The organism is Streptomyces cyslabdanicus (assembly GCF_052663305.1).
The window spans coordinates 1-115,343 of record NZ_JBQRUW010000010.1; the positions used below are offsets into that span (position 1 = coordinate 1).

Consider the following 115,343-nt stretch of genomic DNA (forward strand, 5'->3'; position numbering starts at 1 on the left):
ACACGGCATAACCCAACGGAAGTCGGCGTACCTGGGAAGACAAAACGCCCGCCCCGCCGGCGTATGTGCGGGGTGCGCAAGGGTGCGGTGACGATCTGTTACCTGTGACCGGAACGCCGGCGAACGTGCGGAGAAGCCGACCTGCCCATCCCGTTCTTCTTCCCGACGGAGTATTCGAGGATCAAGGAGAAGGTCGACTTCCAGGGCTGTGTCCCATTCCGGAAGAAGTAAGGACGCGGCCTTCGGCGGAAAATCCACGGACCTATTTCCGAAACGCCGTCACCTTTCTTCATGGGCACGGAAGGAGGGGTCCCGGACCGGTGCGCGTCCGGGCCAGACTCGTCCCATGGACTGGACTCACTACCGCTTCCGCACCTGGTGGACCCTGCCCGCGCCACCCGACGCCGTCTACCGGGCGCTGGAGCGGGTCGAGGACTACCCGCGCTGGTGGCGGCAGGTGCGCGAGGTGACCCGGACCGACCCGGCGACCGGCGTCGTCCGGATCCGCTCCCTCCTGCCCTACGACCTGACCTTCACCGCGCGCGAGGTGCGCCGCGACCCGGCCGCCGGAGTCCTGGAGGCCGAGCTCACCGGGGACGTCGACGGCTGGGCGCGCTGGACGCTCACCGCGCACGGCGCCGGCACCCTCGCCCGCTACGACCAGGTCGTCGACGTGAACAAGCCGCTGCTCAGACGGTTCGCCGTGCTCGGCCGGCCCGTCTTCCGCGCGAACCACCGGCTGATGATGCGGGCCGGGCGGCGCGGACTGGCCGCCCATCTGGAAGCGGTTTGAACGAACGCCCCGCGGGCCTGTATGGTTCAGTGCGTTCCCGGGCGATTAGCTCAGTGGGAGAGCGCTTCGTTCACACCGAAGAGGTCACTGGTTCGAACCCAGTATCGCCCACCGGGTAAGGCCGGTCCGCACAGGCGGACCGGCCTTTTCGTGTCCTCAGGCGGCCGCCGCCGGCAGGTCCGGACGCAGCGGCCACGACGGGTCCACCGTCTCCTCCGTCCCACTGCGCGCGAACCACGCCTGAAGACCGCGGGCCTGCGCCGCGTGCCATCCCGTCTGGAGCGTGTGCAGTTCCGCCGGGGTCAGCGGTTCCAGGCGAGCCGCGAAGCGGCGGCCGAGCGCGCGGACCACCTCCAGCGCGGCCAGGGCGTCCGCCGCCGCGTCGTGCGCGTCCCGCAGGGCCACGTCGTAGTGCGCGCACAGGTCGGTGAGGGTGCGCCTGCCCTTGCGGTAGCGGTCGAGATGCTTGTCCAGCACGCGCGGATCCAGCACCCGCAGCGGCGACGCCTCGAACCAGCGCTCCAGCGACGAGGCCCGGTGGCGGCGCAACTCCCGGTCCAGCAGCGTCAGATCGAACGGCGCGTTCATCACCACCAGCGGGCGGCCCAGGGCGGACTGCTCCGCCAGTTCCTCGGCCAGCTCGTACATCACCGGCGCCGGCCAGCGGCCGTTGCGCTGGAGATGCTCATCGGTCAGCCCGTGCACCGTCGTCGCCGCTTGAGGAACCGGCACGCCCGGGTTCACCAGCCAGCGGTGAACCCGCGGCCGGAAGCCCGGGGCGTCCTGGACGACGACGGCGGCCGACACGATGCGGTCGGTCTCGACGTCGACGCCCGTCGTCTCCGTGTCGAACGCGGCCAGAGGCCCCTCGTACCAGTACGTCATACGCCCACAACCCCTCGGTCCACCAGGGCGGCTGACGCTGCGTCTCCTGCCGGTCGGCTTCCGCCCGTTTGGTGATACCCGGGCTGTTTGCGCCGTACGCCGGAAGGAGACAACAGGAGTGCGGGTCTTTGCTGTTCACGGGCCCGCAGCGGGGATTCACCAAGTACGGAAGGCTGTTGGTCGCCATGGTGATGGCACAGCCCGAGCGGGGCGGGCTGCTGCCCGAGCGCGCGAGCGCCCCACGGGGCACACTCGCCACCACCGCCTGCATGGAGACACTTCAGGTCGGCTATCTGCACGCGGTCGCCGCGGCGGCCGGCTGCTCGCTGTCCCAGCCCTTTCCCGACAACGGCATCGACTGGCACGTCAGCCACAGCGCCCCCGGACACACCGTCGACGACGAGGTGACCATCAAGGTGCAGCTGAAGTGCACCTACCAGGTACCGCCCAACCCCCCGGGCCGGTTCTTCTCCTTCACGCTCGACAACGCCCACCTGGCGAAACTCGCCCGCACTCCGGTCACGGTGCACAAGATCCTCGTCGTGATGATCGTGCCCCGGTCGCAGGACCAGTGGCTGCGGGCCGGCCACGACCGGCTCGACCTCAGGCACTGCTGCTACTGGATCAACCTCGCAGGCCACCCCATCACCGGCCGGCACCGCACCACCGTGCGGATCCCGACCTCGCGCATCTTCGACGACCGGGCCCTGTGCGAGATCATGACGCGGGTCGGGACGGGAGGCAGACCATGACGCACCGCCCCCTCGGCGAGTCACTGCGACCGGTGCGGCCGCACCCCGTCGACGCCCACCGCGGCCCGCTCCCAGCGCCCTCCGACGTGGACCCCGCCGTCCTCGGGGCCCTGCTGCACCGGCACGGCTGGCAGCGCCGCGGCGGCGCCGCGGGCCGCTACGGCCGCTGGACCCCGCCCGGCCCCGTCGGCGCCGGCACCAGCCTGCTCGTGCCCGAGAGCCGTGCCTTCCCCGACAGCGACGACCTGCTCGGCGAGGCCCTGGACGCACTCGCCCGCAGCGGCACGCACTCCGCGCGCGAGGTACTGACCGCCCTCACCCTGCCGAGCGACGAGATCCGCTGGTGGCGGGACGTGCCCGAGGGCCCGGCCGACGCCGCCGGCTGGACGGTTGAGGAACGGCTGCGCGGTGCCGCCCGGCAGATGCTGCTCGCCGCCGCGCTCGCCACCCGCGCGCGTGCCGGCTACCACGGCGCCCGCCACCGGCGCTCTGCCACCGCGTGCCTGGACCGCGTCCTCGTCGGCTCCGCCGCCGACGGCCGCGGACTGACCGCCTTCGTCCCCGTCGACCCTGGACGGCCCCTGGCCGTATGCCTCCACCAGGCCCTGTACGCCGTCCGTGAGGCCGTCGACTACCGGCGGGCCACCGGCGCCATGGACGCCTTCGACGGCGCCGTCCGCGCGGGCGCGAGCCGTGAACTCACCGAGGCCGTCGCCGCCCTCGTCCGAGGTACCGAGGGCGCGCGCGTGGCCGTCGAGTGGTCGCCCGCCGCGGGCACCCCCGAGGACTGCGCGGCCACCGCCGAGGCCGTCGAGTTCTCGCCGGGCGACCTGCCCGTGCTGCGCGAGGCCGGCGCCCGCTATCTGCGCGCCGAACCGTCGGTGCCCGCGCGGATCACCGGCACCGTGGTGCGGATGCGCAGGGCGCGGCCGCGCGGCGAGGGCACTGTGCGGCTGCGGGTGCTGACGGGCGCCGAAGTGCCGTACGTGCGCGCGACGCTGGACGAGGAGGACTACCGCATCGCCGTCCACGCCCACCTCGTCGGACTGCCCGTGATGGTGCTCGGACGGCTGGAGAGCCGCGGCGGTTTCCGCCGGCTCTCGGGCGCCTCCGGCGTCGTACCCGTGCAGGTGGACGACGAGGAACGGGACCGGCTGATGAAGTCGTTGCAGGAGAACGACGAGAACGACGAGAACGACGAGGACGACCAGGACGACAAGGACGGCAAGGACACGGACTGCTTCGAGGAGGAGTGCGGCGGCGGCGACCGCGACTGACGGGAACGACTGCGACCGACCGTGGACCGTGTGTGACCGTTTCGCGGTCCACGGCCCGGGGTCGGTACGATCCCAGTCATGCGCGCGCTCCAGGTATGGCGCCGCACCCACCAGCAGTCAGGAGAGACCGGTGTCAGACGTCCGTGTGATCATCCAACGCGATTCCGAGCGGGAAGAGCGCACGGTGACGACGGGCACCACGGCCGCCGACCTCTTCGCCGGCGAGCGCTCGATCGTCGCCGCGCGCGTCGGCGGCGAACTCAAGGACCTCGCCCACGAGCTCAAGGACGGCGAGACCGTCGAGGGCGTCGAGATCTCCTCCGAGGACGGCCTCAACATCCTGCGCCACTCCACCGCGCACGTCATGGCCCAGGCCGTGCAGGAGATCTTCCCCGAGGCCAAGCTGGGCATCGGCCCGCCCGTCAGGGACGGCTTCTACTACGACTTCGACGTCGAGAAGCCGTTCACGCCCGAGGATCTCAAGGCCATCGAGAAGAAGATGCAGGAGATCCAGAAGCGGGGCCAGAAGTTCTCCCGCCGCGTCGTCACCGACGAGGCCGCCCGCGAGGAGCTGGCCGAGGAGCCGTACAAGCTGGAGCTGATCGGCCTCAAGGGCTCCGCCTCGCACGACGACGGCGCGGACGTCGAGGTCGGCGCCGGCGAGCTGACGATCTACGACAACCTCGACGCCAAGACCGGCGAGCTGTGCTGGAAGGACCTCTGCCGCGGCCCCCACCTGCCCTCCACCCGGCAGATCCCGGCGTTCAAGCTGATGCGCAACGCGGCCGCCTACTGGCGCGGCAGCGAGAAGAACCCCATGCTCCAGCGCATCTACGGCACCGCCTGGCCGTCCAAGGACGAGCTGAAGGCGCACCTCGAATTCCTCGCCGAGGCCGAGAAGCGCGACCACCGCAAGCTGGGCAACGAGCTGGACCTGTTCTCCATCCCCGAGCAGATCGGCTCCGGCCTCGCCGTCTTCCATCCCAAGGGCGGCATCATCCGCCGCGTGATGGAGGACTACTCGCGCCGCCGCCACGAGGAGGAGGGCTACGAGTTCGTCTACACCCCGCACGCGACCAAGGGGAAGCTCTTCGAGACCTCGGGCCACCTGGACTGGTATGCCGAGGGCATGTACCCGCCCATGCAGCTCGACGAGGGCGTGGACTACTACCTCAAGCCCATGAACTGCCCGATGCACAACCTGATCTTCGACGCGCGCGGGCGGTCGTACCGGGAACTGCCCCTGCGGCTCTTCGAGTTCGGCACGGTCTACCGCTACGAGAAGTCGGGCGTCGTGCACGGCCTCACCCGTGCCCGCGGCTTCACCCAGGACGACGCGCACATCTACTGCACCCGCGAGCAGATGGCGGACGAGCTCGACAAGACGCTCACCTTCGTGCTGAACCTGCTGCGCGACTACGGCCTGACCGACTTCTACCTGGAGCTGTCCACCAAAGATCCAGAGAAGTACGTCGGCTCCGACGAGGTCTGGGAGGAGGCCACCGAGACCCTGCGCCAGGTCGGCGAGAAGCAGGGCCTCCAGCTGGTCCCGGACCCGGGCGGCGCGGCGTTCTACGGCCCGAAGATCTCCGTCCAGGTCAAGGACGCGATCGGTCGCACCTGGCAGATGTCGACGGTCCAGCTCGACTTCAACCTGCCGGAGCGCTTCGACCTGGAGTACACGGCCGCGGACGGCTCCAAGCAGCGCCCGGTCATGATCCACCGCGCGCTGTTCGGCAGCATCGAGCGGTTCTTCGCGGTCCTGCTCGAGCACTACGCGGGCGCGTTCCCGGCGTGGCTGGCGCCGGTGCAGGCGGTTGGCATCCCCGTGGGCGACGCGCACGTGGAGTACCTCCAGAAGTTCGCCGCGGACGCGAGGAAGAAGGGGCTGCGGGTCGAGGTGGACTCCTCCTCGGACCGCATGCAGAAGAAGATCCGCAACGCCCAGCGTGCGAAAGTGCCGTTCATGATCATCGTCGGCGACGACGACATGAACGCGGGCACGGTGTCGTTCCGCTACCGCGACGGTTCGCAGGAGAACGGCATTCCGCGTGACGAGGCGCTGGCGAAGCTCGTCGACGTGGTGGAGCGCCGCGTACAGGTGTGATGCGGCCTGCACCGACATAGGCCTTCAGGCCCCCGGGGTATCCCCGGGGGCCTTTGCCTGCCCGCAGGTCGCACGCCATATGCTGCACGCATGACGAGTGAGCCGGAACAGCAGCTGGGAGTGGGAACGCCCGACGCGTTCCAGCGTCTGTGGACGCCGCACCGGATGGCCTACATCCAGGGTGAGAACAAGCCGAGCGGCCCTGGGGCCGGCGACGGCTGCCCCTTCTGCTCGATCCCGGCCAAGTCCGACGAGGACGGCCTGGTCGTGCGGCGCGGTGAGCACGTGTACGCGGTGCTCAACCTCTACCCGTACAACGGCGGCCACCTCATGGTCGTGCCCTACCGCCATGTCGCCGACTACACCGACCTGACAGAGGCGGAGACCGTGGAACTCGCGGAGCTCACCAAGCAGGCCATGACGGCGTTGCGCAGCGCCTCCGGGGCTCATGGTTTCAACATCGGCATGAACCAGGGCACGGTCGCGGGCGCCGGTATCGCCGCCCACCTGCACCAGCACATCGTGCCCCGCTGGGGCGGCGACACCAATTTTCTGCCCGTGATCGGCCACACGAAGGTCCTGCCGCAGCTCCTCGCCGACACCCGCAAGATGCTTGCGGAGGCCTGGCCCGAGTAAGGGCCCCGGGCAGGCTCGCCCCTCACGCGTCGTACGAGTCGGCCTTCCTCGGTGACGCGTCCTGGACGGCGCCGCTGAGGACCGAGGAGCGGGTGCCGAACTTCTGGACGTCCACGCCGTTCTCCTTGAGGACCCTGAGTGCCGCGGCGTGCACCACCCGCAGCACCGGGGTGGCGGCGCGCAGCGCGTCGTCGGCCATGAAGCGGTGGCGCCAGGGCTGGTCGGCCCAGGCGTGCCGCAGGCCGAACGGCTCGGGCAGGGTGAGGCTGCCGCCGAGCCAGTTCAACAGGGGCGGGTACCAGGACAGGGGGGCGCGGGCGGCGAGCCGTACCACCTCGTCGGCGTCGATCAGGGGCAGTTTCACCTTGCGGGTCTCCCAGAAGCGGAGGGCCTTTTGGACCTCCTTCTCCTTGGCCGCCGGTTTCTGGTTGAACAGGGGGTTGACCGGTCCCAGGGCGTGGCCGGTCACCTCGATGCGCAGGGTGTCGTGCAGCACCGTCACGGTGACCAGCATGGTGATCACCAGGTGGCCGTCCCAGAGGGTCCACTGGACGCCGAGATAGTGGCGGTCGCCGCTGCCGAACTGCTGCTTGTTGCAGATGTCCTGTATGGCGTGCGTCTTGACCGTGTACGTCTCGACATCGGTGCCGCTCGGCCGGGAGACCTCCTTGGCGTTCTCCCCGATCGGTGTGACGACCCAGTGGGTGACGGTCGGCTTGGGGAAGCCGCCGGTGTTGATGGAGGTCCGTTCGAGCATGGCCAGGCCGCCCTGGATCGCGGTGATGACGTCCCAGCTGCGGAAGGGGTGGAACTCCTTGCCCGGTTCGGCGGAGACCAGTTCCTCGGCCAGTTGCCAGCTGCCCCAGCGCGTGCCCATGCCGAGTATGCCCTTGGGGCCGGCGTAGAAGACGGAGTTGGAGCGCTGTTCGGCGCTGAGCCGGGCGAGTTCCTTGCGTACCTGCTCGGCCGCGTCGCCGGGGTTGCCCGGGACGGCTTCGGGGATCTTGGCGCCCACCCCGCCGCCGGACAGCAGGCCTTCCCAGCGCTCACGCAGTTCGCGTGCCGAGCGTTCGCAGATCTGCTTGGCCCAGAACCAGCCGATCACGGGCATGACGACCGCCGCGCGTGCGTACCACGCCCAGAAGTCGGTGAAGGGCATCTTGATCAGGAAGACCACGACGACTGCGGCCATGGCGACCAGCAGGGTGTTGGCGAGGGCGCCGGCTCGTTTGTCCTCACGTCTGCCGAGGGTGGCGCGCAGGGTGAACACCAGCAGCCACACGAGGAGGCCGGGCAGGAAGAGCAGCCCGCACAGCACGGTCACCGCCGTCAGCCAGTTGTCGCGGTCGCGGCGGATGCGGTGGGCCGCCAGGCAGTGCTCCACGACGACCTGGGGTTCGAGGCCGAAGGACTGGATGAGCGGTTTGCGCCCGGCGCCGAGCATGCGGTCGATCACGGCGCGGGAGAAGGCCTCGCCGAGCCTGGGGCGGAAGATCTTCGCCCAGGGGCGCGGCAGGCTGACCTTCGACTGGTGCCATTCGTTGTCCGCGTCAAGGATCTTGGTGACTTCGTCGTCCCGGTACGCGGCCGCGGCGAGCGCGTTGGTCGCCGCCGTCTGTCCGGCCGAGCCGGACAGGGGCACCTGAGCCCCGGGACTGAAATCGAATCCGTCCGTCACATCCGCCCCCATTGCCGCCGCTCCTGCACCTGCGGCCTTCCCGACTTCCCTGCCCCGCACACCTGTTGATCAGGTCATCAGGGTATCGGCCGCCGGGCGCGCGGACAGGCGGACGGCCACAGCCGCCCGCCTGTGCGCAACGATGTGTTCCTGTGCCCCGGTTGTGCGCCGGTGGCGCCGACTACGAGGCTTCACGCTCCTGCTGGCGCACCCGGTCGGCCACCTGGGGTGGCATCGGCTCGTGCCGTGCGTACCGGCGGTCGAAGCGGGCCGTGCCGTGCGACAGGGAGCGCAGGTCGATCGCGTACCGGCCGATCTCGATTTCGGGCACCTCGGCGCGGATCAGGGTGCGCCCGCTGCCCACCTGCTCGGTGCCCTGCACCCGGCCGCGCCGCCCGGACAGGTCGCTCATCACGGTGCCCACGTAGTCGTCGCCGACCAGCACGGTCACCTCGGCCACCGGCTCCAGCAGGTGGATCCTCGCGTCGACCGCGGCCTCCCGCAGTGCCAGCGCGCCCGCCGTCTGGAACGCCGCGTCGGAGGAGTCCACCGAGTGCGCTTTGCCGTCGAGCAGGGTGACCCGCACGTCGATGAGCGGGTGGCCTGCGGCGACGCCCTTGGCGGCCTGGGCGCGCACGCCCTTCTCCACCGAGGGGATGAACTGCCGCGGCACGGCTCCGCCGACCACCTTGTCCACGAACTCGATGCCCGTACCGCCCGGCAGCGGTTCCACCTCGATCTCGCAGATGGCGTACTGGCCGTGGCCGCCGGACTGCTTGACGTGCCGTCCGCGCCCCGCGGACCGGTCCGCGAACGTCTCCCGCAGCGCGACCCGGTGCGGTACGACGTCGACCTGGACGCCGTAGCGGCTGCGCAGCCGCTCCAGGGCGACGTCGGCATGGGCCTCGCCCAGGCACCACAGCACCACCTGGTGGGTGTCCTGGTTCTGCTCCAGGCGCATGGTCGGGTCCTCCGCGACCAGCCGGGCCAGGCCCTGGGAGAGCTTGTCCTCGTCCGGTTTGCTGTGCGCCCGGATGGCCACGGGCAGCAGCGGGTCGGGCATCTGCCACGGCTCCATCAGCAGCGGGTCGTCCTTGGCGGAGAGCGTGTCGCCGGTCTCCGCGCGGCCCAGTTTCGCCACGCACGCGAGGTCACCGGCGATGACGTGCGTCACGGGGCGCTGCTGCTTGCCGAAGGGGGTGGACAGGGCGCCGACCCGCTCGTCGGCTTCGTGGAGGGCGCGCTCCTCGTGGTTGCCGTCGGCCAGGCCGTGCCCACAGACATGCACGGTCTCGTCGGGGCGCAGGGTGCCGGAGAAGACGCGGACCAGGGAGACCCGGCCGACGTACGGGTCGGAGGAGGTCTTCACGACCTCGGCGACCAGCGGCCCGTCGGGGTCGCACGACCGCAGTTCGCGCGACCTGCCGCCGACGGCGCTGACCGCGGGCGTCTCGTGTTCGAGCGGGGTGGGGAAGCCGCGGGTGATCAGGTCCAGGACTTCGACCGTGCCGATGCCCTGCCTGGCGCCCTCGGCCGCGGGTGCGGCGGCCAGTACGGGGAAGAACGCCCCGCGTGCGACGGCCCGTTCCAGGTCCTCGATGAGTGTCTTGACGTCGACCTGCTCGCCGCCGAGGTAGCGGTCCATGAGGGTCTCGTCCTCGCTCTCGGCGATGATGCCCTCGATGAGCCGGTTGCGGGCCTCGTCCAGTTGCGGCAGCTGGTCCTCGCCGGGCTCGGACTCCTTGCGCTCGCCGGAGGAGTAGTCGAACAGCTTCCGCGTGAGCAGTCCGACCAGACCGGTCACGGGCGCGTGCCCGTCGTGGCCCCGCGGGCCGCGCAGGGGCAGGTAGAGCGGCAGGACGGCGTCGGGGTCGTCCGCGCCGAACGCCTCCGCGCACACCCGCGTCATCTCCTCGAAGTCCGCGCGGGCGGCCTCCAGGTGGGTGATCACGATGGCGCGGGGCATGCCGACGGCCGCGCACTCCTCCCAGACCATGCGGGTGGAGCCGTCCACGCCGTCGGAGGCCGAGACGACGAAGAGGGCCGCGTCTGCGGCGCGCAGACCGGCCCTGAGTTCCCCGACGAAGTCGGCGTAGCCGGGGGTGTCCAGCAGGTTGATCTTGATGCCGTCCCAGGCGAGGGGCACCAGGGAGAGCTGCACCGAGCGCTGCTGCCGGTGCTCGATCTCGTCGTAGTCCGAGATGCTGCCGCCGTCCTCCACGCGGCCCGCGCGGTTCACCGCTCCCGCGGTCAGCGCGAGCGCCTCCACCAGCGTCGTCTTGCCCGATCCGGAGTGGCCGACCAGCACCACATTGCGTACGGACGCGGGATGGTCGGCCGCCACTGCCCTGCCGGCGGCCCCGGGGTGGGTCTGCGTCTTGTCGCCCATGATCCTGCCTCCCGTTGACGGTGAGGTCACTGTGGGCGCGGACACGCGGCACCGCGTGCACTGGCGGCTCCTGCGACGCCCGCGGTCCTTCGAGCTTTCCACTCCCGTCACGCTGCGTCCATACGAAGGACCCGATCCCGTCGTCCACCAGCGCGTGCGCACGGGTGGGCGCCGGTGCCCCCGAGGTCGGGCGCCCGGCCGCCACGCACGCGCGTGCGTGGCTACGATGGGCCAGCCGGTGGCCAGCAGGGGCCGCCCGGCGACACCGACCCTCGGGAAGGCCATGCTGAACAAGTACGCGCGTGCATTCTTCACGCGTGTCCTCACACCGTTCGCCGCGTTTCTCATCCGCCGGGGCGTGAGCCCGGACACGGTCACGCTCATCGGGACCGCCGGGGTGGTCGCGGGCGCGCTGGTCTTCTACCCGCGGGGCGAGTTCTTCTGGGGCACGGTCGTGATCACGCTGTTCGTGTTCTCCGACCTCGTCGACGGCAACATGGCCCGCCAGCTCGGCCGCTCCAGCCGCTGGGGCGCCTTCCTGGACTCCACCCTCGACCGGGTCGCCGACGGCGCGATCTTCGGCGGTTTCGCCCTGTGGTACGCGGGCCGTGGCGACGACAACGTGCTGTGCGCGGTGTCGATCTTCTGCCTGGCCAGCGGCCAGGTGGTGTCGTACACCAAGGCCCGCGGCGAGTCGATCGGTCTGCCGGTCGCCGTCAACGGGCTGGTCGAGCGTGCCGAGCGGCTGGTGATCTCGCTGGTCGCGGCCGGGTTCGCGGGCCTGCACAAGTTCGGGGTGCCGGGCATCCAGTACCTGCTGCCGATCGCCCTGTGGATCGTCGCCGCGGGCAGCCTGGTCACGTTGGTCCAGCGGGTCGTCACGGTGCGCCGGGAGTCCGCCGAGGCGGAGGCCGCGGCGGCGCGGCGGGAGCAGGGGAGCGGGGCGGCGAAATGACCGTCCAGGAGCGGCTCGCCGACGGGCTGTACGGCCTCGGCTGGGGCACCGTGAAGAAGCTCCCGGAACCGGTCGCGGCGCGGCTCGGCCGCACGGTCGCCGACCTCGCCTGGCGGCGGCGCGGCAAGGGCGTGCGGCGGCTGGAGAGCAACTACGCGCGCGTGGTGCCCGACGCGGCCCCCGAGCGCCTCGCCGAGTTGTCGCGTGCGGGGATGCGCTCGTACCTGCGCTACTGGATGGAGTCCTTCCGGCTGCCGGCGTGGAGCGCCGAGCGGATCAGGGCCGGCTTCGTCCCCAAGGACGTGCACTACCTGACCGACGGCCTGGCGGCCGGCCGGGGGGTCGTCCTCGCCCTGCCCCACCTGGCCAACTGGGACCTGGCCGGCGCCTGGGTCACCACCGAGCTGAAGACGCCGTTCACGACGGTCGCCGAGCGGCTGAAGCCGGAGACGCTCTACGACCGGTTCGTCGCCTACCGCGAGGGCCTCGGCATGGAGGTCCTGCCGCACAGCGGCGGCTCCGCGTTCGGCACGCTGGCCCGGCGGCTGCGCGACGGCGGTCTGGTCTGCCTGGTCGCCGACCGCGACCTGTCCGCCTCCGGGGTGGAGGTGACGTTCTTCGGCGAGACGGCCCGGATGCCCGCGGGACCCGCCCTCCTCGCCCAGCAGACGGGCGCGCTGCTGCTGCCCGTCACCCTGTGGTACGACGACTCGCCCGTCATGCGGGGCCGTGTCCATCCCCCGGTCGACGTGCCCGGGTCAGGTACGCGGGCCGAGAAGACGTCTGCCATGACACAGGCGCTGGCCGACGCCTTCGCCACGGGGATCGCCGAGCATCCGGAGGACTGGCACATGCTGCAGCGCTTGTGGCTCGCGGACCTGGATCCCGGGCGGGATCCCGCGCATCCCGCGGACCCTGGGAAGGCGACGGCGTGAGGATCGGCATCGTCTGCCCCTACTCGTGGGACGTGCCCGGTGGTGTCCAGTTCCACATCCGGGACCTGGCGGAGTACTTCATCGGCCTCGGCCACGAGGTGTCCGTCCTCGCGCCCGCCGACGACGACACGCCGCTGCCGCCCTACGTCGTCTCGGCCGGCCGGGCGGTCCCGGTGCCCTACAACGGCTCGGTGGCCCGGCTCAACTTCGGTCTCCTGTCGGCGGCCCGGGTGCGGCGCTGGCTGCACGAGGGCCGGTTCGACGTGATCCACATCCACGAGCCGGCCTCGCCGTCGCTGGGTCTGCTGGCCTGCTGGGCCGCCCAGGGCCCGATCGTCGCCACCTTCCACACCTCCAACCCCCGCTCGCGGGCGATGATCGCCGCGTACGCGATCCTCCAGGCGGCCCTGGAGAAGATCAGCGCGCGGATCGCGGTGAGCGAGTACGCCCGCCGCACCCTCGTCGAGCACCTCGGCGGCGACGCGGTGGTGATCCCCAACGGCGTCGACGTGGACTTCTTCGCCCGGGCCGAGCCCAGGCCCGAGTGGCAGGGCGACACGATCGGCTTCATCGGCCGCATCGACGAGCCCCGCAAGGGCCTGCCCGTACTGATGCGGGCGCTGCCCGGGATCCTCGCCGCCCACCCGGGGGCCCGCCTGCTGGTCGCCGGCCGCGGGGACGAGGAGCAGGCGGTGGAGGGTCTGCCGCGGGAACTGCGCTCGCGGGTGGAGTTCCTCGGCATGATCAGCGACGAGGACAAGGCGCGTCTTCTGCGCAGCGTCGACCTGTACGTGGCCCCCAACACCGGCGGGGAGAGCTTCGGCATCATCCTGGTCGAGGCCCTGTCGGCCGGCGCCCCGGTCCTCGCCTCCGACCTGGACGCCTTCGCCCAGGTCCTGGACCGGGGCAAGGCCGGTGAACTCTTCGCCAACGAGGACGCCGGCGCCCTCGCCGAAGCCGCCGTGCGCCTGCTGTCCGACCCGGTCCGCCGAGCCGAACTGCGCGCACGCGGCAGCGCCCATGTGCGCCGCTTCGACTGGTCGACCGTCGGCGCCGACATCCTCTCCGTCTACGAGACGGTCACCGCCGGCGCGGCCGCCGTCGCCGCCGACGAACGCACCTCGGGGCTGCGGGCCCGCCTGGGCCTGGCCCGCGACTGACTCCGGCCTCGGGCCGCCAGGCACTGGCGGCCCGGGTGGGGTCTCCCGGTAGCCTTGCCGCCCGTGACCGTAACGCTCATCTGGATTGTCGTCGCGCTCGTGGCCGTCGGGCTGTACCTGAGCTGGACGGCGGGGCGCCTGGACCGGCTGCACGTCCGTATCGACGCCACCCGGGCCGCGCTGGACGCGCAGTTGCTGCGGCGTGCCTCGGTGGCGCAGGAACTGGCCACCTCCGGCGTGCTGGACCCGGCGGCCTCCATCGTGCTGTACGAGGCCGCGCACGCCGCCCGGCAGGCCGAGGAGGAGCAACGGGAGGTCGCGGAGAGCGAGTTGAGCCAGGCCCTGCGCGCCGTGTTCGCCGAGGTCCCGCAGGTCGAGGCGGTACGCGAGGCGCCCGGGGGAGAAGAGGCGGCGCGCGAGCTGACCGAGGCCGTGCGCAGGGTGCCGATGGCCCGCCGTTTCCACAACGACGCGGTGGGAGCCGCCCGCCGGCTGCGCGAGCACCGCAAGGTGCGGTGGTTCCGGCTGGCCGGACACGCCCCGTTCCCCATGGGCTTCGAGATGGACGACGAGCCGCCGAAGGCCCTGGCCGAGCGGGCCGCCTGACCGGCACCGGTGACGCCTTTTCGGGCGGTGCCGGGCGAAAAGGATCCACCGGGTTCCCATTGGCCCTTGCCGTGGACTGGTCACATCCCGTTTCCTCGTGGACGCACCACACCCTCTTTCACCATGTGAGGTCACCCGTGTCCACCACGATTTCCGACTCCGCCCAGAACCCCGAGACCGGTACCGCCCGTGTGAAGCGCGGCATGGCCGAGCAGCTCAAGGGCGGCGTGATCATGGACGTCGTCACGCCGGAGCAGGCGAAGATCGCCGAGGACGCGGGCGCCGTCGCGGTCATGGCCCTGGAACGCGTCCCCGCCGACATCCGCAAGGACGGCGGCGTGGCCCGCATGTCCGACCCGGACATGATCGAGGGCATCATCGACGCCGTCTCCATCCCGGTCATGGCCAAGTCCCGCATCGGCCACTTCGTCGAGGCCCAGGTCCTTCAGTCGCTCGGTGTCGACTACATCGACGAGTCCGAGGTCCTCACCCCGGCCGACGAGGTCAACCACTCCGACAAGTGGGCCTTCACCACCCCCTTCGTGTGCGGCGCCACCAACCTCGGCGAGGCCCTGCGCCGGATCGCCGAGGGCGCCGCGATGATCCGCTCCAAGGGTGAGGCCGGCACCGGCAACGTCGTCGAGGCCGTCCGCCACCTGCGCCAGATCAAGAACGAGATCGCCCGGCTGCGCGGCTTCGACAACCACGAGCTGTACGCCGCGGCCAAGGAGCTGCGCGCCCCGTACGAGCTGGTCAAGGAGGTCGCCGAGCTGGGCAAGCTGCCGGTCGTGCTGTTCTCCGCCGGCGGCGTGGCCACCCCCGCCGACGCCGCGCTGATGCGCCAGCTCGGCGCCGAGGGCGTCTTCGTCGGCTCCGGCATCTTCAAGTCCGGCGACCCGGCCAAGCGCGCCGCGGCCATCGTGAAGGCGACCACCTTCTACGACGACCCGAAGATCATCGCGGACGCGTCCCGCAACCTCGGCGAGGCCATGGTCGGCATCAACTGCGACACCCTCCCCGAGGCCGAGCGCTACGCCAACCGCGGCTGGTGAGCCGGTCCCGAGGGGCCGCACGCAGAGAGAACCCACGTACATGACCGACGCACCCGTCATCGGCGTCCTGGCCCTCCAGGGCGACGTACGGGAGCACCTCATCGCCCTGGCCGCGGCGGACGCCGTGGCCAGGCCGGTGCGGCGCCCCGAAGAACTCGCCGAGGTCGACGGCCTCGTCCTCCCCGGCGGCGAGTCCACCACCATCTCCAAGCTGGCCGTCCTCTTCGGAGTGATGGACCCCCTCCGCGCGCGCGTGCGTGACGGCCTGCCCGTCTACGGCACCTGCGCCGGCATGATCATGCTCGCCGACAAGATCCTCGACCCGCGCTCGGGCCAGGAGACCATCGGCGGAATCGACATGATCGTGCGCCGCAACGCCTTCGGACGGCAGAACGAGTCCTTCGAGGCCGCCGTCGACGTCAAGGGCGTCCCGGGCGATCCTGTGGAGGGCGTCTTCATCCGCGCCCCCTGGGTGGAGTCCGTAGGCGCCGGGGCCGAGGTGCTCGCCGAGCACGACGGCCACATCGTCGCGGTCCGCCAGGGCAACGCGCTCGCCACGTCGTTCCACCCGGAGCTGACCGGCGACCACCGCGTGCACGCCCTGTTCGTCGACATGGTGCGCGCGAACCGGACACCGGAGTCCTTGTAGGATTCCTGCGTTCGTTACGCAGACGGGTTACGCGAAGGAGACAGGCAGATGTCCGGCCACTCTAAATGGGCCACGACGAAGCACAAGAAGGCCGTCATCGATGCCAAGCGCGGCAAGCTCTTCGCGAAGCTGATCAAGAACATCGAGGTCGCGGCTCGCATGGGCGGGGTCGACCTGGACGGCAACCCGACGCTCTACGACGCCGTGCAGAAGGCCAAGAAGCAGTCGGTGCCGAACAAGAACATCGACTCGGCCATCAAGCGCGGTGGCGGTCTCGAGGCCGGCGGCGCCGACTACGAGACGATCATGTACGAGGGCTACGGGCCGAACGGTGTCGCGGTGCTCATCGAGTGCCTCACCGACAACCGCAACCGCGCCGCCTCCGACGTGCGCGTCGCCATGACCCGCAACGGCGGCTCCATGGCCGACCCGGGCTCGGTGTCCTACCTCTTCAACCGCAAGGGCGTCGTGATCGTCCCCAAGGGCGAACTGGCCGAGGACGACGTCCTGACCGCCGTCCTGGACGCCGGTGCCGAGGAGGTCAACGACCTCGGCGAGTCCTTCGAGGTGCTCAGCGAGGCCACCGACCTGGTGGCGGTCCGCACCGCCCTCCAGGAGTCCGGCATCGACTACGACTCGGCCGAGGCCAACTTCGTCCCCACCATGCAGGTGGAACTGGACGAGGAGGGTGCCAGGAAGATCTTCAAGCTGATCGACGCGCTCGAGGACAGCGACGACGTGCAGAACGTCTTCGCCAACTTCGACGTCAGCGACGAGATCATGGAGAAGGTCGACGCGTAGCGCCGCCGCGCAGCGCGCGGGCTTGGACGGGCCGGTGGGACATCCCCGCCGGCCCGCCGTCGTTGTCGGTGGCAGCGGATAGCCTGGCGTCAGTCAAAGATCAACGCCATGGACCGCGGCCAGGTCACGAGGGGAGGGGACACGCGTGCGCGTACTGGGAGTCGACCCCGGACTGACCCGCTGCGGCGTCGGTGTCGTCGAGGGGGTCGCGGGCCGGCCGCTGACCATGCTCGGTGTCGGAGTCGTCCGCACCCCCGCGGACGCGGACCTGAGCCACCGTCTGGTCGCCGTCGAGCAGGGGATCGAGCGCTGGCTGGACGAGCACCGCCCCGAATTCGTGGCGGTGGAGCGCGTGTTCAGCCAGCACAACGTGCGCACGGTCATGGGCACCGCCCAGGCCAGCGCCGTGGCGATGCTCTGCGCGGCCCGGCGCGGCATCCCGGTCGCCCTGCACACCCCCAGCGAGGTCAAGGCCGCCGTCACCGGCAGCGGCCGCGCCGACAAGGCCCAGGTCGGCGCCATGGTCACCCGGCTGCTGCGGCTCGCCGCGCCACCCAAGCCGGCCGACGCCGCCGACGCCCTCGCCCTCGCCATCTGCCACATCTGGCGGGCCCCCGCCCAGAACCGGCTCCAGCAGGCCGTCGCCGCGCACACGGCCGGACAACCCCCGACAACGAAAGGCCGTACGGCATGATCGCCTTCGTCAGCGGCACGGTCGCAGCCCTCGCCCCCGACGCCGCGGTGATCGAGGTCGGCGGCGTCGGCATGGCCGTGCAGTGCACCCCGAACACGCTGTCCGCGCTCCGCCTCGGCCGGCAGGCCAGGCTCGCCACCTCCCTCGTCGTACGGGAGGACTCACTGACCCTGTACGGCTTCGCGGACGACGACGAGCGCCAGGTCTTCGAGCTGCTGCAGACCGCCAGCGGCGTGGGACCGCGGCTGGCCCAGGCGATGCTGGCCGTGCACACGCCCGACGCCCTGCGCCGGGCCGTCGCCACCGGCGACGAGAAGGCCCTCACCGCCGTTCCCGGCATCGGCAAGAAGGGCGCCCAGAAGCTCCTGCTGGAGCTCAAGGACCGGCTCGGCGAGCCCGTCGGCGCACCCGCCGTCGGCGCGCCCGTCACCCAGGGCTGGCGCGACCAGCTGCACGCGGCGCTGATCGGCCTCGGGTACGCCACCCGCGAGGCCGACGAGGCGGTGACCGCCGTGGCACCCCGGGCCGAGGCCGCCGGCGGCACGCCCCAGGTGGGACAGTTGCTCAAGGCGGCCCTGCAGACCCTGAACCGAGCCCGCTGAGCCAGGAGTACGTGAGTGAACTGGGACGACACGACCGACACGCCCGCCGCCGAGGCGCTCGCCGGTCCCGCGGCGGAGCGGCTGGTGGGCTCCGCGGCCGACGGTGAGGACCAGGCCGTCGAGGCCGCGCTGCGCCCCAAGGACCTGGGCGAGTTCATCGGCCAGGAGAAGGTCCGCGAACAGCTCGACCTCGTGCTGCGCGCCGCCCGGGCGCGCGGCGCCACCGCCGACCACGTGCTGCTGTCCGGCGCACCCGGCCTGGGCAAGACCACCCTGTCCATGATCATCGCGGCCGAGATGGGCGCCCCCATCCGCATCACCTCGGGTCCCGCCATTCAGCACGCCGGCGACCTCGCGGCCATCCTGTCCTCCCTCCAGGAGGGCGAGGTGCTCTTCCTCGACGAGATCCACCGCATGTCGAGGCCCGCCGAGGAGATGCTCTACATGGCGATGGAGGACTTCCGGGTCGACGTGATCGTCGGCAAGGGCCCCGGCGCCACCGCCATCCCGCTCGAACTGCCCCCGTTCACCCTGGTCGGCGCCACGACACGCGCGGGACTGCTGCCGCCCCCGCTGCGCGACCGCTTCGGCTTCACCGCGCACATGGAGTTCTACGGGCCCGCGGAGCTGGAGCGTGTCGTGCACCGCTCGGCGAACCTCCTGGACGTCCGCATCGACACCGACGGAGCCGCCGAGATCGCCGGCCGCTCCCGGGGCACCCCGCGCATCGCCAACCGCCTGCTGCGCCGCGTTCGCGACTACGCGCAGGTCAAGGCGGACGGGACCATCACGCGCGAGATCGCCGCCGCGGCCCTGGCCGTCTACGAGGTCGACGCGCGCGGTCTCGACCGGCTCGACCGGGCGGTCCTCGAGGCCCTGCTGAAGCTGTTCGGCGGCGGCCCGGTCGGCCTGTCGACGCTCGCGGTCGCTGTGGGGGAGGAGCGTGAGACAGTGGAGGAGGTCGCCGAGCCCTTCCTCGTCCGCGAGGGCCTGCTCGCCCGCACTCCGCGGGGCCGTGTCGCCACCCCCGCCGCCTGGGCGCACCTCGGTCTCACCCCGCCCGGCTCATCAGCTGCGGGAAACGGACAACAGGGCCTGTTCGGGGCGTGAGGGCTGCGGTAGTGGCCCGGGGAGGAACCCAGGTGTCATGCTGAGCGTTGTTCCTTGCGTGCGGACTCGCCTAGACTCCGCCGATGCCGCCTTTGTAGGCAGTACACATACCCCCAACCAATCAGGCCGCTCCCCATCGCGGTCATGTGAAGGAAGTTCCGACCCGTGAGTCTCGTGACCCTCCTCCCGTTCATCGTGCTCATCGGGGCCATGTTCCTGATGACCCGGTCGGCCAAGAAGAAGCAGCAGCAGGCCGCGAACATGCGCGACCAGATGCAGCCCGGTAGTGGTATCCGCACCATCGGGGGCATGTACGCCACGGTCAAGGAGGTCAACGACGACACGGTCCTCCTCGACGCGGGCCCGGGCGTTGACCTGCTGTTCGCCAAGAACGCGATCGCGACCGTCCTGACCGACGACGAGTACAACCGCATCGTCCACGGCATCGAGCACGATCTGAAGTCCGACCTCGTCCCCGACGACGCCTCCTCCCTCACCGGTACGGACGAGCCCGCCGACGGCACCGGCGCCTCCGACGACACCTCCGTCGACCTCGGCAAGAAGGACGCGGCCGAGGAGCCGGCCGACGCCGCCGAGGCGAAGACGGAGGCGCAGGCCGAGGACGAGCCGAAGAAGACCGACGGCGGCTCCGAGGCGAAGTAGTCACCACCCAGGGCGCGCCGCACCACCTGCGCGCGCCCTGGGGTGCGTTCACTTCGCGCGGGATTCCGACACCATGTCATGGCCGTCGCCGAGCTCACCCGGTGCGGGACGGCCCGAGAGGGAGTAACTAAAAGGTGGCTGTATCCAAAAAGGGACGCAGTGCGAGCGCCCCGAGCAAGCCGGGGCGCTCGCTGGCCCTCATTCTGATCGCCATCGTGGCGCTCACGGGAGGCATGTTCGCCACGGGCAACACCGCCCCGCGCCTGGGTATCGACCTGGCCGGCGGTACGAGCATCACGCTGCGGGCGGTCCCGGAGCGCGGCCAGGAAGCCGCGATCAACAAGGCCAACATGGACACGGCCGTCAACATCATGGAGCGCCGTGTCAACGGTCTCGGCGTCTCCGAGGCCGAGGTCCAGACCCAGGGCAACGACAACATCATTGTCAACATCCCCAAGGGCACCAACTCCAAGCAGGCCCGGGAACAGGTCGGCACCACCGCGAAGCTGTACTTCCGGCCGGTCCTCGCCACCGACATCACCGGCGCCGCCCCGGCCGAGCCGTCGCCCAGCAGCTCCGACAAGGCGACCGACAAGTCCACGGGCGAGGCGACCCCCTCCGGCTCCCCGACGCCCTCGGCCTCCGAGACCAAGCAGGGCCGCCCGGTCACCGACGCCCTGAAGGCGGACGCCACCCCGTCCACGAGCGGCTCCCCGGCCAGCCCGAACGCCTCGACGAGCCCGTCGGCCGCCGCCAGCGGCTCCCCGGCCCCGAGCGGCGGCTCCGGTGACGCGAACAGCAAGCTCGAGGCCGAGTACGCGACCCTGGACTGCAGCAAGCAGTCCGTGCGCGCCACCGCCGGCAAGGGCGTGCTGCCCACCGAGTCGACCGTCGCCTGCGGCCAGAACTCGTCGGGCCAGTGGCAGAAGTACCTGCTCGGCCCCGCCGAGGTGGACGGCACCGACGTCAAGAAGGCGGACGCCGTCTTCAACACGCAGACCGCCTCCGGCTGGACCGTGACCATGGAGTTCACCTCCAAGGGCGCCACGAAGTTCGCCGACATCACCGGCAAGCTGGCCCAGAACCAGTCGCCGCAGAACCAGTTCGCCATCGTCCTGGACGGCGACGTCGTCTCCGACCCGTACGTCAGCCAGGCGCTGACCGGCGGCAGCGCGGAGATCTCCGGGCACTTCGGCCAGGAGGAGGCGCAGAGCCTCGCCAACATGCTGTCCTACGGTGCGCTGCCGCTGACCTTCAAGGAGGACAGCGTCACCACGGTCACCGCCGCGCTCGGCGGTGAGCAGCTGCAGGCCGGTCTGATCGCGGGCGCCATCGGCCTCGCCCTGGTCGTGATCTACCTGGTGGTGTACTACCGCGGACTGGCGATGGTCGCCCTCGCCTCGCTGATGATCTCCGCGATGCTCACGTACACGCTCATGTCGCTGCTCGGCCCGACCATCGGCTTCGCGCTGAACCTGCCGGCCGTGTGCGGCGCCATTGTGGCGATCGGTATCACCGCGGACTCCTTCATCGTGTTCTTCGAACGCATAAGGGACGAGATCCGCGAGGGCCGTTCGTTGCGCCCCGCCGTGGAGCGCGGCTGGCCGCGGGCCCGGCGTACCGTCCTCGTCTCGGACTTCGTGTCGTTCCTGGCGGCCGCGGTGCTGTTCGTCGTGACCGTCGGGAAGGTGCAGGGCTTCGCGTTCACGCTCGGCCTGACCACGCTGCTCGACGTGGTCGTCATCTTCCTGTTCACCAAGCCGCTGATGACGATCCTCGCCCGCCGCAAGTTCTTCGCCAGCGGCCACAGCTGGTCCGGTCTGGACCCCAAGCGCCTGGGTGCCAAGCCTCCGCTGCGCCGCACCCGCCGTCCCGCCGGTCCTGCCGCCGGCCCTGTCGAGACGAAGGAGGCGTGAGGTGTCAAAGCTCGGCAACCTCGGCGCCCGACTGCACCATGGCGAGGTCGGCTACGACTTCATCAAGAACCGCAAGATCTGGTACGGCATCTCGATCCTGATCACCATCACGGCGATCCTGGGCCTGGCGGTGCGCGGCCTGAACATGGGCATCGAGTTCCAGGGCGGTGCGGTCTTCACCACGCCGAAGCACATGAGTGCGTCGGTGGCCCAGGCCGAGGACTTCGCGCACAACGCCTCCGGCCAGGAGTCGATCGTGCAGAAGCTCGGTGACGGCAGTCTGCGCATCCAGATCGCGGGCATCGAGACCAGCAAGTCCGACCAGATCAAGGAAGAGCTGGCCAAGGACCTGAAGGTCAACCCGGAGCACATCAACGCCGACCTGGTCGGTCCGAGCTGGGGCGAGCAGATCGCCAACAAGGCCTGGCAGGGTCTGGGGATCTTCATGATCCTGGTCGTGATCTACCTGGCGATCGCCTTCGAGTGGCGCATGGCGCTGGCCGCGCTCGTCGCGCTGATCCACGACCTGACGATCACGACCGGCGTGTACGCCCTCGTCGGCTTCGAGGTCACGCCCGGTACGGTGATCGGTCTGCTGACGATCCTCGGTTACTCGCTCTACGACACGGTCGTCGTCTTCGACAGCCTCAAGGAGCAGACGAAGGACATCACCCGGCAGACGCGCTGGACGTACAGCGAGATCGCCAACCGCTCGATCAACGGCACGCTGATCCGTTCCATCAACACCACCGTGGTGGCGCTGCTGCCGGTGGCGGGTCTGCTGTTCATCGGCGGCGGTGTGCTCGGCGCGGGCATGCTGAACGACATCTCGCTGTCGCTGTTCGTCGGCCTCGCGGCCGGTGCGTACTCCTCGATCTTCATCGCCACGCCGCTCGTCGCCGACCTCAAGGAGCTCGAGCCGCCGATGAAGGCCCTCAAGAAGCGCGTGCTCGCCAAGCGGGCGCAGGCGGCGGCGAAGGGCGAGTCCCTGGACGCGGAGCCGGCCGGTGTCGCCGCCGGTGACCTTCCCGGGGGCCCGGAGGACGCCGCACACGCCGTGGTGGGCCCGCGTGACGAGTCCGCCTCCCGCGGCCGGGGCCGCGGCCGACCCTCGGGGAAGCGCCGATGACCGACGTCCAGGAGCTGCTGCTCAGCCGTATCCGTGATGTGGCCGACTATCCGGAGCCGGGGGTGATGTTCAAGGACATCACCCCGCTCCTGGCCGATCCGGCGGCGTTCACCGCCCTCACCGACGCGCTGGCGGAGGTGGGCACCCGGGAGGGGGCGACGAAGGTCGTCGGCCTGGAGGCCCGCGGCTTCATCCTCGGCGCCCCGGTGGCGCTCCGGGCGGGGCTCGGCTTCATCCCCGTGCGCAAGGCGGGCAAGCTCCCCGGAGCGACGCTCAGCCAGGCGTACGACCTGGAGTACGGGTCGGCGGAGATCGAGGTCCACGCGGAGGATCTGAGCGCCGGGGACCGTGTGCTGGTCGTCGACGACGTGCTGGCCACGGGGGGTACCGCGGAGGCGTCCATCCAGCTCATCCGCCGGGCGGGGGCTGAGGTCGCCGGGGTGGCGGTGCTGATGGAACTCGGGTTCCTCGGTGGCCGGACCCGGTTGGAGCCCGCGCTGTCGGGGGCCCCGCTGGAGGCCCTCCTCCGCCTCTGACCAACCGGGGCCTGGGGCTGTCGGCCCCAGGCCCCGCCTGGTCGGCACGCCGCCCTGCCCCACCGGAGAGGGATCCCATCCCTGGGGCCGCGCCCCAGTCCCCGGCGGGGGCTTTGCCGCCTGTACCTCTGGTTTTCCGCCCGCCCGTCGGTCTCGGTGGGTGTGTGGGGTTCCGTTCCTGGGGCTGCGCCCCAGTCCCCGGCGGGGGCTTTGCCGCCTGTACCTCTGGTTTCCCACCCGCCCGCCCGTCTCGGTGGGGCGAGGGGGCCCGTCCGCTGGGGCCCCACCCCGTGCCTGAGACGGGGTAGCGGAATCCTGCGCTCGGCTTGTGTGTTGGTGACGTGGAGGGCCCTTCGATCGGGCTCGAGGCGATCCTGGAGCTCTGGATCGCTACCATGGGGTTTCCGGAGCCTGACCGGGGGACCCGGATCGCGCACGAGGAGTCCTCTTGCCAGACGAGGCCCAGCCACTGACCGCCGCCAAGCCCGAGTCCGCCTCGGCGCCCACGGCCAAGCCCGCGCCGCACGCGAAGAGCGAAGCCCGCGGGACGGCGGAGCACGCGCAGTCCGCCCCCGTCGGCAAGTCGACCGAGGCCGCCCGTCCCAAGCCGGCCCAGCCCGAGCGCCCCGCGCCGCCCCCGGTCGTGCGCCCCTCCACCGGCCAGCCCGGCCGCTCCGGTTCCTCCAACCGCGTCCGCGCCCGCCTCGCCCGCCTCGGCGTGCAGCGCGCCAACCCGTACAACCCGGTCCTCGAGCCGCTGCTGCGGATAGTGCGCAGCAACGACCCGAAGATCGAGAACGCGACCCTGCGCCAGATCGAGCGGGCCTACCAGGTCGCCGAGCGCTGGCACCGCGGCCAGAAACGCAAGAGCGGTGACCCCTACATCACCCATCCGCTCGCCGTGACCACGATCCTCGCCGAGTTGGGCATGGACCCGGCCACCCTGATGGCAGGGCTGCTGCACGACACCGTCGAGGACACCGAGTACGGCCTTGACCAGCTGCGCCGCGACTTCGGCGACACCGTCGCGCTGCTCGTCGATGGCGTCACCAAGCTGGACAAGGTCAAGTTCGGCGAGGCCGCGCAGGCCGAGACCGTGCGCAAGATGGTCGTCGCCATGGCCAAGGACCCCCGCGTCCTGGTGATCAAGCTCGCCGACCGCCTGCACAACATGCGCACCATGCGCTACCTCAAGCGCGAGAAGCAGGAGAAGAAGGCCCGCGAGACGCTGGAGATCTACGCCCCGCTCGCCCACCGGCTGGGCATGAACACCATCAAGTGGGAGCTGGAGGACCTCGCCTTCGCGATCCTCTACCCCAAGATGTACGACGAGATCGTCCGCCTCGTCGCCGAGCGCGCCCCCAAGCGCGACGAGTACCTCGCGATCGTGACCGACGAGGTCCAGGCCGACCTGCGTGCCGCGCGCATCAAGGCGACCGTCACCGGCAGGCCCAAGCACTACTACAGCGTCTACCAGAAGATGATCGTCCGCGGCCGTGACTTCGCGGAGATCTACGACCTGGTGGGCATCCGTGTCCTGGTCGACACGGTCCGCGACTGCTACGCCGCCCTCGGCACCGTGCACGCGCGATGGAATCCGGTCCCCGGCCGGTTCAAGGACTACATCGCGATGCCCAAGTTCAACATGTACCAGTCGCTGCACACGACGGTCATCGGCCCCAACGGCAAGCCGGTCGAGTTGCAGATTCGCACCTTCGACATGCACCGTCGCGCCGAGTACGGCATCGCCGCGCACTGGAAGTACAAGCAGGAGGCCGTCGCCGGTGCCTCCAAGGTCCGTACCGACGCGCCGAAACCCGCCGGCAAGGCGGGCAAGGACGCGGGTGCCATCAACGACATGGCGTGGCTGCGGCAGTTGCTGGACTGGCAGAAGGAGACCGAGGACCCGGGCGAGTTCCTGGAGTCGCTGCGCTTCGACCTGTCCCGCAACGAGGTCTTCGTCTTCACGCCCAAGGGCGACGTCATAGCGCTCCCGGCCGGCGCCACCCCGGTGGACTTCGCGTACGCCGTCCACACGGAGGTCGGCCACCGCACCATCGGAGCGCGGGTCAACGGCCGTCTCGTCCCGCTGGAATCGACCCTGGACAACGGCGACCTGGTGGAGGTCTTCACCTCCAAGGCGGCCGGCGCCGGGCCTTCCCGCGACTGGCTCGGCTTCGTCAAGTCCCCGCGCGCCCGCAACAAGATCCGGGCCTGGTTCTCCAAGGAGCGCCGCGACGAGGCGATCGAGCAGGGCAAGGACGCGATCGTCCGCGCGATGCGGAAGCAGAACCTGCCGATCCAGCGCATCCTGACCGGCGACTCGCTGGTCACCCTCGCACACGAGATGCGCTACTCGGACATCTCCGCGTTGTACGCGGCGATCGGCGAGGGGCACGTCTCCGCGCCGAACATCGTGCAGAAGCTGGTGCAGGCGCTCGGCGGCGAGGAGGCGGCCACCGAGGAGATCGACGAGAGCGTGCCGCCCGCGCGTGGGCGCGGCCGCAAGCGCCGCTCCAGCGCCGACCCCGGTGTCGTCGTCAAGGGTGTCGACGACGTGTGGGTCAAGCTGGCCCGCTGCTGCACTCCGGTACCCGGCGACCCGATCATCGGCTTCGTCACGCGGGGCAGCGGCGTATCCGTTCACCGCAGTGACTGCGTCAACGTGGATTCACTGTCGCGTGAGCCGGAGCGGATCCTCGACGTCGAGTGGGCGCCCACCCAGTCCTCGGTCTTCCTGGTCGCCATCCAGGTCGAGGCCCTGGACCGCTCCCGCCTGCTCTCGGACGTCACGCGCGTCCTGTCCGACCAGCACGTCAACATCCTCTCCGCGGCCGTCCAGACCTCCCGCGACCGCGTCGCCACCTCCCGCTTCACCTTCGAGATGGGCGACCCCAAGCATCTGGGGCACGTCCTGAAGGCCGTACGGGGCGTGGAGGGCGTCTACGACGTCTACCGGGTCACCTCGGCGCGCAGCCGGGCGTAGCCCGCCCCAGCCGCCAAGAGCACGGCTGAGGGCCCCCGTAGGCGCTACGGGGGCCCTCAGCCGTGCTTGGGAATCCGGTGGTGTCCGGTGGTCAGCCGCCGAACTCCTGGAGGCCCTTCAGGGCCTGGTCCAGAAGCGCCTGGCGGCCCTCCAGCTCCCTCTCGAGCTTGTCGGCCCTGGAGGTGTTGCCCTGGCCACGAGCCTGCTCGATCTGCCCCTTCAGCTTGTCCACGGCGGCCTGGAGCTGACCGGTCAGACCCTCGGCGCGGGCGCGCGCCTCCGGGTTCGTCCGGCGCCACTCGGTCTCCTCGGCCTCCTGGAGGGCCCGGTCGATCGTGTGCATCCGGCCCTCCACCCGCGGACGGGCGTCGCGCGGCACATGGCCGATGGCCTCCCAGCGCTCGTTGATCGAGCGGAAGGCGGCCCGGGCTGCCTTCAGGTCCGTGACCGGCAGGAGCTTCTCGGCCTCCTCGGCCAGCTCCTCCTTCAGCTTGAGGTTCTCCGTCTGCTCGGCGTCCCGCTCGGCGAACACCGCGCTGCGGGCGGCGAAGAAGACGTCCTGGGCGCCGCGGAAGCGGTTCCACAGATCGTCCTCGTGCTCACGCTGGGCACGGCCGACGGCCTTCCACTCCGTCATCAGCTCGCGGTAGCGGGCCGAGGTGAGGCCCCAGTCCGTCGAGCCCGACAGTGCCTCGGCCTCGGCGACCAGCCGCTCCTTGGCCCTGCGGGCGTCCTCGCGCTGCGCGTCCAGCTGCGCGAAGTGCGCCTTGCGCCGCTTGGAGAACGCCGACCGGGCATGCGAGAAGCGGTGCCACAGCTCGTCGTCGGACTTGCGGTCCAGCCGCGGCAGCCCCTTCCAGGTGTCCACCAGCGCGCGCAGCCGCTCCCCGGCCGCCCGCCACTGGTCGGAACGGGCCAGCTCCTCGGCCTCGGTGACCAGCGCCTCCTTGGCGTGCCGGGCCTCGTCCGCCTGCCGGGCGCGCTGCGCCTTGCGCTCCTCACGGCGGGCCTCGACCGTCTCGACCAGCTTGTCCAGACGGGCACGCAGCGCGGCCAGGTCGCCGACCGCGTGGTGCGCGTCGACCTGCTCCCGCAGATGGTCGACGGCGACCTGGGCGTCCTTGGCCGACAGGTCGGTGGTCCGCACTCGCTTCTCGAGGAGGCCGATCTCGACAACCAGGCCCTCGTACTTGCGCTCGAAGTAGGCCAACGCCTCCTCGGGGGAGCCGGCCTGCCAGGAACCGACGACCTGCTCGCCGTCGGCCGTTCGCACGTACACGGTCCCCGTCTCGTCGACGCGGCCCCACGGGTCGCTGCTCACAGCGCCTCCTCCACATGATGCCTGCGGAGGGCCTCGAAGCTCCCCCGGGCATCGTCCACAGTTTCGTCACCGCCAACATAGGCGAACGGCGGGTGACCTGTCCGCATCCAGCGCGACCGAAATTTCCCAGCCCGCCGCCGCTGACGTCAGGACTTCGTCACCGTCGCCTTGTTGATCACCACGGTCGCATTCGGGGCGGTGTTGCCCGTCTGCGGATCGGCCTCCTCCGCCCCGGCGTCCGCGATCTTCTTCAGCACCTTCATACCCGACGCGGAGACGGTGCCGAAAGGCGTGTAGCTGGGCGGCAGCGGACTGTCCTGGTACACCAGGAAGAACTGGCTTCCGCCGGAGTGCTCCTGTCCCGTGTTGGCCATCGCCACGGTGCCCGCCGGGTAGACGTCGCCCTTCAGGCTCGTGTCCTTCAGGTTCTCGTCGGGAATCGTGTACCCGGGCCCGCCCTGGCCGGTGCCCGTCGGGTCGCCGCACTGAAGGACGTAGATGCCCTCCGCGGTGAGCCGGTGGCACTTGGTGTGGTCGAAGAAGCCCTTGCCGGCCAGGAAGTCGAAGGAGTTCACGGTGTGCGGCGCCGCGGAGGCCTTCAGGTCCAGGTCGATCGCGCCGCAGGTGGTGTCGAGCGTCATCGTGTACTTCGCCGACTTGTCGATCGTCATCGCCGGCTCCTTGGGCCAGCTCAGCTTCTTCACCGAGCCCGCGGCGGGCTTCGCGCACGGGTCCGGGGCCTTGCTGGTGGCCGCGGCGCTGGGGGTGACCTCCGCGCTCGCGTTTGTCTTGTCGTCCTTGCCGCTCTTCAGCACCCCGGTCGTGTACAGCGCGACACTGCCGATGAGGACCACGCCCAGCACCGACGCGATCACGGAGTTGCGCACGTGTGCCTTGCGCCGCGCGGCGGTGCGCCGCTGCTGCTGCCGCAAGAACTTCTCCCGGGCGAGCTGACGTCGCCGCTGCTCCTGGCTGACCACCGCGTTCTCTCCTCATGCGTCTCATGTGTCCACCGGTACGGGTGGGTCGCTCGAGGCGGCCACCCGCGTGTGCCCCGTACCGTATATGGGTTACCTGAGGATCCGGCAGCGCCGGTAGGCTCTGACAACGGGCCCAGCCGCCTGATGCCCTCCCGTATCGACACAACGAAGGACGATCGTGCTCATTGCCGGGTTCCCCGCCGGGGCCTGGGGGACGAACTGCTACCTCGTCGCCCCCGCCGCCGGTGAGGAGTGCGTGATCATCGACCCCGGCCACCAGGCCGCCCAAGGCGTCGAGGAAGCGATCAGGAAGCATCGGCTCAAGCCCGTCGCCGTCGTCCTCAGCCACGGCCACATCGACCACGTGGCCTCGGTCGTCCCGGTGTGCGGCGCGCACGACATACCGGCCTGGATCCACCCGGCCGACCGGTACATGATGAGCGACCCCGAGAAGGCGCTCGGCCGTTCCATCGGCATGCCGCTCATGGGCGAGCTGACCGTGGGGGAGCCGGACGACGTGAGGGAACTGGCCGACGGCGCCGCGCTGAAGCTGGCCGGCCTGGAGTTCTCCGTCGCGCACGCGCCCGGCCATACCAAGGGGTCGGTGACCTTCCGGATGCCCGAGGCCGCGGACATCCCGTCGGTCCTCTTCTCCGGGGATCTCCTGTTCGCCGGCTCCATCGGACGCACCGACCTGCCCGGCGGTGACATGGCCGAGATGCTCGACTCGCTGGCCCGCGTGTGCCTGCCGCTCGACGACTCGACCGTGGTGCTGTCCGGCCACGGCCCCCAGACGACCATCGGCCGGGAGCGTGCCACCAACCCCTATCTGCGGCAGGTGGCCGCCGGCCCGGGAGCGGACCTGGACGACGCTCCCCGACGAGGAATGTGACGAGAGACCTTCCGTGAGCACCTTCAAGGCCCCCAAGGGCACGTACGACCTGATCCCGCCGGACTCCGCGAAGTACCTGGCGGTCCGCGAGGCGATCGCCGCCCCGCTGCGCAACTCCGGCTACGGGTACATCGAGACCCCCGGCTTCGAGAACGTGGAGCTGTTCGCGCGCGGGGTCGGCGAGTCCACCGACATCGTGACCAAGGAGATGTACGCCTTCGAGACCAAGGGCGGCGACAGGCTCGCCCTGCGGCCCGAAGGCACCGCCTCCGTCCTGCGCGCCGCCCTGGAGGCCAACCTCCACAAGGCGGGCAACCTGCCGGTCAAGCTGTGGTACTCCGGCTCCTACTACCGCTACGAGCGCCCCCAGAAGGGCCGGTACCGCCACTTCTCGCAGGTCGGTGCCGAGGCGATCGGCGCCGAGGACCCGGCCCTGGACGCCGAGCTGATCATCCTGGCCGACCAGGCCTACCGTTCGCTGGGCCTGAGCGACTTCCGTATCCTGCTCAACAGCCTCGGCGACAAGGAGTGCCGCCCGGTCTACCGGGCCGCCCTCCAGGACTTCCTGCGCGGCCTGGACCTGGACGAGGACACCCGCGCCCGGATCGAGATCAACCCCCTGCGCGTCCTGGACGACAAGCGGGAGTCGGTCCAGAAGCAGCTCACGGGCGTACCGCTGCTGCGTGACTACCTGTGCGACGCCTGCAAGACGTACCACGAGGAAGTGCGGGCGCTGCTCGACGCCCAGGGGGTCGCCTTCGAGGACGACGCCAAGCTGGTCCGCGGACTCGACTACTACACCCGCACCACCTTCGAGTTCGTGCACGACGGGCTCGGTTCCCAGTCCGCGGTGGGCGGCGGCGGCCGGTACGACGGCCTGTCCGAGATGATCGGCGGCCCCGCCCTGCCGTCGGTGGGCTGGGCGCTGGGCGTGGACCGTACGGTCCTGGCCTTGGAGGCGGAGGGAGTCGAGCTCCAACTCCCGTCCAGCACCAGCGTGTTCGCCGTTCCGCTCGGCGAGGAGGCGCGCCGGGTGCTGTTCGCGAAGGTCTCCGAACTGCGCAAGGTGGGCATCGCCGCCGACTTCTCCTACGGTCACAAGGGCCTCAAGGCCGCCATGAAGGCGGCCAACAGGTCCGGTGCCCGCTACGCGCTCGTCGCCGGCGAACGCGACCTCGCCGAAGGCGTCGTCCAGCTCAAGGACATGGACTCCGGCGAGCAGACGGCGATCGCAGTCAACGAGGTCGTGGCGGAACTGGAATCCCGCCTCGGCTGACGCCATGCGCGAAAGGGGCGCCGGATGCCCGACCGGGCCACCCGGCGCCCCTTCTCATCCCTTCCGCCGGTCCTTCCAGCGGAATGTCAGCAGGCACAGCACCAGTCCGCCGACGCACCAGGCCGCGAGCACCAGGGCGATCCGCCCGAACTCCCAGCTTCCCGCCTGCTCCAGCACCTGCGCCGAGTCCGGCAGGAACACTCCGCGCAGGCCCTGGCAGAGCCACTTCAGGGGGAACAGTGCGCCGATGTTCAGCATCCAGCCGGGGATGGTGTCGACCAGGATGTACACCCCGGAGATGAACTGGAGCACCAGGAACGGCAGGACGACCACCGAACTGGCGCTCTTCGCCGACCTGGGAACCGAACTGATCGCGATGCCGAGCAGGGCGCACCCGGTCAGGCCGAGCACGAAGATCCAGGCGAAGTCGAACCACAGGGCCGCGTCCGAGGGCAGACGGACGTCGTACAGCGTGGTGCCGACGAGCAGCAGGACCGCCGTCTCCAGGATCCCGGTGAACAGAACCAGCCAGATTTTCCCCAGGAAGTACGCCGTCGGCGGCATCGGCGTGCCGCGCAGCCGGCGCAGCACCTTCTCGTCCCGTTCCACGGCGATGGATATGCCCAGAGACTGGAAGCTGGTCGACATGATGCCCGAGGCCAGCATCGAGGGGACGTACAGCTGTGAGGCGGTGACGCCGGTGTCGCCGACCTTGTCGCGGAAGATCGACGCGAACAGGAACAGGAACACCACCGGGAAGGCGAAGGTGAACACCACCTGCTCGCGCTGCCGGAAGAACTGCCTGATCTCCAGGGCGCCCCGGTGCAGCCCGAGTCCCCATGCCCCGGGCACGCGCGAAGCCGCCGCCTCGGTGCGGGTCCGCGTGGCGGTCGTGGTCATCGCCCGTCCTCCTGTCCGGTCAGCCGGAGATAGACGTCCTCCAGCGTGGGGCGGCTCACCTTCAGGCCCGGTATCTCGCCGTCGAAGCGGCTCATGAGCCCGGCGACGGTCCTGGTGGGGGTCTCGGTGCGCTCGGTGTGCGGGGTGCCGTCGGGGTCCGTCCACTCGACGGTGGCGCCGGTACCGTGGCGTTCCCGCAGCGCGCCGGACGTGCCCTCGGCGACGATCCGGCCCCGGGCGACCACTGCCAGCCGGTCCGCGAGGGCCTCCGCCTCCTCCAGGTAGTGCGTGGTCAGCAGGATCGTCGTGCCGTCGTGGGCGAGGCTGCGGATCAGGGCCCAGAACCGGCGCCGGGCCGCCGGGTCGAAACCGGTCGTCGGCTCGTCCAGAAGCAGCAGCTCGGGGCCGCCGATCACCCCGAGCGCCACGTCCAGCCGACGACGCTGGCCGCCCGAAAGCGCCTTGATCCGGCTCGTCGCCTTCGTCTCCAGGCCGACCAGGGCGATGACCTCGTCGGGGTCGCGCGACCGTGGGTAGTACCGGGCGAAGTGCCGTACGGTCTCGCGGACCGTCAACTCCGCGGGCGCCGATTCGTCCTGCCAGACGATTCCGACGCGCGAGCGCCACGCGCGCGTGGCTCTCGCCGGGTCCGTCCCCAGGACCGAGACCTCGCCCGCGTCCCGTGAGCGGTGGCCCTGGAGGATCTCGACCGTGGTGGTCTTGCCGGCGCCATTGGGCCCGAGCAGGCCGAACACCTCACCCCTTCTGATGGCCAGGTCAATTCCGTCGACGGCGGTGACGTCCCCGTACTGCTTGCGCAGCCCCCGTACATCCACCGCCGGTTCGCTTCCTGTCATGGTCCGATCATCGTCCGGAATCGAACGTTCGGGTATGGCTGTGCACACCTTCGTGTGGACACCGGACGGTGGGCACACACGCGTGTGCGGCACAATGGCCGTGCCCGAAGAAGGTCCGACTCAAAAGTGACGGAATCGGCGTGATGAGCAAGACGACGACAGTCAAAGACGTCTCCGCGGAGTCCGAGCCGGAACGCGCGCTCTCCGCGCCGCGGACGGTGGGCGGCAGCCGCGCCTTCGCCCTGCTGCTGGTGATCACCGGAGCGGCCGGTCTGCTCGCCGCGTGGATCATCACGATCGACAAGCAGAAGATCCTCGAGGGCAAGCTCAGCGGCAAGACCTTCACACCGAGCTGCAGCCTCAACCCGATCGTGTCCTGCGGCAGCGTCATGGAGAGCAAGCAGGCCACCGTCTTCGGCTTCCCCAACCCGCTGCTCGGCCTGGTCGCCTACGGCATCGTCATCTGCGTCGGCATGAGCCTGCTCGCCCGCACCAGCTTCCCGCGCTGGTACTGGGTGACGTTCAACCTCGGCACGCTCTTCGGCGTCTGCTTCGTCACCTGGCTCCAGTTCCAGTCGCTGTACCGGATCAACGCGCTGTGCCTGTGGTGCTCGCTGGCCTGGGTGGCCACGATCGTCATGTTCTGGTACGTGACCTCCTTCAACATCCGCAACGACTTCCTGCCCGCCCCGCGCCCGGTGAAGAACTTCCTCGCCGAGTTCACCTGGGTCCTGCCGGTCACGCACTGCGGAGTCGTCGTCATGCTGATCCTGACCCGCTGGGGCACGAGCCTGTGGGCCTGAGCCGGAGCCGGTGATCCACCGTCCGGCCGTGTTGTCGGAGGTGTGCCATAGGGTTTCAGCGTGGAGCCCGACCTGTTCACCGCCGCAAGTGAAGAACGCCAGGAGAAGGACCCGGCCGCGAGTCCCCTGGCGGTCCGGATGCGCCCGCGCACCCTCGACGAGGTGGTGGGCCAGCAGCATCTGCTCAAGCCCGGCTCGCCGCTGCGCCGGCTGGTCGGTGAGGGAGCGGGCGGTCCCGCGGGACCCTCGTCGGTGATCCTGTGGGGTCCGCCCGGCACCGGCAAGACCACCCTGGCGTACGTGGTCTCCAAGGCCACGAACAAGCGCTTCGTGGAGCTGTCGGCGATCACCGCGGGCGTCAAGGAGGTCCGCGCGGTCATCGACGGCGCCCGCCGCGCCTCCGGCGGGTACGGCAAGGAGACCGTCCTCTTCCTGGACGAGATCCACCGTTTCAGCAAGGCCCAGCAGGACTCCCTGCTCCCGGCGGTCGAGAACCGCTGGGTGACCCTGATCGCGGCCACCACGGAGAACCCGTACTTCTCGGTGATCTCCCCGCTGCTCTCCCGCTCGCTCCTGCTCACCCTCGAACCGCTCACCGACGACGACGTCCGCGGTCTGCTCCGCCGCGCGCTCACCGACGAGCGCGGCCTGAGGTCGGCCGTCGGCCTCGCCGAGGACACCGAGAGCCATCTGCTGCGCATCGCCGGCGGCGACGCCCGCCGCGCCCTGACCGCCCTGGAGGCCGCCGCCGGGGCCGCCCTCGACAAGGGCGAGAGCGAGATCGGCCTGACCACGCTGGAGGAGACCGTCGACCGGGCCGCGGTGAAGTACGACCGCGACGGCGACCAGCACTACGACGTCGCCAGCGCCCTGATCAAGTCCATCCGCGGCTCCGACGTCGACGCCGCCCTGCACTACCTGGCCCGGATGATCGAGGCCGGCGAGGACCCGCGGTTCATCGCCCGCCGCCTGATGATCTCCGCCAGTGAGGACATCGGCCTGGCCGACCCCCACGCGCTGCCCACGGCGGTCGCCGCCGCCCAGGCCGTCGCCATGATCGGTTTCCCCGAGGCCGCCCTGACCCTCAGCCACGCCACCATCGCGCTGGCCCTCGCCCCCAAGTCCAACGCGGCGACCACGGCGATCGGCGCCGCCCTGGACGACGTGCGCAAGGGACTGGCCGGACCGGTCCCGCCCCATCTGCGGGACGGGCACTACAAGGGGGCGGCCAAGCTCGGGCACGCGCAGGGGTACGTCTACCCGCACGACCTGCCCGAGGGCATCGCCGCCCAGCAGTACGCGCCGGACGCCCTGAAGGAGCGCGAGTACTACACCCCGGGCCGACACGGCGCCGAGGCGCGGTACGCGGACGCGGTGGAGTGGACCCGCAAGCACCTCGGTCGGAAGCGGTCCTGAGCGGCCTGTAGACTTCCTGGAAGCGCTGAGTTCCGTGTCCGGAACCCCGAAAGGGGAACCGGCGCCACCAGAGCGGGACATTCAGCCGGAACTCCGCCGTTCTGTCCAGGACGACGGGGATCCAGGAGCGTCGCGCACCGTCGAACGGTGTCGCGGGCAGCCCACCACCACCCGGAGTTCCGGGAACGGTCGGTGGGCCACTCGCGTGCTGCACGTATGTGCCCAGACCAGGGGAGCGGCTGCCCATCGGGCCCGGCAGGGTCCCGGCGGGTTTCCCCGGCTGCGGATGCGACCTCCCCTAACCCTGGTGAAGCCGTATTCGCACAGAAGACAAGAGGTGTTTGGTTCATGGCGAACCAGTCCCGCCCCAAGGTCAAGAAGTCGCGTGCCCTCGGTATCGCGCTGACCCCGAAGGCCGTCAAGTACTTCGAGGCGCGTCCCTACCCGCCGGGTGAGCACGGCCGTGGCCGCAAGCAGAACTCGGACTACAAGGTCCGTCTGCTCGAGAAGCAGCGTCTGCGCGCCCAGTACGACGTCAGCGAGCGTCAGCTCGTCCGCGCCTACGAGCGTGCCGCCAAGACGTCGATGAAGACCGGTGAAGCCCTGGTCATCGACCTCGAGAAGCGCCTTGACGCCCTGGTCCTGCGTTCGGGCATCGCCCGCACGATCTACCAGGCCCGCCAGATGGTCGTCCACGGCCACATCCAGGTCAACGGCAAGAAGGTCGACAAGCCGTCCTTCCAGGTCCGTCCCGACGACGTGGTCCAGGTCCGCGAGCGCAGCCGCGAGAAGACCCTCTTCCAGGTCTCCCGCGAGGGTGGCTTCGCCCCCGACGGCGAGACCCCCCGCTACCTCCAGGTGAACCTCAAGGCCCTGGCGTTCCGCCTGGACCGTGAGCCGAACCGCAAGGAGATCCCGGTGATCTGCGACGAGCAGCTCGTCGTCGAGTACTACGCCCGCTGATCACCGGCAGGTCGTAGTACCGCAGCACCACCTCGGCCCGCCGTCTCCCCGCCCTTCCGGGCGGGTGGGACGGCGGGCTCGCTCATGCCACCGGCACACGGGCATCAATCCGGTACGGAGCCCCACCCTCAGCGCGATAGGCTCGGAGCCACGACTTTCTCGATGTACAGGCACGTTTCAGGGAGCGGGTGCGCACAGTGTCCGGTGGAGAGGTGGCCGGGATCCTGGTGGCCGTGTTCTGGGCGATCCTGGTCTCCTTCCTCGCCGTCGCGCTGGCGAGGCTGGCCCAGACGCTCAAGGCGACCACCAGACTCGTGGCGGACGTGACCGACCAGGCCGTTCCACTGCTGGCCGAGGCCTCCCAGGCGGTGCGCTCCGCGCAGACCCAGATTGACCGCGTCGACGCCATCGCCTCGGACGTCCAGGAGGTCACGTCCAACGCCTCCGCGCTGTCGACCACCGTCGCCTCGACCTTCGGCGGCCCGCTGGTCAAGGTCGCGGCCTTCGGCTACGGCGTGCGCCGGGCGCTGGTCGGCCGCAAGGAGGACGTGCCCGGCAAGACGTCGAGGCGTACCGTGATCGTGGGCCGCACCGTCCCGGCCGCGCGGCGGGGGAAGCGGAACAACCGGGAGAAGTAAGGACTAGCGATGTTCCGCCGTACGTTCTGGTTCACCACCGGTGTCGCCGCCGGAGTGTGGGCCACCACCAAGGTCAACCGCAAACTCAGGCAGCTGACCCCCGAGAGCCTCGCCGCGACCGCGGCGACCAAGGCGGTCGAGGCCGGTCACCGGCTCAAGGACCGCGCCCTCGGCTTCGCGCTCGACGTCCGCGACAACATGGCCACGCGGGAGGCCGAACTCGGCGAGGCACTGGGCCTGAACGCCCCGGTCGACCCGGAACTGCCCCCGTCCAGGCGGCACACCGCCATCGAGAACCGCAACCAACCCAAGTACGTCGAGGACCCGGCGTCCTCGGAACACCCGTACACGACGTACTCGTACAACCGGAATGAGGACCACTGATGGAGTCGGCTGAGATCCGCCGCCGCTGGCTGAGCTTCTTCGAGGAGCGCGGGCACACCGTCGTCCCTTCGGCGTCGCTCATCGCCGACGACCCGACTCTGCTCCTCGTCCCGGCCGGCATGGTGCCCTTCAAGCCCTACTTCCTGGGTGAGGTCAAGCCGCCCTTCCCGCGCGCGACCAGCGTGCAGAAGTGCGTGCGCACGCCCGACATCGAAGAGGTCGGCAAGACCACCCGGCACGGCACCTTCTTCCAGATGTGCGGCAACTTCTCCTTCGGTGACTACTTCAAGGAGGGCGCCGTCAAGCTCGCCTGGGAGCTGCTCACCACGCCCCAGGACAAGGGCGGTTACGGCCTGGAGCCGGAGAAGCTCTGGATCACCGTCTACCAGGACGACGACGAGGCCGAGCGGCTCTGGCACGAGGTCGTCGGCGTGCCCAAGGAGCGCATCCAGCGCCTGGGCAAGAAGGACAACTTCTGGTCCATGGGCGTCCCCGGCCCGTGCGGCCCCTGCTCCGAGATCAACTACGACCGCGGCCCCGAGTTCGGCGCCGAGGGCGGTCCCGCCGTCAACGACGAGCGGTACGTGGAGATCTGGAACCTCGTCTTCATGCAGTTCGAGCGCGGCGAGGGCACCGGCAAGGACGACTTCGAGATCCTCGGCGACCTGCCGAGCAAGAACATCGACACCGGGCTCGGCCTGGAGCGGCTCGCCATGATTCTGCAGGGCGTGCAGAACATGTACGAGATCGACACGTCCATGGCCGTCATCAAGAAGGCCACCGAGCTGACCGGTGTCGCCTACGGCGAGGCCCACGTCTCCGACGTCTCGCTGCGCGTGGTCACCGACCACATGCGCACCGCCACCATGCTCATCGGCGACGGCGTCACCCCCGGAAACGAGGGCCGCGGGTACGTGCTGCGCCGCATCATGCGCCGCGCCATCCGCAACATGCGTCTGCTGGGTGCCACCGGTCCGGTCGTCAAGGACCTCATCGACGTCGTCATCGCCATGATGGGACAGCAGTACCCGGAGCTGGTCACCGACCGCGAGCGCATCGAGAAGGTCGCCCTCGCCGAGGAGGCCCGCTTCCTCAAGACCCTCAACGCCGGTACGAACGTGCTGGACAGCGCCGTCACCGAGACCAAGGCCACCGGCTCCGCCGTGCTGCCCGGCGACAAGGCCTTCCTGCTCCACGACACCTGGGGCTTCCCGATCGACCTCACCCTGGAGATGGCTGCCGAACAGGGCCTGTCCGTGGACGAGGACGGTTTCCGCCGCCTGATGAAGGAGCAGCGGGAGCGCGCCAAGGCCGACGCCCGGGCCAAGAAGACCGGCCACGCCGACCTCGGCGCCTACCGTGAGATCGCCGACTCCGCCGGCGAGACCGACTTCATCGGCTACACGGACACCGAGGGCGAGTCCACGATCGTCGGCATCCTCGTCGACGGAGCCTCCTCGCCGGCCGCCACCGAGGGCGACGAGGTCGAGATCGTCCTCGACCGCACCCCCTTCTACGCCGAGGGCGGCGGCCAGATCGGCGACACCGGCCGTATCAAGGTGGACTCCGGCGCCGTCATCGAGGTCCGCGACTGCCAGAAGCCGGTCCCGGGCGTGTACGTCCACAAGGGCGTCGTCCAGGTCGGCGAGGTCACCGTCGGCGCCAAGGCACACACCTCGATCGACTTCCGCCGCCGCAAGGCCATCGCCCGCGCCCACTCCGCCACGCACCTGACCCACCAGGCACTGCGGGACGCTCTCGGCCCGACGGCCGCCCAGGCCGGCTCCGAGAACCAGCCCGGCCGGTTCCGCTTCGACTTCGGCTCCCCGTCCGCCGTCCCGACGGCCGTGATGACCGACGTCGAGCAGAAGATCAACGAGGTGCTCGCCCGCGACCTCGACGTGCACGCCGAGGTCATGGGCATCGACGAGGCCAAGAAGCAGGGCGCCATCGCCGAGTTCGGCGAGAAGTACGGCGAGCGCGTACGCGTGGTGACCATCGGTGACTTCTCCAAGGAGCTGTGCGGCGGCACCCACGTGCACAACACCGCCCAGCTGGGCCTGGTGAAGCTGCTCGGCGAGTCGTCGATCGGTTCCGGGGTGCGCCGTATCGAGGCCCTGGTGGGCGTCGACGCCTACAACTTCCTCGCCCGTGAGCACACGGTCGTCGCCCAGCTCCAGGAGCTGGTCAAGGGCCGTCCGGAGGAGCTTCCGGAGAAGATCTCCGCCATGCTCGGCAAGCTGAAGGACGCCGAGAAGGAGATCGAGAAGTTCCGCGCCGAGAAGGTGCTCCAGGCCGCCGCCGGTCTCGCCGAGTCCGCCAAGGACGTCCGCGGTGTGGCCGTCGTCACGGGGCAGGTCCCGGACGGCACCACCCCGGACGACCTGCGCAAGCTGGTGCTCGACGTGCGCGGCCGGATCCAGGGCGGCCGGGCCGCCGTGGTCGCCCTGTTCACGGTGAACAACGGCAAGCCGCTCACGGTCATCGCCACCAACGAGGCGGCCCGCGAGCGCGGTCTGAAGGCCGGTGACCTGGTCCGTACGGCCGCCAAGACCCTCGGCGGCGGCGGTGGCGGCAAGCCGGACGTCGCCCAGGGCGGCGGGCAGAACCCGGCCGCCGTCGGCGAGGCCGTGGACGCCGTGGAGCGGCTCGTGGCGGAAACGGCCAAGTGATGAGAAGAGGACGTCGGCTCGCGATCGACGTCGGGGACGCCCGGATCGGGGTCGCCTCGTGCGACCCCGACGGGATCCTCGCCACCCCGGTGGAGACGGTTCCCGGCCGGGACGTCCCCGCGGCACACCGCCGCCTTCGGCAACTCGTCGCGGAGTACGAGCCGATCGAGGTCGTCGTCGGTCTCCCGCGCTCCCTCAAGGGCGGCGAGGGACCGGCCGCGGTCAAGGTCCGTGCCTTCGCCGGCGAGCTGGCCCAGGGCATCGCCCCGGTGCCGGTCCGCCTGGTGGACGAGCGGATGACCACGGTGACGGCCAGCCAGGGACTGCGCGCCTCCGGAGTGAAGTCCAGGAAGGGACGCTCCGTGATCGACCAGGCCGCGGCCGTCATCATCCTCCAGCAGGCCCTGGAATCCGAACGAGTGTCGGGGAAAGCACCCGGCGAGGGCGTCGAAGTGGTCATCTGATCGCGGTACGGTAACGTTCCGCGCGATGCGCCGGTGTTCGAACAGACGACGCACAGCAAGAGGCGGGACGGGAGCCGGGCCACACAGCCGTGGCACCCCGCGCCTCGCGGCTCTAGGGGATCGATGACTGAGTATGGCCGGGGTCCAGGCCCCGAACCGTGGCATCCGGAGGACCCGTTGTACGGGGACGGCGGATGGGGAGGACAGCAGGCCCAGGCGGGCCCGCAGTCCCCCTACGGTGGTGGGCCGCAGCACCATCCGCAGCAGCCGCAGCAACCGCAGTACGGCGAGTGGGGCCCCGGACAGTCCGATGGCTACGACGGGCAGTACCCGCAGCAGCACTACGGCGACCAGGGCCACCAGCAGGGCCAGCAGTACTACGATCCCCAGGGTCAGCAGAGTCAGCAGTACGGTCAGCAGGGTCAGCAGTACGGTCAGCAGCAGTACGACCAGCAGTACCCGGCGCACCTCCAGCAACAGGGATACGGCCAGGGCGGCTGGGACGGCGTCGGTGGGCAGCAGCAGCCCGCGTACCCCGCCGACCCGGCCGATCCGTACGGCCGGCAGGCCGGGGGCTACGGCGCGCAGCAGCCCGACCCCTACGGCACCCCCGAGGCCTACCCACCGCCGGAGCCGCCGAGCCGCCGGCGGGCCGAGCCGGAGCCGCGACCGGACTGGGATCCCGATCCCGAACCCGAACAGGACGAACACGCGTTCTTCGCGGACGGCGACGACGAGGACGACGACGACAGCGACGATCCGCACGAGGGCCGGGGACGGGGCGACCGCAAGGGGCGCGGCGGCAAGGGCAAGAAGCGCCGCAGCGGCTGTGCCTGCCTGGTCGTCGCCCTGGTGTTCAGCGGAGGTACGGTCGGAGTCCTCTACTACGGCTATCAGTTCTACCAAAACCATTTCGGCTCCGCCCCGGACTACTCGGGCGACGGAATCAACGAGATGGTGACCGTCGAGATCCCCAAGGGCGCGGGCGGCTACGACATCGGCCGGGTGCTGAAGACGGCGGGCGTGGTCAAGAGCGTCGACGCGTTCGTGGCGGCGCAGTCGCAGAACCCCAATGGCAACTCGATCCAGGATGGCATCTACACGCTGCGCAAGCAGATGTCGGCCGCCAGCGCGGTCGAACTGATGCTCAGTCCGAAGAGCCGCAGCAACCTGGTCCTCGCGGAGGGCCTGCGCAACGTGGCGGTCTACGCGTTGATCGACAAGCGCCTCGAACTGCCGGACGGCACCACGGCCGGCGTCGCGAAGAAGGAGTACAAGAACCTCGGCCTGCCCTCCTGGGCGCTGAACCATCCAAACCTGAAGGACCCGCTGGAAGGGTTCCTCTACCCCTCCAGCTACGCCGTCGCCAAGGGGCAGAAGCCCGAGGCCGTCCTGAAGGAGATGGTGGCGCGGGCCAACGGGAAGTACAACGAGTTGGGTCTGGAGAAGAAGGCCAAGGGCCTGGACCTCGAAGGGCCCTGGCAACTGCTCACCGTGGCGAGCCTGGTCCAGGCCGAGGGCAAGACGCACGACGACTTCCGCAAGATGTCGGAAGTGATCTACAACCGTCTGAAGCCGACCAACACCGAGACCAACCGGTTGCTGCAGTTCGACTCGACCTTCAATTACCTGAAGGGCCAGAGCAACATCCACATCAGCGAAAAAGAGATCAACAGCAACCACGACCCTTACAACACGTACACCCGCACGGGCCTGCCGCCCGGACCGATCGGAAACCCCGGCGACGAGGCGTTGAGTGCGGCATTGAATCCGACCCAGGACGGCTGGATCTATTTCGTGGCGACCGACGGCGCGCACAAGACCGAGTTCGCCAAGACGTACGCCGAGTTCCTCAAGCTCAAGGACAAGTTCGATGCCACCAAGGGCAACTGACGCCCGTCGGGCGGCTGTGCTCGGTTCGCCGATCGCCCACTCGCTCTCCCCGGTGCTGCACCGGGCGGCGTACGCGGAACTGGGGCTCGCGAACTGGTCCTACGACCGGTTCGAGATCGACGAGGCAGGTCTGCCCGCGTTCTTCGAGGACCTGGGACCCGAGTGGGCCGGGCTGTCGCTGACCATGCCGCTGAAGCGGGCGGTCATCCCGCTGCTCGACGAGATCAGCGACACCGCCGCCTCCGTCGAGGCGGTCAACACGGTCGTGTGCGCCGCGGACGGCCGCCGGGTCGGGGACAACACCGATGTGCCGGGCATGGTCGCCGCCCTGCGCGAGCACGGCATCGAGCAGGTCGGCTCGGCGGCGGTGCTCGGCGCCGGTGCCACCGCCTCCTCCGCGCTGGCCGCGCTCGCCCGCGTCTGCACCGGCGAGGTCGTCGCCTATGTCCGCAGCGAGGCCCGCGCGGCCGAGATGCGGCAGTGGGGTGAGCGGCTGGACGTCGAGGTCCGCACGGCGGACTGGGCGGACGCCGGGCAGGCTCTGAAGGCGCCCCTGGTGATCGCCACCACCCCGGCCGGCACGACGGACGCGCTCGCCGACGCCGTACCCGAGCGTCCCGCCACCCTCTTCGACGTCCTCTACGACCCGTGGCCCACGCCCCTCGCGGCCCGCTGGTCCATGGCCGGCGGCGCCGTCGTCAGCGGCCTCGATCTGCTGGTGCACCAGGCGGTCCTCCAGGTCGAACAGATGACGGGCTGCTCGCAGGCACCGCTCGACGCCATGCGCAAGGCGGGCGAACGCGCCCTCGCCGCCCGTTAGGGCCGCGCGCCGCCCTGGTGGACCTGCGCCCCGAGGCCGATCCCGAGATCGTGCTCCCGGCGATCCCGTCGCAGGCCACCGGCTGGTCCACGATCCCCGAGGCCGAGGTCCTCGACGCGACCGATCCCGGCAGCCACCGTCCCGACCGCGCCTGACCGGGGCGCGGCCCCGGCGCCGAACCCCCGGGCGCTGGGAGCCCGGTCCCGCCGCCCACGAGGTTCCGCCGGAGGCGCCAGGGGTGCCGCCCGTGCCCCGGAGACCGGGCCGCGCCCGTCCGCCTGCTGGACCGGCGGCCGGATCCCGGGGCCGGACGTGGGAGGATCGGAGACGGCACCCCGGGGTCGCGCACCCGGCCGTGCCGGCACCACGCGCGAGGACGCGCGTACGCAGGGGCAGTACCAGGGCGCGCGAGCATGAGGAGCACCGTTGAGCAGGTTGCGCTGGCTGACCGCGGGGGAGTCCCACGGCCCCGCACTCGTCGCCACGCTGGAGGGCCTTCCCGCCGGCGTGCCCATCACCACGGAGACGGTGGCGGACCATCTCGCACGGCGGCGCCTGGGCTATGGGCGCGGTGCCCGGATGAAGTTCGAACGGGACGAGGTCACCTTCCTCGGCGGCGTCCGGCACGGCCTCACCCTCGGCTCCCCGGTGGCGATCATGGTGGGCAACACCGAGTGGCCCAAGTGGGAGAAGGTCATGGCCGCCGACCCGGTCGACCCGGAGGAGCTGGCCGAGCTGGCGCGCAACGCGCCGCTGACCCGGCCCCGCCCCGGGCACGCCGATCTGGCGGGCATGCAGAAGTACGGCTTCGACGAGGCCCGGCCGGTGCTGGAGCGGGCCTCCGCCCGCGAGACCGCGGCCCGCGTCGCACTGGGTGCCGTGGCCCGGTCGTACCTGAAGGAGACCGCCGGCATCGAGATCGTCAGCCACGTCGTCGAACTGGCCGCGGCCAAGGCGCCCTACGGCGTGTACCCGACCCCGGCCGACGTGGAGAAGCTGGACGCGGACCCGGTGCGCTGCCTGGACGCGGACGCCTCCAAGGCGATGGTCGCGGAGATCGACCAGGCCCACAAGGACGGCGACACGCTCGGCGGCGTGGTGGAGGTGCTGGCGTACGGCGTGCCGGTGGGCCTGGGCTCCCACGTGCACTGGGACCGGCGGCTCGACGCCCGGCTCGCGGCCGCGCTCATGGGCATCCAGGCGATCAAGGGCGTCGAGGTCGGCGACGGCTTCGACCTGGCGCGGGTGCCCGGCTCCAAGGCCCATGACGAGATCGTCACCACCGACGACGGCATCCGGCGCGCGACGGGCCGCTCCGGCGGCACCGAGGGCGGGCTGACCACCGGCGAACTGCTGCGGGTGCGTGCCGCGATGAAGCCGATCGCGACCGTGCCGCGGGCCCTGCGGACCGTGGACGTCGCCACCGGCGAGGCCACGCAGGCCCACCACCAGCGCTCCGACGTGTGCGCGGTGCCGGCCGCCGGCATCGTGGCCGAGGCCATGGTGGCCCTCGTCCTCGCCGACGCCGTCGCGGAGAAGTTCGGCGGCGACAGCGTGCCGGAGACCCGCCGCAACGTGCGGTCGTACCTCGAGAACCTGGCGATCCGGTGACCGCGGCGCCGCTTCTCGTCCTGGTCGGCCCGATGGGCGTGGGCAAGTCCACGGTGGGACACCTGCTCGCCGACCGCCTGGGGGTCGCCTACCGGGACACCGACGACGACATCGTGGCCGGGCAGGGCCGCGCCATCTCCGAGATCTTCGTGGACGAGGGCGAGCCCGCCTTCCGCGCGATGGAGAAGGAGGCGGTGCGCCGGGCGCTGGCCGAGCACGACGGCGTGCTGGCCCTCGGCGGCGGCGCGGTCCTCGACGAGGACACGCGCGCGCTGCTCGCCGGAGCACGCGTGGTCTACCTGTCGATGGACGTCGAGGAGGCCGTCCGGCGCACCGGGCTCAACGTGGCCCGCCCGCTGCTCGCCGTCAACCCGCGCAAGCAGTGGCGCGAGTTGATGGAGGCCCGGCGGCACCTGTACGAGGAGGTCGCCACCGCGGTCGTGCCGACCGACGGGCGCACCCCGGAAGAGGTCACCCAAGCCGCCCTGGACGCACTGGAGTTGAAGGAAGCATGAGCGAGCCGGTCACGCGGATCCACATCGCCGGTACGGCCGGCACCGAGGCGTACGACGTCCTGGTCGGCCGTCAGCTCCTGGGTGAGCTCACCAGTTTGGTGGGCGCGAAGGCCAAGCGGGTCGCCGTGATCCACCCCGAGGCGCTCGCCGGGACCGGGGACGCGCTCCGCGCCGACCTGGCCGAGCAGGGCTACGAGGCCGTCGCCATCCAGGTGCCGAACGCGGAGGAGGCCAAGACCGCGGAGGTCGCCGCCTACTGCTGGAAGGCGCTCGGCCAGTGCGGGTTCACCCGCACCGACGTCATCGTGGGCGTGGGCGGCGGCGCCACCACCGACCTGGCCGGATTCGTGGCCGCCACCTGGCTGCGCGGGGTGCGCTGGATCGCCGTCCCGACCACCGTGCTGGCCATGGTGGACGCGGCCGTCGGCGGCAAGACCGGTATCAACACCGCCGAGGGCAAGAACCTCGTGGGCGCCTTCCACCCGCCCGCCGGCGTGCTGTGCGACCTCGCTGCCCTGGACTCCCTCCCGGTCCACGACTACGTGTCCGGACTGGCCGAGGTCATCAAGGCGGGCTTCATCGCCGACCCGGTGATCCTCGACCTCATCGAGTCGGACCCGGAGGCCGCCCGCACCCCGGCCGGCCCGCACACCGCCGAACTCGTCGAACGGTCCATCAGGGTCAAGGCGGAGGTCGTCTCCGCCGACCTCAAGGAGTCGGGCCTGCGCGAGATCCTCAACTACGGCCACACGCTGGGCCACGCGATCGAGAAGAACGAGCGGTACAAGTGGCGGCACGGCGCGGCGGTCGCCGTCGGCATGCACTTCGCCGCCGAACTCGGCCGCCTGGCGGGCCGGTTGGACGACGCCACGGCCGACCGCCACCGTACGATCCTCGAATCGGTGGGCCTGCCGCTGCACTACCGCTACGACCAGTGGCCCAAGCTGCTGGAGACGATGAAGGTCGACAAGAAGTCCCGTGGCGACCTGCTGCGCTTCATCGTCCTGGACGGGCTCGCCAAGCCCACCGTCCTGGAAGGCCCCGACCCGGCCGTGCTGCTCGGCGCGTACGGCGAGGTCGGGGAGTAAGTCCCACCTAGCGGCATCCGACCCGTTCTGCCTGCCGGGACGGGCACTTCGGACCGTCCCGGGCCGTTCACCACAGGGCGGCCGGGGACGGTACCGTTCGGTAGGCGGCGGGGCTCGGACCCGCTGCCGGCGCCCATCGCCCCGTACGAGACGGAGTCGCACCGGATGCAGCACGCAGTGGGTTCACCGCTGCCGCCGCCCCACCAGCCGGGGCACGGACCGGCCGCCGGCTGGTCGTCGGCCGCACATCAGCCGGGGCCGCGGTACCCGGGCGCGCCCCAGGGCTCCGCGCCCGTGCCCCCGCCGCCTCCGGCGTCGGGCTACCCCGGCGCCCCGGCCCCGCGACCGCCGGGCGGCCAACCGCCCGTTCCACCCCCGTCGGCTCCGCGCCCCCAGGGCCCACATCCCTCGGCTCCGCGCCCCCAGGGCCCACATCCCTCGGCTCCGCACCCGCAGGGCCCGCATCCGTCGGCTCCCCCACCGCGGAGTCCGCATCCCCAGGGCCCGCATCCGTCGGCTCCCCAACCACAGAGCCCGCATCCTCAGGGTCCGCCTCCGTCGGCTCCGCGTCCGCAGGGTCCGCGTCCTCAGGGCCCGCCCCCGGAGGCACCGCACCCCCGGAGTCCGCAGAGCCCGCAGAGCCCGCACCTCCAGGGACCCCATCAGCCGGCCCCCGTGGTCCCGCCGACTGCCGCGACTGCCGCGCCGGACGCCACCGGTCACGTGCGGCTGCCGCCGGGCGGCCCGGTCGGCATGCCCAGCGTGCCACCGGCCCAGACCGCGCCCGACCCGACGACCACCACGCTGGCGGTGCTGCTGATCGGACCGGCGGGCGCGGGCAAGACGAGCGTCGCCAAGTACTGGGCCGACCACCGCCGCGTGCCCACCGCGCACATCAGCCTCGACGACGTCCGCGAGTGGGTACGCTCCGGCTTCGCCGACCCGCAGTCGGGATGGAACGACCACTCCGAGGCGCAGTACCGGCTCGCCCGCCGCACCTGCGGCTTCGCCGCCCGCAACTTCCTCGCCAACGGCATCTCGTGCATCCTCGACGACGCCGTCTTCCCCGACCGCCCGGTGGTCGGGCTCGGTGGCTGGAAGCGTCATGTCGGCCCCGGCCTGCTCCCGGTCGTGCTGCTGCCCGGACTGGACATCGTCCTGGAGCGCAACGCCGAGCGCAGCGGCAACCGCCGGCTGACCGACGAGGAGGTCGCCCGTATCCACGGCCGCATGGCCGGCTGGTACGGCTCCGGCCTCCCCATCATCGACAACTCCCAACTCGACGTCCCGGCCACGGCCCGCGTCCTGGACGAGGTCCTGTCCCGAGCCATCGCCAGCCCCCCGAACTGGTAGCACGCGCCGCGAAGCCCGGGATCCGGCAGACCCACTCGGACCTCTCGAACGGCGATATTGAGCCATGACTCTTACGCTCGGTTCATGTCAGAGGTGTACGCGGCCCGCCGGACCCGGCTGAGGGAGCGCTGCAACGCGGGCGGCAGCGCGGCGGCCCTGGTGACTCGTCCCGCCAATGTGCGGTACCTGGCGGGAGCAGCCCCGCAGGGTGCCGTCCTGCTTCTCGGAAGGCGTGAGGACCTGCTGGTGTGCCAGAGCCCGCCGGACGACCGGCCCGGCGAGGTCCGGCCCGACGAGGCGCTGCCGGTGCAGGTCCTGCCCCAACCCTCCGGCGGCGACCCGGCCGTCGCCGCAGCCGACCACGCCCGGACCCAGGGCGCCGACTCGCTCGCCGTGGAGGAGCACCACCTCACGGTGGCCCGCTACCACGCCCTCGGCTCGGTGGCGCCCGGGCTGCGCCTGGCCGATCTGGGCTGTGCGGTCGAGCAGCTCAGGGTCGTCAAGGACGAGGAGGAGATCTCCTGTCTGAGGATCGGCGCCGAGATCGCCGACCAGGCCCTCGGCGAACTGCTGGAGTCGATCCTGGTCGGCCGCACCGAGCGCCATCTCGCCCTGGAGCTGGAGCGGCGGCTCGTCGACCACGGCGCCGACGGGCCCGCCTTCCCGACCTCCGTGGCCACCGGCCCGAACTCCGGCCGCCGCGGCCACCGGCCCACCGACCGGCGGGTCGAGGAGGGCGACTTCCTCACGGTGTGCCTGGGCGCCGCCTACCGCAGCTACCGCTGCGAGATCGGCCGCACCTTCGTGATCGGCACGTCTCCCGCGGACTGGCAGATTCAGCTCTACGACCTGGTCTTCGCCGCCCAGCGGGCCGGACGGGAGGCCCTGGCCCCCGGCGCCGCCTACCGCGATGTGGACCGCGCCGCACGCCAGGTACTGGATTCGGCCGGGTTCGCCGAGAGCCTGCAACCCCTCACCGGGCACGGGGTCGGACTAGAAATCGACGAGGACCCGCAGCTGGCCCCTTCAGCCATGGGTAAACTGGACGCTTGCGTGCCGGTCACCGTCGAACCGGGGGTCCACCTCCCGGGCCGGGGCGGTGTCCGGATCGATGACACGCTCGTCGTACGCCCCGAGGCGGACGGCGGACCCGAGCTACTCACCATCACGACCAAGGAGCTCCTCGCGCTCTAGCCTCGCGCTGTGCGCCTGCCCCGGGGTCGTACGTCAGTCCAGGAGATTCCGCAACCGTGGCTTCCACGAACGACCTCAAGAACGGCATGGTGCTCAAGCTCGAAGGCGGCCAGCTCTGGTCCGTCGTCGAGTTCCAGCACGTCAAGCCTGGCAAGGGCCCGGCCTTCGTGCGCACCAAGCTCAAGAACGTGCTCTCCGGGAAGACCGTCGACAAGACGTTCAACGCCGGCGTCAAGGTCGAAACGGCCACCGTCGACAAGCGTGACATGCAGTTCTCCTACATGGACGGCGACTACTTCGTCTTCATGGACATGGAGACCTACGACCAGCTGCACGTCGACCGCAAGGCCGTCGGCGACACCGCCAACTTCCTGATCGAGGGCTTCGAGGCCACCGTCGCCCAGCACGAGGGCGAGGTGCTCTTCGTCGAGCTGCCCGCCGCTGTCGAGCTGACCGTCGCCGAGACCGAGCCGGGTGTCCAGGGCGACCGCTCCACCGGTGGCACCAAGCCCGCCACCCTGGAGACCGGCCACCAGATCCAGGTCCCGCTCTTCATCACCACCGGTGAGAAGATCAAGGTCGACACCCGCACCAGCGACTACCTCGGCCGGGTGAACAGCTAACCGTGGCTGCCCGCAACACGGCCCGCAAGCGTGCCTTCCAGATCCTCTTCGAGGGCGACCAGCGCGGTGCCGACGTCCTGACGGTCCTCGCCGACTGGATCCGGCTGTCCCGGACCGACACCCGGCAGCCACCGGTGAGCGAGTACACGATGCAGCTCGTCGAAGGCTACGCGGAGCACGCGACCCGGATCGACGAGCTGATCGCGCAGTACGCGGTCGGCTGGACGCTGGACCGCATGCCGGTCGTCGACCGCAACATCCTGCGGCTCGGCGCGTACGAGCTGGTCTGGGTCGACGAGACCCCGGACGCCGTCGTGCTGGACGAGATGGTGCAGCTGGCGAAGGAGTTCTCCACGGACGAGTCGCCTTCGTTCGTCAACGGCCTGCTGGGCCGTCTGAAGGAGCTCAAGCCCTCGCTCCGACGCGACCAGGCGTGACAAGGAGCCGGCCCGCCCGGGCCGGCTCCGGACGGACTCGCAGGGCCCGCAGCACGACTGCTGCGGGCCCCTCGGCGTCCGTGCGCAGGCCCCCGGGCCCCGTCGACCGCGTCCGCCCCACCAGGGCGCGTCCGTCCGCTCAAGGCCGCGTCCGTCCCTTCAGGGCCTGCGGAAAAGCCACCGGGGTGGCCGGAATCTTCTGGTTCCGGCCACCCCGGCGGCACGTTTCTGCTGGGTCTGCGGAGCGGTCAGCTCTCCTCGTGGGACGCCACCGCGCGGCGCGCGTCCGCGTCCAGCACGCCCCAGCTGATCAGCTGCTCGGTGAGGACCGAGGGCGACTGGTCGTAGATGACGGCGAGTGTGCGCAGGTCGTCCTGGCGGATGGAGAGCACCTTGCCGTTGTAGTCACCGCGCTGCGACTGGATCGTCGCGGCGTACCGCTGCAGCGGGCCCGCCTTCTCGGCCGGCACCGTGGCCAGCCGCTCCAGGTCGAGGACCAGCTTCGGCGGGGGCTCGGCGGCGCCGCCCGGGGTGGTGCCCGGCAGCAGCTCCTGCACCGGAACCCCGTAGAAGTCCGCCAGCTCGGCGAGGCGCTGCACGGTCACGGCGCGGTCGCCGCGCTCGTACGAACCGACTACGACCGCCTTCCAGCGTCCCTGGCTCTTCTCCTCGACACCGTGGAGGGAAAGGCCCTGCTGTGTGCGGATCGCCCGGAGCTTGGCCCCGAGCTGTTTGGCGTATTCGCTGGACATATGGCTCCCCGGACACTGTGTCGACGCGACTTGCTTCCCTGCCACGCCGCGCGGCTGGTAACTCACTGTGAGGTTACGCAGCGTTACTCTGCCGCGTCAAGCCGAATGGTCCGCAGCGCCGCTTCCGTGGTAACCGCGGCGGGTTGCGCCAAGGGGGTGATCGAAGGAGGCCTCCGGCACCTGGTAGCGTGTATGGCGCAATTCCGACGTCCTTTAAGGTCCGTCCCGTGAGGCGGAGAAGGAGGTCCGTTTCGTATGGACACGCACGCGAACGCGCAAGCCTCAGATGCCCGGCCCGTTCTCGAGGGACCCGACATCGGGCGGGTACTGACCCGCATCGCCCACGAGATCGTCGAGCGCGCCAAGGGCGCCGACGACGTGGTGCTCCTCGGCATTCCGACCCGGGGCGTCTTCCTCGCCCAGCGGCTCGCCGCCAAACTCGAGCAGATCACCGAGCGCAAGCTCCCCTGCGGCTCGCTCGACATCACCATGTACCGCGACGACCTGCGCATGCAGCCCCCGCGCGCGCTGGCCCGCACCGAGATCCCCGGTGACGGCGTCGACGGCCGCCTGGTCGTCCTCGTCGACGACGTGCTCTTCTCGGGCCGCACCATCCGCGCCGCCCTCGACGCCCTGAACGACATCGGGCGCCCGCGCGCGGTGCAGCTCGCCGTCCTCGTCGACCGCGGCCACCGCGAACTGCCGATCCGCGCCGACTACGTCGGCAAGAACCTCCCCACGTCGCTGCGGGAGACGGTCAAGGTCCTGCTCGCCGAGGAGGACGGTCGCGACACCGTGCTGCTCGGCGCCAAGCCGGCCGCCCAGGGCGAACAGCCGTAACACGCGCGCGTACGCACCGCCGTACGCCCCCCGCGTGTGCCCTCGCACGCGCCCGTCTGCCCCAATTCTCCCGAATGAACCGCCTTACGGAGCCTGACAGATGCAGCGTCATCTCATCTCGGCCGCCGACCTCACCCGCGACGACGCCGTCCTGATCCTCGACACCGCCGAGGAGATGGCCCGGGTCGCCGACCGGCCGATCAAGAAACTGCCGACCCTGCGCGGCCGCACCGTCGTCAACCTCTTCTTCGAGGACTCCACCCGCACCCGGATCTCCTTCGAGGCCGCGGAGAAGCGGCTGTCCGCGGACGTCATCAACTTCACCGCCAAGGGGTCGTCGGTGTCCAAGGGCGAGTCCCTGAAGGACACCGCCCAGACCCTGGAGGCCATGGGCGTCGACGCCGTGGTCATCCGGCACGGCGCCTCGGGGGCCCCGTACCGGCTGGCCAACTCCGGCTGGATCGACGCCGCCGTCATCAACGCGGGCGACGGCACCCACCAGCACCCCACCCAGGCCCTGCTCGACGCCTTCACCCTGCGCCGCCGGCTGGTCGGCAGGGACGCGGGCCTCGGCCACGACCTGTCCGGCCGGCACGTCACCCTCGTCGGCGACGTGCTGCACAGCCGGGTGGCCCGGTCCAACGTCGACCTGCTCCACACCCTCGGCGCCGACGTCACCCTGGTCGCCCCGCCGACCCTGCTGCCGGTCGGCGTCGAGACCTGGCCCTGTGAGGTCTCCTACGACCTCGACGCCACGCTGCCCAAGTCCGACGCCGTGATGATGCTCCGCGTGCAGCGCGAGCGGATGAACGCCGCCTTCTTCCCGACCGAGCGCGAGTACTCGCGGCGCTACGGTCTTGACGGCGACCGCATGGCGAGGATGCCCGAGCACGCCATCGTGATGCACCCCGGCCCGATGGTCCGCGGCATGGAGATCACCGCCGAGGTCGCCGACTCCGACCGCTGCACCGCCGTCGAGCAGGTCGCCAACGGCGTCTCCATCCGCATGGCCGTGCTGTACCTGCTGCTCGGCGGCATGGAACCCGCCCCCCAAACCCGCCCGCCCGTCTCCCACCACCCCTCTGACGAGCGCTCCGCGCGCACCTCTTTCGCCGAGGAGAAGTAACACACATGAGCAAGATCCTGATCCGTGGTGCCAAGGTGCTCGGCGGCGCGCCGCAGGACGTCCTGATCGACGGCGAGGTCGTCGAAGCGGTCGGCACCGGGCTGTCCGGCGAGGGCGCCGAGATCGTCGAGGCCGACGGCAAGGTGCTGCTGCCGGGCCTGGTCGACCTGCACACCCACCTGCGCGAACCGGGCCGCGAGGACTCCGAGACCGTCCTGACCGGCACCCGGGCGGCCGCCTCCGGCGGCTTCACCGCCGTGTTCGCCATGGCCAACACCTTCCCGGTCGCCGACACCGCCGGCGTCGTCGAGCAGGTCTGGCGGCTGGGCCGGGAGCACGGCTACTGCGACGTGCGGCCCATCGGCGCCGTCACGGTCGGCCTGGAGGGCAGGAAGCTCGCCGAACTCGGCGCCATGCACGAGTCGGCCGCCGGGGTCACCGTCTTCTCCGACGACGGCAAGTGCGTCGACGACGCGGTGATCATGCGCCGGGCGCTGGAGTACGTGAAGGCCTTCGACGGCGTCGTCGCCCAGCACGCGCAGGAGCCGCGGCTGACCGAGGGCGCCCAGATGAACGAAGGCGTCGTCTCCGCCGAACTGGGCCTGGGCGGCTGGCCGGCCGTGGCCGAGGAGTCGGTCATCGCCCGCGACGTCCTGCTCGCCGAGCACGTCGGCTCCCGCGTCCACATCTGCCACCTGTCGACCGCGGGCAGCGTCGAGATCGTCCGCTGGGCCAAGTCCCGCGGCATCCAGGTCACCGCCGAGGTCACCCCGCACCACCTGCTCCTCACCGACGAGCTGGTGCGCACCTACAACCCGGTCTACAAGGTCAACCCGCCGCTGCGCACCGAGCGGGACGTGCACGCCCTGCGCGAGGCGCTCGCCGACGGCACCATCGACATCGTCGCCACCGACCACGCCCCGCACCCGCACGAGGACAAGGACTGCGAGTGGGCCGCGGCCGCCATGGGCATGGTCGGCCTGGAGACCGCCCTGTCGGTGGTCCAGGAGACCATGGTCGAGACCGGACTGCTGGACTGGGCGGGCGTCGCGGACCGCATGTCCTTCTCCCCGGCCCGGATCGGGCGGGCCACCGGCCACGGACGCCCCGTCTCGGCAGGTGAGCCCGCCAACCTCACGCTGGTCGACACGGCATACCGTGGGCAGGTGGACCCCGCGGGCTTCGCCTCACGCAGCCGCAACACCCCCTACGAGGGACGTGAGCTGCCGGGCCGTGTCACCCACACGTGGCTCCGGGGCAAGGCCACGCTCGTCGACGGGAAGCTCACGTGACACCTGCACCTCTGCTCGCAGCCGGGCTCGCGACCGAAGTCGCCGCGGAAGGGAAGTCGGCCGCGGTCACCGACTGGGCCGCCCGCATCGGCTGGCTGATCGGCCTCGTTCTCTTCATCGCCCTCGTCTACTGGCTGATGCGCGAGGGCTGGAAGTGGCGCGCCACCCTCCAGGGCGACCTGCCCGAACTGCCGAGCGCGCCGGAGGACCCCGGCCCGGCGACACTGACGATGACCGGCCGCTACCACGGCTCCACCACCGCCGGACAGTGGCTGGACCGCATCGTGGCGCGCGGCCTGGGCACCCGCAGCCGGGCCGAGCTGACCCTGACCGGCGCGGGCCTGGACGTGGTGCGCCCCGGAGCGGAGGACTTCTTCGTCCCGGCCGCGCGGCTGCGCGGCGCCCGGCTCGACAAGGGCATCGCCGGCAAGGTGCTCACCGAGGGCGGCCTGCTCGTCGTGACCTGGGAACACGGCGAACGCCTGATCGACTCCGGGTTCCGCTCCGACCGGGCGGCCGAGCACACCGAGTGGGTCGAGGCCCTCAACACCATGATCGAGAAGAACAGCACGGAAGGCGCCGAACGATGACCACCTCCACCAGGGGAACCTCGAGGGTTCCCGCCGTACTCGTCCTGGAGGACGGCCGGATCTTCCGCGGCCGTGCCTACGGGGCCGTGGGGGAGACGTTCGGCGAGGCCGTGTTCTCCACCGGCATGACCGGCTACCAGGAGACCCTCACCGACCCGTCGTACCACCGCCAGGTCGTCGTCATGACGGCCCCGCACGTCGGCAACACCGGCGTCAACGACGAGGACCCCGAGTCGAAGCGGATCTGGGTCTCCGGCTACGTGGTGCGCGACCCCGCCCGCCGGCCCTCCAACTGGCGTGCCCGGCGCACCCTGGACGAGGAGCTCGCCGCGCAGGGCGTCGTCGGGATCAGCGGCATCGACACCCGCGCCCTCACCCGCCACCTGCGCGACCGCGGCGCCATGCGCGTCGGCGTCTTCAGCGGGGAGGCCGTTCAGGACGACGCCACGCTGCTGGCCCGGGTCCTCGAGTCCCCCCGGATGGAGGGCGCGGACCTGTCCGCCGAGGTGGCCACCACGGAGGCGTACGTCGTTCCCGCGATCGGCGACAAGAAGTTCACCGTCGCGGCGATCGACCTCGGCATCAAGGGCATGACCCCGCACCGCATGGCCGAGCGCGGCATCGAGGTGCACGTGCTGCCCGCCACGGCCACGGTCGAGGACGTGTACGCGGTCGACCCCGACGGGGTGTTCTTCTCCAACGGCCCCGGCGACCCGGCCACCGCCGACCACGCCGTCTCCGTCATGCGGGGCGTCCTAGAGCGCGGCACGCCGCTGTTCGGCATCTGCTTCGGCAACCAGATCCTCGGCCGCGCGCTCGGCTTCGGCACCTACAAGCTCAAGTACGGCCACCGCGGCATCAACCAGCCGGTGCAGGACCGTACGACCGGCAAGGTCGAGGTCACCGCGCACAACCACGGCTTCGCCGTCGACGCCCCCGTCGACCGGGTCTCCGACACCCCCTTCGGCCGTGTCGAGGTCTCCCACGTCTGCCTCAATGACAACGTGGTGGAGGGCCTCCAACTGCTCGACAAGCCGGCCTTCAGCGTCCAGTACCACCCCGAAGCGGCCGCGGGACCCCACGACGCCGCCTACCTGTTCGACCGCTTCACGTCTTTGATGAGCACAGTCCCGATGGAGGGCCAGCGTGCCTAAGCGCACCGATATCCAGTCCGTCCTGGTCATCGGCTCCGGCCCGATCGTCATCGGCCAGGCCGCCGAGTTCGACTACTCCGGCACCCAGGCGTGCCGCGTCCTGAAGGCCGAGGGCCTCAGGGTCGTCCTCGTCAACTCCAACCCGGCGACGATCATGACCGACCCGGAGATCGCCGACGCCACCTACGTCGAGCCGATCACCCCGGAGTTCGTCGAGAAGATCATCGCCAAGGAGCGCCCCGACGCCCTGCTGCCCACCCTGGGCGGCCAGACCGCGCTCAACACCGCCATCTCGCTGCACGACAACGGCGTCCTGGAGAAGTACGGCGTCGAACTGATCGGCGCCAACGTCCAGGCCATCCACAAGGGCGAGGACCGCGACCAGTTCAAGTCCGTCGTGGAGGCCGTCCGGCGCAGGACCGGGCACGGCGAGTCCGCCCGCTCCGTGATCTGCCACACCATGGACGAGGTGATCGCCGGCGTCGACGAGCTCGGCGGCTACCCGGTCGTGGTCCGCCCCTCCTTCACCATGGGCGGCGCCGGCTCCGGCTTCGCGCACGACGAGGAGGAACTGCGCCGCATCGCCGGACAGGGCCTCACCCTCTCGCCGACCACCGAGGTGCTCCTGGAAGAGTCCATCCTCGGCTGGAAGGAGTACGAGCTGGAGCTGATGCGCGACAAGCACGACAACGTCGTGGTCGTCTGCTCCATCGAGAACTTCGACCCGATGGGCGTGCACACCGGCGACTCCATCACCGTCGCCCCTGCGATGACGCTGACCGACCGCGAGTACCAGATCCTGCGCGACATCGGCATCGCCGTCATCCGCGAGGTCGGCGTTGACACCGGCGGCTGCAACATCCAGTTCGCGGTCAACCCCGAGGACGGCCGGGTCATCGTCATCGAGATGAACCCGCGCGTGTCGCGGTCCTCCGCGCTCGCCTCCAAGGCGACCGGCTTCCCCATCGCCAAGATCGCCGCCAAGCTCGCCGTCGGCTACACCCTCGACGAGATCCCCAACGACATCACGCGCGAGACCCCGGCCTCCTTCGAGCCGACCCTCGACTACGTGGTCGTCAAGGCGCCCCGGTTCGCCTTCGAGAAGTTCCCGCAGGCCGACTCCACGCTGACCACCACCATGAAGTCGGTCGGCGAGGCCATGGCCATCGGCCGCAACTTCACCGAGGCCCTCCAGAAGGCGCTGCGCTCGCTGGAGAGGAAGGGCAGCCGGTTCACGTTCGTCGGCGAGCCCGGCGACAAGCACGAGATGCTCCGCGAGGCGGTCCGCCCGACCGACGGCCGGATCAACGCGGTCATGCAGGCCATTCGCGCGGGCGCCACGCCCGAGGAGGTCTTCGACGCCACGAAGATCGACCCGTGGTTCGTCGACCAGCTCTTCCTGATCAAGGAGATCGCCGACGAACTGGCCGAGGCGCCCGAGCTGACCGCCGAACTGCTCGCCGAGGCCAAGCGGCACGGCTTCTCCGACCAGCAGATCGCCGAGATCCGGGGCCTGCGCGAGGACGTGGTCCGCGAGGTGCGGCACGCCCTCGGCATCCGCCCGGTCTACAAGACGGTCGACACCTGCGCCGCCGAGTTCGCCGCGAAGACGCCGTACTTCTACTCCTCCTACGACGAGGAGAACGAGGTCGCCCCGCGCGAGAAGCCGGCGGTGATCATCCTGGGCTCCGGGCCCAACCGCATCGGCCAGGGCATCGAGTTCGACTACTCCTGCGTGCACGCCTCCTTCGCGCTGCACGACGCCGGGTACGAGACCGTGATGGTCAACTGCAACCCGGAGACCGTCTCCACCGACTACGACACCTCCGACCGGCTGTACTTCGAGCCGCTGACCCTCGAGGACGTCCTGGAGATCGTCCACGCGGAGCGGCAGGCCGGCCCGATCGCCGGAGTCGTCGTCCAGCTCGGCGGCCAGACCCCGCTGGGCCTGGCGCAGGCCCTGAAGGACAACGGCGTGCCGGTCGTCGGCACCTCGCCCGAGGCGATCCACGCGGCCGAGGACCGGGGCGCCTTCGGCCAGGTGCTGGCCGAGGCGGGCCTGCCGGCCCCCAAGCACGGCACCGCCACCACCTTCGCCCAGGCCAAGACCATCGCCGACGAGATCGGCTACCCGGTCCTGGTCCGCCCGTCCTACGTGCTGGGCGGCCGCGGCATGGAGATCGTCTACGACGAGGCGCGCCTGGAGGCGTACATCGCCGAGTCGACCGAGATCAGCCCCTCCCGCCCGGTGCTCGTCGACCGGTTCCTCGACGACGCCATAGAGATCGACGTCGACGCCCTCTACGACGGCGAGGAGCTGTACCTCGGCGGCGTCATGGAGCACATCGAGGAGGCCGGCATCCACTCCGGCGACTCGGCGTGCGCGCTCCCGCCGATCACGCTCGGCGGGTACGACATCAAGCGGCTGCGGGCCTCCACCGAGGCCATCGCGCGCGGTGTCGGGGTCCGGGGTCTGATCAACATCCAGTTCGCGCTGTCCGGCGACATCCTCTACGTCCTGGAGGCCAACCCGCGCGCCTCCCGTACGGTCCCCTTCACCTCCAAGGCGACCGCCGTGCCGCTCGCCAAGGCCGCCGCCCGGATCTCGCTGGGCGCGACCATCGCCGAGCTGCGCCAGGAGGGGCTGCTGCCGAAGAACGGCGACGGCGGCACGCTGCCGCTGGACGCGCCGATCTCCGTCAAGGAGGCCGTGCTGCCCTGGAGCCGCTTCCGGGACACCTCCGGACGCGGCGTGGACACTGTTCTCGGCCCCGAGATGCGCTCCACCGGCGAGGTCATGGGCATCGACTCCGTCTTCGGTACCGCGTACGCCAAGTCGCAGGCCGGGGCCTACGGCCCGCTGCCGACCAAGGGCCGCGCCTTCATCTCGGTCGCCAACCGGGACAAGCGCTCGATGATCTTCCCGGCCCGTGAGCTGGTCGCCCACGGCTTCGAGCTGCTCGCCACCTCCGGCACGGCCGAGGTGCTCAAGCGCAACGGCATCAACGCCACGGTGGTGCGCAAGCAGTCCCAGGGCACCGGACCGAACGGCGAGCGGACCATCGTCCAGCTCATCCACGACGGCGAGGTCGACCTCATCGTCAACACCCCGTACGGCACCGGCGGCCGCCTCGACGGCTACGAGATCCGCACCGCGGCCGTGGCGCGCTCCGTGCCGTGCCTGACGACGGTCCAGGCGCTGGCCGCGGCGGTCCAGGGCATCGACGCCCTCCACCGCGGCGACGTGGGGGTCCGCTCCCTCCAGGAACACGCGGGATTCCTGACCGCGACCCGCGACTAGCGATCCCGAGGGGGACACCGGAAACGGTGTCCCCCTCTTCACGAGGACCCCAGGGGACCCATGAGGCCCCCGGGACAGCCGAGGACACCCGAGGACTCAGTGACCCAGTGATGTACAAGCTTTTCTTCCGCCTGTTCTTCCAGCGGACGGACCCGGAGCAGGCGCACCACCTGGCCTTCCGCTGGATCCGGCTCGCCGCCCGCGTCCCGGTGCTGCGCACCTTCGCCGCCGCCGTGCTCGCCCCCCGCCACAAGGAGCTGCGCACCGAGGCCCTCGGCCTGCGGATGCACGGCCCGTTCGGGCTCGCCGCCGGCTTCGACAAGAACGCCGTGGCGATCGACGGGATGTCGATGCTCGGCTTCGACCACGTCGAGATCGGCACGGTCACGGGGGAGCCGCAGCCCGGCAACCCGAGGAAGCGGCTTTTCCGGCTGGTCGAGGACCGCGCCCTGATCAACCGGATGGGCTTCAACAACGAGGGCTCGCTCGCCGTCGCCGCGCGCCTGGCCTCGCGCACGCCCGTGTTCAGGACCGTCGTCGGCGTCAACATCGGCAAGACCAAGGTCGTCCCGGAGGAGGAGGCCGTCGCCGACTACGTGAAGTCCGCCGAGCGGCTGGCCCCGTACGCCGACTACCTGGTCGTCAACGTCTCCTCCCCGAACACCCCCGGTCTGCGCGACCTCCAGGCCACCGAGGCGCTGCGCCCGCTGCTCGGCGCCGTGCGCGAGGCCGCCGACCGTGCCGTGCCGGGGCGCCGGGTGCCGCTGCTCGTGAAGATCGCGCCGGACCTCGCCGACGAGGACGTCGACGCCGTCGCCGACCTCGCCGTGGAGCTGGGCCTGGACGGGATCATCGCCACCAACACCACCATCGCGCGCGAGGGACTCGGCCTGACGTCCGCGCCCTCGCTGGTGAAGGAGACCGGCGGGCTCTCGGGCGCGCCGCTGAAGGCACGCTCCCTCCAGGTGCTGCGCCGCCTCTACGCGCGCGTGGGCGACCGCATCACCCTGGTCGGCGTCGGCGGCATCGAGAACGCCGAGGACGCCTGGCAGCGCATCCTGGCCGGCGCCACCCTGGTCCAGGGCTACAGCGCCTTCATCTACCAGGGGCCCCTCTGGAGCCGCGCGATCCACAAGGGGCTCGCCGCGCGCCTGCGGACCAGCCCGTACCCCACCCTCGCCGACGCGGTCGGCGCCGACGTAAGGAAGGCAGGCCGGACGGCATGAGCCCGGTGGAACCCTTCGGCGCGCGTCTGCGCCGTGCCATGGACGAGCGCGGCCCGCTGTGCGTCGGCATCGACCCGCACGCCTCGCTGCTCGCCGAGTGGGGCCTGAACGACGACGTGGCCGGTCTGGAGCGGTTCAGCCGCACCGTGGTGGAGGCACTGGCCGGCCGGGTGGCCGCCCTGAAGCCGCAGAGCGCCTTCTACGAGCGCTTCGGCTCGCGCGGCCTCGCCGTCCTGGAGAAGTCCGTCGAGGAGGCCCGGGCGGCCGGTGCGCTGGTCGTCATGGACGCCAAGCGCGGCGACATCGGCTCGACCATGGCCGCCTACGCCGAGTCGTTCCTGCGCAAGGACGCGCCGCTGTTCTCGGACGCGCTCACCGTCTCCCCGTACCTCGGTTACGGGTCGCTGCGGCCCGCGGTCGACCTGGCGCGGGAGAGCGGCGCGGGCCTGTTCGTGCTGGCGCTGACCTCCAACCCGGAGGGCGCCGAGGTCCAGCACGCCGTGCGGCCCGACGGCCGCACCGTCGGCGCGACCGTGCTCGCGCACCTCGCCGAGGAGAACGCGGGGCAGGCCCCGCTCGGGTCCTTCGGCGCGGTGGTGGGGGCCACGCTGGGCGACCTGTCGTCGTACGACCTGGACATGGGCGGGCCGCTGCTCGCGCCGGGGATCGGCGCGCAGGGAGCGACGCCGGCCGATCTTCCCCGGGTGTTCGGTTCCGCGGTGCGCAACGTGGTCCCGAGCGTCAGCCGGGGTGTTCTGCGTCACGGTCCCGAGGTGGGGGCGCTGCGGGGTGCCGCGGAGCGCTTCGCTCAGGAGATCAGGACCGCGGTGACCGGTGGCTGAGTCCCCGAGTGGACGGCTCGGGGTCCACCTGAGTCTGGATACATCCTCAAATCCGGGGCATTATGTCCTAAATGCCCGGCCTGGCGGAGGCTGACCAGGACTTTTCCTCTGTTCTCGCTGACTCTGGCGGACGGGACCGCTAGTCTCCGTCGAGTGGGGGCGCCTCCCACGCCCTCAAGGTAGTGGGGGAGACCGGGCAAGCGTGTTGCTCGTGCCTCCCCAGGTGTGGGGCGACTAGGTTCCTCACCGGTCCGTATCCGACAGTTCGACATCCGAGGTGACGTAGGCGTGGCTCTTCCGCCCCTAACCCCTGAACAGCGCGCAGCCGCGCTCGAAAAGGCCGCCGCGGCTCGCCGGGAGCGGGCCGAGGTCAAGAATCGACTCAAGCACTCCGGCGCCTCCCTGCACGAGGTCATCAAGCAGGGTCAGGAGAACGACGTCATCGGCAAGATGAAGGTCTCCGCCCTCCTTGAGTCCCTGCCGGGCGTGGGCAAGGTCCGCGCCAAGCAGATCATGGAGCGGCTCGGCATTTCCGAGAGCCGTCGCGTGCGCGGCCTCGGGTCCAACCAGATCGCTTCCCTGGAGCGCGAGTTCGGCAGCACCGGCTCCTGAGTCCGGGGGCTGAGGACTCGCGTCCCGGGCACCGCGCGATTGCTGGAATAATCGGCGCATGGCTGTAACACCCCGGGGCGCGACCCCCGTACCCCCGGACGCACGTCCGCGGCTGACCGTGCTCTCCGGCCCCTCCGGGGTCGGCAAGAGCACGGTCGTCGCCCATATGCGCAAGGAACACCCCGAGGTCTGGCTGTCGGTGTCGGCGACGACCCGCAGGCCCCGCCCCGGTGAGCAGCACGGCGTCCACTACTTCTTCGTCACCGACGAGGAGATGGACAAGATGATCGCCAACGGTGAGCTGCTGGAGTGGGCCGAGTTCGCGGGCAACCGCTACGGCACACCGCGCGCCGCCGTGCTCGAGCATCTGGAGTCGGGTGTGCCGGTGCTGCTGGAGATCGACCTCCAGGGCGCCCGGCAGGTCCGCGAGTCCATGCCCGAGGGCCGGCTGGTGTTCCTGGCTCCCCCCTCCTGGGACGAGCTCGTGCGCCGGCTCACCGGACGGGGGACCGAGGCGCCCGAGGTGATTGAACGACGCCTTGAGGCGGCGAAGATCGAACTCGCGGCCGAACCGGAGTTCGACGAGACCCTGGTCAACACCTCCGTCGAGGGCGTGGCTCGCGAGCTGCTAGCCTTGATGGACGTTGTGTGATCGTGAGTGACCGTGACGGTCGCACCAACTGATTCTTTCCCATCCATCGGAAGGTAGAGCGTGTCCTCTTCCATCTCCGCGCCCGAGGGCATCATCAACCCGCCGATCGACGAGCTCCTCGAGGCCACCGACTCGAAGTACAGCCTCGTGATCTACGCGGCCAAGCGGGCCCGCCAGATCAACGCGTACTACTCGCAGCTCGGCGAGGGCCTCCTCGAGTACGTCGGTCCGCTCGTCGACACCCACGTCCACGAGAAGCCGCTCTCCATCGCCCTGCGCGAGATCAACGCGGGTCTGCTGACGTCCGAGGCCATCGAGGGGCCCGCGCAGTAGTACGTTCAGACTGCGGTTGACTTGTCCACAGGCCCGGCAGCGCGACTGCCGGGCCTGTGGTGTGTCATGGGGGAAGTACGTTTCCTAGCCCGGGGAGAGACGGTGGACAAGCCCAAGGTCGTTCTGGGGGTCGGTGGCGGCATCGCCGCCTACAAGGCGTGCGAGCTGCTGCGCCGGCTGACCGAGTCCGGTCACGACGTGCGGGTGGTGCCGACCGCCTCCGCGCTGCACTTCGTCGGCGCCGCGACCTGGTCGGCCCTGTCCGGCCACCCCGTCTCCACCGAGGTCTGGGACGACGTCCACGAGGTGCCGCACGTGCGCATCGGGCAACAGGCCGACCTGGTGGTCGTCGCCCCCGCCACCGCCGACATGCTCGCCAGGGCGGCCCACGGCCTCGCCGACGACCTGCTGACCAACACCCTGCTCACCGCCCGCTGCCCGGTGGTCTTCGCCCCCGCGATGCACACCGAGATGTGGGAGCACCCGGCCACCCAGGACAACGTGGCGACGCTGCGCCGCCGCGGTGCCGTCGTCGTCGAACCCGCGGTCGGCCGGCTGACCGGCGTCGACACCGGAAAGGGCCGGCTGCCCGACCCGGCGGAGATCTTCGAGGTCTGCCGCCGCGTGCTCGCCCGGGGCGCCGCCGAGCCCGACCTCGCCGGACGCCATGTCGTCGTCAGCGGCGGCGGCACCCGCGAGCCCCTCGACCCCGTCCGGTTCCTAGGCAACCGTTCCTCCGGCAAGCAGGGCTACGCCCTCGCGCGCACGGCGGCGGCCCGCGGGGCCCGAGTCACGCTCGTCGCCGCCAACACCGCCCTGCCGGACCCGGCGGGCGTGGACGTCGTCCGGGTCGGCACGGCCGTGCAGTTGCGGGAGGCGGTACTGAAGGCCGCCGCGGACGCCGACGCGGTGGTCATGGCCGCCGCGGTCGCCGACTTCCGCCCCGCGACCTACGCGGCCGGCAAGATCAAGAAAAAGGACGGTCAGGACCCCGAGCCCGTCGCACTGGTGCGCAATCCGGACATCCTCGCGGAGATATCAGCCGAACGGGCGCGGCCCGGACAGGTGATCGTGGGCTTCGCCGCGGAGACCGACGACGTCCTCGCCAACGGGCGCAAGAAGCTCGCGCGCAAGGGCTGCGACCTGCTCGTGGTCAACGAGGTGGGGGAGCGCAGGACCTTCGGGGCGGAGGACAACGAGGCCGTGGTGCTGGCCGCCGACGGCGGCGAGACTCCCGTGCCGCACGGCCCGAAGGAAGCGCTGGCCGACACCGTGTGGGACCTGGTGGCGGCCCGGCTGGGCTGAGCGCTCGCCCGGTACGGCCGCTCGAAGCTCGAAGCCCGGCGCGTGGCGACTCTGGTCAAGGTCGCCGGGCTTCGGCAGAATGCCCGTGCCGCAGCTCACAGCGCTCCCGAGAGGCGAGACAGGTGGGCCGGTGGCCGAGCGCGACCGATAAACTGTTCTCGGATGACGCCGGGCGCAGCCCCGTGCCCGTCCGCCAATGATCAGCCAGCAGCCGCTGCAACCCCAGGGAGCGTTGTGTCCCGTCGCCTGTTCACCTCGGAGTCCGTGACCGAGGGTCACCCCGACAAGATCGCTGACCAGATCAGCGACACCATTCTCGACGCGCTTCTGCGCGAGGACCCGACCTCCCGGGTCGCCGTGGAGACACTGATCACCACCGGCCTGGTGCACGTGGCCGGCGAGGTCACGACCAAGACCTACGCGGACATCGCGACCCTGGTCCGCGACAAGATCCTCGAGATCGGCTACGACTCCTCCAAGAAGGGCTTCGACGGCGCCTCCTGCGGCGTGTCCGTCTCGATCGGCGCGCAGTCCCCCGACATCGCACAGGGCGTGGACACGGCGTACGAGTCGCGGATCGAGGGCGGCGCCGCGGGCGACGACGTCGACGAGCTGGACCAGCAGGGCGCGGGCGACCAGGGGCTGATGTTCGGCTACGCCTCCGACGAGACCCCGACGCTGATGCCGCTGCCGATCTTCCTGGCGCACCGGCTGTCCAAGCGCCTGTCGGACGTGCGCAAGAACGGCACGATCCCCTACCTGCGCCCGGACGGCAAGACCCAGGTCACCATCGAGTACGACGGGGACAAGGCGATCCGCCTGGACACCGTGGTCGTCTCCTCGCAGCACGCCTCCGACATCGACCTGGAGTCGCTGCTGGCGCCCGACATCCGCGAGTTCGTCGTCGAGCCGGAGCTGAAGGCGCTGCTGGACGACGGCATCAAGCTGGACACCGAGGGCTACCGGCTGCTGGTCAACCCCACCGGCCGGTTCGAGATCGGCGGCCCGATGGGCGACGCCGGACTGACCGGCCGCAAGATCATCATCGACACCTACGGCGGCATGGCCCGCCACGGCGGCGGCGCCTTCTCGGGCAAGGACCCGTCCAAGGTGGACCGCTCGGCCGCGTACGCGATGCGCTGGGTCGCGAAGAACGTGGTGGCGGCGGGCCTGGCCTCCCGCTGCGAGGTCCAGGTCGCCTACGCGATCGGCAAGGCCGAGCCGGTGGGCCTGTTCGTGGAGACCTTCGGCACCCACAAGGTGGAGCCCGAGAAGATCGAGAAGGCGATCGACGAGGTCTTCGACCTGCGTCCGGCCGCCATCATCCGCGACCTCGACCTGCTCCGCCCGATCTACGCCCAGACCGCCGCCTACGGCCACTTCGGCCGCGAGCTGCCCGACTTCACCTGGGAGCGCACGGACCGCGTCGACGCGCTGCGCGAGGCGGCGGGCCTGTAGGACCCGGGGGCCGCGGACCCCTGGCTGCCGCGAGACCTGAGCGAGGCCCGGACCCCTGGTGGGTCCGGGCCTCGCTCGTCGTCGGCTGTCGGTCCCGTTTGGTAAGAATGCAAGCGTGAGCAGCGAGAACGGGACGGGGGACGGCGGGGCCGCCGGGGCGCCGCCGGAGCAGCTTGCGCTCATCCGGGAGAGCGTGCGCAAGGCGAAGGAGCCGCGGGCCAAGCCGCGCACCTGGCGTGGAGCCGCGCTGGCCGGGGAGCTGCCCGTGGCGCGCGTGCTGGTCGACAAGGGCGCACTGCACCTCGACCGGTACTTCGACTACGCCGTACCCGCCGAACTGGACGCCGACGCGCGGCCCGGGGTGCGGGTGCGCGTGCGGTTCGGAGCCGGACGGCACCGCGTGCGCGAGGGCCGGCGCGAGGGCGGCGGCCTCATCGACGGGTACCTGATCGAGCGCCGGGCCGAGTCCGACTACGCGGGGCCGCTGGCCGCGCTCGCCCAGGTCGTGTCGCCCGAGCCCGTGCTCAGCGAGGAACTGCTCGCTCTGGCGCGGGCCGTCGCCGACCGGTACGCGGGCAGCGTCGCCGACGTCCTGCAACTCGCGGTGCCGCCGCGCAGGGCGCGGGCCGAGGAACGGCCCTCGCCCGCACCGCTGCCACCGCCGCCCGCACCCGACGCGGGTTCCTGGGCGCGGTACGAGCAGGGGGCCGCGTTCGTGCGGGCCCTGGCCGCGGGCGGCTCGCCGCGTGCCGTGTGGAACGCGCTGCCCGGGCCCGAGTGGAGCGGGGAGCTGGCCCGCGCCGTCGCCGCCGCGCTCGCCTCGGGGCGCGGTGCGCTCGTCGTCGTACCGGACGGGCGGGCCGCCGCCCGGGTCGACGCCGAGCTGACGGCCCTCCTGGGCGAGGGGCGGCACGCGCTGCTCACCGCCGACGCGGGGCCGGAGAAGCGGTACCGGCAGTGGCTCGCCGTGCGCCGGGGGTCCGTGCGGGCCGTCGTCGGCACCCGGGCGGCCATGTTCGCGCCGGTGCGGGACCTCGGTCTTGTCGCGCTCTGGGACGACGGGGACGACAGCCACAGCGAGCAGCACGCGCCGCAGCCGCACGCCCGCGAGGTGCTGCTGCTGCGCGCCGCGCAGGACAAGTGCGGTTTCCTGCTGGGTGGTTGGAGCTGCACGGTGGAGGCGGCGCAGCTCGTCGAGAGCGGCTGGGCCCGGCCGCTCGTCGCCGCGAGGGAACAGGTGCGGCGGGCGGCTCCGCTCGTACGCACGGTGGGCGACGCCGATCTCGCCCGGGACGAGGCCGCGCGGGCGGCACGGCTGCCCTCGCTCGCCTGGCAGGCGGCCAGGGAGGGGCTGCGGCACGGGCCTGTCCTGGTGCAGGTGCCCCGCCGGGGTTACGTACCGCGGATGGCCTGCGCGCAGTGCCGGGCGCCCGCGCGGTGCCGGCACTGCTCGGGGCCCCTCCAGGGGCAGGACGCGGGGGCCCTCGGCTGCGACTGGTGCGGGCGGGAGGAGTCCGCCTGGCACTGCCCGGAGTGCGGTTCGTTCCGGCTGCGGGCCCAGATCGTCGGAGCCCGGCGGACCGCAGAGGAACTGGGCCGGGCGTTCCCGTCCGTACCGGTGCGGACCTCGGGGCGCGAGCACGTGCTGGACACGGTGCCGGGGACACCCGCGCTGGTGGTGAGCACCCCGGGCGCCGAGCCGGTCGCCGAGGGCGGGTACGCGGCGGCCCTGCTCCTGGACGGCTGGGCCATGCTCGGGCGGCCCGATCTGCGGGCGGGCGAGGACGCGCTGCGGCGCTGGATCGCGGGGGCCGCGCTCGTGCGGCCGCAGCCGGCGGGCGGCACCGTGGTCGTCGTCGCCGAACCGACCCTGCGCCCGGTGCAGGCGCTGGTGCGCTGGGATCCGGTCGGTCACGCCCTGCGGGAGCTGTCCGAGCGCGCCGAACTCGGTTTCCCCCCGGTGTCCCGTATGGCGGCCGTGTCGGGCCCGGCGGAGGCGGTGGAGGACTTCCTTCCCGCCGTCGAACTGCCGCGCGAGGCGGAGGTGTTGGGCCCTGTCCCGCTGCCGGTCACGCCGCCGGGCCGCCCTCGGCGCTCCGGCGCGCCGCCACCCGGTGAACACTGGACGCGGGCCCTGATCCGCGTCCCGCCCGGCAGTGGAGCCGCCCTGGCCTCCGCCCTGAAGTCCGCCCAGGCGGCCCGTATGGCCCGTGGAACCCAGGACCCGGTCTGGATACGCGTCGACCCACCGGACATCGGCTGACTCGGCGACGCCCGCGCGGGGAACGGGAACGTCCGCCCCGGTACGGCCGCTCGCCGAAGAGCCGTGCTCGGGCCCGGCCGTGGGCGAGCAGGGGGCCGAGTTCGCGTGCGGCGCGGGCGGGTCGCGGCGGACGGATCGCCGGGTCGCCGCTCGGGTCGGGTGATCGGGGCGCACGGTGGGGCCGGTGCGGGGTGCCGTCCTTTGTCCTTGGGCGTGCCGTTGTCCCTGGGGTGTGCCGTGCGTCCCGAGGGCTCGGCTGCGCCCCGAGTGCTCGACGCGGCGGCCGAGGCGGGACCGTGTCGTACCGGCCGGCACGGGCCCCGTCGGGCAGCCCGGCGGCCGTATGTCCGGAGCCGCGAAAGCGCCGCCATGGTGTGCGGGATGTCCGGGGTGCCCGGTCGCGCGGGGGCCGCGCGAGGGGGAGCCGACGGGTGCCGTCGATGCCCGGTCGCCGGGGGAGGTCGAGGACCCTCCCGGTTGCCCGCCGGGAGGGGCGCGCGAGAAGGGGCGTTCAGCCGTTGCGCGGACCGGGGAAGGCGGTGGGGCGGGGCTCCTCGCGCAGGGACGGACTGCCGGCCGTCGGCTGGGTCGGCATGGAGCGGGCCGCGGGGACTGTGGGCACTGCGGGGACCGCGGGGATGCCGGCGCCGACGTTGACCGTACGGGTGCCCGTCGGCTCCGGGGCCCGCTCGGTCTCCGCGGCGGCCTGGGCCGCCGCGCGGCGGGCGCCGTAACGCCGGTGGACCGCCTGCTTGGTGACACCGAGGGCCGAGCCGACGGCGTCCCAGGAGAAGCCGAGCGAGCGGTCGAAGTCCACGGCGGCCGTGACCAGGGTTTCGACACTGTCGCGCAGTTCCTGCGCGAGACGGACGGTCGGGGCGGGGGCACGCCCGTAGACGACGAAGCCCGTGGAGGGGCCGGAGCGGCGCGGGCGGTAGACGTTGCCCAACTGGGCGGTGAGCGTGCGCAGCGCGTCCACCTGCCGGCGGACCCGCTCGATGTCCCGCACCAGCAGATGCAGGCTGGCCCGGGCCTGGGCGTCGTGGGTTGCGTGGTCGGCCATGAACAAGCCTCTCGAACCGGCGTTGAAAGGAATCGGGCCGAGCAGCCGGCCCACTGTGGTCAACTCTTTCTTGACCAACGCGCTTGCGCTCCACGGGTCACGGTGTGGGGGCGTAGGGACACATACGTACGCCCCCGCGCGCCGGGCGCGCGCTGCGCGACCGCCGACGGTCCTCACCGTCCGCCCCCCGACACCTGCCGCCCCGTCGCCTGCCGCCCCCGCCGTCCCGTCTTGTCGCCCGCTTGCCGCCCGCTCGCCGTCCGCGGCCCCGCCCTGCCTGTCGGCCACGGCTTCCGGCACGTGGCCATAGACTGGTGCGCTGCCCGCCGTCCATCCCGCCCGAGAGGCCCAGCCCACCTCATGAAGCTCGTCTTCGCCGGTACCCCCGAGGTCGCCGTTCCCGCCCTGGACGCCCTGCTCGCCTCCGGGCGGCACGAGGTGGCCGCCGTCGTCACCCGGCCCGACGCGCCGGCCGGACGCGGGCGCAGGCTGGTCGCGAGCCCGGTCGCCGAACGGGCGGAGGAGGCCGGGATCGAGGTGCTCAAGCCGGTCAAGCCGCGGGACCCGGAGTTCCTGGAGCGGCTCAGGGAGATCGCCCCGGACTGCTGCCCGGTCGTCGCCTACGGTGCCCTGCTGCCCAGGGCGGCCCTCGACATCCCCGCCCACGGCTGGGTCAACCTGCACTTCTCCCTTCTGCCCGCCTGGCGTGGCGCCGCCCCCGCGCAGCACTCCCTCATGGCCGGGGACCAGATCACCGGCGCGTCCACCTTCCTCATCGAGGAAGGACTCGACTCCGGCCCGGTCTACGGCACCGTCACCGAGGAGATCCGGCCCACCGACACCAGCGGCGACCTGCTCACCCGGCTCGCCTTCGCCGGGTCCGGACTGCTCGCCGCGACCATGGACGGCATCGAGGACGGCACCCTCAAGGCCGTGCCGCAGCCGGCCGAGGGCGTCACCCTCGCCCCCAAGATCACCGTCGAGGACGCCCACGTCGACTGGACGGCCCCCGCCCTGCGCGTGGACCGCGTGGTGCGCGGCTGCACACCGGCGCCCGGCGCCTGGACCACGTTCCGCGGCGAGCGGCTCAAGCTGATCCAGGCCGCCTTGGCGCCGCAGCGCACCGACCTCGCCCCGGGCGCGCTCGCCGTCGGCAAGAACAGCGTCCACGTCGGCACCGGTTCGTACGCCGTCGAGCTGTTGTGGGTGCAGGCCCAGGGCAAGAAGCCGATGCGGGCGGCGGACTGGGCGCGCGGGGCGCGCATCGCGGAGGGCGAGGCGCTCGGGGGCTGACCTGGCGGCCCGGACCGGGACGTAGGCTGGGTGCACAGCGCGTTCGAGCGCGGCGCACCCAGACAACCGGAGCACCTTTTCCGTGAGCGACACCCGTCGGCCCCGCAGGCCCGCAAAGCCCTACCGCCGACCCCAGAAGGACCCCGTCCGCCTCCTCGCCTTCGAGGCGCTGCGCGCCGTGGACGAGCGGGACGCCTACGCCAACCTCGTCCTGCCCCCGCTGCTGCGCAAGGCACGCGAGAAGGGTGACTTCGACGGCCGGGACGCCGCGCTGGCCACCGAGCTGGTGTACGGCACGCTGCGCCGCCAGGGGACGTACGACGCGATCCTCGCGGACTGCGTCGACCGCCCGCTGCGGGAGGTCGACCCGCCCGTCCTGGACGTGCTGACCCTCGGCGCCCACCAGCTGCTCGGGACGCGCATCCCGAGCCACGCCGCCGTGTCCGCCACCGTCGAGCTCGCCCGGGTCGTCCTCGGCGACGGGCGGGCCAAGTTCGTCAACGCCGTGCTGCGCAAGGTCGCGCGGAACGACCTCGACGGGTGGCTGGAGCAGATCGCCCCGCCCTACGACGAGGATCCCGAGGACCACCTCGCCGTCGTCCACTCCCACCCCCGCTGGGTCGTCTCCGCCCTGTGGGACTCCCTCGGCGGCCCACGCGCCGGGATCGAGGACCTGCTGGAGGCCGACAACGAGCGACCGGAGGTGACCCTGGTCGCCCGGCCCGGACGGGCCACCACCGAGGAACTGCTGCGTGAGGAGGCCGCGGTGCCGGGCCGCTGGTCGCCGTACGCCGTGCGGCTGACCGAGGGCGGCGAACCGGGCGCCGTGGACGCCGTACGGGAGGGCCGGGCCGGCGTCCAGGACGAGGGCAGTCAGCTCGTCGCGCTCGCCCTGGCGAACGCGCCCCTCGACGGCCCGGACGGGAAGTGGCTCGACGGATGCGCGGGCCCCGGCGGCAAGGCGGCCCTGCTGGCGGCGCTCGCCGCCGAGCGCGGAGCCGTCCTGCTCGCCTCCGAGAAGCAGCCCCACCGGGCCGGCCTGGTGGCGAAGGCGCTGGCCGGCAACCCCGGCCCGTACCAGGTGATCGCCGCCGACGGCACGCGCCCCGCCTGGCGGCCGGGCAGCTTCGACCGCGTCCTCGTCGACGTCCCGTGCACGGGGCTCGGCGCCCTGCGCAGGCGCCCGGAGGCACGGTGGCGGCGCCGCCCGGAGGACCTGGACGGCTTCGCCCCGCTCCAGCGCGGCCTGCTGCGCACCGCCCTGGAGTCGGTGCGCGTCGGCGGTGTGGTCGGTTACGCGACCTGCTCCCCGCACCTGGCCGAGACCCGTGCCGTGGTCACCGACGTGCTCAAGCAGTTCCCCGACGCCGACCTGATCGACGCCCGCCCGCTGCTGCCGGGCGTCGGGGCCCTCGGCGACGGCCCCGACGTACAGCTGTGGCCGCACCTGCACGGAACCGACGCGATGTACCTGGCCCTGATCCGCCGCACCGCCTGACCGACCCCTCCGCCGGGTACCGGGGCGGAGCCGTGGGCCCGGGCATGGCACGCTTGGGGCATGGCCGTGCAGATCAACCCCAGCATCCTGTCCGCCGACTTCGCGCGCCTCGCCGAGGAGGCGAAGGCGGTCGAGGGGGCCGACTGGCTCCACGTCGACGTCATGGACAACCACTTCGTCCCGAACCTCACGCTCGGCGTGCCCGTCGTGGAGTCCCTGGCCCGGGCGACGGACACCCCGCTGGACTGCCATCTGATGATCGAGCAGCCCGACCGCTGGGCACCGCAGTACGTCGAGGCGGGCGCCTCCTCCGTGACCTTCCACGTCGAGGCGGCCGCCGCCCCCGTCCGACTGGCCCGCGAGATCCGTGCCAAGGGCGCCCGGGCCTCGATGGCCCTCAAGCCCGCCACCCCCATCGAGCCGTACGAGGACCTGCTCCCCGAACTCGACATGCTCCTGATCATGACGGTGGAGCCGGGCTTCGGCGGCCAGGCCTTCCTCGACATCATGCTGCCCAAGATCCGCCGCACCCGGGAGCTGATCGGCAAGCACGGCCTCCAGCTGTGGCTCCAGGTCGACGGCGGGGTGTCGGCCTCGACGATCGAGCGGTGCGCGGAGGCCGGCGCGGACGTGTTCGTCGCGGGATCGGCGGTCTACGGGGCGCAGGACCCCGCCGAAGCGGTGCGAGCCCTGCGAGACCAGGCGGAAACGGCCACCACCAAGGCGTCCTGGGCATGCGGCCACTGAACAACGGCTGCGTGAACGGCAACCTTCAGGGCTGATCAACCGCGCCGGATCTGCAAGGATGAACGGTGAATCCAGAGTGTGAACAGCAGTGAGGAGATCGCCGTGTCGGGTATGTCGGCGGGCCGGTCAGCCATGCGGATGGGACCCGCTGAGCTGGTGCAGGCGGCGGCCATGGCCCGCCGTTTCTACCTCGAGGGCAAATCGAAGATCCAGATCGCCGAGGAGTTCGGCGTCAGCCGCTTCAAGGTGGCCCGGGTCCTGGAGACCGCTCTCGAACGGGATCTCGTGCGCATCGAGATCCGTGTGCCGGCCGAGCTGGACGCCGAGCGCTCCGACGCGCTCCGCGCCCGCTACGGCCTCAGGCACGCCGTCGTGGTCGAGTCCCCGGCCGAGGCAGAGGAGACGCCCGACCCCGAGAACCTCGGCGAAGTGGCCGCCGATCTGCTCGGCGAACTCGTCGACGAGGGAGACGTGCTGGGCCTGGCCTGGGGCCGGTCCACCATCCACATGGCAGCGGCCCTGAACCGGCTGCCGCCGTGCACGGTGGTGCAGCTGACGGGCGTGTACGACGCCGGTACCTCCGAGCGCGGCTCGGTGGAGGCCGTGCGCCGCGCCGCCCAGGTCTCCGGCGGCGACGCCCACCCCATCTACGCGCCGATGCTGCTGCCGGACGCGGCCACCGCGGCGGCGCTGCGCCACCAGACCGGGATCGCGCGCGCCTACGAGTACTTCGACAAGGTCACCGTCGCCTGTGTGTCCATCGGCTCCTGGGAGCCGGGCATCTCGACGGTGCACGACATGCTCAGCGACGAGGAGCGGGCCCACTACGCCTCGCTCGGTGTCGCCGCCGAGATGGCCGCGCACCTCTTCGACGCCGAGGGCCGCCGGATCGGACGGGACCTGGGGGAGCGGTGCATCACGGTCAAGGCCGACCAGCTGCGCCGGATCCCCGAGGTCGTCGCGATCGCGGGCGGGCAGCGCAAGGCGGCGGCGATCGACGCGGTGCTGCGGTCCGGCCTGGTCACCAGCCTGGTCACGGACACCTCGGCCGCGGACTACCTGATGACGGCGGGGCCCACCCCCAGGCCCGCTCTCAACAGGGCAGACCCTGACGGACTCTGACGGCCCCTGACGAGTCCGCGCGGGACGGCCGTGGGAGCATCGACGGCATGCTGCTGCGGTTCGTCCCCCGTGTGCTCGCGGGGCTCCTCGTCACGCTCGCCGTCCTCCTGACGGGCTGCTCGCCCTCCGGGCCGACCGGTTCCGACCCCTCGGCCCCGTCGTGGGCCCACGGGATGGCGACGATCGGCCAGTCCCGGCTGCCGGCCGAGGCCCGGCAGACCCTGGACCTCATCGACAGGGGCGGCCCCTACCCGTACCGGCAGGACAACACCGTGTTCGGCAACTTCGAGGGGCGGCTGCCCAAGGAGCCGCGCGGCTATTACCACGAGTACACGGTGCGGACCCCGGGGTCGCGAGACCGTGGAGCCAGGCGCATCGTCGCAGGCCAGGGTGGGGAGTTCTACTACACCGATGATCACTACAACACGTTCCGGGCGGTACTGAGATGAGCGAAGACCTGGCGGGCCGGGTCGTGGTCACGCTGGACCTCGACGGAGTCACGGACAAGGCGGGACTGATGGACCGCGCCGCCCGCGCCCTCGCGCTGCCCGACTGGTTCGGGCGGAACTGGGACGCGCTGGCCGACAGCCTCGGCGACGAGACCCTCTGGCCCGCCGAGGCCGTGGAGCGGGGGATGCTGATCGTGGTACGGGGCTGGCGGGCGTACGCGCAGGCCAGGCCCGAGGAGTGGGAGATCGTCGAGGAGGTCCTCGCCGCCCCGGTGGGCGGCCGTCCCGCCCTGGACGTCGCCCTCGCGCTTGGAGGTTCCTCCTAGCGGGCGGCCGGATGGCCTGGACCTTCGGCCCGGGCACGGCACGGTCCGCGTCATGGGAGAATGAAGTACGTGCTCTTTCCCCCTGGCGGACCTGCCCGGGGGTCACCTCTGATCGACTGGGATGTGCGGCACGTGCGTTTCCTCAATGACATCCAGCCCACGTACGACCTGACGTACGACGACGTCTTCATGGTGCCTAGCCGCAGCGCGGTCGGCTCGCGTCAGGGCGTGGACCTCAGCTCCCCGGACGGCACGGGCACCACCATCCCGCTCGTCGTCGCCAACATGACCGCCATCGCCGGGCGCCGCATGGCCGAGACCGTGGCCCGCCGCGGCGGCCTCGTGGTCATCCCGCAGGACATCCCGATCGACGTCGTCACCGACGTGATCTCCTGGGTCAAGAGCCGCCACCTGGTCCTGGACACCCCGATCGTGCTGGCCCCGCACCAGACCGTCGCCGACGCGCTGGCCCTGCTGCCCAAGCGCGCGCACAACGCCGGCGTGGTCGTCGACGAGCAGCACCGGCCGGTCGGCGTGGTCACCGACCGGGACCTGACCGGCGTCGACCGCTTCACCCAGCTCGAAGTGGTCATGAGCAAGGACCTGCTCCTGCTGGACGCGGACATCGACCCGCGCGAAGCCTTCAACACCCTCGACGGAGCCAACCGCCGCTACGCGCCCGCCGTGGACAAGGACGGCAGGCTCGCCGGCATCCTCACCCGCAAGGGCGCCCTGCGCGCCACGCTGTACACCCCCGCCACCGACGCCCGGGGCAGGCTGCGCGTCGCCGCCGCCGTGGGCATCAACGGCGACGTGGCCGGCAAGGCCAAGCAGCTGCTCGACGCGGGCGTCGACACCCTCGTCATCGACACCGCGCACGGCCACCAGGAGTCGATGATCAGCGCCGTCAAGCTGGTCCGCGACCTCGACCCGCAGGTGCCGATCGTGGCCGGCAACATCGTCTCCGCCGAGGGCGTCAAGGACCTGATCGAGGCGGGCGCGGACATCGTCAAGGTCGGGGTGGGACCGGGCGCCATGTGCACCACCCGCATGATGACCGGCGTGGGCCGCCCGCAGTTCTCCGCGGTCCTGGAGTGCGCCGCCGAGGCGAGGAAGTACGGCAAGCACGTCTGGGCCGACGGCGGTGTCCGCCACCCGCGCGACGTGGCGATGGCGCTCGCGGCCGGCGCGTCCAACGTGATGGTCGGCTCCTGGTTCGCGGGCACCTTCGAGTCGCCCGGCGACCTCCAGCACGACGCGAACGGCCGCCCCTACAAGGAGTCGTTCGGCATGGCCTCCGCGCGCGCGGTGCGCCACCGCACCTCCGAGGAGTCGGCGTACGACCGCGCCCGCAAGGCGCTGTTCGAGGAGGGCATCTCCACCTCCCGGATGTTCCTCGACCCGGCCATGCCGGGCGTCGAGGACCTGATCGACTCGGTCATCGCGGGCGTCCGCTCCTCGTGCACCTACGCCGGGGCCGGCTCCCTGGAGGAGTTCGCCGACAAGGCCATCGTGGGCATCCAGAGCGCGGCCGGCTACGCCGAGGGCAAGCCGCTGCACGCCAGCTGGAACTGAGCCGCAGAGTCCCGAGAAGTGATCCACCCACAGTGCTGAACGATCTCGACGAACGCATCGTGCACGCCCTCGCCGAGGACGCCCGCCGCTCCTACGCGGACATCGGGCAGCTGGTCGGCCTGTCCGCGCCCGCCGTGAAGCGGCGCGTGGACCGGCTGCGCGCCACCGGCGCCATCACCGGTTTCACCGTCCGGGTCGACCCGGCCGCGCTCGGCTGGCAGACCGAGGGGTTCGTCGAGATCTACTGCCGCAGCAACACCTCCCCGGAGACCATCCAACGCGGCCTGGAGCGCTACCAGGAGGTCGTGTCCGCCTCCACCGTCACCGGCGAGGCGGACGCGATCGTCCAGGTCTTCGCCGCCGACATGCGGCACTTCGAACGGGTCCTGGAGCGGATCGCCGGCGAGCCGTTCGTGGAACGGACCAAGTCCGTCCTGGTGCTCTCACCTCTGCTGCGCCGCTTCTCCTCGGGCGCGCCCGGCTGACACGCGTGCCGGGCGCGGGTCCGTTTCAGTCCGTCGTCGACCGGTGGCCGATCGCCGACAGCAGGCGCCGCATGCCGACCGCATGGCCGCCCGTGCCGATCACCAGCGTCCGGTAGAGCCGGCCGGCCGGGCCGGGGAACGCCGCCCGGGTCTCCGCGCGCAGCCGCGACCGTCCCGGGCCCGCCTGTTCGAGCCGGAGGATCAGGGCGTACGACGAGAAGCGGTGCCGCCCGGTGAGTACCAGTTCCCGCCCCACCACCGCCGAGACGACCCGGAAACCGGGCACCGTCGAGCCCTCGGCCAGGGGCCGCGGGCCGTCCGCCGCCCGGTCGGCGCAGCCCACCAGGCGGGCGTAACGGGTGGCCCGGGGACTCGCGAAGGAGCGGTCCAGGACATCCCCGATCCCGCGCCAGACGGCGTCGGCGCCGGCCGCGACGACGGTCGCGTGCTCGTCCACGTGAGGCAGGGCGGTGATGGCGGCGGGGTACATCGCGGCTCCCTCGGTCGGCCGTCCGGCGTCCGGCGTCCGGCGTCCGCGCCATCGTCTCGCGGCGAGCCCGACCTGGCCACCCGCTCCGGCGAGGCTGCTCGCTTCCAGCGACGCGTCCTGCTTCTGGCTCCGCTGCCCGGTCGTCCAGGTGCCGTTCCCGGGGCCGGGCCCGTCTTCGACGAGGCGTCGCGTGCCCTGCCGTGCGGTTCGGCGGCCGGCCTGAGTGGGCTGCGCGCACGGTGATGTAGAGGGCGTCTTCGCGGGACGCGCAACGAATCGCCGTTCATCGCCGGTCGTACGCAACGAAAAGATCATCGACGCGCAACGGCTGCCGCTTGTCCGCCCCAGGCCGCCGACCGTAGCGTCTAAGAGATCCCCGACCCCCGTCCCGTACCGGTGAGGAACAACCATGCGCACCGCCCTGCTCCAGAGCTCCGGCCGCCCCGGCGCCGTCGCCGAGAACCTCGAGGTCCTCGACACCGCCGCCGGACGCGCCGCCGCCGCTGGGGCCGGGCTGCTGGCGACATCGGAGTTGTTCCTGACCGGGTACGCGATCGGCGACGACATCGGCCGCCTGGCCCAGCCCGCCGACGGCGACTGGGCGGACGCGGTCGCGGAGCTGGCCCGCCGGCACGGGCTGGCCGTCGCCTACGGCTACCCGGAGCGGGACGGCGAGGCGGTGTACAACTCCGTGCAGCTGATCTCCGCCGACGGCACCCGCCTCGCCGGCTACCGCAAGACCCACCTGTTCGGCGACTTCGAGCACGCCCAGTTCACGCCGGGCGAGCAGCCGGTCGTCCAGGCCGAGCTGAACGGACTGACCGTCGGCCTGATCATCTGCTACGACGTGGAGTTCCCGGAGAACGTCCGCGCCCACGCCCTGGCCGGCACCGACCTCCTCGTCGTCCCGACGGCGCTGATGCACCCGTTCCAGTTCGTCGCCGAGTCCCTGGTCCCGGTGCGCGCCTTCGAGAACCAGATGTACATCGCCTACGTCAACCGGGTCGGCACCGAGGGCGAGTTCGAGTTCGTCGGGCTCTCCGCCCTGGCCGGCCCCGACGGCGTGGCGCGCACCCGCGCCGGCCGGTCCGAGGAACTGGTCCTCGCGGACGCGGACCCCGCCTTCCTCACGGCCTCCCGCGAGGCCAACCCGTATCTGGAGGGCCGCCGCCCCGGCCTCTACGGGTCGCTCGTCTGACCGACCCTCAGGGTTCCCCCTCGGGCCCCCTCAGACCCCCCTCTCCCTCCCCCCTCCCCGGTTCTTTCGCGCAAGGAGTCCGCACCCCATGACGTCCACGGTGCCCAACGCCGCCGAGCACGCAGGCGAGCAGCAGCCGCCGATCACCATGTTCGGCCCGGACTTCCCGTACGCGTACGACGACTTCCTCGCCCACCCGGCGGGCCTGGGCCAGGTCCCCGCGACCGAGCACGGCACCGAGGTCGCGATCATCGGCGGCGGCCTGTCCGGCATCATCGCCGCCTACGAGCTGATGAAGATGGGCCTCAAGCCCGTCGTCTACGAGGCCGACCGGATCGGCGGCCGGCTGCGCACCGTCGGCTTCGAGGGCTGCGACGAGTCGCTGACCGCCGAGATGGGCGCCATGCGCTTCCCGCCGTCCTCCACCGCCCTGCAGCACTACATCGACCTGGTGGGTCTGGAGACCCGGCCGTTCCCCAACCCCCTGGCCGAGGCGACCCCGTCGACCGTCGTCGACCTCAAGGGCGAGTCGCACTACGCCGAGACCATCGACGACCTGCCGCAGGTCTACCGGGACGTGGCGGACGCCTGGAACCGTTGCCTGGAGGAGGGCGCCGACTTCTCCGACATGAACCGTGCCCTGCGCGAGCGCGACGTGCCGCGCATCCGCGAGATCTGGTCCCGCCTGGTCGAGAAGCTCGACAACCAGACCTTCTACGGCTTCCTGTGCGAGTCCGAGGCCTTCAGATCCTTCCGGCACCGCGAGATCTTCGGCCAGGTCGGCTTCGGCACCGGCGGCTGGGACACCGACTTCCCCAACTCCATCCTGGAGATCCTGCGCGTCGTCTACACCGAGGCCGACGACCACCACCGCGGCATCGTGGGCGGCTCGCAGCAACTGCCGCTCCGGCTCTGGGAGCGCGAGCCGGAGAAGCTCGTGCACTGGCCCTACGGCACGTCGCTGAAGTCCCTGCACGTGGACGGCGAACCGCGCCCCGCCGTCACCCGGCTGCACCGCACCGCGAACAACCGCATCACGGTGACGGACGCGAACGGCGACATCCGCACCTACCGGGCGGCGATCTTCACCGCCCAGTCCTGGATGCTGCTGTCCAAGGTCCGGTGCGACGACGCGCTCTTCCCGATCGACCACTGGACCGCGATCGAGCGCACCCACTACATGGAGTCCAGCAAGCTCTTCGTGCCCGTCGACCGGCCGTTCTGGCGGGACAAGGCCGTCGACGACAGGGGCGAGCCGACCGGGCGGGACGTGATGTCGATGACGCTCACCGACCGCATGACCCGCGGCACCTACCTGCTCGACGACGGCCCGGACAAGCCCGCCGTCATCTGCCTCTCCTACACCTGGTGCGACGACAGCCTGAAGTGGCTGCCGCTGTCCGCGAACGAGCGGATGGAGGTCATGCTGAAGTCGCTGTCGGAGATCTATCCGGACGTCGACATCAGGGGACACATCATCGGCAGCCCGGTGACCGTGTCCTGGGAGAACGAGCCCTACTTCATGGGCGCGTTCAAGGCCAACCTGCCCGGCCACTACCGCTACCAGCGGCGCCTGTTCACCCACTTCATGCAGGACCGGCTGCCCGAGGACAAGCGGGGCGTCTTCCTCGCCGGCGACGACATCTCCTGGACGGCCGGGTGGGCCGAGGGCGCCGTGCAGACCGCGCTGAACGCGGTCTGGGGCGTCATGCACCACCTCGGCGGCGGCACCGACCCGGCCAACCCCGGCCCCGGCGACGTCTACGACGACATCGCGCCGGTCGAACTCCCGGAGGACTGACGGAGGTCCGGGGCGGTCACACCCCGGCCGCCCGCGCCTTCTCGAACACCTCCTCGGCGACGTCCTTGAGCTCCTCGGCATCCCGCAGGCCGCTCTGCACGTCGACCAGGATCTCCTCCAGACCGATCGCCGCGTACGCGAGGAGGTCCTCGACGATCTGGTCCACGTCGCCCTGGAACGGCCGGCGGCCGGCGCCCTCGTACGCCTTGGCCGAGTACGACGCGTTCGCCCGCAGCACCGTCCGGATCGGCTGCTGCCGGCCCCGCTCGGCGGCCAGGTCCCGCAAGGCGTCCCACTGGCTCGCGACCTGCTCGACGCCCATGGCCACCGGCAGCCAGCCGTCGGCGTGCTCGACGAGCCGCTTTTGGGCCCTGCGGGTGCCCGCGGCCAGCAGGATCGGGATCGGCCGGGCCGGCTTGGGGCCCACCACCGCCGACGCGATCTTCGTGATGCCGCCGTCGTAGCGCACCGGGTCCGGCCCCCACACGGCCCGGCAGACGTCGATCACCTCGTCCAGTACCCGGCCGCGCTCCTCGATCGGCCGGATCCCCGCCGCCGCGTACTCGTCCAGGGACCAGCCCGTGCCGAAGCCGGCGATCACCCGGCCGCCGCTGGCCGCGTCCAGCGAGGCGAGGGCCTTGGCGAGCTGGAACGGCATGTGCAGCGGCGCGACCAGCACGCTGCTGCCCAGCCGGACCCGTTCGGTGGCCGCCGCGGCCAGGGTGAGCGTGACCAGCGGGTCGGCCACGTGCCGGTACGAGTCGGGCCAGGGCAGGCCCTCGATGCCGTACAGCCCCTGGGTGGCGGGCTCGGGGAACAGGGCCCGTTCGTACACCCACACGCTGTCGTAGCCGATGCGTTCCACCGCGCGTGCCACGTCGGGCACGTCCCTGCCGAGGTCGTACTGCCGTTGCTGCGGAAGGCCGATTCCCAGTCGGGTCGCCATGATGGTGCGCTCCTTCGTGATCGTCCGTGTCCCACGGTCAACGTACAGTTATTACCGGCCAGTTCCGGGAAGGTGCGGGCGGATGTCCGGATCAGCCGGGCAGCGGCGTGAGCATCATGCGGCAGTCGAAGCCGACCGCGGCGTCCAGCCGACGGCCGAACTCCTCGGCCACGTCGGGCAGTCGGCGCAGCGCCCACAGTGCCCGCACGGCCGACCAGCTCGCCTCCCGGGCCCGCTCCAGGTCCCATGAGCCGAGCAGGTGGGTGAGCGGGTCGGTGATCCGGAGCAGGTCGGGCTCCGGCGCCAGATCCTCGCGGACGCGCTCCTCCAGCGCCAGGAGGAAATCGCCCAGGCGGTCGAACTCGCCCTCAAGCTCGGCCGGTTCGCGCTGCTCCGCCCGGCAGGTGTCCACCACGGAGAGGGCCAGGTCGTGGCCGATGTGCGCGTGGACGCCGGCCAGCGCGAACTGCGCCGGCCGCACCCCCGGATGCCGGCGGAACTGGAACAGCGGCCGCCAGCAGGCGGGCGGCCGCCGCCCCTCGGCGGCCGCGTCCACGGCGGCGAGATACCGCGCGGTAAGCGGCAGGTCCAGCGTGGTCGTCGGCCACCGGCCGACCGCCTCGGTGGCGGCCAGGTACACGCGGTGGAAGACGGCGACCCCGTCGTGCTCGGGCAGCGCGGCGGCCAGGTCGCGCATCCGGGCGACCGCCGCGCCCACTGTGTCCGGGCTGTGGGTGAGTTGTGCCGATTGCCCCATGGGGGCAGCGTCCCAGGCCCGGGACGGCCCGGACACCGACGGGCCCGGCGCTTCCCCGGAACGGGGGAACGCTGCCGCCGCCGGGACGGGCCGAGGGGCGGGCTGTCGGCCTACGAGGCGGGCCGGGTGCCCTGGGCCTCGTCGCCGTACCACGACGTGCCCTCGTCCAGCAGCGGCTCCTGCTTCTTGAGGTGGGCGGGCGCGAAGGCGCGCAGCGCGTGGTAGCCGGTGATGACGACCAGGGTGCCGAGCGCGATGCCGCTGAGGGCGAAGGTGTCGCCGAACTTCATGCTGACGTTGCCGACGCCGATGATGATGCCCGCCGCGGCCGGCACCAGGTTCAGCGGGTTGCGCAGGTCCACCTTGGCGTTGATCCAGATCTGCGCGCCGAGCAGGCCGATCATGCCGTACAGGATCACGGTGATGCCGCCGAGGACACCGCCCGGGATGGCGGCAACGACCGCGCCGAACTTGGGGCAGATGCCGAACAGCAGCGCGAAGCCCGCGGCGGCCCAGTACGCGGCGGTCGAGTAGACCCGGGTCGCCGCCATCACGCCGATGTTCTCGGAGTACGTGGTGTTCGGCGGGCCGCCCACCGCGGTCGACAGCATGGAGGCCGCGCCGTCCGCCGAGATCGCGGTGCCGAGCTTGTCGTCCAGCGGGTCGCCGGATCTTTCCGAGGACCCGGTCGAAGACCCAGGAGATTCCGTAGCCGAAGACCAGCCCGAGGAAGATCGCGATCCGGGACCAGAAGCCGCGCAGACACGACGGCCAGCCCGGTGAACAGCATCACGAGCAGGGCCGTCCACTGGTCCTGCGGCCAGTAGGTGGATGCGGTCACCGGCGCGAGGTTGAAGCCGATCAGCATGACGACCGCGCCGGTGACGACGGTCGCGACGCCCGACATCATGATCGCGAGGTTGGGGTCGAGGCCCATGAGCACGGGGGCGACGAACGTCGCAACCGATATGCATCACTGAACTGGGTGTACGAACGCGTCCTCGTACCATTGTCGACGTGCAACCCGGTAGGTCCTCGGCAAGCGGGCCAGGTCACGCGGATGACAGTCGGGTGGGCCCGGCACCGGGGGTGGTGCGAATGACCGACCGCTGATCTTGTACTTTCCGTTCGGCAAGTACACGAATGGAGAGTGTTGAATGTCCGGTTTCGGGTGGAAGCTGCACGGGGATGGTCGCCATCTGAAACCAGGTGAGGTCGTCAAGCCCGACGAGCGGCTCACCTGGACCCGGACGATCGGGTTGGGTGCGCAGCATGTCGTCTCGATGATCGGTGCCTGTTTTGTCGCCCCGGTGCTCATGGGGCTCAACCCGAGCCTTGGCCTCATGGCCTCGGGTGTCGCGACCCTGCTGTTCCTGGTCATGACGCGCGGACGGGTCCCGAGCTACCTGGGATCGTCGCTCTCCTTCGTCGGTGTCGCCGCTGTCATCGGAAGCCAGGGCGGTGGGCCGGCGGAACTCACCGGCGCGCTGTTTGTGGTGGGCCTCGCCCTGGCCGTGGTCGGTGTCGTGGTCCAGTTCCTGGGCGCGCGGGTCATCCATGCGGTGTTGCCGCCGGCGGTGACGGGCGCCGTCGTCATGCTGATCGGCTTCAACCTCGCTCCGGTGGCTGCGGGGACCTACTGGCCGCAGGACCAGTGGACGGCGCTCGCCACGATGCTGTTCACCGGCCTCGCGCTCGTCGTCCTGCGCGGATTCTGGTCACGTATCGCCATTTTCCTGGGGCTGGTCTTCGGTTACGCGCTCTCCTGGATCCTTGACCTCGCCCTGGGCAAGATCCACTCCGCTAACGGCAGCGGCAAGGTCGTGGACCACTGGCGTCTCGACCTGAGCTCGGTCAAGGAAGCCGCCTGGATCGGCTTCCCCCACATGCACGCGCCCTCGTTCAGCGCGTCGGCGATCGTCGTCGCCCTCCCTGTCCTGATCGCTCTGGTAGCCGAGAACACGGGCCACATCAAGGCGGTCGGCGAGATGACCGGCGACTCTCTCGACAACAAGCTCGGCACTGCCATCGCCGCGGACGGCGCGGCCACCATGATCTCCACGGTCGCCGGTGGCCCAGCCACGACCACGTACGCCGAGAACATCGGCGTCATGGCCGCCACCCGCGTCTACTCGACCGCCGCCTACATGTGCGCCGCGTTCTTCGCGCTCCTCTTCGGTCTGTGCCCGAAGTTCGGGGCGTTCGTCGCGGCCATCCCGGGCGGTGTGCTGGGCGGAATCACTGTCATCCTTTACGGCATGATCGGTCTGCTCGGCGCTCAGATCTGGGTCCGCAACAAGGTTGACTTCAGCCAGCCGCTCAACCTGATTCCGGCCGCCGCCGGCGTCATCGTCGGCATCGGCGGCGTGTCGCTGAAGATCACCGACAACTTCGAGCTCAGCGGCATCGCGCTGGGCACCCTCCTGGTGCTCACCGGCTACCACTCCCTCCGTTGGCTCTCCAAGGCTGCGGGCACGCCGCAGGGAGCGCTGCTGGACGAGGGCACGACGAGGTACGACGACTCAGTGGCGTAAGGAGGGGAACGCGCGCTGACGGACACGTGCCGGGCGCGGCGAAGCTGTTTCAGTCGCCGTTCGCGCCCGTTCCCGTTGCCGTCTCTGTCGCGGTGGCACCGAGGAGCGGCTGCGGCGGCTCCGCGACCAGGTGCAGGCCGCCACACGGGAAGACTGGTCACCGCGCGGACCGGATGCGCTGTGCTACGGCACCTGCTGCCCCAGGCACCCGAGAAGGAGGCGACCCTGCTGATCGCCCGGCTGCACACACCGCCCGCCGGCTCCACCGCCACCTGGGAGTTCCCGGCGCCCCCGGAAGCGGCGGCCCAGGCCCGGGACGCGCCGAGCGCGCCGCCGACTGGGCGTATGAGAGCCCGTCGGTACTGATCCGCCGCCTGCGTACCGACCTTCTCGCCCACGTCGGTTGCATGGCCGGGGCGGGGGTCGGTGTCGCGGCCGGATCTGTTCGTCAGCGACATCGGCCAGTACCGGTGCAGTTCGTACGGCCCGCCGACACCACCGCCCGATCTGGCCGGTGTACGAGGTCGGGCTGGACGCGGTGACCGTGCCGGCGGAAGCCGGACGGCGGTCGGCCGCAACGGCGGGTACATGGAAGTATGCCCTCCGAAAAGTGCCCAGCAAGCCGTCGCCGGCCGTGGTACGAGGCGCGTGGCCTGGTTGCTGTTCCGCTTGCGTTGATCGTGGTGATCACCACGATCAACCTGGCCACTCCCGGCCACCCGCACGTCGGACCGCTCCTGATCGTCGCGCCGGTGCTCGCCGCGGTGACCCTGGGGCCAAAACTGACCACGCTGACCGGAGCGTTGGCCCTGGCGGACCAGGTGATCTTCGCCGTCCTTCTCAGAGACCTCCACTCGGCGCAGCGCATGACGCAGATCTTCGCCGTGGTGGCGGCCTCCGCCTTCGCCGCGCTCCTGTCCGGGATGCGGGAGCGGAAGGTACGGGAGCTGACCCGGGTGCGCCAGGTCTCCGAGATCGCCCAGAACCTGGTCCTGCGCCCGCTGCCCCCACAGATGGGGCCCCTGCGCGTGGCCGCGGTCTACCTGGCGGCGGAGCACGAGATGAAGATCGGCGGCGACCTGTACGCGGCCGCCCGCACCGCCCACGGTACCCGGCTGCTCATCGGGGACGTCCGAGGCAAGGGCCTGACCGCTGTGAGCGACGCCGCGCTCCTGCTGAGCGCCTTCCGAGGGGCCGCCCACCGGCAGACGGGCCTGGCGGAACTCACCGCCTACCTGGATGCGAGCGTGTGCTGGAATTTGACGGAGCCCGGTGAGGAAGAGCTGGCGCAGGAGTGCTTCGTCACCGCGATGCTCATCGACATCCCCGACCATGCACCCACGGTCCAGATCGTCCACTGTGGTCACCCCCCGCCGCTGCGGCTACGCCCGGGACAGGCCACCGCGCTGTGCGCCCACCAGGCCGGCCCCCCTCTCGGCCTGCAGCTGGACACGCCCTGTCACTGTGTCGACACGTTCGACTTCGGGCAGGGCGACCTGCTCCTGCTGTACACCGACGGCGTGACCGAAGCTCGCAACTCCCGCGGCGACTTCTATCCCCTCGCTGAACGCGCTGCCGCCTGGAGCGGGCAGAGCCCCGAGGAACTCCTGGAGCACCTGCGCACCGACCTGCTCGCACACGCGGGAGGCTGGTTGGACGACGATGCCGCCATGATCGCCCTCGAACGCCCGGCAGAATGGATCCGGCACAACACCGTGGCGCTCCCCGTCAGCCACCCGAGTGCTGCCACAAGCCGTCGGCACCTGTTTTCAATCCTGACCTGTGGTTCTGCGTAGGTCAGGAATCGAACGGAGCCTATTTCGAAACTGCTTGTCGCAGGGACATGTCGATGCGGACTCGGCGAATCGTGGGCACACCCCGCTTCAGGAGATGCCACGGGCCGGAGGACCGCACGAGGCGGTGGCTGTGCCCTGTGCCCGGGGATGAGCGCTGCGTCCGACCGGCTCCCGGACCTTCAAATCCATTGCCATGGCGTCCGCGTCTCAGGTTCAGCCTTGCGTCCGTCGCGCCCCGAGCACCGGAACGGCTTCCAGGACCAGCACGGCCAGGTCGTCGTCGATCGGTTCGGTACTGAAGTCGTGAGCGGCTCGCCGGACCCGTTCCGCCACGGCCTTCGCGCCCAGTCCGGCGCATCCCCGAAGCACCTCCGCCAGGCCGTCGTTGTCGTCCAACTGCCGTGTACCGCTGCGGCGTTCGGTCACTCCGTCGGTCACGCACAGCAACGTCTCACCCGGCGCGAGGGTGAAGGTGCTGGCATGGAACTCCTGACGCTTGTCGATTCCCAACAGCATCTGCGGATCCACGGCCGGAGTTACCGAGCGGTCTGTCGACAGCCGCAACGGAAGCGGGTGCCCGGCGCTGGCAATCGTGCATCGCGTGCCGCCGGCGACCACATCCGGTTCCAACTCCCCGTACAGCAGGCTCAGAAACCGGGAGCCCTCCTGCTCCCTGCCGAATGCCATGGACTCGGCGGCCTCCTCCGCCATCGCGATGTTCAGCCGGTTGAGCAGGGACTCGACGCCGTGGCCCTCACGTGCCAGCAGCCGTATGAGGTGCCGGGCCAGACCGGTGGCGGACATCGCCCCCAGGTCGTGGCCGCACACGTCGCCGAGCAGGAAGCACCAGCGGCTGTCTCCCATCGGGAACAGGTCGTAGAAGTCCCCGCCGACGGTCTGGCCCTCACCGCAGGGCTCGTAGACGATCGCCGTGTCGACGCCCGGAATGGCGGCGAGGGACGTGGGGAGCTGGCTGCGCTGGAGTGTGCGGCTGATGCTCGCCTGCCGGGTGTAGCGGCGGGCGGTGACCACCGCCTGGGCCACCCGCCGGGCCACGTCCTCCGCGAGCCGTACGACGGCGTCGGTCAGGCGAGGGAGTCCTGTCTGGCCGATCAGGAGCGTGCCGTGGCACTGCCCATTTGCGACCAGCGGGAACGCAAGCGCGGAGCCGCACTTCTCGGCGTCCGTGCAGACGGGCCAGGGCCACGGGGAGCCGGTCGTGTTCAGCCTGGTGGGTGGAGGGTCATTCTCCAGCGCCAGGCGGAGTGTATGGATCCGCCGCTCGTCCATGTGCCAGACATGGGAGAGCCGCATCTCGGTGCTGTCGGCGGTCAGCCATACGCCGCACCAGTCGGCGAGCCTGGGGACCAGGAGCTGTCCGGCAAGCGCTGCGACCATGTCTTCGTCCAGTTGTCCGGCGAGGAGCTCGCCGGCCTCGGCGAGGAACGACTGTCCTTCGCGCTCGGCCCACTCGACGCTGTGGCATTGGTCGCGCTGCGGTGCGGCCGTAACGGGCCCGGGGGCCAGCAGCTCACGGGGGACGGCTTCGATGATCCCCTGCTGTCCGGTCTGGGGCGGGCTCTCCAGCGCGCACTCCACACAGAACCAGACGGCCTTCTCGGCGTGCCGGTAGGTCACCCCCCACGACTGGGCCAGTGCGCGCATCAGCTGCCGGCCGTATCCGGGCATGTCGTTGCCCTTTCCGTCACGGAAGGTGTCGGATGGGCTCCGGTCCAGCGCTTCGACCACGACACCCACTCGCCCGGCCCCACCCTGCGCGGCATCGGCCGGCGAGCCTTGACTGGCGTCGAAGCGGCAGACCACTTCGATCTCGAACGCGGCCTGCGTGGCGACGCTGGTGACCAACTCGCTGACGAGGAGCACGGCGTCGTCGAGGAGCCGCTCGCTGATCGCCGGCATCCCGGGGAACTGACGGGCGGTCCGCTCGAGGAGCGCGGCGCGCAGGAACTTGCGCGCCACCGAGGCCGCAAGCTCGTTGGCGGGTACACGCATCCGCGACACGGGTTCGTGCAGATCAAGGGACGACCTCACTGGCGACTCCTGGCCGGTCCAATGCCGAAACCTACATTGCGAATGTAGCCTAAAAGGGAGGTAATCGGATTTTTTGCTCGCCAGGGAAATGGGTTGTCATGAAGCCTGCCACCCAGCCCGACCTCGCTTCTCGCGAGCCAGAGCTCCGGGAGCGGGGGCCCGTTGAAACCGGCCCCGCATCCGCCGTTCCACCCGGCCCGGCCTCGGACGGCGAGTGGATACGAGTGACCGAATTGCGTCCGCTGCTCGCGGCCATGAATTCGTTTTGCGACGGCGACTTCACTGTACGTACAGAGGGATTGTCCGAAGGGGTCCTCGCCGAGATGGCGGGGGTGCTCAACCAGATCATCGTGCGGAACGCGCATCTGTCCTCGGAGCTTGAGCGGGTGCGCCGGGAAGTGGTGCGGCAGGGACGGCTGGATGAGCGGCTCGCGGCGAGTCCCGGGCAGGGAGCGTGGGCCACGAGCGTGGAAGCGGCCAACACGTTGCTGGAGGCGTTGGTCGTCCCGGTCATGAACGCCACCCGTGTCCTGGATGCTGTCGCGGGCGGTGATCTGACGCAGCGTGCCGAGTTGCACGACGGCAAGCGCCAGCTTCGCGGCGATCTGCGCCGCCTGGGGCGTGGGGTGAACCGGATGGTGGAGCAGCTGTCGCTGTTCACCGGCGAGCTGACCCGCGTCGCCCGGGAGGTCGGTACCGAGGGCCGTCTCGGCGGGCAGGCCACGGTGCAGGGTCTGGTCGGCGACTGGCGCGATGCGACCGAGGCCGTGAACACGATGGCCTCGCGGCTGACCGCGCAGGTGCGCGACATCGCGGTGGTGACCACGTCGGTCGTGCGCGGTGATCTGACCCGCCAGGTCACGGTCGAGGCGAACGGCGAGCTGCTGGAGCTGAAACTCACCGTGAACACGATGGTCGACCAGCTGCGTGCGTTCGCGGATGAGGTGACGCGGGTGTCCCGTGAGGTTGGTACGGAGGGCCAGCTGGGCGGGCGGGCACAGGTGGCGGGCGTCTCGGGCGTGTGGAAGGACCTGACCGACAATGTCAACTTCATGGCGTCGAACCTGACCTCGCAGGTCCGCAACATCGCCCAGGTGACGACGGCGGTCGCCAACGGCGATCTGAGCCAGAAGATCACGGTGGACGCGCGCGGCGAGATCCTGCAGCTGAAGGAGACCGTGAACACGATGGTCGACCAGCTGTCGGCGTTCGCGGACGAGGTGACCCGCGTCGCCCGCGAAGTGGGTACCGATGGCCGGCTGGGTGGCCGGGCGCAGGTCCGCGGGGTGTCCGGGGTGTGGAAGGACCTCACGGACAACGTCAACTTCATGGCGGACAACCTGACCTCGCAGGTCCGCAACATCGCCCAGGTCGCCACGGCCGTCGCCCAGGGCGACCTCGGCAAGACGATCACCGTGGAGGCGAAGGGGGAGATCCTGGAGTTGAAGTCGACGATCAACACGATGGTCGACCAGCTGTCGGCGTTCGCGGACGAGGTGACCCGCGTCGCCCGCGAGGTCGGCACCGAGGGCAACCTGGGTGGCCAGGCGCAGGTTCGCGGGGTCTCGGGCGTGTGGAAAGAGCTGACCGACAATGTCAACTTCATGGCGTTGAACCTGACCTCGCAGGTCCGCAACATCGCCCAGGTGACGACGGCGGTCGCCAACGGCGATCTGAGCCAGAAGATCACGGTGGACGCGCGCGGCGAGATCCTGCAGCTGAAGGAGACCGTGAACACGATGGTCGACCAGCTGTCGGCGTTCGCGGACGAGGTGACCCGCGTCGCCCGCGAAGTGGGTACCGATGGCCGGCTGGGTGGCCGGGCGCAGGTCCGCGGGGTGTCCGGGGTGTGGAAGGACCTCACGGACAACGTCAACTTCATGGCGGACAACCTGACCTCGCAGGTCCGCAACATCGCCCAGGTCGCCACGGCCGTCGCCCAGGGCGACCTGTCGAAGAAGATCGATGTGGACGCGCGCGGCGAGATCCTGGAGTTGAAGTCGACGATCAACACGATGGTCGACCAGCTGTCGGCGTTCGCGGACGAGGTGACCCGCGTGGCCCGCGAGGTCGGCACCGAGGGCAACCTGGGTGGCCAGGCGCAGGTCCGCGGGGTCTCGGGCGTGTGGAAAGAGCTGACCGACAATGTCAACTTCATGGCGTTGAACCTGACCTCGCAGGTCCGCAACATCGCCCAGGTGACCACGTCCGCCGCCAACGGTGACCTGTCGAAGAAGATCACGGTGGACGCGCGCGGCGAGATCCTGCAGCTGAAGGAGACCGTGAACACGATGGTCGACCAGCTGCGTGCGTTCGCGGACGAGGTCACCCGCGTCGCGCGCGAGGTCGGTACGGAGGGGCGGCTGGGTGGCCGGGCGCAGGTCCGCGGGGTGTCCGGGGTGTGGAAGGACCTCACGGACAACGTCAACTTCATGGCGGACAACCTGACCTCGCAGGTCCGCAACATCGCCCAGGTCGCCACGGCCGTCGCCCAGGGCGACCTGTCGAAGAAGATCGATGTGGACGCGCGCGGCGAGATCCTGGAACTGAAGACGACCATCAACACGATGGTCGACACACTCTCCTCGTTCTCCTCCGAGGTCACCCGCGTCGCCCGGGAGGTCGGCAGCGAGGGACAGCTGGGCGGCCAGGCCCGTGTGGAGGGAGTCTACGGAACGTGGAAGCGGCTGACCACCAACGTCAACGAGCTGGCCCTCAACCTCACCACCCAGGTGCGGGCGATCGCGGAGGTGGCCAGCGCGGTCACCCAGGGCGACATGTCCCGCGCCATCACGGTTGAGGCGCAAGGCGAGGTCGCCGAACTGAAGGACAACATCAACCTCATGGTCTCCAACCTCCGCGAGACCACCCGCGCCAAGGACTGGCTGGAGTCCAACCTCACCCGTATGGCCGCCCTCATGCAGGGCCACCGCGACCTCGTGGAGGTCGCCGACCTGATCCTGCGCGAGCTGACCCCGTTGGTGAACGCGCAGTTCGGCGCCTTCTTCCTGGCCGAGGCGGGTGCGCCGCACGGCGAGGGCCTGCAGTTCATCGCCGGGTACGGCACCGACCAGGCCGGCGAGAGCAGCCCGCTCCCCGGTATCGGCACCCCGGGCCGGGGCCTGATCGCACAGGCCGCGCAGGAAAAGCAGCGCATCCTCGTCACCGACGTCCCGCCGGACTACATCACCATCAGCTCCGGGCTCGGCATGGCGTACCCGGCCAGCATCGTCATCCTGCCGATTCTCTTCGAGGATCAGGTGCTCGGCGTGATCGAGTTGGCCTCGCTCAGCAAGTTCAGCGATGTGCACCTGGCCTTCATGGACCAGTTCGCCAACACGATCGGCGTCTCGATCAACACGATCATCGCCAACTCCCGAACGGAGTCCCTGCTCTCGCAGTCCCAGCGCCTCACCTCCGAGTTGCGCGAGCGGTCGGACGAACTGCAGAGCTCCAACGCCGAGTTGGAGGAGAAAGCCGCCCTGCTCGCGACCGCCTCGCGGTACAAGTCGGAGTTCCTGGCGAACATGTCGCACGAGTTGCGCACCCCGCTCAACTCGCTGCTGATACTGGCCCGGCTGCTCGCCGACAACCCCGACGGGAACCTGTCCGAACAGGAAGTGCAGTTCGCGACCACCATCCACCGCTCGGGGTCGGACCTGCTCCAGCTGATCAGCGACATCCTCGACCTGTCGAAGATCGAAGCCGGCCGGATGGACGTGCGCCCGAACATACTGCCGCTGGTCAAGCTGCTCGACTACGTCCACGCCACGTTCCGGCCGCTCACCATCGACCGAGGCCTGGGCTTCGACATCGCCGTCGGCGAGGACGTACCGGCGGAGCTGTACTCCGACGAGCAGCGCCTCCAGCAGGTGCTGCGCAACCTGCTGTCCAACGCCCTGAAGTTCACCCACGCCGGCAGCGTGGAACTGCGCGTCGACCGGATGCCGGGGGAACAGTTCGAGGAGGAGACGCTCAAAAACGCCGAAGCCATCATCTCCTTCTCCGTCAAGGACACCGGGATCGGCATCGCCCCCGAGAAGCTTCCGATGATCTTCGAGGCGTTCCAGCAGTCCGAGGGCACCACCAACCGCAAGTACGGCGGCACCGGCCTCGGCCTGTCCATCAGCCGGGAGATCGCCGGGATGCTCGGCGGCAAGATCATCGCCGAGAGCGAGCTGGGCGTGGGCTCCCGCTTCACCCTCTACATTCCCTCGCACTACCCCGGCGCCACCACCGGGCAACGCCTGGCGGAGCTGCGCACCGTCGACGTTCCGCCCACTCCTCCCGCAAAGACCCGGACGCCGGAAGCCACCGCCGAAGACGTCCCACCCGGGCCCGTGTTCGACAGCGCGGGGAGCCTGAGCGGCGACATCCTGGATCCGGGCCGCCTGAGCCCGGACGACCTGATGGGCAGGGAAGCCACGGGGACCGCAGACGGCCGCGAGGACACCTGGCCGGAGACGACCCGGCTCAAGGAATGGCTCAGCGGGCGCCCCGGCCGCGTACTGGCCGGCCGGCGCATCCTCATCATCGACGACGACATCCGCAACGTCTTCGCCCTCACGCACGTACTGGGCCGCGTCGGCATCACCGTGAAGTACGCGGAGAACGGCCGGGAGGGTCTCGAGGTCCTGGAACGGTTCCCCGAGGTGTCCCTGGTCCTGATGGACATCATGATGCCGGAGATGGACGGATACGAGGCGATTCGCGCCATCCGAGGCACCCCCCGTCTCGCACACCTGCCGATCATCGCGCTCACCGCCAAAGCGATGCCCGGGGACCGCGAGAAGGCGATAGACAGCGGCGCCTCCGACTACGTGCCCAAACCAGTGAACATCGACCGCCTGTTGTCGGTCATCTGCGATCTGCTCGACCCGCAGAGCAGCTCCTCGGAGCCGACGCAGGACCAGGACACCACCGACGAACCCTCCCGCCCGGACGAGGACGCCGATCCGCCCAGGGGCGCGCCATGAGCATCAGTGCGGAAGACCAGTGCAGCATCCTGATCGTGGACGACATGGAGGAGAACCTCATCGCGTTCGAGGCCGTGCTCGGCCCGCTCCACCAGCACCTGGTCCACGCGCGTTCGGGGGAGCAAGCGCTGAAGGCGATGCTGCGACAGGAGTTCGCCGTCGTCCTTCTGGACGTCCGGATGCCCGACATGGACGGCTTCGAGACCGCCGCCAACATCAAGCGCCTCGACCAGACCAAGGACGTGCCCGTCATTCTGGTAACGGGAACCGAGCCGGGCGCCGACTACACCTACCGGGGATACGCGATCGGCGCCGCCGACTTCATCACCAAGCCCATCGACCCATGGGTGCTGCGCACCAAAGTCAACGTCTTTCTCGATCTGTACCGCAAGAACCGCCAGCTGGCGACGCGCGCGCACCCCTCGGACACGGACCGGCTCGCGGACATCACCAAGCGACTCGCCCAGATCGAGCTGCTGCTCCGCAACAATCCGGAAATCGAAACGGCCGCTCTCGTCGACCGCATCACGGAGTTGGAACGCGCGGTGAGCACCCTCCTGCCAAGCCGCACCGGCGGCTGACAATCATGTGCGTTCGCGTTGCGGTCACTGTGACCGTTCGCCGAACGATTCCTTCTGGCCCTCCAAGCCCTCACCACGCACAGCCGCGAGCCTAGTGCCGCGGCAGGCAACGTTTGCCCCGTCGCGACGCCCGGCACTCCCCCAAGCTCTTCGAGCAGGGGGGACCCCCACTCGCCGCACCGGCCGAAAGCCCAAGTATGTCCAGTACGAGGACTTCCGGCCGGCACTCCCCCAAGCTCTTCGAGCAGGGGGGACCCCCAGAGCACGCACCGGACGCCGCTCCTTGACGGGCAAACGTCACCTGACGCGGCACTAGAGACCGCGTTCGAACGACCCACGTCGCCCCGCACGCCGGGCACTCGGCCCGGCCGGCACGGCTCAACTCCGCGGCCGCCCGTCTACGTGACCGCAGGTCACGAGGCCTCTGCCTGGACGACGCGCTTCGGGCGGGTTGCCATCCGGGGTTTCGGCATCGCGCCCGCACCCGCTCGGAAGCTGTGGCCCTTGTCGTCGTTACTGGACAGCCGTCGCTCGACGTAGCCGTCCCAGGGACGCTCGCACTCCGCCGTGTCGTCGATCACCGCGTCGTGAGCGCCCCGGTAATGGAGGCAGGTCGTGAGGTCTCGGTGCAGGGATGTGCGCTGCCGAAACCGGAGTCGAGGATCTGGTACAGGGCCCCGGCGTCGATATCGGTGCCGGTGTAGTGCCTCACGCCCTGCTTCTTCAGCCACAGCAGCCGTGCCATGTCGATGATGTCGGCGATGCTGCGGTTGTCGAACGCGCGGCCGGATTTTCCGATGTCGACGATCGGGTCCATCACGACCTCGATGTCCTCACCTTCCGCCGGCTTCCCGGCATGCTCCATCTGGAGTTCCGGGCTGATCACGTCGGGCCGGTCCTTGGAGACCCGGACGGATGTTGGTTCCGAGCGACGAAGGAGGCGCCGAACACGGCCACGACGTGCTGGGACGACATCGTTCAGGGCCGCGGGTCGGGAACCGCGGTGCTCGCGGGTCCGACCTTCGACCGGTTCCGGTCGCCCGCCCTGAGCACCCCCGCGAAGGCGACCAGGCCGCACGCCAGCAGGGTCACCAGGCCGAAGGACACCACCAGGCTGGTCGCCTGGGCCAGTCCGCCGATCGCGCTCGGGGCGACGAGTCCGGAGGTGTAGGTGATGGTCGCGACGCCCGCGATGGCCTGGCTGGGGTTCGGGCCGCTGCGGCCGGCCGCGGCGAAGCACAGCGGTACGACGACCGCGATACCGAGGCCCATCAGCGCGAACCCGGTCATCGCCACCGCCGGGTGGCCCCCCGCGACGACGAACAGGCCGCCCAGGACCGCCAGCACGCCGCTCGCCCGTACCGTGCGCACGGCGCCGAACCGGTCCACCACCCGGTCGCCCGCGATCCGCGCGATCGCCATGGTGAGGGTGAAGCCCGTGGTGCACGCCGCCGCGAGGCCGGCCGAGGTCTCCAACTGGTGCCGCAGGTAGACCGCCGACCAGTCCAGGCTCGCGCCCTCCGCGAACACCGCGCAGAACCCGATCGCCCCGATCAGCAGAGCCGACTTCGGCGGCAGTGCGAACCGCGGCGGCGGCTCCTCGTCCTGCGCGGGCTGGAGGTCCAGCACCCAGGTGCAGGCGGCGACGCCCAGCACGGTCAGCACGGCGGCGGCCAGCAGGTGGTGCAGCCGCGCGTCCGAGCCGAGGTGCGCGGCGACCGTGCCGGCCGCCGAGCCGACCAGGGCGCCGGCGCTCCACATGCCGTGCAGCCCGGACATGATCGAGCGGTCGAGCCGGTTCTCGACCTCCACCCCGAGGGCGTTCATCGCGACGTCCGCCATGCCCGCGGTGGCGCCGTAGACGAACAGGCTGAGGCAGAGGGTCAGGAGGTTCGGAGCGAGGGAGGGCAGGACGAGGGCGAGCGTCCACAGGGCGATCAGGCCGCGCAGCGCGTTGCGGGCGCCGAAGCGGTGGCTGATGCCGCCCGCGAGCGGCATCGCGAGGGACGCGCCGAGCGCCGGGAAGGCCAGCGCGAGCCCCAGCTGCCCGGGGCTGACCGCGGCGTGGTCCTGGATCCACGGCACGCGGGTCGCGAACGAGCCGGTGACGGCGCCGTGCACGGCGAAGACGGCGGCCACGGCGTACCGTGCGCGCCGCACCTCGTGCTGTTCGTAGACCACTGCACTCATTGTCCGGCCCCTCCCGGGCTGACCGCCGTTGCCCCTCGCGCCGTCGCGCCGACGTAAACTATCAGGGAACCTGCCTGATAGATAGCGTCCCGCACGGACGGCAGCAGCCCGCAGATCTGGGAGGATTCCCGGCATGCCCGCATCCCCGAGCACCGCCCGGGTCATCAACGACCGGCTCGCCCTGCGGCTGCTCCAGCAGCAAGGACCGCTGACAGCAGGGCAGTTGAAGCAGCTCACCGGTCTGTCCCGGCCCACCGTCGCCGACCTCGTCGACCGGCTGACGGCCTCCGGCCTGATCACCGTGGTCGGTGAGTCCGGCGAGCAGCGGCGCGGGCCGAACGCGCGGCTGTACGGCATCGTCGCCGACCGCGCCCACCTGGCCGCGCTCGACGTCCGCACCGAGAGTGTGTCCGTGATCGTCGCCGACCTGCTGGGCCGGGAACTGGCCGCGCAGTCCGTGCCGATCGGCGGGGACGCCGGCACCGGGCCGGCGCTTGAGCAGGCGGTCGCCCTGGTGGAGCGGGTGGTCAAGGAGGCGGGGGCGGAGCGGTTGCACACGGTCGGCATCGGCGCGCCGGGCCTGATCGACCCGGGCACCGGCGAGCTCCGGGACTCCACGGGGCTGCCCGAATGGCACCGCCGGCTGGTGGCCGTGTTGCAGGAGCGGCTGCCGCGGGCGCGGGTCACCGTCGAGAACGAGACCAACCTCGCGGCCCTGGCCGAACAGCGGGACGGGGCCGCCCGGGACCGGGACACGTTCGTCCTGCTGTGGCTCGGCCACGGCGCCGGCGCGGCCGTCGTCCTGGACGGAACCCTGCGCCGCGGCGCCTCCGGGGGCACCGGCGAGATCGGCTTCCTGCCCGTCCCGGGCACCGCGGGCCTCCCCTCGGCCACGGACTGCGCGGACGGCTTCCACTCCCTGGCCGGTGCGACGGCGGTGGCGGAACTGGCGGAACAGCACGGGCTGTTGGCAGAGAGCACCGGCTCGGAGGGGACCGACCTGGAGGGAGCAGATGCCGAGCCGGTCGCCGCGCGACTGGTACGGGCGGCGGCACGAGCGACCACGGGGGTGACCGCCTCCGCGGCGGGTTCCGCCTCGGACGGTGGGACCTTGGCGGGTGCCTCCCCGGCAGGTGTCGGCGAAGGCGTCCGGGTGGGGGAGGGCGCTCCGGGCGGTGTGCTCGTCGAGGACGTCGCCGTGGCCTCACGCTTCCTCGATGCCCTGGCCGACCGCGTCGCCCTCGGAGTCGCCTCGGTGGTGGCCGTGCTCGATCCGGGGTGCGTGGTCCTCGGGGGTGAGATCGGGCACGCCGGGGGTGAGGCGCTCGCGGCGCGCGTGGCGGAGCGCGTCGCACGGATGTCCCCGCTCCGCACCGAGGTGAGGGCGAGCGCGCTTGGCGGCCGGGCGGTGCTGCGCGGCGCGCTCGCGACGGCCCGCGACCGCGCCCAGGACGACTTGTTCACCCCGCCGGAGCGCTGACGCCTCCGACGTGTTCACCCCGCCGGAGCGCTGACGCCTCCGACGTGTCCACCCCGCCGGAGCGCTGACGCCTCCGACGTGTCCACCCCGCCGGAGCGCTGACGCCTCCGACTTGTCCACCCCGCCGGAGCGCTCAGGCCTCCGCCGCCGCCCGCGGCCGGCAGGCGCCTCACGCCTCCCGGATGTCGTACCAAATCCACAGCTCCAGGCCGGTGTTCAGCCCGGTCCGGCGGAACACGCCTGTTCCCCGTACCTGTTGACCTGCCTGGTCTAGTCCTCTTAGTGTCTGACTTCCGTGCAGACCGGTCCGGCGGCGGTGACGACGGCCCTTGCCCGCCGCCGGACCTCCACGCCCGCGCACGGCACGGCGGTCGGCACGGCGCACGGCGCGTTCTGTGAGCCACCCCACACGCTTCGTCCGCGGCCATGCCGATCGGGCGTGGCACACTGTCTCTGTACCAGTAGCAGCGCACTCCGGGGTCGGTGAAAGTCCGAACCGGCGGTTATAGTCCGCGACCCGGTCGCTTCCAGCGGCCGGTTGACCAGGTGGAATTCCTGGACCGACGGTTAAAGTCCGGATGGGAGGCAGTGCGCGGCGAGCGAGCACACCTGTGTGCGCCGCCGTATCCGGGCTCGTCCTTCGCGGGCGGGTCCCGTCCGGCGTCGTCCGCCGAGTGTTCTCGTTCGCTGATTCTGCCCGTGTCGGCAGCCCCGGAGTCCGTGCCCGAAGAGGCAGGAGGACCCGGGAAGTGTTCACCGGAATCGTCGAAGAGCTGGGCGAGATCACCGCCGTGGAGGACCTCGGCGACGCCGCCCGCTTCCGGCTCCGCGGCCCCGTCGTGACCGAAGGCGCACGGCACGGCGACTCGATCGCCGTGAACGGTGTCTGTCTCACCGTGGTCGAGCACGAGGGCGACGAGTTCACCGCCGACGTCATGGCGGAGACCCTCAAGCGCTCCAGCCTCGGTGTCCTCACCACCGGCTCCCGTGTCAACCTCGAACGCCCCACCGCCGTGGGCGCCCGCCTCGGCGGCCACATCGTGCAGGGACACGTCGACGGCACCGGCACGATCCTGGACCGCACCCCCTCCGAGCACTGGGAGATCGTGAAGATCTCGCTGCCGCCGGACCTCGCGCGCTACGTCGTCGAGAAGGGTTCCATCACCGTCGACGGCATCAGCCTCACCGTCGTCGAGGCCGGGGACGAGCACTTCACCGTCAGCCTGATCCCCACCACCCTGGCGCTGACCACCCTCGGTCTGAAGCAGGCCGGCGACCCGGTCAACCTCGAGGTGGACGTCGTCGCCAAGTACGTCGAGCGGCTGCTCGGCGACCGCACTTCGGGGGCCGGACGGTGAACTGGCTCAATTCCGAGGCGTTCAGCCTCCTCGGCCAGCACATCAAGTGGTCGGACATGACGGGCAACGTCATCGGCCTGCTCGGCCTCGCGTTCGGCTGGCGGCGCTCCATCTGGAGCTGGCCCGTCCAGTTCCTGTCCGGCCTGATCCTGTTCGCCGCGTTCGCCACCGCCCACCTCTCGGGCAGCGCCGGCAAGCAGATCGTCGTCATGGTCGTCGCCGTCTACGGGTGGTGGCAGTGGAACCGCGGCAGGGGCCGGGCGGCGGACGGCCACATCGCCGTACGGTTCGCCACCTGGCGCGAGCGTGCCGTGCTGCTCGGCGCCGCCGCGGTCGGCACGGTCGCCGTCGCCGGAGTGTTCCACGCCTACCCGTCGCTGTCCTGGGACCCCTGGCCCGACGCCTACATCTTCGTCGGCACCGTCGTCGCCATGTACGCGCAGGCGCGCGGCATGGTCGAGTTCTGGTTCGCCTGGCTGCTCGTCGACGTCGTCGGCGTACCGCTCAACTTCGCCAACGGCTTCGCCTTCTCCGGCTTCGTCTACATCGTCTACGGCGCACTGGTCCTGTGGGGCATGCGCGACTGGTGGCTGCGCACCCGCACGGACGCGCGGCCGGTCCTGGAAGGAGCGCCCGCATGACAGCGGCAACCGTCCTCTACGGCACCGACCCCGTGGAGGACTTCACCCTCGACCCCGTCGAGCAGGCCGTCGCCGACATCGCGGCCGGCCGCCCGGTCGTGGTCGTCGACGACGAGGACCGCGAGAACGAGGGCGACCTCGTCATCGCCGCCGAGAAGGCGACCCCCGAGATCGTCGCCTTCATGATGAGCGAGTGCCGCGGCCTGATCTGTGCCCCCATGGAGGGCGAGGAGCTGGACCGGCTGAAGCTCCCGCAGATGGTCGAGGAGAACACCGAGTCGATGAAGACCGCCTTCACGGTCTCCGTCGACGCCGGCGCCGCCCACGGTGTCACCACCGGCATCTCCGCCGCCGACCGCGCCACCACCCTCCAACTGCTGGCGGGCGGTACCGCGGAGCCCACCGACCTCGTCCGCCCCGGCCACGTCTTCCCGCTGCGCGCCCGACCCGGCGGCGTGCTCGTCCGCCCCGGCCACACCGAGGCTGCCATCGACCTCGCCCGGCTCGCGGGGCTGCGCCCGGCCGGCGCGATCGTCGAGATCGCCGGTGAGGACGGCCGGATGCTCCGACTGCCCGAACTGGTCGTCTTCGCCCGCAAGCACGGTCTGACGATCATCTCCATTGAGGACCTGATCGCGCACCGGCGCGCCCCCGGGCTCCCGGCCTCGCCCGAGCAGGAGGCACTGCCGCCCCAGCCCGCGGTCCTCCGCGAGGCCGAGGTCCGCCTGCCCACCGCGCACGGCACCTTCACGGCGTACGGCTACCGCTCCACCGCAGACGGCGTCGAGCACGTGGCTCTGGTGCACGGCGAGATCGGCGACGGCGAGGACGTCCTGGTCCGCGTCCACTCCGAGTGCCTCACCGGGGACGTCTTCGGCTCCCAGCGCTGCGACTGCGGCCCCCAGCTGGACACCTCCCTGGAGCGCATCCAGAAGGAGGGCAGGGGAGTGGTGGTCTACCTGCGCGGCCACGAGGGACGCGGCATCGGCCTGATGTCCAAGCTGCGCGCCTACGAACTCCAGGAGCGCGGCCGGGACACCCTCGACGCCAACCTCGAACTCGGACTGCCCGCCGACGCCCGCGACTACGGCGCCGGCGCGCGGATCCTCCAGGACCTCGGGGTCGGGAGCGTGCGCCTGCTGACCAACAACCCCGACAAGACCGACGCCCTGGTCCGCCACGGACTGAGGGTCACCGGACGGGAGCCGATGCCCGTCCAGGCCGGTGAACACAACCTCCGGTACCTGCGCACCAAGCGGGACCGGATGGGGCACGACCTGCCCTGGCTGGACACCACCGCGGTGTCCACCTGCGGCAACCAGTAAGCGAAAGACGCGAGGAGACACGTGAGCGGCAAGGGTGCACCGGAACTGTCCGTCCGGAACGTCGGGGACCTCAGGGTCGCCGTCGTCGCGGCGCAGTGGCACGAGAAGGTGATGGACGGACTGGTGGACGGGGCCCTGCGCGCCCTGCACGAGCTGGGGATCGACGAGCCGACCCTGCTCCGGGTCCCGGGCAGCTTCGAGCTCCCGGTGGTGGCGAAGGTCCTGGCCGGCCGCGGCTACGACGCGGTCGTCGCCCTCGGCGTCGTCATCCGGGGCGGCACCCCCCACTTCGAATATGTGTGCCAAGGCGTCGCCAACGGCCTGACCCAGGTGTCGGTCGAGACCGGCGTCCCGGTCGGCTTCGGCGTGCTCACCTGCGACACCGAGGAGCAGGCCCTGGACCGGGCGGGCCTGGAGGGATCCAGCGAGGACAAGGGCCACGAGGCGGTCACCGCCGCGGTCGCGACCGCGGCCACCCTGCGCTCGGTGTCCGAACCCTGGCGGTGAGCAGTCGCCCGGACCGCGTAGGGTTGGCACCACCATGTCCAAGAAGACGTTCGAGGAGCTCTTCACCGAGCTCCAGCACAAGGCCGCAAACGGCGACCCCGCCACGTCCCGCACCGCCGAGCTGGTCGGCAAGGGCGTCCATGCCATCGGCAAGAAGGTCGTCGAGGAGGCCGCCGAGGTCTGGATGGCCGCCGAGTACGAGGGCAAGGAAGCGGCCGCCGAGGAGATCTCGCAGCTGCTGTACCACGTTCAGGTGATGATGGTCGCCCGCGGCATCTCCCTGGACGACGTCTACGCCCACCTCTGAGCACTCCGAGCACCCTGAGCACCAGCAACCACACACCGTCGTACGAGGCGAACAGTCGTACGAGACGAACGAAGGAAGCCGACCTCATGCTGCGCATCGCCGTCCCCAACAAGGGTTCCCTCTCCGGCCCTGCGGCGGACATGCTGCATGAGGCTGGCTACCAGCAACGCCGGGAGTCCAAGGAGCTGCGGATCGTCGACCCGGTCAACGAGGTCGAGTTCTTCTACCTCCGCCCCCGCGACATCGCGATCTACGTCTCCACCGGCCGCCTGGACATCGGCATCACCGGCCGCGACCTGCTCATCGACTCCGGGGCGGGCGCCGAGGAGATCCTTCCGCTCGGCTTCGCCCGCTCCACCTTCCACTACGCGGCCAAGCCCGGCACGGTGGGCGGCGTCGAGGACCTGAACGGCAAGACGGTCGCCACGTCCTACGAGGGCATCGTCAGCAAGCACCTCGCCGACAGCGGCATCGACGCGTCCGTCGTCCACCTGGACGGCGCCGTCGAGACCGCCATCGAACTCGGTGTCGCCGAGGCCATCGCCGACGTCGTCGAGACCGGCACCTCCCTGCGCAACGCGGGCCTGGCGGTCGTCGGCGAGTCGATCATGAAGTCCGAGGCGATCGTCGTCCGCCGCACCGGCGCCGACGTCGAGGAGCCCAAGGTGCAGCAGTTCCTGCGCCGCCTCCAGGGCGTCCTGGTGGCCCGGACGTACGTGATGATGGACTACGACTGCCGGGTCGAGCAGCTGGAGAGGGCCGTCGCCCTCACCCCGGGCCTGGAGTCCCCGACCGTCTCCCCGCTGCACAACGAGGGCTGGGTCGCCGTGCGCGCCATGGTCCCCGCCAAGGAGGCGCAGCGCATCATGGACGATCTCTACGAGCTCGGCGCCCGCGCCATCCTCACCACGGCCATCCACGCCTGCCGCCTCTGAGGGACGAGGAGGCACACAGAGATGTCCGATCTGCCCGCACTTCCCGTCACCTTCCGTCCGGGCCGCACCCGGGCCGTCCTGCTCACCGCCGGAGCGGCCATATTCGTGGTGATCACCACAGTGGGGCTGCTGCTTGAGCAGCTCAGCCCCGGCGAACGGGTGAGCTTCGCCTTCACCGGCGCGCTTCTGGCCGGGGTCCTCGTCCTGCTCGCCCGGCCCAAGGTGGTCGCCGACGACTCGGGTGTCACCGTCGTGAACATCACAGGCCGGCGCCGTCTGGCATGGGCGGAGATAATCCAGGTCAACCTGCGCCCGGGTGATCCGTGGGTGTTCCTGAACCTCAGCGACGGCACCAGCCTGGCCGCCCTCGGCATACAGCCGGGCATAGCGAAACAGCAGGCCATCGCCGATGCGCGCGCCCTGCGCGCGCTCGTCGAGGCCCGTTCGGTCCCGGGTTCCGAGCGGTCCCCGGACGAACCTCAGGGCTGACTCGGGGACGTCCACCCTGCCGCATCGGCCGGTGTCTTGATTAATCTGGTTACGGACGCGTTTTCGCTGCGCCTCCGCCCCTGGGTTCCACGACCGGTGCCAGGGGCTCCTGCTACCCGAGGAGTGACTCCCTCCGGCGATGGACGGATCGTCCTGCAGTACCTGCGCCGCCCCCTGCCGACATAGCGCGGACCTGGTCCGCGTGAACGCGGAGGCGGCGGCATCATGACCACCCCCTTGCTGCTCCTCGGAGCGGCGTTCCTGCTCATTCTCGCCAACGGCTTCTTCGTCGCGGCCGAGTTCGGCCTGGTCACGGTCGAGCGCCCGGACGCCGAGAAGGCCGCAGAGGAGGGCGACAGACGGGCCCTGAGGGTCGTCGCGTCCCTCAGGGAGCTGTCCTTCCAGCTCTCCGGCACCCAGCTCGGCATCACCATCACGTCGCTGGTCGTCGGCATGCTCGCCGAACCGGCGCTGGCCGGGCTGCTGCGCGGCCCGTTCGCGGCCGTCGGCGTCCCGGGCGGTGCCGTGTCCGGCGTCGCCGTCGTCGTCGGCATGCTGCTGGCCTCGGCGGTCCAGATGGTGATCGGCGAACTCGTGCCCAAGAACTGGGCGGTCTCCCGGCCGCTCCAGGTGGCGCGCTTCGTGGCCGGCCCGCAGCACCTCTTCTCGCGCCTGTTCCACCCGGTGATCGCCACGCTGAACACGGTCGCCAACCGGCTGGTGCGGGCCCTGGGCGTCGAACCCACGGAGGAGCTGGCCTCCGCCCGCACCCCCGGCGAGCTGGTCTCGCTGGCCCGCCACTCGGCCCTGGCCGGCGCCCTCGAACAGGACACCGCGGACCTCTTCGTGCGCACCCTGTCCCTGGGCGACCTGACCGCACAGCACGTCATGACCCCTCGGGTGAAGGTCAGCGCGCTCCAGTCCTCGGCGACCGCCGAGGACGTGGTCAACCTCACCCGCGCCACCGGCCTGTCCCGCTTCCCCGTCTACCACGAGAAGATCGACGAGGTCGTCGGCATGGTCCACCTCAAGGACGCCCTCGCGGTGCCGTCCGACGAGTGGCTGCGCACCCCGGTGGGCCGTATCGCCCGCCCGGCGCTGCTGGTCCCCGAGACCCTGCCGGTGAAGCCGCTGCTCACCCAGCTGCGCAACGAGCAGCCGATCGCGGTCGTCGTCGACGAGTACGGCGGCACCGCGGGCGTCGTCACCCTGGAGGACATCGTCGAGGAACTCGTCGGCGAGGTCCGCGACGAGCACGACGCCAGGGACGTGCCGGAACTCGCGCCGGCCCCGCCCGAGGGCGGCAGCCCCGCCTGGGACGTCGACGGCGGCTGCCGTGTCGACCTGCTCCGGCGGATCGGCCTGGACGCGCCCGAGGGCCCGTACGAGACTGTCGCCGGACTGGTCGCCGACCTGCTCGGCCGTATCCCGGCCCCCGGCGACCGCGCCGAGCTGCCGGGCTGGCGGCTGGCGGTGCGCCAGGTCGGCCACTACCGCGCGGAGCGGGTGCGGCTGGTCCGTACCGCCGGTGCGGCTCAGACGGTCCCGGCCGTGGCGGAGGCCGCCCGATGAGCGTGATCCAACTGCTCTTCGCCGCGCTGCTGGTGCTCGCCAACGGCTTCTTCGTCGGCGCCGAGTTCGCCCTCGTCTCCGTCCGCCGCAGCCAGATCGAACCGCTCGGCACGGCCCGGGCCCGCCAGGTGCTGCACGGCCTCGAGCGGCTGCCGCAGATGATGGCCGCCGCCCAGTTCGGCATCACCGTCTGCTCGCTGACCCTGGGCGCCGTCGCCGAACCGACGGTGGCCCGCCTGCTGGAGCCGGTGTTCGCCTGGCTCCGCATGCCCAGCGGCGTGGTCCACCCGCTCGGCTACGTCATCGCGCTCGCCGCCGTGATCTTCTTCCACCTCGTCATCGGCGAGATGGTGCCGAAGAACCTCGCGATGGCCGCGCCGGAGAAGGCCGCGCTGTGGCTCGGCCCCGGTCTGGTCGCCTTCGCCCGGCTGTGCCGGCCGATCACGGTGGCACTCGGCGCCTGCGCCAAGGCGGTGCTGCGGCTCTTCCGCGTCGAGCCCAAGGACGAGGTCGAGGCCGCCTTCACCAGCGTGCAGCTGGGCCGCCTCGTGGAGGACTCCCGCCAGGCGGGGCTCCTCGACCCCGAGGAGCAGGAGCGTCTGGAGGACGCCCTGGAGCTGGGCTCGCGCCCGGTGACCGACGTCCTGCTCCCGCGTGAGACGCTGGTCACGGTCGGTCCCTCGGTCACCTCGGCCGAGATCGTCGCGCTCACCGCCCGCACCGGGTACTCCCGCTTCCCGGTCGCCGCCGGCAACGGTGCCTTCCTGGGCTATGTGCACGTCAAGGACGTGCTCGACGTGGAGGACACCGAGCAGGCCGTACCGCAGCGGACCTGGCGCCCGATGACGACCCTGCGGGCCGAGCTGCCGCTGGACGACGCCCTGACCGTCATGCGCCGGGCGGCGACCCACCTGGCCCAGGTGGCGGACGCCTCCGGCACGGTGCTGGGCCTGGTGGCCCTGGAGGACGTGCTGGAACTGCTCGTGGGCGAGGTGCGCGACCCCGCGCACCGCACGGCCACCGCGGCCACGGAGGTACGGCTGACCGAGCCGCGGGCGAGCGGGGAGCCGGAGGAGGCGCTGGCCACTCAGGTCCCGTAGGCACGCGGACGAGGGGACCCGGGGGCCCCGAGGATCCGTCACAGGGCCGACGGATCCTCGGGCCCCCGCCCCGACAGCACCTCCCCGTACGCCTGCATCAGGTCCGGCAGCCGCAGGGTCGACAGGTCGTCCCTGGACGGCGTTCCCGGGTACAGGGACAACCGCAGGTCCCGGTAGGCGCAGCTCTTCTCGTACAGGGTCCGCAGGAACCGCCCGTTGCCGAGCTCGTCGAGCCAGCCCTGGTCGACCACGTGCCCGGCGATCGAGCGCAGCTCGTCCCGGGCCTCGTCGTCCCACAGGTCGCCGTTCTCCGCGGCGAGCACCTTGCCGATCTCGGTGAGTTCCGCGGGCCGGTACGACGGGAAGTCCACCCGGGTGGTGAAGCGGGACGACAGCCCGGGGTTGGCGGCGAGCAGGCGGTCCATGCCCTCGGGATAGCCGGCCAGGATCACCACCAGGTGGTCGCGGTTGTCCTCGGCCCGCTTGAGCAGCACCTGAAGGGCCTCGTCGCCGTACGCGTCGCCCTTGCCGTAGCCCGAGTTGGACAGGGAGTAGGCCTCGTCGACGAAGAGCACGCCGCCGATCGCGGAGTCGATGAGTTCGTTGGCCTTGACGGCGGTCTGCCCCAGGTACTCGCCGACCAGGTCGGCCCGCTGCGCCTCCACCAGGTGGTCGCCGCCGAGCAGGCCGAGCGCGTAGAAGACACGGCCGAGGATACGGGCGACGGTGGTCTTGCCGGTGCCCGAGGGGCCGGAGAAGACGAAGTGACGTTTGGGCGGCTGTACGGGCAGCCCCTGCCCGGCCCGCAGCCGCGCCATGTTCAACTGTGCGGACAGCGCCTTGACCTGCCGTTTCACCGGTTCGAGGCCCACCATGCGCTCGAGCTGGGCGAGCGCCTCCTCCAGGAGCGCGGGGTCGGTGGGCCCGGTGGGCAGCGGCACCTCGGCGGCCGGCGCGCGCCGACGCACCGCCGGTTCGGTCACCGGTGGCAGCGAACCGGTCGCCGGCAGGTCGGTCCCGGACAGCCTCAGGTCCCGGCCCTCGGTGCCGAACAGCGGGTCCAGCAGATCCGGCCCGTCCATGATGTCCTGCCCGAGACCGGTGAGGGTGATCGAGGCGAGGTCGGCCGCGTCCTCGTACCCGTCGCTCTCGGAGATCGCCGTGAGCCGCGCCGAGGTGTCCATGAAGGCCGGATCGACCCGGTGCACCGCCCGGTACAGGGGGAGCGCCGCGGCGCTGCGGCCGGTGCCCTCGTGGGCCCGTGCCAGCCAGTACCTGAGCTCCTTGCGCTGCGGCTGCTCGGTGCGGCAGCGCATCAGCGCGGCGGACAGCATCGGCTCGGCCTGCCCGTACATCTCCAGGCGCACCCGGGCCATGCCGCCGAACAGTCCGGCCTCGATGCCGAGCAGCGGATCGTCGACCAGCGGGTCGGTGTGCCGGACGAGTTGCTCCCAGTCCTTGATGAGGTAGGCGCGGCAGGCGTGCAGAAAGCGGACCTGGGGGTCGGCGTCCACCGGCGGCAGCCCGGCCAGCGCGCGGTCCAGCTCGGGGACGTGGCGGCCGTCCAGCCAGTGCGAGGTGTGCGCGAGCAGCAGGTCGCGCGGGCTCTCCAGCACGGGTTGCACCCACCAGCCCAGCCAGTACCAGGAGTTGAGTGTGCGGTGGTGCCGGGCGCGCTGTTCGCCGAAGCGGTCGCGGTGCCGGAACATCCTGAGCAGCGCGGTCGTCGTGTCGACGCGCAGCGCGTGCAGGCCGAGCCAGCCGTCGGCCATCGAGGGGTCCAGCCGGACCGCGGCCCGGAACTCGTCCTCCGCCTGTGGATAGGCGCCCATGGTGTAGGCGTCCACGCCTCGCAGCCATGCGAGGTCGGCCGGGGCCTTCGGGCCCTGCGTGCCGAAGTCCATCACGTCCCCCACAAACCGTGCCCCCGAAGGTTCGCCGCCAGGCATCCACCCGACGGCTTCCTGTGGTCGAACCGCTGTACCGCGGACCGGAGTTGCAGGTGCGCGAAGCAGCCGTTCGAAGGTCGCACCGAGGGCATCGTACCTGCGGGGCCGCCGCCCGCCGAAGAGTGCCGCACAGGCCGTTCGGCGAGGTGGCGGCGGACGGGACGCCTTCGGTTTGGTGACCGAGTGTGAGCGAATGGCGTCGCGCAGCGTCCGGAAAAACGCGATGAGGGCAGAACGAAGCCCCCGATCACGGGGGAACAATCGGGGGCTTCGTGACTGCGGGCGGTACGCGACGACCGCTCATTGAGAACGTAAGACCTGTACGGCCCCCGGGTCAAGCGGAGTTGAGGGACTTGGGGAAGTTGCCCGGCAAGGGCCTTCACAAGTTCAGCACATTGCCGACGGCCCGTCACCGTGCGTGACGAACTGGTCCGGTCCAACATTCCCGGCGGGCCCTGGCAGCACCTCGTACCCCTCGGGCAACTGCCGTACCAGAAGATCGGCGAAGGGCCGCGAGGGATCCTCGGCGAAGTGTCGCCGCTCGGCCTCGACCCACCCGGACCAGAACTCCCGCTGCTCCTCCCCGTCCCGCGCCCGGCCTCGCGCCCAGGCTTCCTCGCGTGGCAGGTCCATCCACAGCAGGTGCGCCAGATGCGGACGCAGTACCCGCCGTCCGGCGCCCACGCCCTCGACGAGGACCACGGGTGCCGGAGGCAGCGCCCGCGCGGCCCCGAACCGTCGCGCCCGCCAGTCGTAGGGGGCGTAGCGCGCCGCCGCTCCCCGTCCGAGCGGCTCGACGACCTCGCTCAGCAGCCGCCCCTCCCAGCCGAACAGCTCCTCATGGCTCGCGACGTCGTCCAGACGCAGCACGGGCGCGCCCCCCAGCGCCACGGCCAGCTTCCCCGTGAACGTGGACTTCCCGGACCCGGCGTGCCCGTCGACGCCTACCAGCCGCACGGTCCCGCAGGACGGCGGCGCATCACGGAGGAAGGCGGCGAGGGCGCGGATGACGGTTCCCGGAGGGCGTAGAGGGCGAGGCACGTTTCCCACGCTCATTCTAGTGACCACCCGCCCACGGCCTGCCCTCCGCCCTCTCACCTCCCGCGCCTGCGGCCGGCGGCCCGCCTCCCGCGCCTGCGGCCCGCCTCCCGCGCCTGCGGCCTGTCTCCTGGGCCTGCGGCCTGTCGCCCGCCGCCCGCCGCCTGCTGCCTGTGGCCTGTCGCCCGCTGCTTGCGGCCTGAGGCCCGCCTCTCGCCGCCCGCCTCCCGCGCCCGCTGGTTGCGGCCTGCCCTCTCGTCGTCCGCCTCCCGCCGCCCGCCGGGCCTCCGCGGTGGGCCGCAGGGGCCCAGCAGGCCGGGGACTCGGTGCAGGTCATGCCAGTGGTGGAGACCAATATTGGTGGGCGCGGCATGTGTCGAAGTGCTGGCAGGAGGCGGGCGGCGCGGCCATAGTGGGCGCAGCCACGGACCCGCCCCGACGTCGGACACCTGGGGGTCACCCACCCATGAGCAGAGCCGAACAGCCGTCCCGCAGATCCGTCCTGGCCGTCGCCGTCGCCGCGGCGGCGATGGCGGGTGGTGCGGCACCGATGGCCACCGCGGCCACGGCCGCCCCAGCCACCCGCGCCAAGGACGCCAAAGCCGCCCCGGCCCGCCCGGTCGACTACCGCGCCTGGACCACGATCACCGACTGGCGCACGGGCACGGCCCGCGGCACCCGCGCCGTCGCGGGCGCCCGGCCAGGCCTCGAGATCGCGCAGCCCGCGGGCATCACCGACTACACCGACCCGCACACCGGCACGACCGCGACCTGGGAGTACGCCACCTGGACCAGCCCGGTGCACCGGTTGTCCGTACCGGCCACGGAGGCGGTCGCCTCCTGGAACGCGCACACCCCGTCCGGCACCTGGATCCAGGTCGAACTGCGGGGTACGTACTCCGACGGCTCGGACACCCCCTGGTACGTGCTGGGCCGCTGGGCGGCCGGCGACCAGGACATCAGACGAACCTCCGTCGACGGCCAGAGCGACGGTCGCAGCACGATCTGGACGGACACCTTCTCCGTGGACGACGCGGCCTCCGGGCTGCGCCTCGTCTCGTACCGATTGCGGCTCACCCTCCACCGCAAGCCCGGCACCGGGCTCACCCCCACCGTCTGGCGGGTCGGCGCCATGGGCTCCGACATCCCGGACCGCTTCACCGTCCCGGCCTCCACGCCCGGCCTGGCCAAGGAGTTGGCCGTCCCGCGCTACTCGCAGTCGATCCACCACGGCCAGTACCCCGAGTACGACAACGGCGGGGAGGCCTGGTGCAGCCCCACCTCCTCCCAGATGATCATCGAGTACTGGGGCGGCCGGCTCACCCCCGAGCAACTGTCCTGGGTCGACCCGTCCTACGACGACCCGCAGGTCTGCAACGCGGCCCGGTACACGTACGACTACCAGTACGAGGGTTGCGGCAACTGGCCGTTCAACGCCGCCTACGCGGCCACCTTCAACGGGCTGCAGGGTGTGATCACCCGGCTCACCTCGCTCACCGACCTGGAGACGCTGATCGCTGCCGGAATCCCGGCCATAACGTCCCAGTCCTTCCTCGACACCGAGCTGACCGGCGCCGGTTACGGCACCAACGGCCACCTGATGACCGTCATCGGCTTCACCGCCGACGGCGACGTGATCGCGAACGACCCCGCCTCGCCGAGCGACCCGGCGGTACGGCGCGTGTACCGGCGCCGGGAGTTCGAGAACATCTGGCTCAGGACCAAGCGCTACAACGCCTCCGGCAACGTCGCCTCCGGTTCCGGCGGCATCTGCTACCTGTACTTCCCGGCCCACGTCACGGGCCACCAGCGCAAGGCGCTCGCCGCCGTGGGCGTGAGCTGACCGGGGCCCCGCGCGTACGAAGGCCCCGGGCGACCGGGGCCTTCCCGGCGACCTGCCGGCGCGCGGGGCCGGCCTGCCATACTGCGGTGGTCGACCGCCAGTTGGAGGCCAGATTCGCATTGAACAGCAGTCAACCGCGTGAGTCCGTCCGCCCCCAGCCCCTCGGCTCCGTTCGAGCCGAAAGGCCCCACGACCGGGTGCGCGGCACCGAGCGCTCCGAGGGCCGTCGCGCCGAACTCCTCGCCATCGGACGGAGGTTGTTCGCCGACACGTCCTACGACGCCCTCTCGATGGACGACATCGCCCGGCAGGCCCATGTGGCCAAGGGGCTGATCTACTACTACTTCCGGTCCAAACGCGGCTACTACCTGGCGATCGTCGAGGATTCCGTCGCCGACCTGGTCACCTCCGCGGCGGGCGGCCTGGAGCGGCCCGCCGTGGACCGGCTGCACCGCACCATCGACGGCTACCTCCGTTACGCCGAGCACAACCAGGCGGCGTACCGCACCATCGTCAGCGGCGGCGTCGGCTTCGACGCCGAGGTGCACGCCATCCGGGACGGGGTGCGCGAGGCCATCGTCGCGACCATCGCGGAGGGCGCCTACGGCCGTACCGCCATCGCCCCGGTGGCCCGTACGGGCTTGCTCGCCTGGGTGTGCGGTGTCGAGGGCGCCACCCTCGACTGGATCGGCCGGCCCGAGCTCTCCCGGGACGCGCTGCGCGAGTTGCTGGTGAAGACCCTCGGCGGCACGCTGCGGGCCATCGAGGAGGTCGACCCGACCCACCCGGCCCCCGCACCCGCCCGCCGCGACGACTGAACGGCAAGGGGCGAGGAGGCGGGGTGGAGGGGACTCGCCCCGCCCCGGGGGACTCGCCCCCGCCCCGCCTCCTCGGCCGCGGCGCTACTCGACCGCGTCGATCAGCTCACCGCTCGCCGTGTCCCCGCTCAGCTCCCAGAGGAACGTCCCGCCCAGGCCCTGGTCGTTCTTGTACGCCATCTTCGTCGCGATGGTCGCCGGAGTGTCGTAACTCCACCATGCGCCGCCGCACTTGGCGTACGCCGTGCCGCCCACCGTGCCGGTCGCCGGGCACTTGTCCCTGAGCACCTTGTAGTCGTCGATGCCCTGCTCGTACGTGCCCACCGCCGGTCCGGTCGCCGTGCCGCCGGGCTCGGACTGGGTGACGCCGGTCCAGCCGCGGCCGTAGAAGCCGATGCCGAGCAGCAGTTTCGAGGCCGGGATCCCGAGGTCCTCGAGCTTGGCGATGGTCGCCGAGGTGGTGTACTCCTCCTTCGGGATGCCGGAGTAGGAGGTCAGCGGCGAGTGCGGCGCCGTCGGGCCGGCCGCGTCCCAGGCGCCGAAGTAGTCGTAGGTCATGGGGTTGTACCAGTCGACGTCGGCCGCGGCGCCCGCGTAGTCGGCCGCGTCGATCTTGCCGCCGCTGCTCGCGTCCGCCGGGATCGCCGCGGTGACCAGCGAACCGTCGCCGAACTTGGCGCGCAGCGCCGCGATCAGGTCCTTGAAGGCCTCGCGGCCGCTGGTGTCGCAGGTGTTGCCGCAGGCGTTGGGGTACTCCCAGTCGATGTCGATGCCGTCGAAGACGCCCGCCCACTGCGGGTTGTTGACCAGGTCGTAGCAGGACTGGGCGAAGGCCTCCGGGTTCTTCGCGGCCTCGCCGAAGCCGCCTGACCAGGTCCAGCCGCCGAACGACCACAGCACCTTCAGCTCCGGGTGCTGCTTCTTCAGCTTCAGCAACTGGTTGAAGTTGCCGCGCAGCGGCTGGTCCCAGGTGTCGGCGACCCCGTCCACCGACTCGTCGGCGGTGTAGGCGCGGTCGGTCGCGGCGTAGGAGTCGCCCATGGCGCACGTGCCGCCGGTGACGTTGCCGAAGGCGTAGTTGATGTGGGTGAGCTTCGCCGCGGAGCCGGAGGTCTCGATGTTCTTGACGTGGTAGTTGCGGTCGTAGACGCCCCATTCGGTGAAGTAGCCGACCACCTTGGAGCCCGCGGCGGCCGTCTGGGCGGCGGACCGGGTGGGGGTGGCGGTGGCCGTGCCGGCGCCGGCGAGCAGTCCGGCGCCGAGCGCGACGGTGCAGGCGGCGGACAGCAGCGCCCGGAGGCGGTGGGAGGTGTGCATCGGGTGTCTCCTCGTGGGGGAGAGGGGATCGGGCCGATTGGCATGAACGCGGTAAGCGCGTGGTCCGGGGAACCCTAGGAGGACTAGACCAGTGCGTCAATGGTTCGGACCATTTTCAGGCCCGCGGGATTTCTTGAAGTAAGCGGTCGTTAACCGGTGACGAGATGCCCCGGATCGGGCATACTCACAGCGCACAGCCGCTGGTCAGCAGGACCGTGACCCGGGATCGCCGAACCGGCTGGGCCCGAGGAAGACCCCGGCGGAGCCGCCCCACCCAAGGCCCGCATCCGTTGTTGTGCCCGAAAGGGAGGAGAGCGTCGCCATGCCCGACCGCGCCCCGCAGCAGGTGGACCGGCAACTGCCCACGGAGGAGGCCCGGGACCTGATCTCGCTCGTCCGCGACATCGCGCAGCACGAGATCGCCCCGAAGGCGGCCGAGGAGGAGGACGCGGGACGCTTCCCGCGCGAGGTCTTCACCCTGCTCTCCCGCTCGGGCCTGCTCGGCCTGCCCTATGACTCCCGGTTCGGCGGCGGTGACCAGCCCTACGAGGTCTACCTCCAGGTCCTGGAGGAGCTGTCCGCGGCCCGTCTCACCGTCGGCCTCGGCCTGAGCGTGCACACCCTCGCCTCCTACGGGCTCGCCGCCTACGGCACCACCAAGCAGCAGGTCGAGCACCTGCCCGCGATGCTGGGCGGCGGCCTGCTCGGCGGCTACGCCCTCTCCGAGCCGGCCTCGGGCTCCGACGCCGCCTCGCTCAGCACCAAGGCGGTCCGGGACGGCGACGGCTGGGTGCTCACCGGAACCAAGTCGTGGATCACGCACGGCGGGGTCGCCGACTTCTACACGGTGATGGCCCGCACCGGTGAGCAGGGCCCGCGCGGCATCACCGCCTTCCTCGTGCCGGGCGACGCCGAGGGCCTGAGTGCCGCGGCCCCGGAGAAGAAGATGGGCCTCAAGGGCTCGCCCACCGCGCAGCTCCACCTCGACGGCGTGCGGGTCGGCGACGACCGGCGCCTGGGCGAGGAGGGGCAGGGCTTCGCCATCGCCCTGTCCGCGCTCGACTCGGGCCGGCTGGGCATCGCGGCCTGCGCCATCGGCCTCGCCCAGGCCGCACTCGACGAGGCGGTCGGCTACGCCGCCGGCCGGCAGCAGTTCGGACGGCCGATCTCCGACTTCCAGGGCCTGCGCTTCATGCTCGCCGACATGGCGACGCAGATCGAGGCGGGCCGCGCGCTGTACCTGGCGGCGGCGCGGCTGCGGGACGCGGGCCTGCCGTTCGCGCGGCAGGCGGCCATGGCCAAGCTGTTCTGCACGGACACGGCCATGAAGGTGACCACGGACGCCGTCCAGGTGCTCGGCGGCTACGGCTACACCACGGACTTCCCGACCGAGCGCTACATGCGCGAGGCCAAGGTCCTGCAGATCGTCGAGGGCACCAACCAGATCCAGCGGATGGTCATCGCCCGTCACGTCGCGGGTCCCGAGACCCGCTGAGCTGCGCAAGGCCGTTCGGCGGCGCCGCCAGCCTGACCCACTCCGGGTCGTGACGTCCCGGCAGGGTGCGGCCCCGGTCGGCCCAGGCGCGCATCAGGTCGCGGTAGATCGGCGGGTCCGGTGACTGCGGGGACGCGGGCGGAACCGATGCCGCGGGCGGTGGCGGCACGAAGATGCGCCGCCGTCGTCCGGCTGCCGGGCGCGTGATGGTCATACCCGGCCAACGCGGCGTCCGGCGGGCAGGTCACCGCCCGGTGGAATCGAGTGTGAGTTCACCGGCGTCCGGAGCGGTGGTCTGTGAACAACCGGGTGCGCCGTCCGGGCGGCGCGGCGGCCTGCGGGCCCCGGCCGTGGCGCACGCGCGGATGCGGACGCCCGGCGTCGCGCCGCTCAGGCGGCGTACCGGCGCACCTGCGGAACACGCATCGGGCGGGAGCCGGGGCCGCCGACGTGCGAGAAGGGCTGCATGCGCCAGTCGAGGCCCTGCGGGAGCGTCAGCAGCAGCGCGGTGTCCTGCTCCTGGGGGCCGAAGGACTCGTCCGCGGGCCGGGCCTCGGACGCCCAGCGTCCCGTACCGGCGCAGACCGTGAGCCCGAACGGGTTCCACGGCGAGGCGCACAGCGCGTGCTCCGGCAGTACCTCCTCGTCCGCCAGCAGGGCGATGGGCTGCGTGCACTCCGGGCAGACCACCCGGTACATCTCGAAGGTGTCGTAGGCGTCGGCTTCCGCGCCGTCCGCGTCGTCGTCGACCTCGGAGTCCAGCCACTCCGGCTGGAGTTCGACGACCGTCTGCCGCCGCCTGGGCACAGAACGGCCAGGGCGCTTGACACTCTGCATGGGATTCTCCCCCTAAGGCTGGGCCGTGAAGGCACTGCGGCCTCGACCACAGCAAGCACTTCCCGTCCGCTCTCGCCGGTAATCACGGGGACATCACGGAGAGGCTCCGAGGTGTGTGGTGTTGGTCACACGCGGCGTGCGGGTGTCCGCCGTGGTGGGTTTGTCCGCCGGTGCGGCACGCCCCGGACCGCTCGGCTGTCCCGGGAGATCGGGCGCACTGTAGGTTCTTGCGCCATGGAGGAGCTGGACCGACAGATCGTGCAGCTGCTCGTCGAGGACGGGCGGATGAGCTACACCGACCTGGGCAAGGCCACCGGCCTGTCCACGTCGGCCGTGCACCAGCGGGTGCGCCGGCTGGAGCAGCGCGGTGTCATCCGCGGCTACGCCGCTGTCGTCGACGCCGAGGCCGTGGGGCTGCCCATGACGGCCTTCATCTCGGTCAAACCCTTCGATCCCAGCGCCCCCGACGACATCGCCGACCGCCTGGCCGGAGTCCCCGAGATCGAGGCCTGCCACAGCGTCGCCGGCGACGAGAACTACATCCTCAAGGTCCGCGTCTCCACCCCGCACGAGCTGGAGGAACTGCTGGCCCGCGTACGCACGTTGGCAGGCGTCTCGACCCGCACGACGGTGGTCCTCTCCACCCCGTACGAATCCCGCCCGCCCCGCATCTGACCCCACCCCGCCCGGCGTGGCAGGCGCCCGTCTCGGGACACCGGGCGGGTTCGCCGGGACGCCCGCGGCGGAGCCCCGGAGCGTGCCGGGGCGACCTGCGTGCCGGAGGGTTCGCAGGAGGCGGGAGACTAGGGGCATGAGTGAGCGTGCTGTCGAGGTCAGGACCGTTCTTCTGCGCAGGGGCGAGGTCCACAGTCCCGCCGACCCGTTCGCGACCGCCATGGTCGTGGAGGCGGGCCAGGTGGCCTGGGTCGGCTCCGAGGGGGCGGCCGACGCCTTCGCCGACGGAGTCGACGAGGTGGTCGACCTGGACGGCGCCCTAGTCACCCCGGCGTTCACCGACGCCCATGTGCACACCACCGCCACCGGTCTCGCGCTCACCGGTCTCGACCTGTCCGACGCGCCCGACCTGGAGGCGGCGCTCGCGCTGGTCAGGGACTTCGCCGCCGCCCGCCCGGACGACCGCGTCCTGCTCGGCCACGGATGGGACGCGGCCCGCTGGCCCGGCGGACGCCCCCCGACGCGCGCCGAGCTCGACGAGGCCACCGGCGGCCGGCCGCTCTACCTCAGCCGCATCGACGTCCACTCCGCGGTCGTCACCACCGCGCTGCTCGACCTCGT

The 115,343-nt window shown here is 71.2% G+C and carries 103 protein-coding genes, 1 tRNA gene, 1 pseudogene and 1 riboswitch (1 of these 106 running past the window's edge); of the genes and pseudogenes, 84 read left to right on the forward strand and 21 right to left on the reverse strand.

Annotated elements, in window-relative coordinates; translation table 11 throughout:
- Positions 1–346 precede the first annotated feature (346 nt).
- Positions 347–793: an SRPBCC family protein gene (locus tag ACTYVM_RS07755; protein WP_445525182.1), complete on the forward strand. Its 447-nt coding sequence runs from the start codon at positions 347–349 to the stop codon at positions 791–793.
- 39 nt (positions 794–832) lie between these two features.
- Positions 833–904: transfer RNA gene (locus ACTYVM_RS07760), tRNA-Val, on the forward strand.
- 45 nt (positions 905–949) lie between these two features.
- Here ACTYVM_RS07760 and ACTYVM_RS07765 read toward each other — a convergent pair.
- Positions 950–1,678, reverse strand: coding sequence for a 3'-5' exonuclease (locus tag ACTYVM_RS07765; protein WP_445525183.1), 729 nt, complete (start codon positions 1,676–1,678; stop codon positions 950–952).
- A 185-nt stretch (positions 1,679–1,863) separates the two neighbouring features.
- Here ACTYVM_RS07765 and ACTYVM_RS07770 point away from each other — a divergent pair, with 185 nt between their 5' ends.
- From ACTYVM_RS07770 to ACTYVM_RS07785, 4 genes are all read left to right on the forward strand, one after another.
- The gene (locus ACTYVM_RS07770) at positions 1,864–2,430 is read left to right on the forward strand and encodes a DUF4365 domain-containing protein (RefSeq protein WP_400032045.1); all 567 of its coding nucleotides are present in this window, start codon (positions 1,864–1,866) and stop codon (positions 2,428–2,430) included.
- Positions 2,427–3,707, forward strand: a complete 1,281-nt coding sequence (locus ACTYVM_RS07775; RefSeq protein WP_445525184.1) for a hypothetical protein — start codon at positions 2,427–2,429, stop codon at positions 3,705–3,707. Before ACTYVM_RS07770 ends, ACTYVM_RS07775 begins: the two co-directional genes overlap by 4 nt.
- Before the next feature lie 130 nt (positions 3,708–3,837).
- Complete coding sequence (thrS, locus tag ACTYVM_RS07780; RefSeq protein ID WP_445525185.1) at positions 3,838–5,814, forward strand: threonine--tRNA ligase; 1,977 nt, start codon at positions 3,838–3,840, stop codon at positions 5,812–5,814.
- Positions 5,815–5,904: 90 nt separating this feature from the next.
- Positions 5,905–6,450 (forward strand): HIT family protein, encoded by a 546-nt coding sequence (locus tag ACTYVM_RS07785; RefSeq protein ID WP_445525186.1) that lies wholly within the window; start codon positions 5,905–5,907, stop codon positions 6,448–6,450.
- Positions 6,451–6,472: 22 nt separating this feature from the next.
- On the opposite strand, the gene ACTYVM_RS07790 is transcribed toward ACTYVM_RS07785, so the two are convergent.
- A complete protein-coding gene (locus ACTYVM_RS07790; RefSeq protein ID WP_445525187.1) occupies positions 6,473–8,140 on the reverse strand; it encodes an AbeC-like domain-containing protein in 1,668 nt (555 codons plus the stop codon).
- 169 nt (positions 8,141–8,309) lie between these two features.
- A complete protein-coding gene (locus ACTYVM_RS07795) occupies positions 8,310–10,517 on the reverse strand; it encodes an elongation factor G-like protein EF-G2 (RefSeq protein WP_445525188.1) in 2,208 nt (735 codons plus the stop codon).
- A 226-nt stretch (positions 10,518–10,743) separates the two neighbouring features.
- On the opposite strand from ACTYVM_RS07795, the gene pgsA reads away from it, so the two are divergent.
- The 15 genes from pgsA (at position 10,744) to ACTYVM_RS07870 (ending at position 26,311) form a co-directional block, all read left to right on the forward strand.
- Positions 10,744–11,472, forward strand: a complete 729-nt coding sequence (pgsA, locus tag ACTYVM_RS07800) for a phosphatidylinositol phosphate synthase (RefSeq protein ID WP_400032043.1) — start codon at positions 10,744–10,746, stop codon at positions 11,470–11,472.
- Positions 11,469–12,407, forward strand: coding sequence for a phosphatidylinositol mannoside acyltransferase (locus ACTYVM_RS07805; protein ID WP_445525189.1), 939 nt, complete (start codon positions 11,469–11,471; stop codon positions 12,405–12,407). The genes pgsA and ACTYVM_RS07805 overlap by 4 nt, the downstream gene beginning before the upstream one ends.
- Positions 12,404–13,567, forward strand: a complete 1,164-nt coding sequence (locus tag ACTYVM_RS07810; protein WP_445525190.1) for a glycosyltransferase family 4 protein — start codon at positions 12,404–12,406, stop codon at positions 13,565–13,567. The genes ACTYVM_RS07805 and ACTYVM_RS07810 overlap by 4 nt, the downstream gene beginning before the upstream one ends.
- Before the next feature lie 63 nt (positions 13,568–13,630).
- Positions 13,631–14,173: a LemA family protein gene (locus ACTYVM_RS07815; protein ID WP_445525191.1), complete on the forward strand. Its 543-nt coding sequence runs from the start codon at positions 13,631–13,633 to the stop codon at positions 14,171–14,173.
- A 137-nt stretch (positions 14,174–14,310) separates the two neighbouring features.
- The gene (gene pdxS / locus ACTYVM_RS07820; protein ID WP_510187044.1) at positions 14,311–15,225 is read left to right on the forward strand and encodes a pyridoxal 5'-phosphate synthase lyase subunit PdxS; all 915 of its coding nucleotides are present in this window, start codon (positions 14,311–14,313) and stop codon (positions 15,223–15,225) included.
- 40 nt (positions 15,226–15,265) lie between these two features.
- Positions 15,266–15,874 (forward strand): pyridoxal 5'-phosphate synthase glutaminase subunit PdxT, encoded by a 609-nt coding sequence (gene pdxT / locus ACTYVM_RS07825; protein ID WP_445525192.1) that lies wholly within the window; start codon positions 15,266–15,268, stop codon positions 15,872–15,874.
- A 48-nt stretch (positions 15,875–15,922) separates the two neighbouring features.
- Positions 15,923–16,675 (forward strand): YebC/PmpR family DNA-binding transcriptional regulator, encoded by a 753-nt coding sequence (locus ACTYVM_RS07830; protein WP_445525193.1) that lies wholly within the window; start codon positions 15,923–15,925, stop codon positions 16,673–16,675.
- A gap of 145 nt (positions 16,676–16,820) precedes the next feature.
- Positions 16,821–17,369, forward strand: a complete 549-nt coding sequence (ruvC, locus tag ACTYVM_RS07835) for a crossover junction endodeoxyribonuclease RuvC (RefSeq protein WP_445525194.1) — start codon at positions 16,821–16,823, stop codon at positions 17,367–17,369.
- A complete protein-coding gene (gene ruvA / locus ACTYVM_RS07840) occupies positions 17,366–17,971 on the forward strand; it encodes a Holliday junction branch migration protein RuvA (protein ID WP_445525195.1) in 606 nt (201 codons plus the stop codon). The genes ruvC and ruvA overlap by 4 nt, the downstream gene beginning before the upstream one ends.
- 15 nt (positions 17,972–17,986) lie before the next feature.
- Positions 17,987–19,081, forward strand: a complete 1,095-nt coding sequence (gene ruvB, locus ACTYVM_RS07845) for a Holliday junction branch migration DNA helicase RuvB (RefSeq protein ID WP_400031586.1) — start codon at positions 17,987–17,989, stop codon at positions 19,079–19,081.
- A gap of 165 nt (positions 19,082–19,246) precedes the next feature.
- The gene (gene yajC, locus ACTYVM_RS07850) at positions 19,247–19,744 is read left to right on the forward strand and encodes a preprotein translocase subunit YajC (RefSeq protein WP_445525196.1); all 498 of its coding nucleotides are present in this window, start codon (positions 19,247–19,249) and stop codon (positions 19,742–19,744) included.
- A 134-nt stretch (positions 19,745–19,878) separates the two neighbouring features.
- The gene (gene secD, locus ACTYVM_RS07855; RefSeq protein ID WP_445525197.1) at positions 19,879–21,660 is read left to right on the forward strand and encodes a protein translocase subunit SecD; all 1,782 of its coding nucleotides are present in this window, start codon (positions 19,879–19,881) and stop codon (positions 21,658–21,660) included.
- Between the two features lies 1 nt (position 21,661).
- A complete protein-coding gene (gene secF, locus ACTYVM_RS07860; protein WP_445525198.1) occupies positions 21,662–22,789 on the forward strand; it encodes a protein translocase subunit SecF in 1,128 nt (375 codons plus the stop codon).
- A complete protein-coding gene (locus ACTYVM_RS07865; RefSeq protein WP_445525199.1) occupies positions 22,786–23,325 on the forward strand; it encodes an adenine phosphoribosyltransferase in 540 nt (179 codons plus the stop codon). The genes secF and ACTYVM_RS07865 overlap by 4 nt, the downstream gene beginning before the upstream one ends.
- Positions 23,326–23,773: 448 nt before the next feature.
- On the forward strand, positions 23,774–26,311 hold the full coding sequence (locus ACTYVM_RS07870; RefSeq protein ID WP_445525200.1) for a RelA/SpoT family protein: 2,538 nt from the start codon (positions 23,774–23,776) through the stop codon (positions 26,309–26,311).
- Between the two features lie 91 nt (positions 26,312–26,402).
- On the opposite strand, the gene ACTYVM_RS07875 is transcribed toward ACTYVM_RS07870, so the two are convergent.
- Together ACTYVM_RS07875 and ACTYVM_RS07880 are read right to left on the reverse strand one after the other, a co-directional pair.
- The gene (locus ACTYVM_RS07875) at positions 26,403–27,632 is read right to left on the reverse strand and encodes a DUF349 domain-containing protein (RefSeq protein ID WP_445525201.1); all 1,230 of its coding nucleotides are present in this window, start codon (positions 27,630–27,632) and stop codon (positions 26,403–26,405) included.
- Positions 27,633–27,778: 146 nt separating this feature from the next.
- Positions 27,779–28,612 (reverse strand): peptidylprolyl isomerase, encoded by an 834-nt coding sequence (locus ACTYVM_RS07880; protein ID WP_445525202.1) that lies wholly within the window; start codon positions 28,610–28,612, stop codon positions 27,779–27,781.
- Between the two features lie 178 nt (positions 28,613–28,790).
- On the opposite strand from ACTYVM_RS07880, the gene ACTYVM_RS07885 reads away from it, so the two are divergent.
- Both ACTYVM_RS07885 and hisS read left to right on the forward strand, forming a co-directional pair.
- A complete protein-coding gene (locus ACTYVM_RS07885; RefSeq protein WP_445525203.1) occupies positions 28,791–29,504 on the forward strand; it encodes an MBL fold metallo-hydrolase in 714 nt (237 codons plus the stop codon).
- 13 nt (positions 29,505–29,517) lie between these two features.
- Complete coding sequence (hisS, locus tag ACTYVM_RS07890) at positions 29,518–30,780, forward strand: histidine--tRNA ligase (RefSeq protein WP_445525204.1); 1,263 nt, start codon at positions 29,518–29,520, stop codon at positions 30,778–30,780.
- Between the two features lie 54 nt (positions 30,781–30,834).
- Here hisS and ACTYVM_RS07895 read toward each other — a convergent pair whose 3' ends face one another.
- Both ACTYVM_RS07895 and ACTYVM_RS07900 read right to left on the reverse strand, forming a co-directional pair.
- Entirely contained in the window at positions 30,835–31,680 is an 846-nt protein-coding gene (locus ACTYVM_RS07895; protein ID WP_445525205.1) for an ABC transporter permease, read from the reverse strand.
- Entirely contained in the window at positions 31,677–32,537 is an 861-nt protein-coding gene (locus ACTYVM_RS07900; RefSeq protein WP_445525206.1) for an ABC transporter ATP-binding protein, read from the reverse strand. Before ACTYVM_RS07900 ends, ACTYVM_RS07895 begins: the two co-directional genes overlap by 4 nt.
- A 143-nt stretch (positions 32,538–32,680) precedes the next feature.
- Between ACTYVM_RS07900 and ACTYVM_RS07905 the strand changes: the two genes are divergently transcribed.
- The 17 genes from ACTYVM_RS07905 (at position 32,681) to nusB (ending at position 49,411) form a co-directional block, all read left to right on the forward strand.
- Positions 32,681–33,340: a vitamin K epoxide reductase family protein gene (locus ACTYVM_RS07905; protein WP_445525207.1), complete on the forward strand. Its 660-nt coding sequence runs from the start codon at positions 32,681–32,683 to the stop codon at positions 33,338–33,340.
- Positions 33,341–33,400: 60 nt separating this feature from the next.
- Complete coding sequence (locus ACTYVM_RS07910; protein WP_445525208.1) at positions 33,401–34,756, forward strand: replication-associated recombination protein A; 1,356 nt, start codon at positions 33,401–33,403, stop codon at positions 34,754–34,756.
- A gap of 348 nt (positions 34,757–35,104) precedes the next feature.
- Positions 35,105–35,719 carry a 30S ribosomal protein S4 gene (gene rpsD, locus ACTYVM_RS07915; RefSeq protein ID WP_100567868.1) on the forward strand — a complete coding sequence of 205 codons (615 nt, stop codon included), beginning with the start codon at positions 35,105–35,107 and terminating at the stop codon, positions 35,717–35,719.
- A gap of 188 nt (positions 35,720–35,907) precedes the next feature.
- Positions 35,908–36,357 (forward strand): DUF948 domain-containing protein, encoded by a 450-nt coding sequence (locus ACTYVM_RS07920; protein WP_400031557.1) that lies wholly within the window; start codon positions 35,908–35,910, stop codon positions 36,355–36,357.
- A 9-nt stretch (positions 36,358–36,366) separates the two neighbouring features.
- On the forward strand, positions 36,367–36,741 hold the full coding sequence (locus tag ACTYVM_RS07925) for a hypothetical protein (protein ID WP_445525209.1): 375 nt from the start codon (positions 36,367–36,369) through the stop codon (positions 36,739–36,741).
- Positions 36,741–39,413 carry an alanine--tRNA ligase gene (alaS, locus tag ACTYVM_RS07930; protein WP_445525210.1) on the forward strand — a complete coding sequence of 891 codons (2,673 nt, stop codon included), beginning with the start codon at positions 36,741–36,743 and terminating at the stop codon, positions 39,411–39,413. The genes ACTYVM_RS07925 and alaS overlap by 1 nt, the downstream gene beginning before the upstream one ends.
- A complete protein-coding gene (ruvX, locus tag ACTYVM_RS07935; RefSeq protein WP_445525211.1) occupies positions 39,413–39,877 on the forward strand; it encodes a Holliday junction resolvase RuvX in 465 nt (154 codons plus the stop codon). The genes alaS and ruvX overlap by 1 nt, the downstream gene beginning before the upstream one ends.
- A 123-nt stretch (positions 39,878–40,000) precedes the next feature.
- Positions 40,001–41,770: an endolytic transglycosylase MltG gene (gene mltG, locus ACTYVM_RS07940; protein ID WP_445525212.1), complete on the forward strand. Its 1,770-nt coding sequence runs from the start codon at positions 40,001–40,003 to the stop codon at positions 41,768–41,770.
- The gene (locus tag ACTYVM_RS07945; protein ID WP_445525213.1) at positions 41,751–42,590 is read left to right on the forward strand and encodes a shikimate dehydrogenase; all 840 of its coding nucleotides are present in this window, start codon (positions 41,751–41,753) and stop codon (positions 42,588–42,590) included. The genes mltG and ACTYVM_RS07945 overlap by 20 nt, the downstream gene beginning before the upstream one ends.
- Before the next feature lie 17 nt (positions 42,591–42,607).
- Positions 42,608–42,745 (forward strand): hypothetical protein, encoded by a 138-nt coding sequence (locus ACTYVM_RS07950; RefSeq protein ID WP_445525214.1) that lies wholly within the window; start codon positions 42,608–42,610, stop codon positions 42,743–42,745.
- 271 nt (positions 42,746–43,016) lie between these two features.
- Entirely contained in the window at positions 43,017–44,201 is a 1,185-nt protein-coding gene (aroC, locus tag ACTYVM_RS07955) for a chorismate synthase (protein ID WP_445525215.1), read from the forward strand.
- Positions 44,202–44,233: 32 nt separating this feature from the next.
- On the forward strand, positions 44,234–44,716 hold the full coding sequence (locus ACTYVM_RS07960) for a shikimate kinase (RefSeq protein ID WP_400032039.1): 483 nt from the start codon (positions 44,234–44,236) through the stop codon (positions 44,714–44,716).
- Positions 44,713–45,804, forward strand: a complete 1,092-nt coding sequence (gene aroB / locus ACTYVM_RS07965; protein ID WP_445525216.1) for a 3-dehydroquinate synthase — start codon at positions 44,713–44,715, stop codon at positions 45,802–45,804. Before ACTYVM_RS07960 ends, aroB begins: the two co-directional genes overlap by 4 nt.
- A gap of 294 nt (positions 45,805–46,098) precedes the next feature.
- A complete protein-coding gene (locus ACTYVM_RS07970) occupies positions 46,099–47,157 on the forward strand; it encodes an AAA family ATPase (protein WP_445525266.1) in 1,059 nt (352 codons plus the stop codon).
- Positions 47,158–47,241: 84 nt separating this feature from the next.
- Positions 47,242–48,351: an aminopeptidase P family protein gene (locus ACTYVM_RS07975; protein WP_445525217.1), complete on the forward strand. Its 1,110-nt coding sequence runs from the start codon at positions 47,242–47,244 to the stop codon at positions 48,349–48,351.
- A 56-nt stretch (positions 48,352–48,407) separates the two neighbouring features.
- Positions 48,408–48,974: an elongation factor P gene (efp, locus tag ACTYVM_RS07980; RefSeq protein WP_445525218.1), complete on the forward strand. Its 567-nt coding sequence runs from the start codon at positions 48,408–48,410 to the stop codon at positions 48,972–48,974.
- Between the two features lie 2 nt (positions 48,975–48,976).
- A complete protein-coding gene (nusB, locus tag ACTYVM_RS07985; RefSeq protein WP_445525219.1) occupies positions 48,977–49,411 on the forward strand; it encodes a transcription antitermination factor NusB in 435 nt (144 codons plus the stop codon).
- 248 nt (positions 49,412–49,659) lie between these two features.
- Here nusB and bldD read toward each other — a convergent pair whose 3' ends face one another.
- Positions 49,660–50,163, reverse strand: a complete 504-nt coding sequence (gene bldD, locus ACTYVM_RS07990; protein ID WP_004990661.1) for a transcriptional regulator BldD — start codon at positions 50,161–50,163, stop codon at positions 49,660–49,662.
- A 255-nt stretch (positions 50,164–50,418) separates the two neighbouring features.
- On the opposite strand from bldD, the gene pyrR reads away from it, so the two are divergent.
- The 14 genes from pyrR (at position 50,419) to ACTYVM_RS08060 (ending at position 67,157) form a co-directional block, all read left to right on the forward strand.
- Positions 50,419–51,003: a bifunctional pyr operon transcriptional regulator/uracil phosphoribosyltransferase PyrR gene (gene pyrR / locus ACTYVM_RS07995; protein WP_445525220.1), complete on the forward strand. Its 585-nt coding sequence runs from the start codon at positions 50,419–50,421 to the stop codon at positions 51,001–51,003.
- A gap of 100 nt (positions 51,004–51,103) precedes the next feature.
- Positions 51,104–52,129, forward strand: a complete 1,026-nt coding sequence (locus tag ACTYVM_RS08000; protein WP_445525221.1) for an aspartate carbamoyltransferase catalytic subunit — start codon at positions 51,104–51,106, stop codon at positions 52,127–52,129.
- Between the two features lie 5 nt (positions 52,130–52,134).
- Positions 52,135–53,421: a dihydroorotase gene (locus tag ACTYVM_RS08005; RefSeq protein WP_445525222.1), complete on the forward strand. Its 1,287-nt coding sequence runs from the start codon at positions 52,135–52,137 to the stop codon at positions 53,419–53,421.
- Positions 53,418–54,011, forward strand: coding sequence for a PH-like domain-containing protein (locus tag ACTYVM_RS08010; protein WP_445525223.1), 594 nt, complete (start codon positions 53,418–53,420; stop codon positions 54,009–54,011). Before ACTYVM_RS08005 ends, ACTYVM_RS08010 begins: the two co-directional genes overlap by 4 nt.
- Entirely contained in the window at positions 54,008–55,165 is a 1,158-nt protein-coding gene (gene carA, locus ACTYVM_RS08015) for a glutamine-hydrolyzing carbamoyl-phosphate synthase small subunit (RefSeq protein ID WP_400031523.1), read from the forward strand. The genes ACTYVM_RS08010 and carA overlap by 4 nt, the downstream gene beginning before the upstream one ends.
- Entirely contained in the window at positions 55,158–58,466 is a 3,309-nt protein-coding gene (gene carB, locus ACTYVM_RS08020; protein ID WP_445525224.1) for a carbamoyl-phosphate synthase large subunit, read from the forward strand. Before carA ends, carB begins: the two co-directional genes overlap by 8 nt.
- A gap of 110 nt (positions 58,467–58,576) precedes the next feature.
- Positions 58,577–59,692: a quinone-dependent dihydroorotate dehydrogenase gene (locus tag ACTYVM_RS08025; protein WP_445525225.1), complete on the forward strand. Its 1,116-nt coding sequence runs from the start codon at positions 58,577–58,579 to the stop codon at positions 59,690–59,692.
- Complete coding sequence (gene pyrF / locus ACTYVM_RS08030; RefSeq protein WP_400031518.1) at positions 59,689–60,534, forward strand: orotidine-5'-phosphate decarboxylase; 846 nt, start codon at positions 59,689–59,691, stop codon at positions 60,532–60,534. Before ACTYVM_RS08025 ends, pyrF begins: the two co-directional genes overlap by 4 nt.
- 288 nt (positions 60,535–60,822) lie before the next feature.
- Positions 60,823–61,146: an integration host factor gene (locus tag ACTYVM_RS08035; RefSeq protein ID WP_003977346.1), complete on the forward strand. Its 324-nt coding sequence runs from the start codon at positions 60,823–60,825 to the stop codon at positions 61,144–61,146.
- A 58-nt stretch (positions 61,147–61,204) separates the two neighbouring features.
- Positions 61,205–61,798, forward strand: a complete 594-nt coding sequence (gmk, locus tag ACTYVM_RS08040; protein ID WP_445525226.1) for a guanylate kinase — start codon at positions 61,205–61,207, stop codon at positions 61,796–61,798.
- 60 nt (positions 61,799–61,858) lie between these two features.
- The gene (rpoZ, locus tag ACTYVM_RS08045) at positions 61,859–62,131 is read left to right on the forward strand and encodes a DNA-directed RNA polymerase subunit omega (protein ID WP_003977348.1); all 273 of its coding nucleotides are present in this window, start codon (positions 61,859–61,861) and stop codon (positions 62,129–62,131) included.
- 102 nt (positions 62,132–62,233) lie between these two features.
- Positions 62,234–63,436, forward strand: coding sequence for a bifunctional phosphopantothenoylcysteine decarboxylase/phosphopantothenate--cysteine ligase CoaBC (gene coaBC, locus ACTYVM_RS08050; protein ID WP_400031515.1), 1,203 nt, complete (start codon positions 62,234–62,236; stop codon positions 63,434–63,436).
- Between the two features lie 234 nt (positions 63,437–63,670).
- Complete coding sequence (gene metK / locus ACTYVM_RS08055) at positions 63,671–64,894, forward strand: methionine adenosyltransferase (protein ID WP_445525227.1); 1,224 nt, start codon at positions 63,671–63,673, stop codon at positions 64,892–64,894.
- 115 nt (positions 64,895–65,009) lie between these two features.
- On the forward strand, positions 65,010–67,157 hold the full coding sequence (locus ACTYVM_RS08060; RefSeq protein WP_445525228.1) for a primosomal protein N': 2,148 nt from the start codon (positions 65,010–65,012) through the stop codon (positions 67,155–67,157).
- 511 nt (positions 67,158–67,668) lie between these two features.
- Here the strand turns inward: ACTYVM_RS08060 and ACTYVM_RS08065 are convergent.
- Positions 67,669–68,220, reverse strand: coding sequence for a hypothetical protein (locus ACTYVM_RS08065; RefSeq protein WP_445525229.1), 552 nt, complete (start codon positions 68,218–68,220; stop codon positions 67,669–67,671).
- A gap of 360 nt (positions 68,221–68,580) precedes the next feature.
- On the opposite strand from ACTYVM_RS08065, the gene fmt reads away from it, so the two are divergent.
- The 8 genes from fmt (at position 68,581) to ACTYVM_RS08105 (ending at position 75,715) form a co-directional block, all read left to right on the forward strand.
- Positions 68,581–69,513 (forward strand): methionyl-tRNA formyltransferase, encoded by a 933-nt coding sequence (gene fmt, locus ACTYVM_RS08070; RefSeq protein WP_445525230.1) that lies wholly within the window; start codon positions 68,581–68,583, stop codon positions 69,511–69,513.
- Positions 69,514–69,595: 82 nt separating this feature from the next.
- Positions 69,596–71,011, forward strand: a complete 1,416-nt coding sequence (locus ACTYVM_RS08075) for an RsmB/NOP family class I SAM-dependent RNA methyltransferase (RefSeq protein ID WP_445525231.1) — start codon at positions 69,596–69,598, stop codon at positions 71,009–71,011.
- 60 nt (positions 71,012–71,071) lie between these two features.
- Positions 71,072–71,758 (forward strand): ribulose-phosphate 3-epimerase, encoded by a 687-nt coding sequence (gene rpe, locus ACTYVM_RS08080; RefSeq protein ID WP_445525232.1) that lies wholly within the window; start codon positions 71,072–71,074, stop codon positions 71,756–71,758.
- Between the two features lie 78 nt (positions 71,759–71,836).
- Positions 71,837–72,880 carry a sugar-binding transcriptional regulator gene (locus ACTYVM_RS08085; protein ID WP_445525233.1) on the forward strand — a complete coding sequence of 348 codons (1,044 nt, stop codon included), beginning with the start codon at positions 71,837–71,839 and terminating at the stop codon, positions 72,878–72,880.
- Between the two features lie 47 nt (positions 72,881–72,927).
- Complete coding sequence (locus tag ACTYVM_RS08090) at positions 72,928–73,329, forward strand: guanyl-specific ribonuclease (RefSeq protein ID WP_445525234.1); 402 nt, start codon at positions 72,928–72,930, stop codon at positions 73,327–73,329.
- A complete protein-coding gene (locus ACTYVM_RS08095; protein WP_400031497.1) occupies positions 73,326–73,655 on the forward strand; it encodes a barstar family protein in 330 nt (109 codons plus the stop codon). The genes ACTYVM_RS08090 and ACTYVM_RS08095 overlap by 4 nt, the downstream gene beginning before the upstream one ends.
- Before the next feature lie 132 nt (positions 73,656–73,787).
- Positions 73,788–75,230 (forward strand): GuaB1 family IMP dehydrogenase-related protein, encoded by a 1,443-nt coding sequence (locus tag ACTYVM_RS08100; RefSeq protein WP_445525235.1) that lies wholly within the window; start codon positions 73,788–73,790, stop codon positions 75,228–75,230.
- 32 nt (positions 75,231–75,262) lie between these two features.
- The gene (locus ACTYVM_RS08105; protein ID WP_400031493.1) at positions 75,263–75,715 is read left to right on the forward strand and encodes an Lrp/AsnC family transcriptional regulator; all 453 of its coding nucleotides are present in this window, start codon (positions 75,263–75,265) and stop codon (positions 75,713–75,715) included.
- A 25-nt stretch (positions 75,716–75,740) separates the two neighbouring features.
- On the opposite strand, the gene ACTYVM_RS08110 is transcribed toward ACTYVM_RS08105, so the two are convergent.
- Positions 75,741–76,205, reverse strand: coding sequence for a hypothetical protein (locus ACTYVM_RS08110; protein WP_445525236.1), 465 nt, complete (start codon positions 76,203–76,205; stop codon positions 75,741–75,743).
- A 409-nt stretch (positions 76,206–76,614) separates the two neighbouring features.
- Here ACTYVM_RS08110 and ACTYVM_RS08115 point away from each other — a divergent pair, with 409 nt between their 5' ends.
- Together ACTYVM_RS08115 and ACTYVM_RS08120 are read left to right on the forward strand one after the other, a co-directional pair.
- Positions 76,615–77,403, forward strand: coding sequence for a carbon-nitrogen hydrolase family protein (locus tag ACTYVM_RS08115; RefSeq protein WP_400031489.1), 789 nt, complete (start codon positions 76,615–76,617; stop codon positions 77,401–77,403).
- An 88-nt stretch (positions 77,404–77,491) separates the two neighbouring features.
- A complete protein-coding gene (locus tag ACTYVM_RS08120; protein WP_445525237.1) occupies positions 77,492–79,204 on the forward strand; it encodes a flavin monoamine oxidase family protein in 1,713 nt (570 codons plus the stop codon).
- A 16-nt stretch (positions 79,205–79,220) separates the two neighbouring features.
- Here the strand turns inward: ACTYVM_RS08120 and ACTYVM_RS08125 are convergent, their stop codons facing one another.
- The 3 genes and pseudogenes from ACTYVM_RS08125 to ACTYVM_RS08135 all read right to left on the reverse strand — a co-directional run.
- Positions 79,221–80,150 carry an LLM class F420-dependent oxidoreductase gene (locus ACTYVM_RS08125; RefSeq protein WP_445525238.1) on the reverse strand — a complete coding sequence of 310 codons (930 nt, stop codon included), beginning with the start codon at positions 80,148–80,150 and terminating at the stop codon, positions 79,221–79,223.
- A gap of 91 nt (positions 80,151–80,241) precedes the next feature.
- Entirely contained in the window at positions 80,242–80,907 is a 666-nt protein-coding gene (locus tag ACTYVM_RS08130) for a DUF5995 family protein (protein WP_445525239.1), read from the reverse strand.
- Positions 80,908–81,017: 110 nt separating this feature from the next.
- A pseudogene (locus ACTYVM_RS08135) lies at positions 81,018–81,796 on the reverse strand (uracil-xanthine permease family protein); the annotation flags it as partial.
- A gap of 268 nt (positions 81,797–82,064) precedes the next feature.
- Here ACTYVM_RS08135 and ACTYVM_RS08140 point away from each other — a divergent pair.
- From ACTYVM_RS08140 to ACTYVM_RS08150, 3 genes are all read left to right on the forward strand, one after another.
- On the forward strand, positions 82,065–83,441 hold the full coding sequence (locus ACTYVM_RS08140; RefSeq protein ID WP_445525240.1) for a uracil-xanthine permease family protein: 1,377 nt from the start codon (positions 82,065–82,067) through the stop codon (positions 83,439–83,441).
- A gap of 180 nt (positions 83,442–83,621) precedes the next feature.
- Positions 83,622–83,807: a hypothetical protein gene (locus tag ACTYVM_RS08145; RefSeq protein WP_445525241.1), complete on the forward strand. Its 186-nt coding sequence runs from the start codon at positions 83,622–83,624 to the stop codon at positions 83,805–83,807.
- A gap of 317 nt (positions 83,808–84,124) precedes the next feature.
- Entirely contained in the window at positions 84,125–85,237 is a 1,113-nt protein-coding gene (locus tag ACTYVM_RS08150; RefSeq protein ID WP_445525242.1) for a PP2C family protein-serine/threonine phosphatase, read from the forward strand.
- A 213-nt stretch (positions 85,238–85,450) separates the two neighbouring features.
- On the opposite strand, the gene ACTYVM_RS08155 is transcribed toward ACTYVM_RS08150, so the two are convergent.
- Positions 85,451–87,250: a SpoIIE family protein phosphatase gene (locus ACTYVM_RS08155; protein ID WP_445525243.1), complete on the reverse strand. Its 1,800-nt coding sequence runs from the start codon at positions 87,248–87,250 to the stop codon at positions 85,451–85,453.
- A 293-nt stretch (positions 87,251–87,543) separates the two neighbouring features.
- On the opposite strand from ACTYVM_RS08155, the gene ACTYVM_RS08160 reads away from it, so the two are divergent.
- Together ACTYVM_RS08160 and ACTYVM_RS08165 are read left to right on the forward strand one after the other, a co-directional pair.
- The gene (locus tag ACTYVM_RS08160) at positions 87,544–92,265 is read left to right on the forward strand and encodes a HAMP domain-containing protein (RefSeq protein ID WP_445525267.1); all 4,722 of its coding nucleotides are present in this window, start codon (positions 87,544–87,546) and stop codon (positions 92,263–92,265) included.
- Positions 92,262–92,846 (forward strand): response regulator, encoded by a 585-nt coding sequence (locus ACTYVM_RS08165; protein ID WP_445525244.1) that lies wholly within the window; start codon positions 92,262–92,264, stop codon positions 92,844–92,846. The genes ACTYVM_RS08160 and ACTYVM_RS08165 overlap by 4 nt, the downstream gene beginning before the upstream one ends.
- A 577-nt stretch (positions 92,847–93,423) precedes the next feature.
- Here the strand turns inward: ACTYVM_RS08165 and ACTYVM_RS08170 are convergent.
- Both ACTYVM_RS08170 and ACTYVM_RS08175 read right to left on the reverse strand, forming a co-directional pair.
- Complete coding sequence (locus ACTYVM_RS08170; RefSeq protein ID WP_445525245.1) at positions 93,424–93,732, reverse strand: hypothetical protein; 309 nt, start codon at positions 93,730–93,732, stop codon at positions 93,424–93,426.
- Positions 93,733–93,824: 92 nt separating this feature from the next.
- A complete protein-coding gene (locus ACTYVM_RS08175) occupies positions 93,825–95,036 on the reverse strand; it encodes an MFS transporter (protein ID WP_445525246.1) in 1,212 nt (403 codons plus the stop codon).
- Between the two features lie 133 nt (positions 95,037–95,169).
- Here ACTYVM_RS08175 and ACTYVM_RS08180 point away from each other — a divergent pair, with 133 nt between their 5' ends.
- The 10 genes from ACTYVM_RS08180 (at position 95,170) to ACTYVM_RS08225 (ending at position 104,750) form a co-directional block, all read left to right on the forward strand.
- Positions 95,170–96,516 (forward strand): ROK family transcriptional regulator, encoded by a 1,347-nt coding sequence (locus ACTYVM_RS08180; protein WP_445525247.1) that lies wholly within the window; start codon positions 95,170–95,172, stop codon positions 96,514–96,516.
- Positions 96,517–96,981: 465 nt separating this feature from the next.
- A riboswitch (FMN riboswitch) is annotated at positions 96,982–97,112 on the forward strand.
- A gap of 153 nt (positions 97,113–97,265) precedes the next feature.
- Entirely contained in the window at positions 97,266–97,874 is a 609-nt protein-coding gene (locus ACTYVM_RS08185) for a riboflavin synthase (protein WP_445525248.1), read from the forward strand.
- On the forward strand, positions 97,871–98,515 hold the full coding sequence (locus ACTYVM_RS08190) for a nicotinamide mononucleotide transporter family protein (RefSeq protein WP_445525249.1): 645 nt from the start codon (positions 97,871–97,873) through the stop codon (positions 98,513–98,515). Before ACTYVM_RS08185 ends, ACTYVM_RS08190 begins: the two co-directional genes overlap by 4 nt.
- Positions 98,512–99,840 carry a bifunctional 3,4-dihydroxy-2-butanone-4-phosphate synthase/GTP cyclohydrolase II gene (locus ACTYVM_RS08195; RefSeq protein ID WP_445525250.1) on the forward strand — a complete coding sequence of 443 codons (1,329 nt, stop codon included), beginning with the start codon at positions 98,512–98,514 and terminating at the stop codon, positions 99,838–99,840. Before ACTYVM_RS08190 ends, ACTYVM_RS08195 begins: the two co-directional genes overlap by 4 nt.
- Positions 99,841–99,861: 21 nt before the next feature.
- Positions 99,862–100,347: a 6,7-dimethyl-8-ribityllumazine synthase gene (ribH, locus tag ACTYVM_RS08200; protein ID WP_445525251.1), complete on the forward strand. Its 486-nt coding sequence runs from the start codon at positions 99,862–99,864 to the stop codon at positions 100,345–100,347.
- A 34-nt stretch (positions 100,348–100,381) separates the two neighbouring features.
- Complete coding sequence (locus ACTYVM_RS08205; RefSeq protein WP_031486114.1) at positions 100,382–100,654, forward strand: phosphoribosyl-ATP diphosphatase; 273 nt, start codon at positions 100,382–100,384, stop codon at positions 100,652–100,654.
- An 86-nt stretch (positions 100,655–100,740) separates the two neighbouring features.
- Positions 100,741–101,589, forward strand: coding sequence for an ATP phosphoribosyltransferase (gene hisG, locus ACTYVM_RS08210; protein ID WP_400031468.1), 849 nt, complete (start codon positions 100,741–100,743; stop codon positions 101,587–101,589).
- A gap of 21 nt (positions 101,590–101,610) precedes the next feature.
- Positions 101,611–102,078 carry a PH domain-containing protein gene (locus ACTYVM_RS08215; RefSeq protein WP_445525252.1) on the forward strand — a complete coding sequence of 156 codons (468 nt, stop codon included), beginning with the start codon at positions 101,611–101,613 and terminating at the stop codon, positions 102,076–102,078.
- Positions 102,079–102,303: 225 nt separating this feature from the next.
- Positions 102,304–103,650 carry a hemolysin family protein gene (locus ACTYVM_RS08220; RefSeq protein WP_445525253.1) on the forward strand — a complete coding sequence of 449 codons (1,347 nt, stop codon included), beginning with the start codon at positions 102,304–102,306 and terminating at the stop codon, positions 103,648–103,650.
- Entirely contained in the window at positions 103,647–104,750 is a 1,104-nt protein-coding gene (locus ACTYVM_RS08225; protein WP_445525254.1) for a hemolysin family protein, read from the forward strand. Before ACTYVM_RS08220 ends, ACTYVM_RS08225 begins: the two co-directional genes overlap by 4 nt.
- 38 nt (positions 104,751–104,788) lie before the next feature.
- Here the strand turns inward: ACTYVM_RS08225 and ACTYVM_RS08230 are convergent, their stop codons facing one another.
- Positions 104,789–106,654 carry an AAA family ATPase gene (locus ACTYVM_RS08230; protein WP_445525255.1) on the reverse strand — a complete coding sequence of 622 codons (1,866 nt, stop codon included), beginning with the start codon at positions 106,652–106,654 and terminating at the stop codon, positions 104,789–104,791.
- A gap of 432 nt (positions 106,655–107,086) precedes the next feature.
- Complete coding sequence (locus ACTYVM_RS08235; RefSeq protein ID WP_445525256.1) at positions 107,087–107,755, reverse strand: uridine kinase family protein; 669 nt, start codon at positions 107,753–107,755, stop codon at positions 107,087–107,089.
- A gap of 448 nt (positions 107,756–108,203) precedes the next feature.
- On the opposite strand from ACTYVM_RS08235, the gene ACTYVM_RS08240 reads away from it, so the two are divergent.
- Both ACTYVM_RS08240 and ACTYVM_RS08245 read left to right on the forward strand, forming a co-directional pair.
- Positions 108,204–109,580, forward strand: a complete 1,377-nt coding sequence (locus ACTYVM_RS08240; RefSeq protein WP_445525257.1) for a C39 family peptidase — start codon at positions 108,204–108,206, stop codon at positions 109,578–109,580.
- A gap of 119 nt (positions 109,581–109,699) precedes the next feature.
- Complete coding sequence (locus ACTYVM_RS08245) at positions 109,700–110,398, forward strand: TetR/AcrR family transcriptional regulator (RefSeq protein WP_445525258.1); 699 nt, start codon at positions 109,700–109,702, stop codon at positions 110,396–110,398.
- An 84-nt stretch (positions 110,399–110,482) separates the two neighbouring features.
- On the opposite strand, the gene ACTYVM_RS08250 is transcribed toward ACTYVM_RS08245, so the two are convergent.
- The gene (locus ACTYVM_RS08250; RefSeq protein WP_445525259.1) at positions 110,483–111,715 is read right to left on the reverse strand and encodes a glycoside hydrolase family 18 protein; all 1,233 of its coding nucleotides are present in this window, start codon (positions 111,713–111,715) and stop codon (positions 110,483–110,485) included.
- A 322-nt stretch (positions 111,716–112,037) separates the two neighbouring features.
- Here ACTYVM_RS08250 and ACTYVM_RS08255 point away from each other — a divergent pair, with 322 nt between their 5' ends.
- Positions 112,038–113,210: an acyl-CoA dehydrogenase family protein gene (locus ACTYVM_RS08255; RefSeq protein ID WP_445525260.1), complete on the forward strand. Its 1,173-nt coding sequence runs from the start codon at positions 112,038–112,040 to the stop codon at positions 113,208–113,210.
- On the opposite strand, the gene ACTYVM_RS08260 is transcribed toward ACTYVM_RS08255, so the two are convergent.
- Positions 113,173–113,424: a hypothetical protein gene (locus tag ACTYVM_RS08260; protein WP_445525261.1), complete on the reverse strand. Its 252-nt coding sequence runs from the start codon at positions 113,422–113,424 to the stop codon at positions 113,173–113,175. The two genes, ACTYVM_RS08255 and ACTYVM_RS08260, sit on opposite strands and share 38 nt — an antisense overlap.
- Positions 113,425–113,600: 176 nt before the next feature.
- Positions 113,601–114,047, reverse strand: coding sequence for a hypothetical protein (locus ACTYVM_RS08265; protein ID WP_445525262.1), 447 nt, complete (start codon positions 114,045–114,047; stop codon positions 113,601–113,603).
- 234 nt (positions 114,048–114,281) lie between these two features.
- Here ACTYVM_RS08265 and ACTYVM_RS08270 point away from each other — a divergent pair, with 234 nt between their 5' ends.
- Together ACTYVM_RS08270 and ACTYVM_RS08275 are read left to right on the forward strand one after the other, a co-directional pair.
- Positions 114,282–114,722, forward strand: coding sequence for an Lrp/AsnC family transcriptional regulator (locus ACTYVM_RS08270; protein ID WP_400031446.1), 441 nt, complete (start codon positions 114,282–114,284; stop codon positions 114,720–114,722).
- A gap of 136 nt (positions 114,723–114,858) precedes the next feature.
- Positions 114,859–115,343 carry the beginning of an amidohydrolase gene (locus ACTYVM_RS08275; protein WP_445525263.1) on the forward strand. 1,120 nt of this gene lie beyond the right edge of the window, so the window shows 485 of its 1,605 coding nt (coding positions 1–485); the start codon lies at positions 114,859–114,861; its stop codon lies off the right edge, out of view.

Bases quoted from the DNA above. Each gene is read 5' to 3' on its own strand.
- ACTYVM_RS07755 (WP_445525182.1), top strand. From the start codon at position 347: ATGGACTGGACTCACTACCGCTTCCGCACCTGGTGGACCCTGCCCGCG.
- ACTYVM_RS07765 (WP_445525183.1), bottom strand. From the start codon at position 1,678: ATGACGTACTGGTACGAGGGGCCTCTGGCCGCGTTCGACACGGAGACG.
- ACTYVM_RS07770 (WP_400032045.1), top strand. From the start codon at position 1,864: ATGGTGATGGCACAGCCCGAGCGGGGCGGGCTGCTGCCCGAGCGCGCG.
- ACTYVM_RS07775 (WP_445525184.1), top strand. From the start codon at position 2,427: ATGACGCACCGCCCCCTCGGCGAGTCACTGCGACCGGTGCGGCCGCAC.
- ACTYVM_RS07785 (WP_445525186.1), top strand. From the start codon at position 5,905: ATGACGAGTGAGCCGGAACAGCAGCTGGGAGTGGGAACGCCCGACGCG.
- ACTYVM_RS07790 (WP_445525187.1), bottom strand. From the start codon at position 8,140: ATGGGGGCGGATGTGACGGACGGATTCGATTTCAGTCCCGGGGCTCAG.
- ACTYVM_RS07795 (WP_445525188.1), bottom strand. From the start codon at position 10,517: ATGGGCGACAAGACGCAGACCCACCCCGGGGCCGCCGGCAGGGCAGTG.
- pgsA (WP_400032043.1), top strand. From the start codon at position 10,744: ATGGGCCAGCCGGTGGCCAGCAGGGGCCGCCCGGCGACACCGACCCTC.
- ACTYVM_RS07805 (WP_445525189.1), top strand. From the start codon at position 11,469: ATGACCGTCCAGGAGCGGCTCGCCGACGGGCTGTACGGCCTCGGCTGG.
- pdxT (WP_445525192.1), top strand. From the start codon at position 15,266: ATGACCGACGCACCCGTCATCGGCGTCCTGGCCCTCCAGGGCGACGTA.
- ACTYVM_RS07830 (WP_445525193.1), top strand. From the start codon at position 15,923: ATGTCCGGCCACTCTAAATGGGCCACGACGAAGCACAAGAAGGCCGTC.
- ruvA (WP_445525195.1), top strand. From the start codon at position 17,366: ATGATCGCCTTCGTCAGCGGCACGGTCGCAGCCCTCGCCCCCGACGCC.
- ACTYVM_RS07865 (WP_445525199.1), top strand. From the start codon at position 22,786: ATGACCGACGTCCAGGAGCTGCTGCTCAGCCGTATCCGTGATGTGGCC.
- ACTYVM_RS07895 (WP_445525205.1), bottom strand. From the start codon at position 31,680: ATGACCACGACCGCCACGCGGACCCGCACCGAGGCGGCGGCTTCGCGC.
- ACTYVM_RS07900 (WP_445525206.1), bottom strand. From the start codon at position 32,537: ATGACAGGAAGCGAACCGGCGGTGGATGTACGGGGGCTGCGCAAGCAG.
- ACTYVM_RS07905 (WP_445525207.1), top strand. From the start codon at position 32,681: ATGAGCAAGACGACGACAGTCAAAGACGTCTCCGCGGAGTCCGAGCCG.
- rpsD (WP_100567868.1), top strand. From the start codon at position 35,105: ATGGCGAACCAGTCCCGCCCCAAGGTCAAGAAGTCGCGTGCCCTCGGT.
- ACTYVM_RS07925 (WP_445525209.1), top strand. From the start codon at position 36,367: ATGTTCCGCCGTACGTTCTGGTTCACCACCGGTGTCGCCGCCGGAGTG.
- alaS (WP_445525210.1), top strand. From the start codon at position 36,741: ATGGAGTCGGCTGAGATCCGCCGCCGCTGGCTGAGCTTCTTCGAGGAG.
- ruvX (WP_445525211.1), top strand. From the start codon at position 39,413: ATGAGAAGAGGACGTCGGCTCGCGATCGACGTCGGGGACGCCCGGATC.
- mltG (WP_445525212.1), top strand. From the start codon at position 40,001: ATGACTGAGTATGGCCGGGGTCCAGGCCCCGAACCGTGGCATCCGGAG.
- ACTYVM_RS07945 (WP_445525213.1), top strand. From the start codon at position 41,751: ATGCCACCAAGGGCAACTGACGCCCGTCGGGCGGCTGTGCTCGGTTCG.
- ACTYVM_RS07960 (WP_400032039.1), top strand. From the start codon at position 44,234: ATGGGCGTGGGCAAGTCCACGGTGGGACACCTGCTCGCCGACCGCCTG.
- aroB (WP_445525216.1), top strand. From the start codon at position 44,713: ATGAGCGAGCCGGTCACGCGGATCCACATCGCCGGTACGGCCGGCACC.
- ACTYVM_RS07975 (WP_445525217.1), top strand. From the start codon at position 47,242: ATGTCAGAGGTGTACGCGGCCCGCCGGACCCGGCTGAGGGAGCGCTGC.
- bldD (WP_004990661.1), bottom strand. From the start codon at position 50,163: ATGTCCAGCGAATACGCCAAACAGCTCGGGGCCAAGCTCCGGGCGATC.
- pyrR (WP_445525220.1), top strand. From the start codon at position 50,419: ATGGACACGCACGCGAACGCGCAAGCCTCAGATGCCCGGCCCGTTCTC.
- ACTYVM_RS08000 (WP_445525221.1), top strand. From the start codon at position 51,104: ATGCAGCGTCATCTCATCTCGGCCGCCGACCTCACCCGCGACGACGCC.
- ACTYVM_RS08005 (WP_445525222.1), top strand. From the start codon at position 52,135: ATGAGCAAGATCCTGATCCGTGGTGCCAAGGTGCTCGGCGGCGCGCCG.
- carA (WP_400031523.1), top strand. From the start codon at position 54,008: ATGACCACCTCCACCAGGGGAACCTCGAGGGTTCCCGCCGTACTCGTC.
- ACTYVM_RS08025 (WP_445525225.1), top strand. From the start codon at position 58,577: ATGTACAAGCTTTTCTTCCGCCTGTTCTTCCAGCGGACGGACCCGGAG.
- pyrF (WP_400031518.1), top strand. From the start codon at position 59,689: ATGAGCCCGGTGGAACCCTTCGGCGCGCGTCTGCGCCGTGCCATGGAC.
- gmk (WP_445525226.1), top strand. From the start codon at position 61,205: ATGGCTGTAACACCCCGGGGCGCGACCCCCGTACCCCCGGACGCACGT.
- ACTYVM_RS08065 (WP_445525229.1), bottom strand. From the start codon at position 68,220: ATGGCCGACCACGCAACCCACGACGCCCAGGCCCGGGCCAGCCTGCAT.
- fmt (WP_445525230.1), top strand. From the start codon at position 68,581: ATGAAGCTCGTCTTCGCCGGTACCCCCGAGGTCGCCGTTCCCGCCCTG.
- rpe (WP_445525232.1), top strand. From the start codon at position 71,072: ATGGCCGTGCAGATCAACCCCAGCATCCTGTCCGCCGACTTCGCGCGC.
- ACTYVM_RS08090 (WP_445525234.1), top strand. From the start codon at position 72,928: ATGCTGCTGCGGTTCGTCCCCCGTGTGCTCGCGGGGCTCCTCGTCACG.
- ACTYVM_RS08095 (WP_400031497.1), top strand. From the start codon at position 73,326: ATGAGCGAAGACCTGGCGGGCCGGGTCGTGGTCACGCTGGACCTCGAC.
- ACTYVM_RS08110 (WP_445525236.1), bottom strand. From the start codon at position 76,205: ATGTACCCCGCCGCCATCACCGCCCTGCCTCACGTGGACGAGCACGCG.
- ACTYVM_RS08115 (WP_400031489.1), top strand. From the start codon at position 76,615: ATGCGCACCGCCCTGCTCCAGAGCTCCGGCCGCCCCGGCGCCGTCGCC.
- ACTYVM_RS08120 (WP_445525237.1), top strand. From the start codon at position 77,492: ATGACGTCCACGGTGCCCAACGCCGCCGAGCACGCAGGCGAGCAGCAG.
- ACTYVM_RS08125 (WP_445525238.1), bottom strand. From the start codon at position 80,150: ATGGCGACCCGACTGGGAATCGGCCTTCCGCAGCAACGGCAGTACGAC.
- ACTYVM_RS08130 (WP_445525239.1), bottom strand. From the start codon at position 80,907: ATGGGGCAATCGGCACAACTCACCCACAGCCCGGACACAGTGGGCGCG.
- ACTYVM_RS08140 (WP_445525240.1), top strand. From the start codon at position 82,065: ATGTCCGGTTTCGGGTGGAAGCTGCACGGGGATGGTCGCCATCTGAAA.
- ACTYVM_RS08155 (WP_445525243.1), bottom strand. From the start codon at position 87,250: ATGCGTGTACCCGCCAACGAGCTTGCGGCCTCGGTGGCGCGCAAGTTC.
- ACTYVM_RS08160 (WP_445525267.1), top strand. From the start codon at position 87,544: ATGAATTCGTTTTGCGACGGCGACTTCACTGTACGTACAGAGGGATTG.
- ACTYVM_RS08165 (WP_445525244.1), top strand. From the start codon at position 92,262: ATGAGCATCAGTGCGGAAGACCAGTGCAGCATCCTGATCGTGGACGAC.
- ACTYVM_RS08175 (WP_445525246.1), bottom strand. From the start codon at position 95,036: ATGAGTGCAGTGGTCTACGAACAGCACGAGGTGCGGCGCGCACGGTAC.
- ACTYVM_RS08180 (WP_445525247.1), top strand. From the start codon at position 95,170: ATGCCCGCATCCCCGAGCACCGCCCGGGTCATCAACGACCGGCTCGCC.
- ACTYVM_RS08195 (WP_445525250.1), top strand. From the start codon at position 98,512: ATGACAGCGGCAACCGTCCTCTACGGCACCGACCCCGTGGAGGACTTC.
- ACTYVM_RS08205 (WP_031486114.1), top strand. From the start codon at position 100,382: ATGTCCAAGAAGACGTTCGAGGAGCTCTTCACCGAGCTCCAGCACAAG.
- hisG (WP_400031468.1), top strand. From the start codon at position 100,741: ATGCTGCGCATCGCCGTCCCCAACAAGGGTTCCCTCTCCGGCCCTGCG.
- ACTYVM_RS08215 (WP_445525252.1), top strand. From the start codon at position 101,611: ATGTCCGATCTGCCCGCACTTCCCGTCACCTTCCGTCCGGGCCGCACC.
- ACTYVM_RS08220 (WP_445525253.1), top strand. From the start codon at position 102,304: ATGACCACCCCCTTGCTGCTCCTCGGAGCGGCGTTCCTGCTCATTCTC.
- ACTYVM_RS08225 (WP_445525254.1), top strand. From the start codon at position 103,647: ATGAGCGTGATCCAACTGCTCTTCGCCGCGCTGCTGGTGCTCGCCAAC.
- ACTYVM_RS08230 (WP_445525255.1), bottom strand. From the start codon at position 106,654: ATGGACTTCGGCACGCAGGGCCCGAAGGCCCCGGCCGACCTCGCATGG.
- ACTYVM_RS08235 (WP_445525256.1), bottom strand. From the start codon at position 107,755: ATGAGCGTGGGAAACGTGCCTCGCCCTCTACGCCCTCCGGGAACCGTC.
- ACTYVM_RS08240 (WP_445525257.1), top strand. From the start codon at position 108,204: ATGAGCAGAGCCGAACAGCCGTCCCGCAGATCCGTCCTGGCCGTCGCC.
- ACTYVM_RS08250 (WP_445525259.1), bottom strand. From the start codon at position 111,715: ATGCACACCTCCCACCGCCTCCGGGCGCTGCTGTCCGCCGCCTGCACC.
- ACTYVM_RS08255 (WP_445525260.1), top strand. From the start codon at position 112,038: ATGCCCGACCGCGCCCCGCAGCAGGTGGACCGGCAACTGCCCACGGAG.
- ACTYVM_RS08260 (WP_445525261.1), bottom strand. From the start codon at position 113,424: ATGACCATCACGCGCCCGGCAGCCGGACGACGGCGGCGCATCTTCGTG.
- ACTYVM_RS08265 (WP_445525262.1), bottom strand. From the start codon at position 114,047: ATGCAGAGTGTCAAGCGCCCTGGCCGTTCTGTGCCCAGGCGGCGGCAG.
- ACTYVM_RS08270 (WP_400031446.1), top strand. From the start codon at position 114,282: ATGGAGGAGCTGGACCGACAGATCGTGCAGCTGCTCGTCGAGGACGGG.